Origin of the sequence: Sinorhizobium sp. RAC02, assembly GCF_001713395.1 — a bacterium.
Taxonomy (GTDB): Bacteria; Pseudomonadota; Alphaproteobacteria; order Rhizobiales; family Rhizobiaceae; genus Shinella.
The window spans coordinates 508413-623755 of record NZ_CP016450.1 but is presented as its reverse complement, the minus strand read 5'-3'; the positions used below and the strand labels follow the sequence as shown (position 1 = coordinate 623755).

The window sequence follows — 115343 nt, the reverse complement described above, 5'->3', positions numbered from 1 at the left end:
TGCGGTCGGCAATGACGGACAGTTCCGCAAGCTCTGCGGCATCCTGAAGCTCGATGGTGTCGGCGAGGACGAGCGCTTCGCCACGAACCGCGCCCGTGTCGCCAACCGCGACGAGGTTCGCCGCCTGGTCACCGGTGCGACGGCCGGCATCACCAAGGCCGACCTGCTCGACGCCTGCGAGCGCGAGGGCGTGCCGGCCGGGCCGATCAATTCCATTGCCGAAACCTTCGACGACCCGCAGGTGAAGGCGCGCGGGCTTCGCGTCGACCTGCCGGATGCCGACGGCAACCTTATCCCGGGCGTGCGCACACCCATCGTGTTTTCCGGCACGCCGCTCGCCTACGACCGGCCGAGCCCGCGGCTTGGCGAGCATACCGATGCCGTTATGGCGGAACTCAGCATTCTCGAAGCAGGAAAGAACAGCGCATGAAGACCGGTGGCCAGTTGATCGTCGACGCCCTCGTAGCCAACGGCGTCAAGCGTGTTGCCTGCGTGCCGGGCGAAAGCTATCTCGCGGTGCTCGATGCGCTGCATGATACGGATGTCGACGTGCTCGTCTGCCGCCAGGAAGGCGGGGCGGCGATGATGGCGGATTGCTGGGGCCGGCTTACCGGCGAACCCGGCATCTGCATGGTCACGCGTGGCCCCGGTGCCACCAACGCATCAGCCGGCCTGCACATCGCGCGGCAGGATTCCATTCCGATGATCCTGTTCATCGGGCAGGTGCAGCGCGATGCGCGCGAGCGCGAGGCCTTCCAGGAGGTCGAATACCGCCGCGCCTTCACCGAGGTCGCCAAATGGGTGGCCGAGATCGACGATGCGCGCCGCATTCCGGAATTCATCACCCGCGCCTTCGCCGTCGCCACCTCCGGCCGGCCCGGCCCTGTCGTGCTGGCGCTGCCGGAAGACATGCTGACGGATACGGTCGAGACGGTCGCCGCGAAGGCCTACATGCCGGTCGAGGCCCATCCGGGCCGCAAGCAGATGGAAGAACTCGCAGGCCTGCTCGAAGCGGCCGAACGCCCCCTCGTCATCCTCGGCGGCACCCGCTGGTCGCAGACGAGCGTTGCGGCCTTCACGGCCTTTGCCGAACGCTGGTCGTTGCCGGTCGCCTGTTCGTTCCGCCGGCAGATGCTGTTCGATCACCAGCACCCCAACTACGCAGGCGATTCCGGCATCGGCATCAACCCGGCACTGGGCAAGGAAATCCGCGAGGCGGACCTCGTGGTCCTGCTCGGTGGTCGCTACTCCGAAATGCCGTCCTCGACCTACAGCCTGCTCAAGGTTCCCTACCCGCAGCAGAAGCTGGTGCATGTCTATCCCGATCCGTCGGAACTCGGCCGTGTCTACCGCCCGGATCTGGCGATCTGCGCCGCGCCGGACGATTTCGTCGCTGCACTGGAAACCCTGACGCCGAAGGCCGCACCACGCTGGGCCGCCCGCACCGCCGCCATGCATGACAGCTATCTCAAATGGTCGACCCCGCCGATGACTGGCCCCGGCGACGTGCAGATGGGGCCGATCATGGCCTGGCTGGAGGAAAACACAGCGGAGGACACGATCTTCACCAACGGCGCCGGCAACTATGCCACCTGGGTGCACCGTTTCCACCGCTTCCGCCGCTTCGCCACGCAGGCCGCCCCGACCTCCGGTTCGATGGGCTATGGCCTGCCTGCCGCGGTCGCCGCCAAGCAGCTTCACCCCGACCGCGAAGTCATCTGCTTTGCCGGTGACGGCTGCTTCATGATGCACGGGCAGGAATTCGCGACTGCCGTGCGCTACAAGCTTCCGATCATCACCGTCGTCGTCAACAACGGCATCTACGGCACGATCCGCATGCACCAGGAGCGGGACTATCCGGGCCGGGTCAGCGCCACGGACCTCACCAATCCGGACTTTGCAGCACTCGCCATCGCTTACGGCGGCCACGGCGAGACGGTGGAGAAGACGGAAGATTTCGCCGCCGCATTCCTGCGTGCCCGCGCCAGCGGCAAGCCGGCGATCATCGAGGTGAAACTCGATCCGGAAGCCATCACGCCGACGCGCACGCTTTCGGATATTCGCAGCGGAAAATAGCTTTGTGCGGGGGTGTGAATGCCCCTCATCCCGCTGCCGCGACCTTCTCCCCGCAAGCGGGGAGAAGGGAGATGAGGCACTGTCCCATTCTTTTTCGCAGGATGATATTTTCAGGAAACCGGTTCGGCACAATCCTTCGCCCCGCTTGCGGGGAGAAGGTGCCGGCAGGCGGATGAGGGGCTAATGCCCTCCGTCCCCTCAGCCGCGAAGACGCTGGCTCTGCTCGTAGGTCTTCGTCGAACGCATGCCGGAGCGACAATATCCGAGCATCGGGCGCGGCAAGTCGTCAAGCGCATCGACCATGCCGTTCACCGCTTCCACCGTGACACCCATCGGTCCAACGGGCACATGGGCCGTCTCGATGCCGAGTTCCTTGGCACGGGCGGCGATCGCTGCAAACTCCGGCTGGCCCGCTTCCTCGTGGTCCGGGCGGTGGCAGACGATGGATTTGAAGCCCATAGCCGCAACGGCGCCGAGATCCTCGACGGTGATCTGGCCGGAGACGGAATATTCGTCGTTGATCTCACGGATATCCATGGATGGGTCCTTTCCGAAATAGGGGCGCTCACCGTTTAAGCGCGCACTGCCAGAGCGTCAATCGTGCGAAATCTAGCGAACCTCGAAGGCAAGGCCGTAGCTGGCACTTTCTCCCGGGGTGAAATCCGGCGCGTCGCCGACCGCAATCAACTCGGCGCGCGGCGCAAAGCGGTGCGAGACTGGCTCGATACCCAGCACGGCCGAACCCGGCGACTGGTTTCGCCAGACTTGAAGATAGGGCAGGCTATCGGTGCGGAAGCGGATATGGACACTGCGCCCATCAAGTGCGGCGATCGGCCCGACAGTGATTTCCGCCCAGCCATGCTCCGCTGTCTCGGCCGCCGGTACGCAGAAAATCTGCGTAGCACCATCGCCGAACCGCCACCGCAGGCTACCGCCGGGCAGCATGGCCCCGGTCAGCCGGGTGTTTTCGTCGAAAAGGCCGGTGCCGAAATTGATATGGTACATGGCAAACCGCGGCCAGGGCGTATCGCCAACATTACTGATGACGTCGTCGAGGGTGATATGGCCGACGCGGCGGTCTGCACGCCAGCGACGGGCAAGCGCGGCGGACCCGCCCTGCGCCAGCGAAACGGCGACGCGCGCCTCGCAGATCACCTCGCCCTCGTCCTCCTCGATCAGGATGTCCTGCGCAGGGCTCGACGACAGCGAGCCATGCAGCGGGTAACGCCGCCCGTCGGAAGCCCCCTCGATCGGCACCGGATGGCGGATGTGATCCGGCCCGCAGGTGAACAGGAAACCCGGCAGCGCCTTGTCGATGCGCGGATCGCCATCCGTGGGAACGGCGGAGCCCGGCGAAAGATCGACGCCATGGAAGACCGCACTACCTACATCGAGCACCGATTGCGGCGTCAGGTCGAGGCGAAACGATTGTTCGGGCGTGTCGGCGGTCAAGGCGAAGGGCATCCGCGGCTCCGGTGGAAAGCGATGAAAGGAACCCATGCTAGTGGCAAGGCGTTCGCAAGACCATGGGGTGCAGCATCTCGGTCCCGATCTTTCCACGGAACCATCGCGGCCGATCACAAGTTTTTGCAGTATGTGTTGACGTAACGTTCACCATCGATTCAGTTTTTCCATATTAAGGTCCGAATTGAAGTGTTCCGTCCGCACGATACGTGCAAGCTGGCAGGTCAAGAGCCGTGAATTCTATTATTAAAACAAGCATTTCGCTCCTCGCAGCGGCATCCATCCTGGGAATCGCCGTCACGCCTGCCGTTGCCCAGCAGCGCTATTCCTCACCCGACACGGTGCTGATCACGCCGAATGGCGATATTCTGGACTACGTTCCCGACGACCGCATGCGTGTGATGCGCGACAATCGCGGCCGCACGGTCTATGTCGACGACTGGGGCAATGTGGTTGCGACCGTCATGCCCGCCGACCGCTATTTCGCCCGCGGTGGCGACGACTATCGCCCGCGCCGGGACCGTTACCGCGAGGTGCGCGGCTATCCGGAAACCAGCCCGGACTATTTCCCGCCAGCGCCAGAATCCGACTATGGCGATGAGCTGACGACCAGTTCCGTGCCGGAAATGCGCGAGGCCCTGCCGGGCGATATCGAGCGCCAGACGCTGCCGGATGCCGATTTCGGCGGTTCGCAGCCTCTGCCGGATTTCAACGGAAACGACGACAACGCCGCGCTCCCCGAAAACGGCGTCGATCCCAACGCCGAATTCGTACCCGGCCCGAAATTCGTGCCGGCAACGGCGCTCGGCAAGCTGTCTTCCGCGGAGATTACAGCGCTTCAGGTCTTTCTCGACCGCGAAGGCTATTCGCCGGGCGTGATCGACGGCAAGAAGGGTTCCAACGTCACCAAGGCGATCGAGGCCTGGCAGAACGGCACCGGCGAAACGCTCGACCCAAACAACGCCGATGACATCCTGGAGCGCCTGCGCCTCTCCGGCGGCATGGCCTTCACCACCTACGAGATCACCGCTGTCGACGCGGCCGGCCCCTACGTCGCCTCCATTCCGAACGATTATGCGGAGAAGGCGGCGCTGCCGCACCTCTCCTACACCTCGACGATCGAGATGCTGGCCGAAAAGTTCCACATGGACGAGGCCTATCTGAAGGATATCAACCCGGGTGTCGACTTCACGATCCCGGGCACGATCATCAAGGTCGTCGATACGGGTGAAAAGAAGACGGGCAAGGTGGCAAAGATCCTCGCCGACAAGGGCCGCAAGCAGGTGCTCGCCTATGACGAGAACGGCACGCTGATTGCCGCCTACCCGGCCAGCATCGGCTCCGCCGACACGCCATCGCCATCGGGTCTGGTGACCGTCGAGCGTATCGCGCTCAATCCCGGCTACACCTACAACCCGAAGATCAACTTCCAGCAGGGCGCCAACAACAAGGTGCTGACCCTGCAGCCCGGCCCGAACGGCCCGGTCGGCACCGTCTGGATCGCGCTTTCCAAGCCGACCTACGGCATCCACGGCACGCCGGAACCGTCGAAGATCGGCAAGACCCAGAGCCATGGCTGTATCCGCCTGACCAACTGGGATGCGACCGAGCTCGCCAAGATGACGAGCGCCGGCGTGACGGTCGAGTTCGTCGACTGACGAACATCGAAGACAAACAAGCAAAGCCGGTCTTTCAGGGCCGGCTTTTTGTTTTCCGGTGGAAAATCCGGTTCCGCCATGATGCGAACCGGAAAACGCCTGTTTTTGCGGCGAAGCAGCCGAGCGGTCGCCCAACGCGGCGACCATCTCGCTTCCAACCGTCAATCCGGTATCCCATGCTGCAAAAATTCCGCACCACCCTCCTTTGCCTCACCCTTGCCGGAGCGATGCCGCAGGCCGCCTCCGCCGCCGATCTCATGACCTTCTGGGATACACCGCAAAGGGGCGGCAACAGCTTCAATGCCGCCGAGCCGGACAAGGCCTATTTCGAGGCGCTCGCCGCAACCGGCGCGACCTGGGTCCGCCTCACCTTCAGCAAATGGAAAGGCGAAGGCCGGGACTTCCTGCTGGGTGATGCCGACCATTACAAGGGATTGCCGCCGAAGGACCTCGCCAAGCTGCGGAACGCGCTCGATGCGGCGCACGCCGCCGGGCTCAAGGTCGTGATAACGCCGCTCAGCCTGCCGGGCGCGCGCTGGAAACAGCAGAACGGCGAAAAGTTCGACGATCGGCTCTGGTCGGATCCAGCCTTTGCCGATCAGGCCGTGAAATTCTGGAGCGATCTCGCCACTGCGCTGAAGGACCACCCAGCCGTCGCTGGCTACAATCTCATTAACGAGCCGGCACCGGAAAAGACCACAGGGCTTGCCGAAAACGGCGCGATGGCCGACATCCGGGCCTGGCAGGAAAAGCATGCCGGCGGCACGCGCGACCTGCCAAAACTCTACACGCGCATCATCGAGGCGATCCGCGTCGCCGATCCGGTGACGCCGGTGATGGTGGATAGCGGTTACTACGCCAATCCGCGCGCACTCGCCGCCTGGCCGAAGCGGCTCGCTGATGACAAGGTGCTCTATGCCTTCCACATGTACGAGCCCTATGACGCGACGAGCGCGCCGAACATGAAGCGCGAGACGCCGCTTCGGTATCCCGGCGTGCAAACGGACTATGCAGGAAGCACGATGACGTGGGATCGCAAGGCTGTTGCGGACCACATCAACACGGCCTTCGATTGGGCGAAGACGCAAGGCCTGCCGCCGACCCGCGTGGTCGCCGCCGAGTTCGGCTGCATGCGGCTGTGGGCCGATTGCGGCACCTATCTCACTGATGTCATGGATGCTGTCGAGGCAAAGCGCGGCCACTGGGCCTTCTACTCCTTCCGCGAGGACGAGTGGGAAGGCATGGACTACGAGCTACCGGAAAAGGTGAAACCGGGGCAGTTCTACTGGCTCTCGGGACAAGGTAAGGCTGGAGACCTGCCCCGCGATGGCAATCTCATGGAGATCCTGAAGGCGAAAATGCAGAAGTGAGAAAAGGCCGGGCAACGCAAACGTCGCCCGGCCTGCTTTTTTTCAATCCGTCAAAACGCTCAGGCAGCGCGGCGATAGCCTGAACCGTGTGCCGGCTGCGCGGTACCGCCGGTGCGGAACGCGCTGAGCTGGGCGGCAATGGAGGCGGCCTCCTGCGTCAGCGCCTGGCTCGCGGCATTGGCCTGTTCGACCATCGCCGCATTCTGCTGGGTGATCTGGTCCATGGCGTTGACCGCCTGGTTGACCGCCTGAAGACCCGTTGCCTGCTCCGCGGTGCTGGAGCGGATGGTGTTGAAGACAGCGCTCACATCCACGACCTGAGACACGATCTGGCGCAGCGACTGCGCGACCTCGTTGACCGAGCGCACACCGTCCTCGACCTGACCATGCGACTTGGCGATCAGGTCCTGGATGTCCTTGGCGGCATCGGCACAGCGCTGGGCGAGTGCGCGCACCTCCGACGCCACGACCGCGAAGCCACGTCCCGCCTCGCCTGCCCGTGCCGCCTCGATGCCGGCATTGAGCGCCAGAAGATTTGTCTGGAAGGCAATCTCGTCGATCACCTCTACGATGTTGGCGATCGCCGACGACGAGGCCTGGATCTCGCCCATGGCGACAATTGCGTGTTCCACGACTTCGCCGCCGCGCTGCGCATTGTCGCGCGCCGCCATGACGAGCGCATTCGCCTCGTTGGCGCTCTGCGCCGTCTGGCGCACTGTAGTGGTCACCTCTTCGACGGCGGCCGCGGTTTCCTCGAGATTGGCCGCCTGCCGCTCCGTGCGCTTGGCGAGATCGTCAGAGGCCGCCGCAATCTCCTGGGCACTCAGATGGATGGAGCCCGCCCCCACACCGATGCTGCCGATGGCCTGCGAGAGCGTGGAAATGGCATGATTGAAATCTTCGCGCAGCGTCTCATAGGCTTCCGGCAGCGGCCCGGTGATGCGCGCGGTGAGGTCGCCATCCGAAATCCGCTTCAGCGCCGCACCGAAACTGTCGCCGACGATCTTGCGCTCCTCGGCAACGACCTGCGCCTGCACTGCCTGCTGCTTGGTGACGTCGGATGTGTCCATATAGACGGAGATGGAGAGGTCCATGTCGAGGAACATGGCCTTGAGCAGGCTGGAAAATTTCGCCGCAAACTCCTCCGGCGTGATTTCCTGGCGGCTGAAAAACCCCTGTTTCGGCCAAAGTGATTTCACCGCTTCCGCCAGAAGATGCTCGACGATCAGCGCGTAGCCGCCGATATACCAGCGCGGCTCCAGGCCGATGCGCGCATGCACATGGCCGATCGTCTGAACCTTCGCGGCATAGTCATGCGTGAAATCGCCGGCAGCGATGTTTGCCCAGTGACCGAGCTGCGCAGTCTTTGCGCGATTGATGTGCGCATCACTGGAGAAGAGGTGGTTGACCTCCGGGCTCTTGCGCACGACGGCATAGAACTTGTCGAGCGCCGGACCGAGCTCCTTCTCGATGAAGGGCTTCAGGCTGCGCAACCGCTTCAGCGCCGGCTCGTCGAGGCCGAGATAATCCAGACGGCGCGCGATATCGTGGTTCTGGCTGGCAGTCTGCGGGGCTGACTTCATTCTGATTGGGTATCCTGGCAACACGAGAAACTGGGGAAAGCGACAACGCTCTATCGGGACGGCAATGCCAAATGGCACGCTCGCGCCCGCGACCCCTCATGGATCACGCCGAAGACACAGAGCCTTCAAGAATAGCTTTCAGACGCAATATCACTAGGTTAGGCATGGTAAATTGTTCATTACCAAGCCATGCGCCTATTGGGGACAACGGCTGCGCATTTGGTCGCAGCCGTTTTTGCCGTTCGTCAAATCTGTTCGCTCAGGCCGCGCGCGGGATCGTGCGGAAGAAGCCGCGTGCCGGGGAAACCCGCTTGCGCGTCGGCATGAGGCGCATCACTTCCTCGGCAAAAAGCCGCGCGTTTTCGCGGGCCTTGTCGAGGTTGCTCACCCTAGCCGGGTCCATCGAATACAACGTGCCGCCGCAGTCGAAAATATCACGGAAGGCGGTGCGCTCGCCGATCGGTGTGTCCAGCACGGCAACGTCGCGCGATGCGAGCAAGACCTTGATGGCCGTCATGGCACGCGTCGTCACCATCGAATTCATGCGGGTGAGCACGACCGAGTGGTTGATGCGGATGCCCGCCTTCTCGTCGAGCTGCTTCAGCAGTTCAAGGATCTGTGCGGCACCGCGTGCGTCCATCGCACAGCCCTGCACGGGAATCATCACATGGTCCGAAAGGCCGATGGCGGTGGCGACCAGTGCATCGCGGGCACCGGCCAGATCGATGATGAAATAGTCGGTCGTGTCGCGGTTCTCGCGGATATGGCACTGGATGGAGGCCATCGAGACTTCCGAGATGACGGCAATATTGTGCTGGCGGCCGGAAATCTCGTGCCAATGGCTAATCCAGCGCTGCGGGTCCGCGTCGAGAATGGTGACGCGGTGACCCTGGCTTGCAAGCTCGGTGGCTAGGATGAGGGCCGCGGTGGTCTTGCCCGCGCCGCCCTTGGCATTGGCAAATGTGATGACTGGCATGTCTTTCCCCGTGAATTCTACGAGCTTGCTCATCGCTCTCGTCAGGCGACCCTGTGCAAATGGCGCCCGCTTACTCAAACCTTTCAAAACATGGTTAACGAAATGGAAATTTCCGTATCGCGAAGATTAATGAGACGACGAACAGCGTTTGCCAGCTGCAGGAAAAAAGCCCGGGAAACCAGCATTCTCCGGGCGCGTGTCAATTGTTAACGGTAAGAATTCAGGGGCCGGCCGGCACGCTCACCGGCGGTGAAGAAGACAGGCCAGTGCGCGCAGGAGCGGCAACGGCGGTCTTCGCCCACGTCTTGCCGCCCTCCCCGACGCCGACAAGCCGCAGCACGTCATCGGCAAGGACCTGCATATTGAGGATCGCCTTGTCGAGATTGCTCACCCGGCCACCGTTCATCGAGTAGAGCGTGCCGCCCGTCTCGAACATGTCGCGAAAGGCGCTGCGCTCGATGACAGGCGTACCGACGACAGGAATCCGTGCCGCATCGAGCACGGTCTTCACATTGCGCAAGGCATGGGTGGTAACGAGCGGATTGACACGGGAGAGCACGACCGCCCGCTTGATCGGCAGATGCGCATTGGCGCTGACGAGATCGACCAGTTCCAGCACATGCGCCGCACCACGACTATCCATCGCGCAACCCTGGACGGGTACCAGCACGAGATCGGAAAGCCCGGCGGCAAACGCGACCAAGGCATCGCGGGCGCCCGACAGGTCGATGATGACGTGGTCGTGGCTGCCGCGCAGGGCCTTGAGATTGCCGGCGAAATTGGAGACCGCAATATTGTCCAGTAGCGTCAGCCCCTCGCCGAGCCTTGCGGCGCGCACCCAGCTTGCCGCCAGTTTCAGCTCGTCGCAATCGAGAAGAGCGGTGCGCGCACCACGCTGCACGAGTTCGGTGGCAAGTAAAACCGCCGCCGTCGTCTTGCCCGAACCGCCCTTGGCGTTCGCTACCGATATGACTGCCATAACGCTAACACCGCACCACACCGCCAGGCTGCACCAGGGAGCGGCGCAAATCATGACAGTTGCATGACATTCTGATGACAAACATCATGCGGCGCAATTCGTAATAATTGTAATAAAAAAATCGGGGTGGCGATCGCCTGACCGCCACCCCAATCGTCAAAGCGAAACTCAGATGCACTCGACGAAGAGACGCTTGGCCGCGTCGAGCGTCAATTCCACCGGATTGCCGCCGGCCGTTGGGTCGACGATCGCCATTTCGGACATTTCGTCGATCCGGTCGGTGCCGACGCCCAGCGCCGACAGTTTGTCCGGCACGCCGAGCTCTTCGCGCAGGCGAAGTACGTAGTCGAAGAAGCCGTCAAAGCCGCCGGCAATGCCGAGATAGGCCGCAGCGCTGACGATCTTCGCCTCGATGGCCGGGCGGTTGAAGGTCAGCACCGGCGGCATCACGACGGCATTCGTCATGCCGTGGTGCGTGTTGTAGATCGCGCCAACCGGGTGCGACAGCGAATGGATGGCACCAAGCCCCTTCTGGAAGGCGACGGCGCCCATGGCGGCGGCCGACATCATATGGGCGCGGGCTTCGATATCGGTCCCGTCCTTGTAAGCGCGCGGCAAAAATTCCTTGACGAGGCGCATGCCTTCGAGCGCGATGCCTTGGCTCATCGGGTGGTAGAACGGTGAGCAATAGGCTTCGAGGCAATGGGCAAACGCGTCCATGCCGGTGCCAGCCGTGATGACCTTCGGCATGCCGACCGTCAGTTCCGGGTCGCATATCGTCACCGAAGGCAGGAACTTCGGATGGAAGATCACCTTCTTGGTGTGCGTCTCGGAATTGGTGATGACCGAGGCGCGGCCGACTTCCGAACCAGTGCCGGCCGTGGTCGGCACGGCGATGATCGGCGCGATGCCATCGGAATTGGCGCGCGTCCACCAGTCACCGACATCCTCGAAATCCCAGACCGGGCGGGTCTGGCCGGCCATGAAGGCAATCGCCTTGCCGAGATCAAGGCCGGAGCCACCCCCGAAGGCGACGACGCCGTCATGGCCACCATCCTTGTAGGCCTTGACGCCGGCTTCAAGGTTCTTGTCGTTCGGGTTCGGATCGACCTCGGCGAACATCGCGCGGCCAAGACCGGCGGCAGCGAGGATATCGAGCGCGCCCTGCGTGATCGGCATCGTCGAAAGGCCGCGGTCGGTGACGAGCAGCGGCTTCTTCATGCCGACCGCCTTGCAATGGTCAGCGAGTTCCTTGATGCGGCCCGCCCCGAACTTGATCGCGGTCGGGTAGCTCCAGTTGGCGGTGATGGTCATGCTCTTCAAGCTTTCCTGAAATGGTAGGATTTCGGTCGGGTAAGGTTGTGGAAGCCGATGACGGAGAGCGAGCCGCCACGGCCCGTTTCCTTCACGCCGGTCCAGCAAAGCGCCGGGTCGAGGTAATCAGCACGGTTCTGGAACACCGTACCGGTCTCCAGATCGCGGGCGATCGTCGCGGCGCGGTCGCTGTCCTTCGTCCAGAGCGAAACGGTGAGGCCGTATTTGCAGTCGTTCATCAGCGCGAGCGCTTCCGCGTCGTTCTTCACCTTCATGATGCCGACGGCCGGGCCGAAGGTCTCTTCCGTCATGAACTCCATCGAATGATCGACATCGACGAGAACCTGCGGGGCGACATAAGCGCCGCCGTCATCGGCCGGAAACAGTTTCGGGTCGACGAGCGCCTTGGCGCCCTTCGAGACGGCATCGGCGATCTGCGACCGCACGGTCGCGGCAAAGCGCTTGTGCGCCATCGGACCGAGGGTGGTGTCCGGATCGAGCGGATTGCCGAGCTTGTAGTTCGATACCCAGGCGACGGACTTTTCGACGAAGGCGTCATAGAGCTTCTCGTTGACGTAGACGCGCTCGATGCCGCAGCAGCACTGGCCGGAATTGTAGGTGGCGCCGTCCATCAGCGTGTCGACGGCGGCGTCGAGGTCGGCATCTTCCATGACGTAACCCGGATCCTTGCCGCCGAGTTCGAGGCCAACCGGCGTGAAGGTGCCGGCGGCGGCGCGTTCGATCGACCGACCGCCTTCGACGGAGCCGGTAAAGTTGACGAAGTCGAAGCTGTTGCCGGCGATCAGCGCGGAGGTCGTGTCATGGTCGAGGAAGACGTTCTGGAAGACGTCTTCCGGCACGCCGGCTTCGGCAAAGGCGCGCACGAGGCGTTCGCCGACGAGCAGCGTTTGGGCGGCATGCTTGATGATGACGACATTGCCGGCCATCAGCGCGGGAGCGATCGTGTTGATCGCCGTCATGTAGGGATAGTTCCACGGCGCGATGACGAAAACGACGCCATGCGGCTCGCGCTCGATGCGGCGCTCGAAGCGCGCGCTGTTTTCGATGACAATCGGCGCCAGCGAGGAGCCGGCAATCTCCGCGACATAGTTGGAGCGCTCGTTGAAACCCTTGAACTCGCCGCCGTAGCGGACCGGACGGCCCATCTGCCAGGCGATTTCCGGCACGATCTCGTCGGCCATCTCGTTGACGCGGGCGACACTCTTCAGCACCAGTTGGATACGGTCTTCAAGCGGGCGCTTCGCCCAGCTTTTCTGTGCCTTCTTGGCGCGGGCAACGACCGCTTGCGCGGCCGCCAGCGGCATCGCCTCGCGCTCGGCATAAACCGAGCCATCCACGGGGGATATGCATTTGATCACAGTCATGATCGACTTCCTGTTTCAGATTATGAACTTTAGCGCCGGACAATAGCCGATCCAGCCACGCGGCAAATATCCCTGAAGGATTACGCCGGGGCCGGTTCGACCTTGACTGGCCGCAGCCTTACGCTCTCTCGAAGCCGCGCGCCACCTCCCAGTCGGTGATGCGGCGATCGTACTCTTCCTGCTCCCATTCGGCAGCACGGACATAGTGATCGATGACGTCATCACCGAAGGCTTCGCGCAGCATCTTGGAACCGGTCAGTGCAGCGGTCGCACCGCGCAGCGTCTTCGGAATCTCGCGGGCGTCCTTGCCACCATAGGCGTCACCGACGAAGGGTGCTTCGAGCTCCAGCTTCTCCTCGATGCCGGCAATGCCGGCCGCGAGCAGCGCCGCCATGGCGAGATAGGGGTTGAGGTCGGAGCCGCCGACGCGGCATTCGATACGAATGCCCTTGGTGCCCTCGCCGCACAGGCGGTAGCCGGCCGTGCGGTTGTCCTTGCTCCAGATCGCCTTGGTCGGCGCAAAGGTGCCGGCAACGAAGCGCTTGTAGGAGTTGATATAGGGCGCGAGGAAATAGGTGATCTCGCTGGCATGCGCGAGCAGGCCGGCCACGTAATTGTGCATCAACTCCGACATGCCGTACTTGGCGTCCTTGTCGAAGAACTTTGCCTCCTTGCCGTCCAGACTCCACAGCGACTGGTGGATGTGCGAGGAGGAGCCGGCGGCGGTGTAGTTCCACTTGGCAAGGAAGGTCACGGACTTGCCGCGCTGCCAGGCGATTTCCTTGGTGGCGTTCTTGATGATCGAATGCCGGTCAGCCATCGTGACGGCCTCGGCATAGCGCACGTTGATTTCCTCCTGGCCGGGCGACGCCTCGCCCTTGGAGTTTTCCACCGGAATGCCGGCACCCTGCAGGCCCTTGCGCAGCGCGCGCATGACGTCTTCTTCCTTAGTGGTCTGGAAGATGTGGTAGTCCTCGTTGTAGCCGGACGCGGTGCGCAGATCGCGGTAGCCGCTTTCGCGGGCATCATCGAAGGTCTGGTCGAAGAGGAAGAATTCGAGTTCGCTCGCCATGAAGGCCTTGAGGCCCAGGGCCTCCAGCCGCTTCACCTGCTTCTTGAGGATGGCGCGCGGCGAATGCGGCACTTCCGCGTGAGTATGGTGGTCGAGCACGTCGCACAGCACCAGCGCCGTGCCTTCCAGCCAGGGCAGCTTGCGCAGCGTGGCAAGGTCGGGCTTCATCGTATAATCGCCGTAACCGGCGGCCCAGCTCGTCGACTTGTAGCCGGAGACGGTCTCCATCTCCATGTCGGTGGCGAGCAGGTAGTTGCAGCTATGCGTTTCCTCGTAGGCGCTCTCGACAAAATATTCTGCCTGGAAACGCTTGCCCATGAGGCGGCCCTGCATGTCGACGAGGCAGGCGAGAACGGTGTCGATGCGGCCCTCGGCAACATCCTTCTTCAGATCATCGAATGTGTAGGTCATGCTCATGGTTCTTGGTCCCAGAAATGGTGCCCGGCAATCGCCGCGCGTCGGTCGGAAATGAAAACGGGGGCCGCATGCACGGCCCCCGCGCTAAAAATGGTCAGACCTGGCCGACAGCCTTTTCGGCGGCAGCGATCTCGGCCTGGCGGCGGGCGACTTCGTCACCGATCGGCGGGCCCTTGAAGCGGCGGTTTTCAAGGCCGAACCAGATGATCGCGGTCAGGACGAGGAAGCCGACGGTGATGTAGAGCGCCCAATCGTTCGGCGGCTGGATGCCGAGCACGAAGATCAGCACCATGGCGATGATCGACAGGATGGCAAACAGCTTGAAGACGCCTTCGCCGAGGTTCCACGGACCCATCTTGTCCCACTTCGATGTGCCCCAGGCGAAGAGGCCGAGTGCAATCGGGATCGCGAAGGAGAAGAACAAGAAGATGACCGTGCACGATACGACGACCGTATAGACCGGCGTCTCGCCGATGGAGACGAGCGACGAACCCCAGACGAACAGCACCGACAGGATGGAACCGGTCCAGATGGCGGCAACCGGCGTACGGTAGTTCGGGCTTACCTTGGACAGGCCACGCGAGAACGGCAGACCGCCGTCACGCGAGAAGGCGAAGATCATGCGCGAAACGGACGTGACCGTTGCAAGGCCGCACAGCCACTGGGCAATCAGGATGAAGAAGTAGAGAACATCCTTCACCACCGGATGAACCTGCGTGTCCATCGTCCAGAAGAAAACGTTCCAGCCCTGCGCTGCCGCAGCCGCCATGCCTTCGGTGGTGGTGCCGTCGGCATTGGTGACCGACGACGGGATCATCAGAACGAAGGAGCACAGCATGATATAGCCGAAAAGGGCAGACCACAGCACGGAGGAGACCATGCCGCGCGGCACGGACGTCGCCGCCTTGACGGTTTCTTCCGAGGTGTGCGCCGAGGCGTCGTAGCCGGTGATCGTATAGATCGGCAGCAGCAGACCCAACAGGAACACCCAGGTGCCGGAATTTTCCGGCCAGACGTTGCCGCCGGCCGCACCGGAATAGTTCGAGAAGGTGAAGAGGCGGCCGATATCGTAGCTGTCGGCTGCAATGAGGCACACGATGGCGAGCAGGATCGACGTTGCGAAGATCAGGTAGCCGGAGAAGTCCGTCAGCTTGGCCGTGAGGCCGATGCCCATGTGGTTCACGAGCGCCTGTGCGCCGGTGATGACCGCCAGGAAGATGATGCGGGTCGTGGTCGTGTCTTCCAGGCCGAAATACGGTGTGCCGAACGAACCCATGAAGAAATAGTAGGTGCCGACATTGATGGCGCCGAGCACGGTAACGAGGCCGAGCAGGTTGAACCAGGCGGTCAGCCAGCCGGTAAAGCGGTTACCCAGGATCGAGCCCCAGTGGTAGAGGCCGCCGGCCGTCGGATAGGCCGAGCTGATCTGTGCCATGGCGACGGCAAAGACGAGCGAAATGAAGCAGCCGAGCGGCCAGCCGATGCCGATCGCAGCGCCCCCCGCGCCGGATGTCGCCTGCGCCAGCGAATTGATGCCGCCGGAAAGAATGCAAATGATCGAAAAGGACACGGCAAAGTTCGAGAACTGGCTCATCCGCCGCTCGAGTTCCTGCGCATAGCCCATGGAATGCAGGACCTGCATATCCTCATGTTTATCGTTATCCGAATAACCTGACATGTTTTTCCCCTGTATCGACTGGTCCCTGGCGGAATTGCCGAGGTCCGCCTGTGTCTGAGGCCCACGAAATGCGTGGGATATGCGCCGCGGACATGCCGCTCCCCGGGTCTTTTTCTTTGTTATGCGGCGGGAAGGCTCTCGATGAGCAATCCCGTCAGATAGTCGGCCACGACCCTCTGGTCGACTTCATCTCGAATGAGGTCGTTGCGGACCTCGATCATCACGTTCAGCAGGCCGTTGGAAAGGCCGTGCTCCTTCAGCGTATGCGTCACGCCGTCTTCCGGTCCATAGGGCTCGTTGCGACGGGTATCGTAGAGACCACCGGTGCCGACCGCGGCCAGCATCGCATCGGCGAGGCGCGTATCCGCATCATGCAGGACGCCGATCTCGACAGCCCGCGGCTTGCCGAAATAGACCGGCGTAAAACTGTGCATGGTCACGATGACCGGCGCCCTGCCCTCCGCGATCCGGTCCTTCACCAGCCGGGACAGTTTTTCGCGGAACGGCAGGTAGAGCGCTTCCGTGCGGGCGTCGCGCGCCGCCTGGTCGAGGCCGATATTACCGGAAACATCAAAGACCTCGCTCTTTTCCGGCATGGCGGCCGGTGATTCCGGCGGGCGGTTGCAATCATAGACGAGGCGGGAAAAACGCTGGAAAATCAGTGTGGCATCAAGGCTCTTCGCCATCAAGCGCGACACGGCGAGCGCGCCCGGATCCCAGGCGATGTGGCTCGCCAGCGCTTCCTCGGACAGGCCGAGCGTGCCGAGCGATTTGGGCAGAAGACGCGATGCGTGCTCGCAGACAAGAATGACCCGGCCCCGTGCAGACGCGTTTTCAAGGGCGACAGGGTCGCCCTCCTCTCCAGTCAGAATTCCCATGAGCCTGATCCCCTCGACCGGCTTTTGTCATTACTGAAAAGAATTCTTCACAGTTCGGCCGCTGTCAACGGGGGAATGAAAAAATCTCTTCAAAAAAACATTTGACTCGAATTGTGACAGCGCGTTTTATTTCGAAAACCCCGGCGAAGACCGGGTGCAGGGGAACAATTTGACTCTCAACCAAGCATCCATGACGGTGTCGGATGTGATCAATGCCCATTTCGACTCGCTCACGCGCGCCGAAAGGCAGCTGGCCACGTCACTGCTCGACAACTACCCCGTCTCCGGCCTCGGCAGCATCACGACTGTCGCGGAGAACGCCGGCGTGTCCACGCCGACCGTCGCGCGCATGGTGCAGAAACTCGGCTTTCGCGGCTTTCCGGATTTCCAGGCCCGCCTGCACCATGAGCTGGAAGCCACCCTTTCGAACCCGATCACCAAACACGACCGCTGGGCGGCCAAGGCGCCGGGCACGCATATCCTGAACCGCTTCGCCGACGCGATCATGACCAATCTGCGCCAGACGCTCTCGCAGATGGAAACCGCCGAATTCGACAGCGCCGCCACCCTGCTGGCCGATCGCCAGCGCAGCATCTACATCATCGGCGGCCGTATCACGAAGGCGCTTGCCGACTATCTCTTCACGCATCTCCAGGTCATCCGCCCGAACGTCACGCAGATCGCCTCCAATCCCAGCTCCTGGCCGCATTATGTGCTGAACATGAAGGCCGGCGACGTGCTGGTGATCTTCGATATCCGCCGGTACGAGCAGGAAATGGAGACGCTCGGCCGGGTGGCGCGCGAGCGCGGCGTGGAAATCGTGCTCTTCACCGACCAATGGGCCTCGCCCGTCGCCAAGGTGGCTGCGAAGGTTTTCCGGGTCCATATCGAGGCGCCGTCGGCATGGGATTCGTCCGTCGTGACGCTGTTCATCGTCGAAGCGCTGATCGAAGCGGTGCAGAGTTCGGGCTGGGAAGAAACCAGCGGCCGAATGAAGACGCTGGAGAGCCTCTTCGAGGCCAGCCGGCTTTTCCGCAAGCCTCGGCCGGAGGCGCCCGGCAAATCCTGACAGGCATACGAAAAAACCGAAACAAAACTGTCACATAACCTTCATCTGCCACCAGTATCAGCTTCGCCGAAGTTGACTGACACACCAAAGGAGAACACCCGTGATGTCACAAACGAAACGTCTGCTTTCGCTCTCCACTGCCCTGGCGATAGCGCTTCCGTCGCTCGCCCTCGCCGAGCCGAGCGCCGAGCTCATCGAAGCTGCGAAAAAGGAAGGCATGCTGACGACGATCGCACTGCCGCACGACTGGTGCGGCTACGGTGACGTCATCGCCTCCTTCAAGGCGAAGTACCCGGAAATCCAGGTCAACGAACTCAACCCTGACGCCGGTTCGGCCGATGAAGTCGAAGCGATCAAGGCCAACAAGGACAACAAGGGCCCGCAGTCGCCCGACGTGATCGACGTCGGCCTCGCCTTCGGTCCGCAGGCAAAGGCCGAAGGCCTGCTGCAGCCCTACAAGGTCTCCACCTGGGACGAAATCCCGGATACCATCAAGGACGCCGAAGGCTTCTGGTACGGCGACTACTACGGCGTGATGTCGCTTTTGGTGAACAAGGACCTCGTTGCCAACACGCCGAAGGACTGGGCCGACCTCCTGAAGCCGGAATATGCCGGACAGGTTGCCCTCGCCGGCGACCCGCGCGCGTCGAACCAGGCCATTCTCGGTGTTCTCGCCGCCGGCCTCGGCAAGGGTGCAAAGTCCGGCAAGGAAGCCGGTGAAGCTGGCCTCGCCTACTTCGCCGAGCTGAACAAGGCCGGCAACTTCGTTCCGGTCATCGGCAAGTCGGGCACGCTCGCTCAGGGTTCGACCCCGATCGTCATCGCCTGGGACTACAACGCACTCGGCTGGGCCAAGACCCTCAACGGCAACCCGCCGACCGAAGTCGTCGTTCCGGCATCGGGCGTTCTCGCCGGCGTCTACGTTCAGGGTATCTCGGCCTACGCGCCGCACCCGAACGCTGCCAAGCTGTGGATGGAGCACCTCTACTCCGACGAAGGTCAGCTCGGCTGGCTGAAGGGCTATTGCCACCCGGCACGCTTCAACGCCATGGTCAAGGCCGGCAAGGTTCCGCAGGACCTGATCGACGCCCTGCCGCCGGCAGCATCCTATGAAAAGGCCTACTTCCCGACGCTCGAGGAAGTAGACGCCAACAAGGCCGCTGTGACCGGCGCCTGGGATTCCGTCGTCGGCGCGAACGTGCAGTAAACGACATCCTGCGTCGCCCCGGTCATCAGGCCGGGGCGACGTCTGCGGTATGCCAATGACGGCAACCCTCTCGAGGTTTTCTTAATGTCATCAGACAGCTCAGCCGCGACACCTCAAACGCGAGCGCCCTTCCGCCTCCCGCTGCATTGGCTGGGCGCGGCACCGTTCGCGATCTTCGTCCTGTTGTTCCTGATCATGCCGACGATGCGCATCGTCATCGGCGCCTTCCAGACACCGGACGGAAGCTTCACCCTGGACAACATCCGTGGCCTCTTCACCACGTCGATCCTTTCGGCTTACTGGATCTCGATCAAGATCAGCATCGCCTCCGCGCTTCTCGGCTGCCTGATCGGCTTTTCCGTCGCTGCCGCCGCGGTGCTCGGCGGCCTGCCGAAATGGATCCGCGGCCCACTGCTGACCTTCTCCGGCGTCGCCTCCAATTTCGCTGGCGTGCCGCTCGCCTTCGCCTTTCTCGCGACGCTCGGCCCGGTCGGCCTTCTGACCGTGTTCCTGAAGACGCAGATCGGCATCGACCTGCGCGCACTCGGCTTCAACATCCTCTCCTTCTGGGGCCTGACGGTCACCTACCTGTTCTTCCAGATCCCGCTGATGATCCTCATCATTACGCCGGCCCTCGACGGCCTGAAGCGCGAGTGGCGCGAAGCCGCCCAGATCCTTGGTGCGACCAATACCCAATACTGGCGCATGGTCGCCTTCCCGATCCTGCTGCCGTCCTTCCTCGGTACGCTGGCGCTGCTCTTCGCCAATGCCTTCGGCGCTGTTGCGACGGCGATCGCGCTGACCGGCTCCTCGCTCAACATCGTACCGATCCTGCTGTTCGCGCAGATCCGCGGCGACGTGCTTGGCAATCCGCATCTCGGCTATGCGCTGGCCTTCGGCATGATCGTCGTCACCGGCATCGCCAACACGATCTACATCTGGCTTCGCGCCCGCAGCGAAAGGTGGCTGAAATGAAGAAGTTCTGGGCCTGGGGCGCCCTCATCTTCGGGCTGCTCTATTTCATCCTGCCGCTGCTCGGCATGACCAATTTCTCCTTGAAGATGCGTCGCGGCGTCTATTCGTTCGACGCCTATGCGGTCGTGCTCGGCGACCCACGCTTCCAGGAAACCTTCACCTACTCGATCCTGATGGCGCTCGCGACGATCATCTTCGGCGTGCTGCTGGTGGTACCCACTGCCTACTGGGTGCGCCTGAAGCTGCCGGGCCTTCGCCCCTATATCGAGTTCATTACGCTGCTGCCGCTGGTCATCCCGGCGATCGTCATCGTGTTCGGTTACATCCGGCTCTACAACACGTCGAGCTGGCTGCCGCTGACCGGCTCGATCACCGGCACGAACATCCTCCTGATGTTCGGCTACGCAACGCTGTCGCTGCCCTACATGTACCGCTCGGTCGATACTGGTCTGCGCTCCATCGACATCGCCACGCTGACCGAAGCGGCCCAGAGCCTCGGCGCCGGCTGGACGACGATCCTGGCAAAGATCATCCTGCCGAACGTGCTGGTCGCGGTTCTCTCCGGCGCCTTCCTGACCTTCGCCATCGTCATCGGCGAGTTCACCATGGCCGCCCTGCTCAACCGTCCGGCCTTCGGCCCTTACATGCAGCTGCTCGGCGCCAACCGTGCCTATGAACCGGCGGCGCTCGCCGTGATGTCCTTCGCCTTGACCTGGGGCTGCCTCGGCTTGATCCAGCTTGTTTCCCGTTTCCAGAAGGGCGCGCAAAGCGCCGCCTAAGGATCTTTCATGAGCTTTCTCACCCTCACCAGCATCCAGAAGTCCTTTGGCCCCGTGCAGGTCGTCAAGGACTTCAACATGTCGATCGAAAAGGGCGAGTTCGTCTCGTTCCTCGGACCATCGGGTTGCGGCAAGACCACCGTGCTGCGCATGATCGCCGGCTTCGAGACCCCCTCGGGCGGCGGCATCACCATCGATGGCAAGAGCCAGGTGAACCTGCGCCCGAACCAGCGCAACATCGGCATGGTCTTCCAGGCTTACGCGCTTTTCCCCAACATGAACGTCGCGGAAAACGTCGCCTTCGGCCTCAAGGTCGCCGGCCGGCCGAAAGCCGAGATCGACGCCCGTGTGAAGGAAATGCTCGGCCTCATCAAGCTTGATCATCTGGCCGACCGTTACCCCTACCAGATGTCCGGCGGCCAGCAGCAGCGCGTGGCGCTCGCCCGCGCGCTCGCGCCGAAGCCGCAGGTTCTGCTGCTCGACGAACCGCTCTCCGCGCTCGACGCCAAGATCCGCGTCTCGCTGCGCGAAGAAATCCGCATGATCCAGCAACAGCTCGGCATCACCACGGTCTTCGTCACGCACGACCAGGAAGAGGCGCTGTCGATCTCCGACCGCATCGTCGTGATGAATGCCGGCAAGGCCGACCAGATCGGCAAGCCGGCCGATATCTACAACCGCCCGGCCACCCGCTTCGTCGCGAACTTCGTCGGTACGCTGAACCTTATCGAGGCGAAGGTCGTCGATCCGGCGACGAACCGCATCTCGATCGGCGACCAGGGTGTGACGTTGCGCGAGCCGCTCGGCGCCTTGAAGGCCGGTGACACGGTTTCGCTGGCGCTGCGTCCGGAAGCCGGCTCGACGGCACCCGACGCCAAGGGCGACACGGCGCTGACCGGCGAGGTCACCTCCTCCAACTTCCTCGGTTCGGTCATCCGCACCCGCATGAAGGTGGGGGATGCCATCATCTCCTTCGACATGTTCAACAGCCCCGGCCTGGTGCCGCCGGCCGTCGGTGAAACGTCGACACTGCGCTTCACCGCTGGCGACCTCCTCATTATCCGCGACTAAGACGGCAGTTTCATTCCAAGCCTTGCAGAAGGCTTGGAAAAATCTGTCGTGAATTGTGCGTTTTCCGTCGCCTGCGGATTTGATCTCCGTGCGGTGGCCGGCTAAGCTTCCATCGTTCTCAGGGCGGGGTGAAACTCCCCACCGGCGGTATCGGCCATTCTTCCCGACAGGAAGCATTCCGGAGCCCGCGAGCGCCTTCCGCCAAAACGGAAGGGTCAGCAGATCCGGTGCGATGCCGGAGCCGACGGTCATAGTCCGGATGGAAGAGAGCAAGCAGGAGGCACCCGCCGCAAGGTGGGTCAGCGTGCCTCATGCGTGTTCGCCCAAGGGGATCATTGAAAAATGGCTCAACCCTTGAAAGGCCTAGACATGAATGCGAATGCCACCCCCTCCTCCCGGATCGCCGTCATCCGTGCCCGCTGGCACGCCGGCATCGTCGACCAGGCGGTCAACTCCTTCGTTGCCGAATGGGCAGCGCTCGGCGGCCGCGCCGAAGATGTCGACGTGATCGACGTACCGGGCGCGCTGGAAATCCCGCTGCACGCCCAGCTTCTTGCAAAGACCGGCCGCTATTCCGCCATCCTCGGCGTTGCGCTCGTCGTCGACGGCGGCATCTACCGTCACGATTTCGTCGCCGGCACGGTCGTCGATGCCATCGTGCGCGTCGGCCTCGACACCAACGTGCCGGTGCTGTCGGCCGTGCTGACCCCGCACAACTTCCAGGAATCGGAAGCCCACATCGCGTTTTTTCGCGAGCACTTCGTCCTCAAGGGCAAGGAAGCCGCCAACGCCGCCCGCCAGATCATCGACGCCCGCGCGCAGGTGGCGCTCGCTTCCGTCGCTTGAATCAACATCTCAATGGCCTGACTCAATCCGACAGGATGAGGTGGCAAACCGTTGAAAAGACTCAAGGGAGCCCGGCAGCGATGCCGGGCTTTTTTGTTGGCGAGCTCCGTCCCACTCTCCGTCATGGTCGGGCCTGACCCGACCATCCACGCCACACCTGCCGCATGGATCCTCGGGCCAAGCCCGAGGATGACGGAGGAGGACGAGGCGTGCTTTCCCAACCCTGACCAGGGTTTGTCGTCCTGACTAGGATTGCAAGTTCTTCAGATAAATCGACAGCAACTGGATCTGCGAGGAAATCCCGAGCTTGCGGTAGACGTTACGGCGGTGGACCTTCACCGTACCGGTCGAGATATCGAGCTTCAGCCCGATCGATTCCGACGAATGGCCCTGCAGCACCAGTTCGATGATCGAGGCCTCGCGGTCCGTAAGATTGAGCCTACGCCAGACGCGGTCCGCCGCACTCACCGGCTCACTGCGCCGTCCGCGCCCCTGCCCCGTATCCGCAAAGCGCCCAGCTAGATCACCCCAGGCCCGGCGCACGAAGGCGGTGGCGAAGGGTTCCACATCGTTAAGCAACCCGTATTCCGCAGCCGGGAAGATGCCGGTCTTCTCCCGCCGCATCAACGAGACAACGACCGTGACACCATCGGCGGTCGGCACAAAGAAGCCGAGCTCTTCGGCAAGCCGGGTCTGAGAGTAGTAAGTGCGGTAATATTCGCTGGAGAAGAAGCGATCCGGCGCCAGCTCGCGCATGCGGAACACGCCGGCCCGGGCCGCACGCGCCGTGTGGTAGAACGGATCGAGCAAATAGGGTCCGGCCTGGTAAAGCGTCACGAAGACATGATGGTCATCCGCATCGAAGGTGCTGAACAGGTCGATTGGCCGGGCCTTGTCGCGATAGGCGAAGATGACCATGTCGTCGAAGCGCACGAGCGCCCGCATCATTGCCAGCAAGGTTTCGCCCGTCTTCCGATCCGACGTCTCCGCAGCCGCCGTCCAGTCGGCAAGCGTATGGAAAAGTGCCTTGAAATCGACCTGCATGGCGTTTCTGCTCCCCAGTTCCGCGCGCGGTAAACCTCTGCCGCCGTCGCAGGGATATACTCCTCCCACAGCCGATTTATGGATAAAATACCTCTCTCGGGGTATATACCAACCGGCAGGCCGCTGACTAGCATTCGAGTTGACGGTGGCCATAGCGGCAAAGATCGCTGAGAGACCAACAACCGCAGGGAACAGACGTGACATCCGCCCCAACGAACGACATCGAGTTCCGTTCGGTGACCAAGCGCTATGGCGCGGTGACCGCGGTCTCCGACATCAACCTCGCCGTGCCGAAGGGCGCCTTCGTGGCGCTGCTTGGCCCCTCCGGCTGCGGCAAGACCACCTGTCTGCGCATGATCGGCGGCTTCGAGCAGCCGAGCGAAGGCGAGGTGTTGATCGCCGGCAGCGTCGTCAATGGCGTGCCGGCCTATCGACGCCCCGTCAACATGGTGTTCCAGCAATACGCCCTCTTCCCGCACTTCGATGTCGAGCAGAACGTCGCCTACGGCCTGAAGCAGCTTCGGCCGAAACTGCCGGCGGCGGAGATTTCCCGCCGCGTCGGCGAGGCGCTGGAGATGGTCCGCCTTTCCGGTTTTGCCAAGCGCCGCATCCATGAAATGTCGGGCGGCCAGCAACAGCGCGTGGCGCTTGCCCGCGCCCTCGTCAACAAGCCCTCGGTGCTGCTGCTCGACGAGCCGCTAGCGGCCCTCGACAAGAAGCTGCGCTCCGCCATGCAGATCGAGCTTCAAACCCTTCAACGCGACCTCGGCATCACCTTCGTGCTCGTCACCCACGATCAGGAAGAGGCGCTCTCGATGAGCGACCTCGTTTGCGTGATGAGCGCCGGCAGCATCCGCCAGCTCGCCACGCCGCAGGAAGTCTACGACCGCCCGGCCGATCTCTTTGTCGCCGACTTCGTCGGCAAGACGAACCGCCTCGATGGCATACTGGAAGCCGGCGGCACCGTGCGCCTCCGCAACGGTTCGGCGCTTGCCGCCTCCCGCAGCGAGCTTGCCCCCGGCGCCGTCACCGTCGCGTTGCGGCCGGAGGCAATCCGCCTGTCCCGTCAGGCCGAGGGCGCTGCACTCGAAGGCATCGTCACCCATCGCATCTTCCTCGGCTCGGCGGCCGAATATTCCGTCTCGGTCGCCGGTCTCGGCGACCTGCTGGTCACCGCCGAACGCCACAGCCAGTCAGAAAACGACCTCGTCGCACCGGGCGAGCGGGTCGCAATAAGCTTCGATCCCGGCACTGCGCATATCTTTCCAGCCTGAGGGAAACAGGCCCGTCACAACAACAAGGGAACAGTGTGATGTCGAAATGGTTCAGAGAGAATGCCCCGATCAGCGCCCGTGACCTGACGGAAGAATTTATGCGCCTGAAGCGCGGCTCGGTTACGCGCCGCCATTTTCTCGGCGTCACGGGTCTTGGCCTTGCCGCAGCGGTTCTCGCCCGCCAGCCGGGCCTCTTCACCTCCGAAGCCCATGCGGCCGAAGACCTCGGCTCCACCATGTCGCTCGCCACCTGGCCGAACTACCACGACCCGGCGACCTTCGAAGCCTTCACGGCGGCGACCGGCGTGGCCGTCGAGGTCAACGTCTTCGGTTCGAACGAAGAGATGCTGGCGAAGCTTCAGGCCGGCGGCACCGGCTGGGACCTCTTCGTGCCGACCAACTACACGATCTCCACCTATGTGAGCCTCGGCCTGATCGACCCGATCGACCTCGCCAAGGTGCCGAATTTCGACCCGAAGACGCAGAACACCCGCTTCACCAACGAAGGGACCGTCGACGGCAAGGTTTTCGCCCTGCCGAAGAACTGGGGCACGACGGGCATCGCCTTCAACTCCGACAAGATGAAGTCGAAGGTCACTAGCTGGAAGGACTTCTTCGAACTCGCCATGACCGAGGCCGACGGCCGCGCCATGGTGCACGATTACCAGCTCACCACCATCGGCAATGCCCTCGTCTCGCTCGGCTTCTCGTTCAATTCTGTGAAGGCGGAAGAACTTGCCAAGGCGGAAGAACTGCTGATCAAGGTCAAGCCGCACCTCTACGCCATCAACAGCGACTACCAGCCCTCCATGCGGGCTTCCGACGCGTGGATGACCATGTGCTGGACCAATGACGGCGCGCAGCTCAACCGCGACATTCCGGAAATCCAGTTCGTGCTGGGCACGGACGGCGGCGAGATCTGGTCGGATTTCTACGCGGTTCCGAAGAGCGCCGCCAACAAGCCGGCCGGCTATGCGCTGCTCAACTTCCTGATGGACCCGCAGAACGCCGTCAAGGAACACATCGCCAACGGCGCGCCGACGACCGACAGCCGCGTAATGTCGCTGCTGCCGGCGGACATCACCAGCAACAAGATCGTCTATCCGGACGAAGCAGCCCTGACGCCGCTGGAATTCGGCGCCGCGGTGACGTTGACCGACCCGGCGCGTGCGGAGCTGATGGCGCGGTTCAAGTCGGCGTAGTCGGCGCGGACAGAGCCCCAAGCGGCGAGGCAACCGCTTATGGAATTCGAAGGGTGCTTCCTGCCCCTTCTCCCCCGCGGGGAGAAGGTCGCGGCAGCGGGATGAGGGGGCGCCGGCGAAAGACGGCACGCTTGCCCCCTCATCCGCCCCTTCGGGGCCCCTTCTCCCCGGCGGGGAGAAGGGGAAAGTGGCAACCACATACCCGAGTGCCCTGCCGCACACGAGGAACCAGCGGCAGGCTGGCCGGATGAATACGCAACAGGACCCGAAGTTATGCCCCTGACGATGACGACGAAGAGACGATTGGTGACGACGGCGCTGCTGGCGCCGGCGTCCCTCTGGCTGTTCGTCTTCCTCGTGCTGCCCTTCATCGCCATGGTGGTGTTTTCCGTCGGCGAGCGCGGACCGGCGGGCGGATACCAGCCGGCCTTCACCTTCGCGCAATATGCCAACCTGCCGGCCCGCGCCGCCGCCTACTGGAACACGCTGCTGCTGGCGCCCGTCGGCGCCTTTGTCTGCCTGATCGTCGCCTACCCGACGGCCTATTACCTCGCGGTCAAAGCACCCCCGCGGTATCGCCTGCTGCTCGTCTCGCTGGTCGTCGTGCCGTTCTGGACGAGCCTGCTCGTGCGCACCTATGCCTGGATGTACATCCTCGGTTCGCGCGGCCTCCCGAACCTGCTCGACATGATCGGCATCGCGGACGTCCGCCTGCTCAACACACCGGGCGCCGTATTGCTCGGCATCGTCTACGGCTACCTGCCGCTGATGATCATGCCGATCTATGTCAGCCTCGAAAAACTCGACCTCCGGCTGCTGGAGGCCTCTGCCGATCTTGGCGCAAAACCGGTCTCGACCTTTTTCTCCGTCACCCTGCCGCTCTCGCTGCCGGGCGTCATGACGGGCGTGGCACTCGTCACCATCCTGCTGCTCGGCGAGTATCTCATTCCGCAGCTTCTGGGCGGCGGAAAGGTGTTCTTCATCGGTAACGCGCTGGTCGACCTCTTCCTGCAATCGCGCAACTGGCCGTTCGGCTCGGCGATTGCCGTGACACTCGTCGCCGTGGTCGTGGTGGTGCTGATGGTCGCGATGCGCATCGCCTGGCGCATTTCCGGCACCAGACAGGTGGACCTCGTCTGATGCGCGCTCTGATCACTTCCGTCTACCTCTTCCTCTATGCGCCGATCGCGCTCGTCGTGCTGTTCTCCTTCAATGCAGGGCGCAATGCGAGCGAGTTCACCGGATTCTCCGCGCAATGGTACGGCAAGGCGCTGGCCAATCCGTTCCTCGTCACCGCGCTGCAAAACAGCCTGATCATCGCCGTCGTCAGCGCCACGCTCGCCGCCGTCTTCGGCACGATGGCAGCCCTTGGTCTCGAACGGCTGGGAAGCCGCGCCCGCGCGGTGTTCGATGGCCTTCTTGCCGCAGCGATCGTCGTGCCGGGCGTGGTGATCGGCATTGCAACACTGGTGGCGCTCGTCGCGGTCTTTGGCGTCATCAATCCGGCCATCGCCGGCCTGTGGCCCGGCGAAAGGCCGCCGCAGTTCGGCCTCGGCTATGGCTCGATCATAGCCGCACATGGTCTCTTCACCATGGCGCTCGTCACCATGATCGTGAAGGCCCGCATCGCCACGCTCGGGCGCGATATCGTCGAGGCGTCGGCCGATCTCTATGCCACGCCACTGACGACGTTTCGCCAGATCGTGCTGCCGCAGATCCTGCCCTCCGTGCTCGCCGGCTTCCTGCTCGCCTTCACCTTTTCCTTCGACGATTTCATCGTGGCATTCTTTGTCGCGGGCTCGAAGACGACGTTGCCGATCTATGTCTTCGCTTCGATTCGCCGCGGCGTGACGCCGGAGGTCAACGCCATCGCCACCATGGTTCTGGTCGCATCGCTGCTGTTGATCGTGATTGCCCGCGTGCTGATGCGGGAAAAAACCAGAAAAACGACTGCCGGGGAGTGAGACCGATGATCCTGAAGAACCGTGTCGCCATTATCACAGGAGCGGGCTCCGGCATCGGCCGGGCCGGCGCGCGCATCATGGCGCGCGAGGGCGCCACGGTCTGCGTTGCAGACCTCAACGAGACGCGTGCCGCCGAGACCGTCGATTTCATCCGCGCGGATGGCGGCAAGGCGGAGGCGGTCATCGTCGACGTCACCGACGACGTGGAACTGAAGATGGCGGTCGCCGGAGTGCTCTCCCGCCATGGCCGCGTCGATATCCTACACAACCATGCGGGCGCTCAAGTTGCCGGCGACCTCGAAAGCGTGCCGCTCGATGGTTTGGATCTTTCCTGGAACCTCAATGTGCGCGCCCACCTGATGGCGGCCCGCCTCGTCATGCCGGCCATGAAGGCGCAGGGCAAGGGCGTCATCCTCAACACCGCCTCCTCCTCCGGCGTGCTCTACGACCGCGAGATGATCGCCTATACGACGACGAAGCACGCCGTCATCGCCATGACCAAGCAGATGGCCGGCGACTATGCCGGGCACGGCATCCGCGTCAACGCGCTCTGCCCCGGCTGGGTCGACACGCCCTTCAACGCGCCCTTCATCACCCAGATGGGCGGGCGCGAGGCGATCGAGGCCTATATCAAGGAAAAGGTGCCGATGGGCCGATGGGCCGATGTGGAGGAGATCGCCGAACCGATCCTCTTCCTCGTCTCCGACCGGTCAAGCTACATGACCGGCCAGATCCTTGTCGTCGACGGCGGCGAGACCGTCACTTAGAACATTTCCGCTTTTCTTCGAATCGCGGAAAAGCTCTATCTCTTTGTTTTTACGCACTTCCGAACGCAAAACCGCTGCGCACTTTTGCTGGAATTGCTTTAAGCGCCGGCCGCAGCCCCCATCGGCCCCTGATGCACGACGATGCGGGCGTGATAGGGCACGCGCTTGTAGAGATCGAGCACATCCTGATTGATCAACCGCACGCAGCCCGACGAGGTCGCCTTGCCGATCGACGCCCAGTCCGGCGAGCCGTGCAGGCGATAAAGCGTGTCCTTGCCGTTCTGGAAGATGTAGAGCGCGCGCGCTCCGAGCGGGTTCTTGATACCCGGCTCCATGCCGCCATTCTCGACGGAGTATTTTGCAAGGCTCGGCGTACGCGCGATCATGTCGGCCGGCACCTTCCAGCGCGGCCAGGGCTGGCGCCAGTGAATGATGCCCTCGCCTTCCCAGGCAAAGCCGTCGCGGCCGATGCCGACGCCATAGCGCATGGCCGTGCCACCCGGCTCCACCACGTAGAGGAAGCGGCCGGGCGTATCGACGACCACGGTGCCCGGCGCCTCGCCGGTCGGGTCCTTCACGCGCTGTCGATAATATTTCGGATCGATCTTCGTATAGGGGATGGCGGGGATGAGATGACCGCCGTCCTCGACGGCCGCATAGCGCGCCGCCAGTTCCTCGTCCGCTGCCGGTACGATGGGATAACTGACCTTTTGCGGTACCGGCGCGACCTTGACCGACGTTTCCGTGGTTGCGCAGCCCGCAAGCGTCGCCGCAGCGCCGAGGAAAAAGGCTCTGCGCGACAATGAGCACACCGTAGGCATTCTCGATAAGACTCCAATGGGATAGACAGATTGAAACCGATGGCTAGCCAAACGACAGGTCGGCTGGCAAGAAGCAAAGGCATCACATTCGCGGCACCGGTCGTTCATTCCGCCCGAGCGATGCAAAGCGGCCACGTCCGGTGGTCGACAAGGGGAAAAACGCGATGGCGCCTGTGGAAATCAACCCTGCCCATGTCCGGGAATTCGCCGACCCGGACAGCTTATATCGCTGGCTTGCCGAAAACCATGACACCGCTCCCGAAGTCTGGATCAAGATCCAAAAGCGCGGCTCCGGCCTGAAATCCATAAACGCGGAAGAGGCTATCGAGGCCGTGCTGTGCTGGGGCTGGATCGATGCCATCCGCAAGGGACTGGACGAGAAGAGCTTCTTCCAGCGCTACTGCCCGCGCGGCAAGAAGAGCGTGTGGAGCAAGAAGAATGTCGAGACGGTCGGCAGACTGATCGCCGATGGCCGGATGACCGAACACGGCCTCAAACAGGTGGACGCCGCAAAGGCGGACGGCCGCTGGGACAAGGCCTACGGCAGCGGCAAGGACCTGAAAATCCCGCCCGACCTCCAGACAGCCATCGACGCGGAGCCGGCAGCGAAGGAGCTGTTCGGCAAGCTCACCGAACAGAACCGCTTTGCGCTGGCCTTTCGCATGCACAACATCAAGACGGATGCCGCGCGCAAGCGAAACGTCGACACTTTCGTGGCCATGCTGAAACGCGGCGAGACGATCTATCCGCAGAAGCAGAAATAGACCGTCCCCATCGGTCGCATAGGGCTTACCAAGGTTTAGTCGAGGCTGGCTGACCGCGTGTTCGACTGGCCGTTCAGCCAGTTGTGCCAGTCGTTCTCGCTGCCGGCAAAGACGTTCAGGTCGATCTTGCCCTCGACGCCATGCGACAGGCCGGAACCGGAATACTGCCAGAACATCCAGCGGCGGTTCGGGTAGCGCTTGGACGGGTGCGCCGCGACCGAGCGCAGCCAGAACGGATGGTTCTTGAGCTCACCGGAGAGGTTGTCCTCATAGAAATCCGGCGCCGTATAGATGATCGGCCGCTTGCCGTAGTGGCGTTCCAGCATGTCGGAGAAGACCTTGATCTTCTCGACGTACTGCGCGCGCGTCAGGCGCTTCTTGCAGCTCGATTCACCGTTATATTCCGCGTCAATCACCGGCGGCAGCGCGTCGGGATCCCTCGGTACGTTGCGAATGAACCATTCGGCCTGCGAGCTTGCAACCCGGCACCAGTAGAAGAAGTGATAGGCGCCGCGCCGGATGCCGGCTTCCTTGGCCTTGCGCCAGTTCTTCTGGAACATCGGGTCAAGGTGGTCGCCGCCGTCCGTCGCCTTGATGAAGGCGAAGTTGGCGCCCTGCGTGCGCAGCTTCATCCAGTCGATATCACCCTGCCAGCGGGACACGTCGACGCCGTGCACCTGATAGTGTTTTGGCGCGCGCTTGCCGAAATTGATCGGGTGGGCATCGCGGAACTGCTGGCTGTAGACGCGTGAACGCTTACGCGACCGTCCTTCCGACGGCGTCTCGATGGCGGTAATCGCATCTTCCGGCCGCTCGGAGGGAACCGCCGATTGTTTCGTGACGGATTCGAAGACGTCACTGCCCGGCCCCGGCCCGACCCAGGCCAGCATTTCCGCGCCATCCGCCTTCACCCGGCTTTCACCGACGGCGACTTCAGGAACGGGGCTGTTGCCCTTGGAAACAGAGCTGGTGACTTCCGCCGACGGTTTTATCGACAGCGCCGCCTCGGGATTCGAGCTCGACGCACAGCCGGCCATGGAGGCACAGCCAAGAAGGACCGCTGAAAGGACCGAAAGACGCATAGGCACCCGCACGCAAAACTAACCGAAGGCCCCGCCCTTTCGACACATGGACGGAATTACTAACGGAAGATTACCGCGAAATGTTAAATGCGAGGTTTACGGCAGAGTCGACATTTCAGGTACTTAGGCTCGAAAGCTCTCACGATTCCTAACGACTGCCGTTCACGAAAGCGTGTCCGCGCGGCGAAAGCCGGTAGCCGACAGCCAGGCTTTCCGTCAGCCCCAACTCCTTGAGCTGGCGTATCTTTCGCTTGAGCGTCAGCTTCTCCATATCGAGGCGTTCGGCTATCTCTGCGGCCGTCCGACCGTCCCGTTCCGCGATCATGCAAAGAGCCGCGCTCGTCCATTCGCCCTTCCTGTCGAGCTTCGCAAGCGCCCCCTTCAAGGCCGCGATTTCACCTGGGTCGAGCGTATCGTTTTCACGCAGGTTCTCCCGCGGGTCCTTGCCGGCGACATGGAAGGCGATCCGATAGAGCGCACCCTCGGGTCGAAGATCCCGCGCGAGTTCTTCCCGTGAGACGTAACCCGCCGCCTGGACATCCCCTGCCGAGACGGTATCGAGGTCCACCCTTTCAATGCTGTCGATGGCAAGCACGCCCGCCGCGGTCCGCAGCGTGCCGCCAGCCCGCACGGTGGGCTTCGCCCAGCGCCGAAAGGCGAGCTTCACCTCGCCTCTCCCGATCCTTTCAAGCATCTTCGCCTTGAACAGCATTTCACCCCTCAGGCGTTGCCGATCCTGACATGGCCGATCTGCTTCTTCTCGATCTCGTCGAACGATTCGTCGTAGCCAGCATCGGCATACCGGATCACCCCGAGCGAGGTGTCGTTCGTCAGCGCATTTTCCAGCCGCTCTGCCCCGGCTTCCGTGCCATCGGCGACCAGTGTGACACCGCAGCTCGTCATATAGCCGGCATAACCGCCCCCGCCGGAATGCACGACGACAAGATCGGCCATCGAGGAGCACAGCAACATGGCATCCAGCAGTGGCCAATCGGCTATGGCGTCCGAACCGTCCTTCATGCGCTCCGTCATGATGTTCGGATGCGCCATGGCGCCGGCATCGAGATGATCGCGCGAAAAAGCGATCGGCCCCTTGAGTTCGCCAGCCGCCACCAGCCGGTTGACCGCCAACGCCAGCTCCGTGCGTTCGCCATGACCGAGCCAGGCGATGCGCGCCGGCAGCCCTTCGAAAGGCACGTTCTTGCGGGCAAGGCGAATCCAGTTGGTGACGATCTGGTTGTCCGGAAACATGTCCATGACGAGGTCGTCGATACGCGCGATATCGCTCTCCTCGCCGGACAGCGCCATCCAGCGGAACGGGCCAATCGCCCGTGCAAAGAGCGGGCGGAGGTAGGCTTCGGTAAAAATCGGAATGTCGAAGGCGTTCGAAACGCCGCCTTCCCGCGCCTGCGTGCGGATAAGGTTGCCATTGTCGAAAACCTCGGAGCCGCGTTTCTGGAAGTCCAGCATGGCAGACACATGCTCGACGATCGAGGCCCGGCTTGCCGCCATCAACTGCCCCTGCCCGTCGTCGCGCAGCCCCTTCACCTGGTCGAGGCTCATGCCCTTCGGCACATAGCCGTAGACGAGGTCGTGCGCCGAGGTCTGGTCGGTAACGATGTCAGGCACGATGCCGCGCCGGGCGATTTCCGGATAGATCTCCGCCGCATTGCCGACGAGGCCGATCGAGGTCGCCCGCTTGTCCTTTACGGCCTCGTCGATCATCGCAAGCGCCGTATCGAGATCCGGCGCCACATGTTCCAGATAACCGACGGCCTTGCGAGCCGCCGCGCGCGCCGGATCGATATCGACGCAGAGAATGGCCGCACCCGCCATGCGGCCGGCAAGCGGTTGCGCGCCACCCATGCCGCCAAGCCCGGCAGTGAGGATGAAGCGCCCGGCCAGGCTACCGCCGAACCGCTTCTCCGCAATGCGCATGAAGATTTCGTAGGTGCCCTGAATGACGCCCTGGCTGCCGATATATTGCCAGGCACCCGCCGTCAGCCCGCCCCAGCAGATCAGCCCTTTGCGCTGGAGTTCATAAAACACCTCAGCCTTTGCCCACTGCCCGACGATATTGCAGTTCGCCATGATGACGAGCGGTGCCTTGGCATGGGTCTTCAAGAGCCCGACCGGTTTGCCGGACTGGATGACCAGCGTCTGGTCCTCGTCCATTTCCGTCAGCGCCTTGACGATCGCCCTGTGCGCCGCCCAGTTGCGCGCCGCCTTGCCGAGCGCGGCATAGACGATGAGATTGTCCGGATCCTCACCGACCGACAGCACGTTTTCGAGAAGCCGCAGCAAGGCCTCCTGTCGCCAGCCCTTGGCGCGCAGCGTTGGACCGCTGGGGATTGGGTAGTTCGGATGACGCGCATTCGGCTTCGGCATCGCTATCTCCTAAAATCTCTGTACGGCTGTGCCTCAGGCAAGCGCGTAGCTCACCAGATCAATGCCCATCGCCTTCTCGACCGACGGATAGACGGTCGGGTCGAGCACGCTGGAGGCGAGCGGGATGATGGTCTTCGGCACATGCAGCACGAAAACGTTCATGCCGACTTGGAGTTGGCCAACGCTCAGCGGCTCGCCGTCCGGCGAGAGCGTGGTGATGACGTCCGGGAAGGTGGCAAGCCGTTTACCCTCGGCCGACTCCACCGCCATGTATTCGTTCATCACATGCAGAACCGTCGCCTTGTCGCCCTTGCCGAGCGTCACCGTGCCGATGTCGAAAGCCTCCTTGGTGTAGACCACCGACTTGTCGGTGATCGTGCCTTCAGAGAGGATCGAACCACCCGTCGTCTTGACCATCGCATCGATAATCGCCGAGCCGCCCTTGCCTTCCGCGGCAATGATCGCCTCGCCGAGCGTCAGCGCCAGCGAAATGCCGCCGAGGGCCGCATTCCTGCGGACGTAAGAGGCGCGCAACGGGTTGCGGCAGGAGGCGATGAAGCCGCCGGACATATCCGAGGCCGTGCGCAGGATCGGCGAGACTTTTGCGGTCGCGCCGCGAACGACAAGCTCGATATAGCGGTTCTCGTCACGGTTTCCGCCGACGGCGGTCTGGATCATCTGTTCGGGCGAGCCGGCCATGCCGATCGAGCCCATGTCGCCGGTCGGATGCGCGCGCATGTCACCCACCGCATCCAGCACCTTCGTGCCGAGGATGGCCGAGGGCAGCCAGCCGTTCAGCGTCGAGGATTTGCCGTTCTGCCCGACCATCAGCGCCGCGACCTTTTCGCCGAGCGCCTCCTGCAAAAGCTCCACCGCCTTTACATAATCGACGCCGCGCATTTCCCACGGCGTGGTCGAGGCGGGCGCACCGATGGCGGCAGCCGTCGCCACCCAGTCGTCGTCCGAAAGCTCATCGATGGAGACCAGTTCGGGCTTGCCGATCGACACCGCGGCATAACCCAGCATGCGGCCGTGATCCGCCCAGCCGCCGCCACCGGCGGCATAGACCGAGCCGCCCTTGACCGCCGCCTCGACGTCTTTTTCCTTTAGAATCCGGCCCATTAGACGTCTCCCTGAATCACTTTCTGAAGTTTTTCGTCGAGTTGAATCACTGCGTTAAGAAGCACCGCCGCGCCAAGCGCGATATCATCCGTCTCGGCGAACTCTTCCGGCGCATGGCTGCGCCCTGCAAGGCACGGCACGAAGATCATCGCAGACCGCGTCACCCGCGCCATCCAGGCGGTGTCGTGCCCGGCACCGGAGGCCATGCGACGATGGCTTGCCCCCACCGCTTCGCAGGCGGCGTCCAGCACGTCGAGCAGCAGCGGATCGCCGGGTGTTGGCATGTTGTCGGAGATACGGCGCGGCGTCTCGATGACCGTACCCGTCTCACGGGCAAGCTGTTCCGCCAACAGATCCACCGATGCCGCGAACTGGTCCATCGCGGTGCGGTCTTCCGCCCGCGCGTCGATCAGCAGGCGGGCGCGGGACGGCACGACATTGGCGGCATTCGGCTCGATGGAGAACTCGCCGACCGTCGCCGTGAAATGATTTGGCCCGTCGGAGAGCGACTTCGCCAGTGCCTCAATGCCTGTCACCAGCCGCGCGGCGGCGGCAAGCGCGTCGGCGCGGTTGCCCATCGGCGTCGTGCCGGCATGGTCCGCGCGGCCCTGCACGATGATCTCGATGCGCGTGATGCCGGCAATCGCCGTCACCACGCCGATATCGCGTTTTTCGGTTTCCAGCACCGGCCCCTGCTCGATGTGCAGTTCGAGAAAAGCCGCAATGTCCCTGCGCGCCTCGGTCTGGATGCGTGCCGGATCGCCACCGGCATCGCGGATGCCCTGTTCCAGCGTCAGCCCGTTACTCTCGCGCAAAAACCAGTCCTCCGGCAGCACGCCGGCCATGCCGCGGCTGCCGATGCAGGAGACGCCGAAGATCGAGACCTCCTCTGCAAGGAAATCGACGACCTCCAGATCATGGTCGAGTTCGATGCCCTGGTCGGCCAAAGCGCGGGCCACTTCCAGCGCCACCGCCACGCCGGCAATGCCGTCGTAACGCCCGCCATCCGGCACCGTATCGGAGTGCGAGCCGAGCATGATCGTGCCAAGGCCCGGCTTTTTTCCCCGTCGACGCGCCGTGAGATTGCCCGCGGCATCAATGCGTGTCTCAAGCCCCGCAGCCTGAAACTTTTCGAGAAGAAAATCCCGCCCCGCCGGGAACAGAGCGGTAAAGGCACGCCGCGTATAAGGCCGGCCGGGCTCGGTAAGCCGGGCAAGCCCGTCGATCACATCCGCGATGCGGGCAGGATCGACCGGCAGATTGGTTTTTGGTGCCGCCATCAGTGGGCACCGGAGGAAACAAGCGTCGGCAGCGGCCGCACGAACGCGCCGGTGCCGGGTTCGGCCAGCACCCTGGTGCCATCGAAGGCGAGCACACCACGCAGATAAGTGGCCGAGACACGCCACGGCAGTTTGATGCCGTTATAGGGCGACCAGCCGACCACGTTGTGGCCGCTTGCAGCCGCATCATAGGTATAGGGCTCGGGCGTCAGCACGGTGATGTCGGCATCCTTGCCGGCTTCCAGCGCGCCCTTCACATGGTCGAGGCGAAAATGCCGCGCCGGGTTCAACGTCATCAGTTCGGCCGCACGCGTCAGCGGAATACCGCGCTCCAGCGCGCCCTTGACGAAGAGCGGCACCATGACCTCCAGCCCCGGCACGCCGGAGGCATTGGCCAGCATGTCTGGATTGGTCTTGCGGTCTTCCGACCAGCTGACATGGTCGGTGGAAACGAGCGTCACATTGCCCTCGGCGACATGCCGCCAGAGTTTTTCGACTTCGGCGCGCGGGCGGATCGGCGGATTGATCTTCGCCTTGCCGCCCAGCCGGGCGACGTCGTTTTCCTCGTCGAGCGTCAGGTAGTGAATGCAGCACTCGATCGTCGCGCGAAAACCCTGTGCACGATAGGCGGCAGCGATCTCGTAGCCGCGGCCGAGCGAGCAATGCACCACATGGGCGGGGCAACCCGTTTCGGCGCCCGTCTCGTAGATCTGGTTGGAGGCGAGCAGCTCCGTCAGCGGCGGGCGCGACATTCCGTGTGCGCGATAATCGGTGATGCCCGCAGCCTTCACCTTGGCGATTGCCGCGCGCACCGCCTCGTCGTCTTCGTTGTGTACGCCGGCCGTCAGCCCCGTTGGCGCTATGGAGCGGAAGCAGTCTTCCAGCAGAGCCGCCGGAATCCGTGGGAAACGCTTCGGGTCCGTACCGAAGGTGGAGAACTTGAAGGCGGCGACGCCGGCCTCGACCATCTCGCCGATGCGCGCCGGCCCCTCTTCGGGATCGACCGTGCCATAAAGCGCGAAATCGACGTGCGCCTGCGGCGAGGCGTGGTCGACCTTGATATTCACGGCTTCCGCCGAGCAGACGAGGTTGCCCTCGTCATAGGGCATGTCGACGATGGTCGTGACGCCACCAGCGGCGGCCGAACGCGTCGACCAGATGAAATCTTCCTGGTTCTTCTGCGACAGGGAATGGACCTGGGCGTCGATCGCCCCGGGCAGGATCAGCGCGCCGGAAAGGTCATGCCGCTCCTTCGCCGCCGGCATCGCGCCCTGCCCGACATGCACCACCTTGCCATCCCGCACGGCGACATGGCCGCCCTCGACGATGCGGTCGGCAAGAACGACGGTGCCTTTCAGAACGAGATCGAAATCGGCCATTCCCTTGTCTCCGTTACGGCGTGAGGGCGAAGAAGGCATCGAACCCCGCCATGGGCGCGGCCTCGACGAAGGCGGCCAGCGCCTCGGGGCTCGCAAGATCACGGTCGAGCGCCTCGATTTCGGCGGAGAGCGGCCGATCCTTGCGATAGAACGGGCTGACCGCCCGTGTGCGCTGATAGACGATGGCGGCAACACCCTCGGCATTGTCGCCGGCAAGATCGATGGCCTGCGCGGACAGCATGGCTTCGAGGGCCGCCAGCTGATGGAGATCCCGCACCTGGCTCTCCATGCGCTCGACGATCAGCGGCAGGAAGGTCGCCTCTTCCTCGAGGCCGCCGGCAACCACGATCGACTGCGCCGAGATCGGCACGGCGAGCGACTGGATGCGCATGTAGAGTTCGACGGCGAGCTTCAACAGCGGCCCGAAGCCCGTCGCCGCCTCTCCGGGCGCAACGAGGTTGACCGGAAGGTTGCGACGCACGCCGTTCGAGAGCAGGACGCAGCGATTGAGCACATTGCGCGCCAGATGCGCAAAACCCGTTTGCGCAGCCTCGACGTAGAGCGTCGTGGACAGCGGCAGGGAACCGCCGGAGGCCATGACGTGGTTGTCGATGACAACCGGGTTGTCATCCGACTGCGCCGTCGCCTCGACGATGCGCTCGGCAGCGTTCATCAGCGTATCGAGGCAGGCGCCGAAGACCTGCGCGGTCATGCGCAGGCTGAGCGGATCGTGGATCGCCGACGGCTTTGGCCAATGGCCGGAAGAGGCCTGCGCCTCGAACCACGTGCCGGCCAGCGCCTAGCCATGCGCCGAGAGCCGCGCGGCCACCCGCCACGGGTCAGCAGAGGCGCCAAGCGCCAGCGACGAGAGAAGCCCCGTCACCATGAGATTGCGGATCGCCTTGGCTGCCTCGCGCACCACGTTGGCAGCGGCGGCATGCGAGATGGCGTTGACGCTGAGGGCTGCCAGCGCATCGCGCGGCTGCATGCGATACGGCTTGAGGTCGGCACGCTTCAGCGCTTCGGCAGCAGGCAGGCGCTCGCCGCCATACCAGGCTTCGCCCTCGCCGGTCATGACCGATGCGATCTGCCCCATCAGCCCGATATCGGCACAGCCCATCGAGCCGTGGCGGCGCACGACCGGCACGACATCCTTTTCGAGCAGGCCAAGGAAAGCATCGATCAGTTCCGGGCTGCAGCCGGAATAGCCGCCGAGCGCGGTGTTGACGCGGATCGCCATCGCCTTGCGTACGATCGGCAGCGCAAAGGGCTCGCCGGTGCCGAAATGGTGCGCCCTGACGAGGCTGTTGTTGAATTCGACGAGGTCGTCGGCCGTCCAGAGCTTGTCCTTCATCGAGCCGACGCCCGTATTCGCGCCGTAGATCGGCAGGCCGATGGCGAGGCGATCCGTGATGACGAGCCGCGACGCGCCGATGCGCCCCATGCCGATCTCGCAGGCCACCGGACGGCGCGTGGCGGCGCCGATCGCCTCCAGCGTTGCGAAGTCGAGCGGTTGACCGGTCAAATAGAGCGTGTCGGCGGAAGCAAGCATTTTCAAAGGAACCCGTTTTTCAAGATGGATGTTATGCGGAACGCGGGTCGAGCGTATATCCCAAAGTCCGTACGGTTCATGCTATAAGCCGAACACTCGCCGCAAGCCAAAGGAGCCGCCTGTGGATCTGTCCACGCTTTGCCTTGTGCACAGCATTCTCGAAGAACGCGGCATCCGCAGGGCGGCGGCAGTTGCGGGACGCCCTGCCTCCAGCGCCAGTGCCGCGCTCCGCCGCGTCGAGGCCGTTCTCTCCGTGCCGCTTGTGCGGCGCGACGGCCAGGCGCTCGTGCCCACCCTGGAGGCCGAGGCGCGCCTGCCCCGCTTTGCCGAAATCGCCCGCGCTGCCGACGCCCTGGCCGCCCTCGGCGAAGGTGGACGGACACGACCCGCCATTTCGCTCGCTGCCCTCGCCCGCTTCGCGGCCACAGCAAGGGCCGGCAGCATCAATGCCGCTGCCAAAAGCCTCGGCCTTGGCCAGCCGCAACTCACCCGCCAGCTCAGCCATCTGGAAGCGGCGATCGGCAGCAAGATGCTCGACCGTTCGGCGACTGGCATAAGCTGCACGCCTGCCGGCCTCGAGGCCCTGGCGCTCGCCGAACAGATCGGTGCCGCGTGGGACCTGCTTTTCGCCGCTTCCGCTGAACGCTTCCGTCGCAGTGCCGCCACCTGGCGCCTCGGCACGATCATTCCCTTCGGTCACGAAAGCGAGATTGCGGCGATGCTGGCGGGCCTTGCCGTCGCATGGCGCTCAGCACGACCACGCCAGCCGCTCTTCCTGTCTTCCACCACGGCGGACGAACTTGTCTCCGGCCTGAAAAACCGCCGTTTCGATCTGATCCTGCTCGACACGGACCGGTATCCCGCCGAATTCGACGGCAGTTTGATCGGCCGTTCGCAACTGGCACTTGCCGGCCCGCGCACGATGGATGACATCGAGCGGCAGGATGTCCCGGCACTTTTGCGTCGTTACCCCATCGCCGTGCCAAGTCCCCGCAGCGGCCTGCGGCAGATGACGGACCGCTTCCTGGAAGCCACGCTGTCCGCAGCCGAACGCGCCCGCCTGACGGTGGTCGAGGTCGATTCGATCCCGGTCATCATCAATCTCGTGCTGGACCACGGCCACCTTTCCGTTCTGCCGGAGCACTCCGTCGCCAACATCAACCCGCCGCCGACGCTGTTGCCGCTGGATGCCGCCTACCAGCAATCGCTGAGCCTCGTCTGGCCACGCGATGCGTTGTCGCGGCAAGCAGCCGAAACGATTTTCGCGCTCCTTTCGAAACTTTAGCCTTTGGCCCCAGCCCGCAACCGCCGCCGGGTTTCCGTCGGGCTCTCGTGATAGTGCGCGCGGTAGCTGCGCGAAAAGGCGGAGGAGGAGTTGAAGCCGGTGAGCGCCGCGATATCGGCGAACTCGGCCTTGGTCTCGATGACCTTCCGCCGGGCGGCGTTCAGCCTCAGCGCCAGATAGTGCTGGTGCGGCGCGACACCCATCGATTCCTGGAACAGGTCCTGGAGATGACGTGCGCTGATGCCGACGCGTTTTGCCAGTCGTGTCAGCGTCAACGGCGCGTCCACCGTCTCCTCCATCAGTCGCACCGCTTGGCTGACGCGCTGGTCGGCGATGCGCATGTTGCCAAGGGCCGGCACCTGCAACAGCCCGCCGGTCCGCTCGTGTTCGTAGATGAACAACCGGGACACTTCGAGCGCCAGCGAATAACCCTGTCGGCGGCGGATGATCTCCAGCATCAGGTCAAGCGTCGGCAAGGAACCGCCTGTGGTGATGCGCTTGCCGTCGATGACGTAGCGCTCGCGCATCACCGCGATCTGCGGATAGCGGGAGGCGAACTCCTCCATGTCCTCCCAGTGGATCGTCACGGAATGGCCGTTCAACAGGCTGGCTTCGGCAAGCAGCCAGCTTCCCGATTCGATACCAGCCATCATCGTGCGATGGCGCGCAGTCTGTGAAAGCTGGCGTCGCAACAGAGGCGTCGCACTCATCTGCCATTGATAGCTCGAAAGCACGAAGAGCGGCTCTTTCTCCCGCTCAGGCCGGAACAGGCCGTCGACCGGCACCGGTATGCGGCTCCGCGTCTCGACCGGCTGGCCGTCGGGGGAAAAAATCCGCCAGCGGTAAAGCGCCTGGCCGGAAATGCGGTTGGCGGCGCGCAGGGGCTCGATGACCGAGGCGACGAGAATGAGGTTCGTCTCGGGCAGCACGAGGATATCGATGTCGAGGGTATCGGAAGAGGGATCAAGCATGGCGGAAGCATGCGTGTTCATCTCTCGAATTGTCAAGAATGGATCCGAAAAGTGAAAGCATTGCGCCGTCTCTTGGCTCGTAATGGACCCAATGAGAATACTGGGAGAGATCGAATGCCCTTAGCCATGAACCGTGATATCTTCATCACCTGCGCCGTCACCGGCTCCGGCGACACCGCCGGCAAATCGCCCCACGTGCCGCGTTCGCCCAAGCAGATCGCTGAATCGGCGATCGACGCCGCCAAGGCCGGTGCCGCCGTCGTGCATTGCCACGTCCGCGACCCGGAAACCGGCGCACCGAGCCGCCGCAACGATCTCTACCGCGAAGTGACCGAGCGCATCCGCGATGCCGAGGTGGACGTGGTGCTGAACCTCACCGCCGGCATGGGCGGCGACATTATCTTCGGCGGCACCGAACAGCCGCTGCCGCTGAACCCCAACGGCACTGACATGGTCGGCGCCACCGAGCGCGTCAGCCACGTCGCCGAATGCCTGCCGGAAATCTGTACGCTCGACTGCGGCACGATGAACTTCTCGCTCGGCGACTACGTGATGACCAACACGCCGTCCATGCTGCGCGCCATGGGCAAGATGATGACCGACCTCGGCGTCCGCCCGGAAATCGAGGCCTTCGACACCGGCCACCTGTGGTTCGCCAAGCAGCTCGTCGAGGAAGGCGTCATCGAGGATCCGGTGCTCATCCAGCTCTGCATGGGCATTCCGTGGGGCGCGCCCGACGACCTCAACACCTTCATGGCGATGGTCAACAACGTGCCGGCCAACTGGACGTTCTCGGCCTTCTCGATCGGCCGTAATGCCATGGCCTATCCGGCCGCGTCCATCCTGGCCGGCGGCAATGTGCGCGTCGGGCTTGAAGACAATCTCTATGTCGGCAAGGGCCAGCTCGCGACCAATGCGCAGCTCGTCGAAAAGGCCGTGAACGTGGTTGAAGGCATGGGTGCCCGCATCATCGGCCCGGCCGAAGTGCGCGAAAAGCTGAAACTCCAGAAGCGGGCGCCGAAATGAGCCAGATCCAGAAAGCAGCCTGCGTTGGCGGCGGCGTCATCGGCGGCGCCTGGGTGGCGCGCTTCGCGCTCGCCGGCATCGACGTCAATATATTCGATCCGCATCCGGAAGCCGAGCGCATCATCGGCGAAGTGATGGCCAATGCCGAGCGCGCCTATGGCATGCTCACCATGGCGCCGCTGCCGCCGAAGGGCAAAATCACCTTCTGCAAGAGCTTGGAAGACGCCGTCAAAGACGCTGATTGGATTCAGGAAAGCGTTCCCGAGCGCCTAGAACTGAAGCGCGGCGTGCTGACCCAGATCGATGCGGCCGCAAAGCCAGACGCGCTGATCGGCTCGTCCACGTCAGGCTTGATGCCGACCGACCTGCAGCGCGACATGAAGCACCCCGAACGCCTGTTCGTCGCGCATCCCTATAACCCCGTCTACCTGCTACCGCTCGCCGAACTGGTCGGCGGCGAAAAGACCAGCAAGGCGACGCTCGAAGACGCCAAGGCCAAGCTCGCGCCGATCGGCATGAAGGGCGTGATCATCAAGAAGGAGATCGAGGCCTTCGTCGGTGACCGCCTGCTCGAAGCCGTCTGGCGCGAAGGCCTCTGGCTCATCAAGGACGACATCTGCGACACCGAGACGCTCGACGATGTGATCCGCTATTCGTTCGGCATGCGCTGGGCGCAGATGGGCATGTTCGAGACCTACCGCATCGCGGGCGGTGAAGCCGGCATGCGCCACTTCCTCGCCCAGTTCGGTCCCTGCCTCTCCTGGCCCTGGACGAAGCTCACCGACGTCGTCGATCTCAACGACGAGCTGGTGGAAAAGATCGCCAACCAGTCGGACGCCCAGTCCGGCGCCCGCGGCATCCGCGACCTGGAGCGCATCCGCGACCAGAACCTCGTCGGCATCATGCATGCGCTGAAGGCCGGCGACGACGGCAAGGGCTGGGGTTCTGGCAAGCTGCTCGCCGAATTCGAGGAACATCTCTGGGCCAAGGCCGGCAAGGCCAAGGTGGAAGTTTCGGAAGCCGAGCCCCTGCGCCTCGTCGATACCAAGGTCAACGCCGCCTGGGTCGACTATAACGGCCACATGACCGAGCACCGTTACCTCCAGCTCTTCGGCGATACGTCGGACGCGTTGCTGCGGCTGATCGGCGTGGACTTCGCCTATGTCGAAGCCGGCCACAGCTACTACACGGTGGAAACCCACATCCGCCACATCGACGAAGCCAAGCTCGGCCAGGCGCTCTACACGACGCTTCAGCTTCTGGCGTCCGACGGCAAGCGGCTGCACTTCTTCACCCGCATCCACGATGCCGCGACCGGCGATGTCATCGCGACGGCAGAGCAGATGATGCTTCACGTCGACTCGAAGGCCGGCAAGAGCGTCGATGCGCCTGCGGACGTGCTGGCGAAGATCAAGCCGATCGCGGACGCCCATGCCAAGCTGGCGACACCGGAAAGTGCCGGCCGCAGCGTCGGGCAAAAGCGCGCCTGACGAAACCGTTGAAGTGCCGGAGAGGAACGGCGCCCGACGCAGAACACAATCTCCCCCGCTCATTGGGGGAGATGCCCCGCAAAGGGCTATGGCCGCCACGCGGCCCCAAAAGAATTCGAGGGGGAATGCCATGAACTTCGCATTGACCGACGAGCAGCAGATGATCGTGGATACGGTCCGCTCCTTCGTCGAAACGGAAATTTATCCGCACGAAAACGAGGTCGAGCGCACCGGTCACGTGCCGCCGGAACTCGGCCAGGAAATCGCCCGCAAGTGCAAGGAAATCGGCTTCTTCGGCTGCAACATGCCGGAAGAAGTGGGCGGTGCCGGCCTCGACCACACCTCGTTTACGCTGGTCGAGCGCGAACTCGGCCGCGGCTCGATGGCGCTCACCGTCTTCTTCGGCCGCCCCTCCGGCATCCTGATGGCCTGCAACGACGAGCAACGCGAACGCTACCTTCTGCCGGCCGTCAGCGGCGAAAAGTTCGACGCGCTCGCCATGACCGAGCCGGATGCCGGCTCCGACGTGCGCGGCATGAAATGTTTCGCCCGCAAGGACGGCGACGACTGGGTCGTCAACGGCACGAAGCATTTCATCAGCCATGCCAACATCGCCGATTTCGTCATCGTCTTCATCGCGACGGGCGAGGAAGATACGCCGCGCGGCAAGAAGAAGCTCATCACCTGCTTCCTCGTTGACCGCGGCACGCCGGGTTTCGAGATCCGCAACGGCTACGAGTCGGTCTCGCACCGTGGCTACAAGAACTGCATTCTCAACTTCGACGAATGCCGCCTGCCCTCCTCCCAGATCCTCGGCGAAGTCCACAAGGGCTTCGACATCGCCAACGACTGGCTCTACGCGACCCGCATCACGGTCGCCGCGACCTCCGTCGGCCGCGCCCGCCGCGCCTTCGACTACGCGTTGAACTATGCCGCCGAGCGCAAACAATTCGGCAAGCCGATCGGGGCAAATCAGGGCGTCTCCTTCAAGCTCGCCGACATGATCACAGAGATCGACGCCGCCGACCTCCTGACGCTCAATGCCGCATGGCGGCTCGATCAGGGCCTGCCGTCGAACCGCGAAATCGCCTCGGCAAAGGTCTATGCCACCGAAATGCTCGCCCGCGTCACCGACGAGGCGATCCAGATTTTCGGCGGCATGGGCCTGATGGACGACCTGCCGCTCGCCCGCTTCTGGCGCGATGCCCGCGTCGAGCGCATCTGGGACGGCACGTCGGAAATCCAGCGGCACATCATCAGCCGTGATCTGCTCAGGCCGCTCGGAGCGTAATGTCCATATGACACGTCCCCTCGACCGCCTCATCCGGCCCCGCTCCATCGCCGTCTTCGGCGGCAAGGAGGCGCGCCGCGTCATCTTCCAGTGCGACAAGATGGGTTTTTCCGGCGAGATCTGGCCGGTGCATCCGCGCGAGGACGAAATCCTCGGGCGCAAATGCTACCGCTCCGTCGCCGATCTTCCGGGTGCGCCGGACGCCTCCTTCGTCGGCGTCAACCGAGAACTCACCATCGGCATCATCCGCGATCTCGCGGCGCGTGGCGCCGGCGGCGCGGTGTGCTACGCCTCCGGTTTCCGCGAGGCCGTCAGCGAGCTTGCCGACGGCGACGATTTGCAGAAGGCGCTGGTGGAAGCGGCCGGCGACATGCCGGTGCTCGGGCCGAACTGCTACGGCTTCATCAACATGCTGGACGGCGCCCTGCTGTGGCCCGATCAGCACGGCATGCTGCGCATCGACAAGGGCGTCGCCGTCCTCACGCAGTCCTCCAACATCGCCTGCAACATTTCCATGCAGCAGCGCGGCCTGCCGCTCGCCTATATCCTGACCGCCGGCAACCAGGCGCAGACCGGTCTCGCCGACCTCGCCTGCGCCGTGCTGGAAGACCCGCGCGTCACCGCCGTCGGCCTGCATATCGAGGGTTTTGACAGCCTCGCCTCCCTCGAACGCCTGGCCTTGCGATCGCGCGAGCTGAAGAAGCCGGTCGTGACTTTGAAGGTCGGTAAATCGGAACAGGCGCAGCTCGCCACCGTCTCGCACACGGCCTCGCTCGCCGGCAACGACGCCGTTTCCTCCGCCCTACTCGCCCGCCTCGGCATCGGCCGCGTCGAGACGCTGCCGGAATTGCTGGAAACGCTAAAACTGCTGCACATCGCCGGCCCGCTTCAGAACTACGACATCTCCTCGATGAGCTGCTCCGGCGGCGAGGCCTCGCTGATGGCGGATGCCGGCGTGAAGCGGAAAGTGAATTACCGTGAACTCCGGCAAGACCAGCGCCAGCCGCTGCGTGAAACGCTCGGCCAGATGGTGACGATCTCCAACCCGCTCGACTACCACACCTTCGTGTGGGGCAACCACGAGAAGCAGACGCAGGCCTTCACGACCATGATGCAGGGCGGCTACGCCCTGAACCTCGTCGTGCTCGATTTCCCCCGCCTCGACCGCTGCGACGCCGCCGACTGGATCACCACCTGCCACGCCGTCATTGATGCGTCGAAGGCGACGGGCGCGAATGCCGGCATCGTCGCCAGCATGGGCGAGAACATGCCGGAAGCGACCGCCGAAATGCTGATGCAGAACGGCATCGTGCCCTTCTACGGCATCGAGGAGGCATTGGCCGCCGCTGAAGCCGCCGCCGGCATCGGCGAAATCTGGAACAAGCCCCTGCCTGCCCCGCTCCTCAAGGCCGCAGCCGGGGAAGGTGAAGCGGTTACGCTCACCGAGCACGAGGCAAAGCAGGCCCTTGCAGCCCATGGCCTCACCGTGCCGAAGGGCATCACGGCCGAGACCACGGAGGCCGCCGCCGACGCTGCGCAAAACCTCGGCTTCCCCGTCGTTCTCAAGGGCTTGGGCGTCGCCCACAAGACCGAGGCCGGCGCCGTCAAGTTGAACCTCGCCAGCCGCGAGGCCGTGCTGGAGGCCGCCAAGGCCATGGCCGGCGTCGCTTCCGGTTTCCTCATCGAAAAGATGGTGGGAAAACCCGTTGCCGAGCTCATCGTCGGCGCCATGCGGGATCCCGTCGCCGGTCCGGTGCTGACCATCGGTGCAGGCGGTATTTTGGTCGAATTGCTCGAAGATTCCGCGATCTTGACCCTGCCGACCGATGAAAAAACGATCCGCGAGGCGATCTCCAAGCTGAAAATCGCAAAGCTGCTGAACGGTTATCGCGGCGGCCCGAAGGGCGATATCGATGCGCTTGTCGCTGCCGTCGCATCAACGGCATCCTATGTCGTTTCAAACGCTTCAATAATCGACGAACTGGACGTTAATCCCTTAATGGTGCTGCCAGCTGGCGACGGTGTCGTCGCGGCCGACGCGCTGATCCGTCTGAGGAAAAACCCATGACCGGACCGATACGACAGCGCCGCGAAGGTGGCATCCTGGAAGTCACGATCGATCGCCCCAAGGCGAACGCGATCGACCTCGTGACCAGCCGCATCATGGGCAGGATCTTTGCCGACTTCCGCGACGACGACACCTTGCGCGTCGCCATCATCACCGGTGCGGGGGAGAAATTCTTCTGTCCAGGATGGGATCTGAAGGCGGCCGCCGCCGGTGACGCAGTCGATGGCGATTACGGTGTCGGCGGTTTCGGCGGCATGCAGGAACTGCGCGACCTCAACAAGCCGATCATCGCGGCGGTCAACGGCATCTGCTGCGGCGGCGGGCTCGAAATCGCGCTCTCCACCGACCTGATCCTCGCTGCCGAACATGCAACCTTCGCGCTGCCGGAAATCCGCTCCGGCACGGTGGCGGATGCCGCCTCGATCAAGCTGCCGAAGCGCATTCCCTACCACATCGCCATGGACATACTGTTGACCGGCCGCTGGCTGGACGTGCAGGAGGCGCACCGCTGGGGCTTCATCAACGAGATCCTGCCGGCCGACAAGCTGCTCGACCGCGCCTGGGAACTGGCGCGCTTGCTCGAAAGCGGCCCGCCGCTCGTCTACGCCGCCATCAAGGAAGTGGTGCGCGCCGCCGAGGGCGAGGCGTTCCAGACGACCATGAACAAGATCACCCGCCGGCAATTTCCGACGGTCGACGTTCTCTATTCCAGCGAGGATCAACTCGAGGGCGCCCGCGCCTTCGCGGAAAAGCGTGATCCCGTCTGGAAGGGACGATAGGATACGCCCCTGCATCGGGCAAAGTCCGCATCTTTCCATAAGTTTGGCTTGTGGAAGAAATAGGTAAATTAAAGCGTTACACGCGTCTGATACGTGAATAGTTTATAATAGACGAGCCGCCATGCGGCGAATGAAGGAGGCATTCGGGAAAACGGGAAATGCGCCGCCGCCGGCAAGAAAAGCCGGTCGGGAGGTTGCCTTACAGGCCAAAAACAGAAATTCTGCCAATCACAACGACAAATGCCCACTTCAGGGCGAGCAAAGGGAACAGGGGAATGACTGATTACACCAACTACCTCACCAGCCAGGTCACGCTCGGCAAGATGAACCGCCGCGAGTTCATGGGCCGCGCTGCTGCCTTCGGCATCACGCTTGCCGTCGCCGGCACCATGTTCGACACCGCCGCCAAGGCGCAGGAGCCGAAGCGTGGCGGCAACCTCAAGCTCGGCCTCGAAGGCGCCGCCGCGACCGACTCGAAGGACCCCGCAAAGGCGCTCTCGCAGTTCATGTTCGTCGTGAACCGCAACTGGGGCGACATGCTCGTGGAATCCGAGCCGCTGACCGGCAAGCCGGTTCCGGCGCTCGCCGAATCCTGGGAACCGTCCGCCGACGCCTCAACCTGGACTTTCGCCATCCGCAAGGGCGTGAAATTCCATGACGGCAAGGAGCTGACGGTCGACGACGTCATCAAGACCCTGCAGCGCCACACCGATGAGAAGTCGGAATCGGGCGCACTCGGCGTCATGAAGTCGATCAAGGAAATCAAGGCCGACGGCGACAAGCTTGTCCTCGTACTTTCGGAAGGCAATGCCGACCTGCCGCTGCTTTTGACCGACTACCACCTCGTCATCCAGCCGAATGGCGGTCTCGACGATCCGAACGCGATGATCGGCACCGGCCCCTTCAAGGTCACCAGTTTCGAAGCCGGCGTACGCGCCACCTTCGAGCGCAACAAGGATGACTGGCGCCAGGACCGCGGTTATGTCGATACGGTCGAAATGATCGCGATGAACGACGCGACGGCCCGTATCGCCGCCCTCTCCTCCGGCCAGGTCCACTATATCAACCGCGTCGACCCGAAGACCGTTGATCTCCTGAAGCGTGCGCCGACCGTGGAAATCCTCTCCACCTCCGGCCGCGGCCACTACGTGTTCATCATGCATTGCAACACGGCGCCGTTCGACAACAACGATCTCCGCCTCGCCCTGAAATATGCGATGGACCGTGAGACGATGCTGGAAAAGGTGCTCGGCGGTTACGGCAAGGTCGGCAACGACTTCCCGATCAACGAGACCTATGCCCTCTTCCCGGAAGGCATCGAGCAGCGCGCCTACGATCCGGACAAGGCCGCCTTCCACTACAAGAAGTCGGGCCACAGCGGCTCGGTCCTGCTGCGCACCTCGGACGTCGCCTTCCCGGGCGCCGTGGACGCGGCCGTTCTCTACCAGGAGAGCGCCAAGAAGGCCGGCATCGAGATCGAAGTGAAGCGTGAACCCGGCGACGGCTACTGGTCGAACGTCTGGAACGTGCAGCCGTTCTCGACCTCCTATTGGGGCGGCCGTCCGACGCAGGACCAGATGTACTCGACCGCCTATCTCTCGAAGGCCGACTGGAACGACACGCGCTTCCTGCGCGAAGACTTCGACAAGATGGTGCTCGAAGCCCGCTCAGAACTCGACGAAGCCAAGCGCAAGGACATGTACCGCGCCATGGCCATGATGGTGCGTGACGAAGGCGGCCTCATCCTGCCGATGTTCAACGACTTCGTGAACGCCTGCGGCAAGCAGGTGAAGGGTTACGTGCACGATATCGGCAACGACATGTCGAACGGCTTCGTCGCAACCCGCGTGTGGCTCGACGCCTGATGACCGGCCGCGGACCGGCGCACGGTCCGGAGCTGACAGCAACGACGGCTGCGGGCGAAGCCCCGCAGTCTGTCGGCGTTGCCGGGTCGGTTGCGTCCACTGGAGCCCCCATCAACGAAGTGACCCCTTCGTTCTGGGCGAAACTCAGCAAGAGCAGCCCGCTCGCTGCGCTCATCCTGCAACGCCTTGCGCTCAGCGTGGCCTTGCTCTTCGCCGTGTCCCTGATGATCTTCGGGGGCGTGGAAGCCCTGCCCGGCGACTTCGCCACGACCTATCTCGGCCAGTCCGCCACGCCACAGGCCATCGAGAACATCCGCAAGGATCTCGGCCTCGACCAGCCGGCCACCACCCGCTACTTCAAATGGCTCGGCGGCGCCATCCAGGGTGATTTCGGCAGTTCCTGGGCCTCGAAAAACTCGGTCAGCGAACAGATCGGCAAGCGCCTCGGCAATTCGCTGTTCCTCGCTTTCTTTGCAGCCATCATCTCGGTTCCGCTCGCGGTCGGGCTCGGCATGCTCGCCGTGCAATACCGAAACCGCCTGCCCGACAAGATCATCAACGTCATCTCGCTGGCGGCGATCTCGCTTCCCGAGTTCTTCGTCGGCTACCTGCTGATCCTGTTCTTCGCCGTGCAGCTCGGCGTCGCCACCTTCCCGGCGACGGTCTATGAAAGCATGACCATCGGCCAGCGGCTTTCCGCCATTGCACTGCCAACGGCAACCCTCGTCCTCGTCGTGCTCGCCCACATGATGCGCATGACGCGCGCAGCCATCCTCAACGTCATGTCGTCCGCCTATGTGGAGACGGCCGAACTCAAGGGTCTCGGCAGCCTTCGCGTCATCGCAAAACATGCAGCACCGAACGCCTTGGCGCCGGTCATCAACGTCATCGCGCTCAACCTCGCCTATCTCGTCGTCGGCGTCGTCGTCGTGGAAGTGGTGTTCGTCTATCCCGGCATGGGCCAGTATATGGTCGACGCCGTGACGGTGCGTGACATGCCGGTGGTGCAGGCCTGCGGCCTGATCTTCGCCGCCTTCTACATCTTCCTCAACATGTTCGCCGATATCCTTGCGATCATCGCGAACCCCAGATTGAGGCATCCGCGATGAGACTTTCCAGTATCCCCGTCAGCGCCTGGGTCGGCATTCTGGGCATCGCCCTTGCCCTCTTCTGCGCCCTTTTCGCCCCCATCATCGCCCCCTATAGCGAGAGCCAGATCGTCGGCTCCGTCTGGGAGCCGATCGGCGGCGATTACCTGCTTGGCACCGACAATCTCGGCCGCGACCTCTTCTCGCGTCTGATCTTCGGCGCCCGCACCACGATCTTCGTGGCGTTGGCCGCAACCGTGCTCTCGTTCTCGCTCGGCATGCTCCTGTCCTTCACGGCCGCCGTCACGGGCGGACTGATCGACCAGGCCTTCTCGCGCTTCAACGACCTGATGATGGCGATCCCGACCTTGATCTTCGCCCTCGTCGTGCTGGCCGTTCTTCCCCAGCAGCTCTGGATCCTCATCCTCGTGATGGCGGTCCTCGACAGTACCCGCGTCTACCGCATCGGCCGCGCCGTCGCGCTCGATGTCGCGGTCATGGAGTTCGTGGAAGCGGCGCGTCTGCGCGGCGAAGGCACCGGCTGGATCATTTTTCGCGAAATCCTGCCCAACACGCTCTCGCCGCTCTTGGCCGAATTCGGCCTGCGCTTCGCCTTCTCGATCCTGTTCCTCTCCACCCTCTCCTTCCTCGGCCTCGGCATCCAGCCGCCGGCGGCGGATTGGGGCGGCATGGTAAAGGACAACAAGGACGGCATCATCTTCGGCATTTCCGCCGCCCTTATTCCGGGCGGTGCGATTGCGGGGCTGGCCATCTGCGTCAACCTCGTCGTCGACTGGCTGATGAAACGCACCTCGAGCCTCAAGGGAGGGCGCGGCGATGCCTGATCTGCTTTCCGTCAAGAATCTGAAGATCGAGGCGACCAGCTACCCGCCGGGCGAGCCGCCGCGCACCGTCACCCTCGTCGAAGGCGTGTCCTTCAATGTCGAAAAGGGCAAGGTGCTCGGCCTCATCGGCGAATCCGGTGCCGGCAAATCGACGATCGGCCTCACCGCACTCGCCTATGGGCGCGGCGGGGTGCGCATCACCGGCGGCGAGGTGCTGCTCAACGGGCAGGACCTGCTGAAGCTCGGCCCCAACGGCATCCGCAAGGTACGCGGCTGCAAGGTCTGCTACGTCGCGCAATCAGCGGCAGCAGCTTTCAACCCCGCCCACCGGCTCGGCGAGCAGGTGATCGAGGCCTCGCTGAAACACGGCATCATGACCCGTGCGGAAGCGGAAAAGCGCGCGCTCTACCTGTTCAAGGTGCTCGGCCTGCCAAGCCCGGAAACCTTCGGCCAGCGCTATCCGCACCAGGTCTCCGGCGGCCAGCTCCAGCGCGCCATGACCGCCATGGCGCTCTGCCCGAACCCGGAACTCATCGTCTTCGACGAGCCGACCACAGCGCTCGACGTGACGACGCAGATCGACGTGCTTGCCGCGATCAAGCATGCCATCGAAGAGACGCATACGGCCGCGCTCTACATCACCCACGACCTTGCGGTCGTGGCGCAGATCACGGACGACATCCTGGTGCTCCGGCATGGCAAGATGGTGGAATACGGCTCGGTAAAGCAGATCATCGAGGCGCCGACGCAGGACTATACCCGCGCGCTGGTCAATGTGCGCGGCACCAAACGCGAGGAGGCGCCCGACCAGTCGGATACGCTTCTGAAGGTCGACAACATCACCGCCGGCTATTCCAACGGCTTCAAGGTGCTGCAGAACGTTTCCCTGCACCTGCCAAAGGGCCAGACGCTGGCGGTGGTAGGGGAATCGGGCTCGGGAAAATCCACCCTCGCCCGCGTCATCACCGGCCTGCTTCCCCCGCAGGAGGGCACGATCAGCTTCGACGGCAAGCCCTTGCCGAAGGCGCTGAAGGGCCGGTCGAACGACGAACTGCGCCGCGTCCAGATGATCTACCAGATGGCCGACACCGCGATGAACCCCCGCCAGACGGTGCGCGACATCGTCGGCCGTCCGCTCACCTTCTACTATGGCATGCGCGGCCAGCAGAAGACCGAGCGGGTGAAGGAACTCTTGGAGCAGATCGAAATGGGCGGCCGCTTCGCCGACCGTTACCCGGCAGAACTGTCCGGCGGCCAGAAGCAGCGCGTGGCGATCGCGCGTGCGCTCGCGGCAAAGCCGGAACTTATCCTGTGCGACGAGCCAACCTCCGCCCTCGACCCGCTGGTGGCGGAAGGCATCCTGAAGCTGCTGTTGAAACTCCAGGACGAGACCCACGTCTCCTACATGTTCATCACCCACGACATCGCCATCGTGCGCGCCATCGCCGATAGCGTGGCCGTGATGCACCGGGGAAAACTCGTCCGCTTCGGCCCGAAATCGACGGTGCTCTCGCCACCCTTCGACGACTACACCGACCTGCTCCTGAAATCCGTTCCCGAGATGGAGATCGGCTGGCTGGAGAAGGTGCTGACGACCCGGCGCATGGAAAGCGCTGGCAATTGAACAAAGCGGGCGGCCTCGGTCGCCCGTTTTTCTTTGGAGCGCCCGCAAGCCTCTCTACTCGTCATCCTCGGGCTCGACCCGAGGATCCATGCCACAAACTCAAGCTATGCAGTGGGACGTGGATCCTCGGGTCGAGCCCGAGGATGACGTCGAGGGTAGGATGGCTTTCTCGGCCAAACCGCCCTTCACTCAATTCTGCGTGCAGGTCACATCGCCAAGACGGCTGGCGGATCCACCTTCAACACTCACCGTTTCATCGCCCCGCGCCGTGCAATTGCCCTTCTCGCCGACACCGGTGCGGAACTTCACCATGGGCTGGCCCTCGATCATGATGCTCGGTACGATCTCGTAGAGTTCCGGCGGGCAATTCACCACGTCGGAGAGCCGAAGAGCCGGCGCACCGCCGATGAAGACGCTCTTCGAGCCCGACAAGGCGCAGGCGGGGATGGGCACTGCCGCATCCTCGGCAAAGGAGACCGGCTGCCCCACCGCAAACATCCCGAAAGCCAGAGCGACACCTGCAAAGCGCAGAACATTCATCACGCATCTCCCTTTTCACGCGCCGCCCGGGACAAGGCCTTCAGCGTTTCGAGCGCCCGTTCGGCATCCCGCTCGGGAACGAATATATGGTCGTGATGGTAGCCGGCAACCACGTTGGCGCTGATGCCCTCTACCGTCAACGCCGTGGCGAAGGCCGCCGTCAAACCGACGGCTTCCAGCGAGGAATGCACGGTCAGCGTGATCATGCGCATCGGCGGGCTTGCCGCCAACCCTTCGGCGGCGTCGACCGGCAAGATCAGCGTGATACCTTCCTCCTCCCGGAAGAGGCCGATCGGCCGGCGGGAAAGGTGGTTTGCCAAATCGTCGGCCAGCACACTGGCATAGACGAAAATGCCCTCGACCAGGGTGGGCTCCATGGTCGCCAACAGGTCGTCCAGGTCGGTAACGCCGCTCATGGCTTCGCCATCCGGCGCACGGCATCGCAGAGCGCGGCAAAGCCTGCCTTCGCACCCTCGCTCATGAAGCGCGCGCGCAGCCATGCGTGAATCATCTGCTTCTCCTCGCGGTACTCCACCGGTACGCCGGCAAGAATCAGCCGAGCGGCATAGGCCCGCGCGTCGTCGCGCAGCGGATCGAAATAGGCGCCGGTGATGAAGGCGGGCGGCAATCCGGCAAGATTTTCCGACCGCAGCGGAAAGGCGTGCGCCGCATCCTCCGGCGCCTGGTAGATCGTGCGGTAATAGGCCGTATCCGCGGTCGATAAGCCGGGTGCGTTGGCCATCTCCTCATAGGAACCGGAGACAAGATCGCCGCCAAGGCCGGGATAGATCAGCGCCTGCCCGACGACACCCTTCAGTCCCTCGTCCCGCGCCTTCAGCACGATGCCGGCCGCAAGATTGCCACCTGCGCTGTCGCCGATCACGACGACCCGGCGCTCCTCCAGCAAAAGCTCGATCAGGACAGCCCAGCAATCATCGAAGGCGGCGGGCCAGACATGTTCGGGCGACAGGCGATAATCAACGGAAACAAGCTCCGCCCCCGCCGCCTCGGCGATCTCGGCGCAGATCGCATCGTGGCTGTTGAGCGAGCCAACGACAAAACCACCGCCGTGAATATAGAACAGCCGCGTTGCCGTCGTGACTGTGGCCGGCCGATAGCGGCGCACCGGTATGCGCTCCGCCACCCAGCCATCCTCCTTGACCATGCCCGCCGGCGGCGGGGCATCGAAGGCAGCGCAGAGCGCATCGTACCAGGCGCGCTGCTGGGTAATGTCCGCATCGACGGCATCGGCGGGATAGAAATCCTCGCAACGCTTATGGAAGGCCAGAATGCCCTCCTCGGTCGGCATGGGGCGTTCGGTCATCGCGGCTCCTCGTCAGTTGCGGCTACCATAACAAGGTCGTGCGACGGCGCCTGTCTTGTCCGCGGCTTTCCCAAGGAATTTTCGCCGCTTGCCTCGCTCGAGCTGGCCATATTAACTGACGGCATGGCATTCACCTTCCGGCAATTGCAATATTTCGTCGCCGTCGCGGAGCAGGGTTCCGTCACCCGGGCCGCTCAGAACCTGTCGATCTCGCAATCCTCGATCACCGAGGCGATCAAGGAACTCGAATCGGATCTCGGCGTCGAGCTTTTCGATCGCCATCCGCGCGGCCTGACGACGACGCACAACGGCCACCAGTTCCTGCGCCACGCGACAAAGATTCTCGCCGACGTGTCCGACGCTCGCCGCTCCTTCTCCGACAACCGTATGGCGGAAAAGGGCCAGCTCAATCTCGGCGTCACCTCGCTCGTCGCCGGCTACGTGCTCTCCGACCTGCTCTCGCGCTACCGCCGGGCCTTTCCGGGCATCGACGTCAGCGCCATCGAAGACAACGGCTCCTATCTGGAACACCTGCTGGTCGGCGGCGAACTGGACGTTGCCGTCATGGTCATCTCGAACCTGCGCGACCGCATGGCGCTCCAGGCGGAAATCATCGAAACGTCGCCCTATCGGCTCTGGCTGCCGATCGGCCATCCCCTCGTCTCTGCCGATATCATCTCCGTCAGCGATATCGCCAAGGAACCGCTGATCATGCTGACGGTCGACGAAATCGAGGAGAACACCGGCAAACTCCTATCGGCCCTCGGCGCCCGCCCCCATGTCGCCTTCCGCACCCGCTCGGTGGAAGCCGTGCGCAGCCTGGTGGCCACCGGCGCCGGCATCGCGCTTCTGCCCGATCTCGTCTATCGCCCCTGGTCGCTGGAAGGCGACCGCATCGAAAGCCGCGACGTCTCCGGCGCACTGCCAGTCGTGCAGGTCGGCATGGTCTGGCGCAAGGGCTCCAGCCTGCCGCAGGCGGCGCGGGATTTCGTCGGGCTGGCGGAAGCGCTACGGGGTGGGCGGGGACGGTAGCCGATGCAGGTCGTCTTCCTTCTCTTCACTCGCGACGACCTTTTGACACTCCGCAAGTGGTTCGAAGATAAGGAACTGTTGCGTCGCCTTTCCTTTCCCGATGACGAGTGGTTCGCCTATGTGACAAACGGGGACACTGCTCGGTGCTGGATGGCCTATCGGTCCGACGAAGCCATAGCCGAGATCCAAGTTGATAGGGATGGTGAGCATGGGTACATCGAACTCGCCGTGCGGCCAGATCTGCGAGGCTGCGGCATAGGAACGGCCGTGCTTTCAACGTTCCTGGCGGGACCTGGAAAGACCTACATGATCCTCGATGCGCGTATAGATCCGGACAATTCCGCGAGTCTGGCGTGCTTCCTGCGCTGCGGCTTCGAAATCCGGCAGAACCCGGATGTCGACGGCTTCATACAAGCCGTCCGTCAGCAAGCTTCAGGCCCGTAGATTCTGTCGCTTTCGGAATTTCCGATAGCGACATTCTGATTAATGAATTTGCGAAAGCGGCGAAATCGCGGCACCTTTTCTCTCGGGAACAATACCGCACCAAGCGGATCAAACCGGGAGACTGTCATGAAGCGACTTCTGCATTCCTGCACCGCGCTTACCCTTTCGCTCGCCTTCACCGCATCCGCCCTCGCCCAGGAGCCCCTGAAGGAACTCGGTGCCGGCGAAGGCGAGGTTTCGATCGTCGCCTGGGCCGGTTACATCGAGCGCGGCGAGACCGACAAGAACTACGACTGGGTCACCGAATTCGAGAAGAAAACGAGCTGCAAGGTTTCCGTGAAGACCGCGGCGACCTCCGACGAAATGGTCGCGCTGATGAACGAAGGCGGCTTCGACCTCGTCACCGCCTCGGGCGACGCGTCGCTGCGCCTCGTCGCCGGCAAGCGCGTCCAGCCGATCAACACCGACCTCATTCCGAGCTGGAAGACCGTCGACGAGCGCCTGCAGAATGCGCCCTGGAACACGGTGAACGGCGTTCACTACGGCACGCCCTATCTCTGGGGTCCGAACGTGCTGATGTACAACACGGACGCCTTCAAGGACGAAGCGCCGAAGAGCTGGAACGTCGTTTTCGAAGAAATGACGCTGCCCGACGGCAAGTCGAACAAGGGCCGCGTACAGGCCTATGACGGCCCGATCCACATTGCCGATGCCGCGCAATACCTGATGGCGCACAAGCCGGAACTCGGCATCAAGAATCCCTATGAACTCAACGAAGACCAGTACAAGGCCGCCCTCGACCTGCTGCGTGTCCAACGCACGCTGGTCGGCCGCTACTGGCACGATGCGATGATCCAGATCGACGACTTCAAGAACGAAGGCGTGGTCGCTTCCGGTTCCTGGCCGTTCCAGGTCAACCTGATGCAGGCGGAAAAGCAGAAGATCGCCTCGACCTTCCCGGAAGAGGGCGTCACCGGATGGTCGGATACGACCATGCTGCATGCCGAAAGCCAGCATCCGAACTGCGCCTATATGTGGATGGAACATTCGCTGTCCGCCAAGGTGCAGGGTGATGCGGCCGCCTGGTTCGGCGCGGTCCCCTCGGTTCCGGCCGCCTGCAAGGGCAACGCGCTCCTGACCGACGAAGGCTGCAAGACCAATGGCTTCGACAACTTCGAGAAGATCAATTTTTGGCGCACGCCGGTTTCGAAATGCGAAAGCCAGGGCGAATGCGTGCCCTACCACCGCTGGGTCTCCGACTATATCGGCGTGATCGGCGGCCGCTGAAGCTGCAATAGCCCCTGACCCTAACCCTCTCCCCGCAAGCGGGGAGAGGGAACGTGCCCCAAGATAGCTTCGCTTTGCGGCAACAGGCCTGCAGCGGAAAACGCATCCTCATGCCTCCTTCGCCCCGCTTGCGGGGAGAAGGTGCCGGCAGGCGGATGAGGGGCAAAACGCAAACTCCCCGGGAGCCCCCATGACCGCCGTCCTCTTCCAGCAAGTCTCCCGCCATTTCGGCGCCGTGCGCGCCGTTGACAGCGTGGACCTCGCCATTGCCGAGGGCGAGTTCTTCGCGATGCTCGGGCCGTCCGGGTCCGGCAAGACGACGTGCCTGCGCCTGATGGCGGGCTTCGAGCAACCGACATCAGGCCATATCGAGATCTTTGGCGAGACGGCGGAAGGCGTGCCGCCCTACCGGCGCAACGTCAACACGGTGTTCCAGGACTACGCCCTCTTCCCGCACCTCTCGATCCTCGAAAATGTCGCCTACGGGCTGATGGTCAAAGGTGTCGGCAAGGCGGAGCGCCTGAAGGCGGCGGAAGAGGCGCTTGCCATGGTCAAATTGCCCGGCTACGGCACCCGCCGGCCCGGCCAGCTTTCCGGCGGCCAGCGGCAGCGTGTGGCGCTCGCCCGCGCCCTCGTCAACCGCCCCCGTGTGCTGCTGCTCGACGAGCCGCTCGGCGCGCTTGACCTCAAGCTGCGCGAGCAGATGCAGGAAGAACTGAAGTCGCTGCAAAAATCGCTCGGCATCACCTTCATCTTCGTCACCCACGACCAGGGCGAGGCGCTGTCGATGGCCGATCGCATCGCGGTCTTCAACGACGGCAAGATCCAGCAGCTCGGCACGCCGGAAGAGGTCTACAAGCGGCCGAAGACGCGCTTCGTCGCCGATTTCGTCGGCTCCTCCAATGTGCTGCCGCCGGATTTCGTGGCAAGCCTCGGCTTCGGCAACAGCCACGCCAGCCTGCGGCCGGAGGACGTCACGCTCGGCGACGGCCCGGGCCGCAAGCCGTTTTCCGGCCGCGTGGTTGCGACCAGCTTCCTCGGCGCGGCGAACCGCGTGACCGTGGAAGCGGTGGGTGCGCGCGTCGCCGCCATGGTGCCGGCCTCGCTTGCCGTGCCAGTGCAGGGCGAGACGGTCACCCTCTCCTTCCTGCCGGAAGACCTGCACCAGATGGACGCCACCCCATGAGCACCGTGGCGGACACCTCCATCCTTGCGCGCCGCGAAGGCCTCACCGGACGGCTTTCGGATTTCTTCTGGCGCAACCCGAAAATCCTGCTGCTGCTGATGCTGACGCCGCCGCTGCTCTGGCTCGGCGTCATCTATCTCGGTTCGCTCTTTGCACTGCTCCTGCAGAGCTTCTTTTCGATCGACGATTTTTCCGGGCTGATCAACTACGAGTTCACGCTCGCCACCTACAGGCAGCTGCTCATCCCGTCGAACTTCGATATCATCCTGCGCACCGTCGTCATGGCCGCGCTGGTGACGCTCGCCTCCGCCATCATCGCCTTCCCGATCGCCTACTATGCGGCACGCTATGCCAAGGGGAAATGGAAGGTCATCTTCTATCTCGGCGTCATGCTGCCGCTGTGGTCGAGCTATCTGGTCAAGGTCTACGCCTGGAAGCTGATCCTCGCCAAGGAAGGCATCGTCACCTGGGCGCTCGCCAAACTGCACCTGCTCTGGCTGCTTGAGGCGTGGCTGTCGCTTCCCGTCGTCGGCGGCTCATCGCTGTCGATCAGCTACACCGGCACCTTCATCGTCTTCATCTATGTCTGGATGCCCTTCATGATCCTGCCGATCCAGGCGGCGCTGGAGCGCGTGCAGGGCAACCTGATCGAGGCGTCGGCCGATCTCGGCGGCAAACCCTCCCAGACCTTCCGATACGTGCTGTTCCCTCTGGCGCTGCCCGGCATCATCGCCGGCTCGATCTTCACCTTCTCGCTGACTTTGGGCGACTACATCATCCCGCAGATCATCGGCTCGTCGCGGCTGTTTATCGGCCAGGCGGTCTATGCCCAGCAGGGCACGGCCGGCAACATCCCGCTGGCCGCCGCCTTCACCGTCGTGCCGATCGTCATCATGGGTCTCTATCTCTGGATGGCCAAGCGACAGGGAGCCTTCGATGCGCTCTGACAAGAACACCTCCGCCCCCCTTGGCCTGAAGATCGCCGCCGGTGCCGGCCTCGCCTTCCTGCACCTGCCGATCCTGCTGATCTTCCTCTATGCCTTCACGACGGAGGAGAAGAGCTACCAGTTCCCGCCGCCGGGCTATACGCTGCAATGGTTCGCGGTGACCTGGAACCGGCCGGACGTCTGGGCCGCGATGGGGCTGTCCGTGCGCGTCGCGGCCATCTCGACGGCCATCGCCCTGGTGCTCGGAACGCTCTGCGCCGCCGCGGTCTCCCGCACGAAATTCTTCGGCCGCGAGACGGTCTCGCTGCTCGTCATCCTGCCGATCGCTCTGCCCGGCATCATCACCGGCATCGCGCTGCGCTCCGCCTTCTCCTTCGCGGAAATCCCCTTCTCGTTCTGGACGATCGTGCTCGGCCACGCGACCTTCTGCGTCGTGGTGGTCTACAACAATGCCGTCGCCCGCTTCCGCCGCGTCTCGGGCTCGCTGATCGAAGCGTCGATGGACCTCGGCGCCGACAGTTTCCAGACCTTCCGCTACATCATCCTGCCGAACATCGGCACGGCGCTGCTCGCCGGCGGCATGCTCGCCTTCGCGCTCTCCTTCGACGAGGTGATCGTGACAACCTTTACCGCCGGCCAGCAATCGACCCTGCCGATCTGGATGCTCGAAGAGCTTGTCCGCCCACGGCAGCGCCCGGTGACCAACGTCGTCGCCATGGTGGTCGTGCTCCTCACCTTCCTGCCGATCCTCGGCGCCTACTACCTCACCCGCGACGGCGACCAGATTGCCGGCGCCGGCAAATGAACCAACGATAGGGAGAACCAAGATGGACACCCAGATGCTGATCGGCTCGCGCTTCGAAGCCGGCACCGAGGCGGAAGAGCACATCCTGAACCCGAAGACCGGCGGCAAGATCGTCGACCTGCCGGAGGCTTCCTACGCGCAAATCGACGCTGCCGTGGACGCCGCCGAAAAGGCCTTCGTCTCCTGGGCGACCACCACGCCCGCCGAGCGCTCCGGCTATCTCTTGCGGATCGCCGACGCCATCGAAAAGGACGCCGATGCCTTTGCCGCGCTGGAATCGCTGAACTGCGGCAAGCCGATCAACGCGGCCCGCAACGACGAACTGCCGGCCATCGTCGATTGCTGGCGCTTCTTCGCCGGTGCAATCCGCACGCTGCAGGCGCCGGTCGCCGCCGAATACCTGCCGGGCTTCACCTCGATGGTCCGCCGTGACCCGATCGGCATCGTCGGCTCGATTGCGCCGTGGAACTATCCGCTGATGATGATGGCCTGGAAGCTGGCGCCGGCGATTGCCGGCGGCAACACCGTCGTCTTCAAGCCTTCCGAGCAGACGCCGCTGACGGCGCTGAAGATGGCGAAGCTCTTGGCCGACATCCTGCCGGAGGGCGTGGTCAATATCGTGCTCGGCCGCGGCGAGACGGTTGGCAATACGCTGATCAACCATCCGAAGATCAACATGGTGTCGATCACCGGTGACATCGCGACCGGCAAGAAGGTGCTGGCGGCGGCGGCAAAGACCGTCAAGCGCACGCATCTCGAACTCGGCGGCAAGGCCCCGGTCGTCGTCTTCGATGATGCGGATATCGACGCCGTCGTCGCCGGCATCCGCGCCTTCGGCTACTACAATGCCGGGCAGGACTGCACCGCCGCCTGCCGCATCTATGCGCAGGACGGCATCTACGAAAAGCTCGTTGCCGACCTCTCCGCCGCCGTCTCGACCATCAAGTACAACGACCCGGACGACACACTGAACGAGATCGGCCCGCTGATCTCCAAGCGACAGCGCGACCGCGTGGCAAGCTTCGTCGAACGCGCCGCGGAGGTAAAGCACATCGAGATCACCGCGGGTGGGCGGACCGGCAGCGACGACGGCTATTTCTTCCAGCCGACGGTGGTGGCCGGTGCCACGCAGGACGACGAGATCGTCCGCCGCGAGGTTTTTGGCCCCGTCGTCTCGGTCACCCGTTTCTCCGAAGCCGACCAGGCGATCACCTGGGCGAACGACAGCGACTACGGCCTCGCCTCCTCCGTCTGGACGAAGGATATCGGCAAGGCGATGAAGGCGGCGTCCCGCCTGCAATATGGCTGCACCTGGATCAACACGCACTTCATGCTGACGACCGAAATGCCGCATGGCGGCGTCAAGCAGTCGGGCTACGGCAAGGACATGTCGATCTACGCGCTGGAGGACTACACCGCCGTGCGCCACGTCATGATCAACCACGGCTGACCCTCGAGCCGTCGGCCGCCCGCGCGGCCTCTCCCGGAGTGTTCTCCGCGCTCCGGGAGATTGCCATTTTTGGAACAATTTCACCCGTCGCGCGTCTTCTTCCGACATCATCGGAGGCACCGCCATGCTGAAATGGGCACTGATTTTCCTCGTTATCTCGCTGATCGCCGGCTTCCTGGGTTTCTCCGGCGTCTCGGCCGCGACAGCCACCATCGCCAAGGTTCTTTTCGCGATCGCCCTCGTCATCTTCTTTATTTTCGTTGTGCTTGCATTCATGGCGGGCAGCCTCGCCTTCTGAGTGCAGGCCATCGACAGTCCGCGTTGCAATCGCGCAACACGGACTTAAACATGAGTAGTTTAGTCATATAATTTGTTGCGGACGCCTTTAATCCTGATGAAAACGGTCATGTTATTGATCGTCCCGTCAGAAAGTGATCCGCATGCCCAACCGTTTCCGCACGATGTCTCACCTAGCCCTCGCCGGCACCTCGCTCCTTACGCTCGCCACTGTCGCTATGGCGCAGGATCAGGCAGCACCCGCGACGGATGGCGGCGCGACCGTTCTCGAAGAAATCGTCATCAACGGCGGCAGCGGCGGCGTGATCACGGCCGATGGTTATGTCGGCAAGAGCAGCGCGACCGGCGCGAAGACGGATACGCCTTTCATCCAGACGCCGCAGTCGATCTCCTCGGTCACCAAGCAGCAGTTGGAAGACCGCAATCCCCAGACGCTGCTCGACACCATCGCCTATACGCCCGGCACCCGTGTCGGCGGCTACGGCTTCGACCCGCGCTTCGATAGCTTCACGCTGCGCGGCTTCGACGTGACCTATACCGGCATCTTCCGCGACAACCTGCGCCAGCCCGGTTTTGGCTCCTCGCTCTTCAAGACGGAGCCTTACGGCCTCGAAGGCGTCTCGATTCTGCGCGGCCCCTCCTCCGCGCTGTACGGGCCTGCCGGCGCCGGCGGCCTCTACAACCTCATCAGCAAGCGCCCGACGGAAGAGGCCTTGCGCGAGGTACAGGTGCAATATGGCAGCCACGATCGCTACCAGGGCCAGTTCGATTTTTCCGGCCCGGTCAACGAGGAAGACCCGTTCTACTATCGCCTGACCGGTCTGCTCCGCGATTCGGATACCGAACAGGTCGGCGTTCCGGATAATCGCGCCTACATCGCACCGGCCTTTACCTGGAAGCCGGACGAGGACACGAAGCTCACCATCCTCGGCGAATACTCCCGCACCGAGACCGGCGGCACGGCGGCTTACTTCTTCGACAGCGCTGCCGGCAAGGTCACCGACATCTTCGCTGGCAATCCAGCCTTCAACGATGCCATCCAGGACCAGGGCCGCATCGGCTACGAATTTGAACACCGCCTCAACGATGTCTTCGTCTTCCGCCAGAACGCCCGCGCATCCAGGCTCAACATCGACGCCGACTGGGCATTCGCGTCCGAGCGGAACAAGGACGACCCGACCCTTCTCGAAGGCACGGCCGGCACCTACGAAGAGTGGCTGAACACCTACACGATCGACAACCAGCTCGAAGCGAAGTTCGCGACAGGCGCGCTGGAACACACCATGCTGGGCGGCATCGATCTGACCAAGATCTACTGGAAGTCGCTCAACGGCTACGGCACCGCACCGCCGATCGACACCGACAACCCGACGGCGGGCCGGCCCGTTGATCCGATCGCCTTCCAGACGAAGACCGTGCAGGACCAGTTCATCACCGGCCTCTACCTTCAGGATCAGATTCGTTACGACGCGCTTACCCTCACGCTGGGCGGCCGCTACGACTGGGTATCGACGGATACCGACGATACTGATCTGGCCTCCGGCGCCTTGAGCACGACCAACCAGAAGGACCGTGCCTTCACGTGGCGTGCCGGCGTGACCTATGAAACGGAATGGGGCATCACGCCTTATGCCAGCTACTCGACCGCCTTCTCGCCGAATGGCGGCGTGGACGTCGCAACACGCGATCCCTTCAAGCCGACGGAAAGCGAACAGCAGGAAATCGGCGTGAAGTATCTGCTGCCGAACAGCAACACGCTGCTGACGGCCGCCCTCTTCAACATCGATCAGAAGAACAGCCTGTATTATGAAGTCGTGACACTGCCAGACGGCACCGTCACCAATGCACAGGTCCAGCGCGGCGAGATCCGCTCGCGCGGCTTCGAATTCGAGGCTAACACCTCGCTGGACAACGGCCTTTCGCTGATCGCGTCCTACACCTACACGCAGACCGAAATCCTCGACGGCCCGACCGGCACTGTCGGAAAAGAGGTCTCTTCCGTGCCGAACCACATGGCGTCGCTCTGGGCACACTACGACATGCCGGAAGACGGTGCACTGGCCGGTCTCGGCATCGGCGCGGGCGTGCGCTTCCTGGGTTCGAGCTTCGGTGACGACGAAAACAAGACCACGAACAGTTCACGCGCCCTCGTCGATGCATCGATCTCCTACGATTTCGCCGCGATCAACAAGGACTTCGAAGGCCTGAAGCTTCAAGTCAACGCGACGAACCTCTTCAACCGCCGCGACTCCGTATGCTCGGCCGGCTATTGCTATCGTGACCAGGGCCGCACGGTCATCGGTAGTCTGAAATATTCGTGGTAAGCCCTTGACGATCCATTCCTCCCAGGACGGCGAGACCGCCTTCAGGCCCAACGGCCTGAAGGCGGTCTTTACCGGTGAACATGCCTGGTGCGGCGAGAAGATGATGCTCTCGTCGGACCTTGAGGGCGCCATGCCGCTTTGCGACTTTCTGGCCGGAGACGGCTTTGCCGAGACGCTCGACCGGTATGCGGCAAGCCACGGCAATGCCGACCGGCGGGCGGCGGCCTCCTTCTGGTCGCTTTACTATTTTTCCGCGCTGACGATCCCCTATGTCGTGGCGCGCCGGGCGGAGATGACGCTGCCGATCGCCCTGGAGGAGATGACCATCGCGATCGGCGAGGACGGCTTGCCGCGCGCCTTCGGCCTGCCGCATGAGGGAGACTGGAGCGAAGGCAGCGACCTCGTCGATCTCATCACGCCGCTGGTAGATTGCCACCTTTCCCGCGCTGTGGCCCTCCTCAAGGAAAAATCCGGCATCGCGCCGAAACTTGCCTGGAACAACGCCGCCGTCTACATCGACTACGCCTTCAACACGACCGATCGGTCGCCGTCCGAAGGCGACGACCATTGGCCGTCACGCCCGCTTTTCGACTGCCCGCTGCTTGCCAATGGCAACCGCAACCCTTTCCACGGCTGCCTGCGCCACGAATTGGAGGCCGGTGCCGTCCACTGTCGCCGCAAGGTCTGCTGCCTGCGCTACATGCTGCCCGGCATTCCGGGCTGCGGCGAACTCTGCGCCCTGCCGGAACTGAGAAAACAATGACCCTACGCCTCTTCACTCTCCTCGCCTCCATTCTGCTGTGGGCCGCCTTCCCCGCCCGCGCCGACGTGCAGTACCCGTTGACCGTGAAGGACGCGCTCGGCCGCGAGGTCACCATCCCGGCCGAACCGAAGGCGATCCTGCTCGGCAGCGGCTTCAACCTCGTTGCGCTCTCGCTTATCCATCCCGATCCGGTGAGCCTGCTCGCCGGCTGGGCCAATGACATGAAGGGCGACAACCCGGAAATCTACGCGCGCTTCAAGGACAAGTTCCCGAAAATCGAGGAGGTGCCGATCATCGGCGACGGCATCACGGTGTCGTTCGAGACCGTGCTGTCGCTCAAGGCGGACCTCGCCATCCTCGCCAACTGGCAGGCCGAAACCGAACTCGGCAAGCAGGCGATCACCTATCTCGAGCAAAGCGGCGTGCCCGTCGTCGTCGTCGATTTCAACAGCGACGCGCTGAACAACACTGCCGGCAACATGCGCCTGCTCGGCCAGGTGCTGAACCGGGAGGAACAGGCGAACGCCTTCGCCGACTTCTACGAGGCGCGCGTCAGGCGCATCCGCGATCGCGTCGCCCAGCATCCCGAGCCCGGCCCGACCGTGCTGATGGACGCCTTCCCGAACCCGGAAAAGTGCTGCTACGCCTACGGCACTGGCGGTCTCGGCGCCTTCATCGCCATCACCGGCAGCCGCAACATTGCTGAAAGCCTGCCGGCGCAGGGTGGCATCGTCAGCGCGGAGTTCATCGTCGCGGCCGATCCGGACGCCTATATCGCCACCGCCTCGCCGGGCGGCACCTACAGCTCGTTTTCGATCGGCCCCGGCGTCGATCCGAACGAAGCACGCGAGACACTCGCCCGCGCCGTCGCAAGCCCGTTCCTGGCGAACCTCAAGGCTGTGAAGGAACAGCGCGTCTACGGCCTCTGGAACTTCTTCAATGCCGTGCCGCTCAACATCCTTGCCGCGGAAGCCTTCGCGCATTGGCTGCGCCCGGATATCTTTGCCGATATCGATCCCGACCAGACACTGAAGGAAATCAACGAACGTTTCGCCGCCGTGCCCTTCGACGGCGCCTACTGGATCAGTCTCAAGTCAAAGTGAAGCATCTGACCTTCCGGCCACCCGCTGCGCACGCTATAGCATATTCAGGAGGACCTGAATGATCTGGGCATTTGCAGTCGCGGCGGCGGCTATTCTGTATCTCGCATTGCGTTTCCGGCGTTTTCAAAGCTGGGTCGAGCCGGCCCTCACCATCGTGGTGGCCCTTGGCCTGGCGAGCGCCCTTCTCATCTGGTTCGTCGATGAACGCGCGCCGTCCGGCGAGCCCGTGACGCCGAACGCCACGGTGCCGGTCCTCACGGAAGACACGGTCGAACTTTCGGACATGCAGGCGGCCGCCGGCCAGACGAAGACGAGTTTTCGCGTGACCGGCAACATCACCAACAAGGGCACGTCGCCCATGCAGTCCTTCCGGCTCGACGTCGTGCTTTCCGATTGCCCGAACGGCACCTGCCGGGAGGTCGGCCGCGACAGCGCGCTGATCGTGCTGCGCGTGCTGCCGGGCCAAAGCCAGCCCTTCACCACCTTCGCCGTCTTCCCCGGCAGCGACCTCAACCCCGTCACGGCGCCCGAATGGGATTTCGGCGCCCGCGATGTGCGCGCGGTCGTCCGCTAGACGGCCGCGATAAGGTCCGCCGTCCGCAACACGGTGGCGAATTCGTGCCGGAGCGTCGCGACATGCGCGCGGTGGACATCCCTTGCCGGGATCGTGCCGCCCTCGCCGTCCGGCAGGTCGAAGCAGTCGCAGGCATCTTCAACCAGGATGACGCGGTAGCCCATATTGGCGCCGACGCGCACGCTGGTCGACACACACATATCCGTCGAAATGCCGAACAGCACCACCGTGTCCGCGCCGAGGCGGCGCAGGCGCAGATCGAGATCCGTGCCGATGAAGGCGGCGTTGACACTCTTCGTCACCAGCGGTTCGCCGGCCTGCGGCGCAAAACCGGGTCGCAGCGCATTGCCCGGCGCCTCCGGCCGAAGCGTCGAGCCCGGCTCGACACTGTCATGGCGGACATGGATGATCGGGCGCCTCGCGTCCCGCCAGGCGGCAAGCAAGGCAAGGCCGTTTTCATCCAGTCGGTCGTTCCAGCGCCGCGGCCAGGGCGCGGCATCGAAGGCACGCTGCATGTCGATCGGGATCAGGACGGCATTTTCCGGTATGGTGGGCATCGGTCTCTCCTTGAAACGATGACCGACGACTAGTTGCTTTTCTGTCCGGTTTCGCGCAGCAAGGTGACAGGTTGCCGGACAATCATCCGGTCGAGTGGGGAAAATTCCGGATGAACGAACTGGACGAGAAAGACAAACTGCTGCTGGCGGCCCTTCGCGCCGATGCACGAAAAAGCCTTGTGGAACTTGCGCGCCATACCGGGCTCTCCCGCAGCGCCGTGCACGAGCGAATCCGGCGGCTGGAAGCGAAGGGCGTGATCGCCGGCTACACGGTGCGGCTCGGTATCGACAAGGAGCGGCCGGGCGTGGAAGCGTTGATCGCCATCGGTTTCCAGCAGGGCCGCAACTGCGACCATATCGTGCCGCATCTCACCGGCATTCCGAATGTTGTGACATGCTGGTCACTCGCTGGCCAGACGGACCTGATGCTGCTCGTTGAATGCACGTCAAACGCCGAACTCGACACCGTTCGCCGGCAGATCGCAACGACGCCGGGGATTGCGACCGTGCAGACGCACGTCTCGCTGCGCACCCATTTCGACCGTCGCGGCGGCTGACACGGATCCGAAAATTCCCGCCTTAACAATTAGATAGAGACGTCTCGTGAATCACTATCAAACGGCTCGGAAGTAGATCTTGAACTTCTCCCGCATTGCCTGACAACGAAACTGCCTGGTCACATATCGTCCGTCTCCCCCGCGCCGGTGACAAGCATCTGGTTGATCCGGTCACCCGACGCAGCGGCGGACAATTTTGCGAAACTGCCATCCTTCACGATGGCTTCCATCTGCTCGGCGATGGCCGCATGGGTGACGCGGGCGATCATCGAACCGAGCGAGATGCGGCGCACGCCCATGGCAGCCAGTTGCGGCACGGTCAGCTGGCGCAACGGCCCGGCGGCGAGTGCATTGACCGGCTTTGCGACCGATTGCACCACGCGCTTCAGTTCCTCGGCACCCGGCGGCACCGGCACATAGAGCAGGTCGGCGCCCGCCTTCTCGAAGGCCTGGATGCGCCGGATAGCCTCGTCAAGATCGTAGACGCCGTTCATCACGCCGTCGGCGCGCGCGCAGAGAATGAAGGGCCGGCCGAGTGATCGGGCCGCATCGGCGGCAGCGCGGATGCGGTCGACGGCCAGATCGAAGCCATAGGCAGGATTGCCGTCGACCATCTGCGTGTCTTCGATCGAGCAGCCGGAAAGGCCGACGTCTGCGGCAAGCCGGATGGTCTCGGCAACATCCTCCGGCGCATCGGCAAAACCGTTCTCGAAATCGCCGGAGACGGGGAGCGGTGTCGCGCGCACGAGATCTTCCGCATGCTTCAAGGATTCGTCGCGTGTCACCCGGCCCATGTCTGGCCGGCCGAGCGTGAAGGCGAAACCGGCGGAGGTGGTGGCGAGCGCCACGGCCCCTGACGCCGCCATCATGCGGGCGGAGCCGATATCCCAGGGGTTCGGGATGACGAAGCAACCCGACTGATGGAGGTCGTGAAAACGCTGGTGGCGTTCGGCAAGCGTGGTCATGCGCGTACCCTTTCCGACTTGGGGTCATACATCGGCGCCAGCGAGGCTTCCGCCTTCACCCGCACGCCGGCAATCTCGACCTCGTAGCTTGAGGCCAGCACATCCGCCTCGCTCTGGCCCTCGCACGGCACGTAGCCCAAGCCGATGGCGCCGCCGAGATGGTGGCCGTAGTTGCCCGATGTGATGGTCGAGACGATTTTTCCGTCGCGCACCAAAGCCTCGTTGTGGAAGAGCAGCGGTTCTGGATCGGCAAGCTTGAACTGCACCATACGGCGCTTCAGCCCCTCTTCTTCTTTGCGCAGCACCGCATCACGACCGATGAAATCGCCCTTCTTGGTACGCACCGCAAAGCCGAGACCGGCTTCGAGCACATGGTCCTCGTCGGTAATATCATGGCCGAAATGGCGGAAGGCCTTTTCGATGCGGCAGCTATCCAGCGTGTGCAGGCCGCAGAGTTTCAGGCCGACATCGGCGCCGGCTTCCTCCAGTGCCTCGAAGACATGCGCCGTCTGGTCGGTGGAGACATAGAGTTCCCAGCCGAGTTCACCGACATAGGTGACGCGGTGGGCGCGGGCGAGGCCCATGCCGATCTCGATCTGCCGCGCTGACGCGAAAGGATGCGCCGCATTGGAAAAATCGTTCGGGCTCACCTTCTGCATGAGGTCGCGTGCTTTCGGACCCATGACGCAGAGCACGCTTTCGGCCGCCGTGACATCGGTGATGACGACGAACTCGTCCTTCAGATGCTTACGCAGCCAGGCAAGGTCGCGCTGCAACGTCGCGCCCGGCACCACGAGGAAGAAGGCGGTTTCCGAAAGGCGCGTCACCGTCAGGTCGCTCTCGATGCCGCCGTGGTTGTTCAGCATCTGGGTATAGACGATGCGGCCGGGGGCGACGTCCATCTGGTTGGCGCAGAGGCGTTGCAGGAAGGCGAGCGCATCGCGACCCTCAACGCGGATCTTGCCGAAGGAGGTCATGTCGAACAGGCCGACGCCATTGCGGACGGCAAGGTGTTCCTGCTTCTGGTTCTCGAACCAGTTCTGCCGCTTCCAGCTGTAACGGTATTCCCGCTCCTGTCCCTCGTTGGCGAACCAGTTGGCGCGCTCCCAGCCCGCCACTTCGCCAAACACCGCGCCACGCGCCTTCAGGTGCTCATGCAGCGGCGAGCGGCGCACGCCGCGGGCCGTCGCCATCTGGCGATAGGGGAAATGGTCGGCGTAGAGCAGGCCAAGTGTTTCCGACACGCGGTCCTTGAGATAGGCGCGGTTCTTCTGGAACGGCTGGGCACGGCGGATATCGACCTCCCAGAGATCGAACGGCGCCTCACCGTCGTTCATCCATTGCGCCAGCGCCATGCCAGCGCCGCCGGAGGAGACGATGCCGATGGAATTGTAGCCGGCGGCGACCCAATAACCCTTCAGTTCCGGTGCCTCGCCGAGATAGTAGCGATCGTCCGGCGTAAAGCTCTCCGGGCCGTTGAAGAAGGTGTGGATGCCGGCAGTTTCCAGCATCGGCATGCGGTTGATGGCGTTTTCAAGGATCGGCTGGAAGTGATCGAAATCTTCCGGCAGCTGATCGAAGCAGAAATCCTCGCTGATGCCGTCCATGCCCCAGGGCTTGGCCTTCAGCTCGAAGGCGCCGATCAGCATCTTGCCGGCATCCTCCTTGTAATAGGTGCACTCGTCCGGCACACGCAGAACCGGTAGCCGTTGCAGGTTCGGGATCGGCTCAGTGACGATGTAGAAATGCTCGCAAGCATGCAGCGGCAGCGTCACGCCCGACATGTCGGCCAGCGTACGCCCCCACATGCCGGCGGCGTTGACGACGTTGTCGGTCTCGATCGTAAACGTTTCGCCGTTCTGCTCGCAGGTGACGCCCGTCACGCGACCGTCCTTGGTGACGACGGAGGTGACCTTGACGTTCTCGATGACGGTCGCACCGTTCTGCCGCGCGCCCTTTGCCAAGGCCATCGCGATGTTCGCCGGGTCGCATTGCCCGTCGAGCGGCAGATGCACGGCGGCCTTCACATCCGCCGTGTTGAGGTGCGGATACATCGCCTTCACCTCGTCAACGGTGATTTCGCGCACGTCGATGTCGAAGGCGCGGGCGAGCGAGGCCTGGCGGTAGATTTCCTCCTTGCGCTCTTCGGTCAGCGCCACGGTCATCGAGCCGCACTGGCGCATGCCGGTGCCGATACCGGTCTCGGCTTCGAGCTTAGTGTAGAGGTCGGCGGAATACTTCGCGAGGCGCGTCATGTTCTGCGAGGCGCGCAGCTGGCCGATCAGGCCCGCCGCATGCCAGGTGGTGCCTGATGTGAGCTGCTTGCGCTCCAGGAGCACCACATCCGTCCAGCCGAGCTTGGCGAGGTGGTAGGCGACCGAACAGCCGGACACGCCGCCGCCGATGATGACGGCTCTCGCCTTGGAGGGAATGGGCTTGCTCATGCACGCAGTCTTTCATTGTTGGGGTCGAAGAGCGGGCCGTCAGGCTGGACGGTCGCCTTGAAACGGTCGCCGTAGATTTCCACCTCGATTTCCGTGCCGGGCACGGTAAGGTCCGCCTTCAGCATGCCGAGCGCGATGGATTTGCCGGTGCGGTAGCCCCAGTTGCCGGAGGTCGTCTCGCCGACGACCTTTCCGTTGTGCCAGAGCGTCGACATGTAGGGCGCGTCGCAGTCGCCGGCCTCCACCGTCAGCGTCACGAAGCGCTTGGTGACGCCCTGCTGCTTCTCGCGCTCCAGCGCCGCCTTGCCCTTGAAATCGGGCTTGCCCCAATCGACGAAGCGATCGAGCCCTCCTTGCAGGATCGTATAATCCGTCGAAAGGTCGCCCTTCCAGGCGCGGTAGCCCTTTTCAATGCGCAGGCTGTCGAGCGCCTCCATGCCGAAGGGCTTGAGGCCATGCTTCTGGCCCGCGTCCCAGACGGCATCGAAGATCGCCGCAGTGTCCTCGACCTTCGTATGGATTTCCCAACCAAGTTCGCCGGCGAAGGAGACCCGTACAAGCTGACACCAACGGCCGGCGATCTGGCAGCTCTGGTGCGTCAGCCAGCCCTTCTGGAGGTCCGCATCCGTCACTTCGGCGAGGATCGCGCGGGAATTCGGGCCGGAGAGGATCTGGCAGGAGAAGTTTTCCGTGACGTCGTCGATGGTAAAGGCGGCATCCTTGGGCGCATGCTTTTGCAGCCATTCAAAATCATGCCACTGGGCGGTTGCCGCTGTGATCAGGAAGAAAAAGTCCTCGTCCAGCATCATGACCGACATTTCCGTGACGATACGGCCCTTGTCATCGGAGAAATAGGCGAGACCGATGCGGCCGGGCTTCGGCACCTTGCCTGTGATGAGCGACGAAAGCCACGCCGTCGCCCCTTCGCCCTTCACGCGGAAGCGCGAGAAACCCGGCAGGTCGAGAATGCCGGCGGCCTCGGTGACAGCGCGGCATTCTTCCTCGATGCGCGGCCGCCAGGGGCCTTCGCGGTTCCAGGTCTGGGTCGATTCTTCGGACGTGTCATCGCCGGGCTGGGCATACCAGTTGGCGCGCTCCCAGCCGTTATAGGGCTTGAACTGCGCACCCAGCGCCTTGATGCGGTCGTGGATCGGCGAATGCTTCTGGTCCCGGCCGGCCGGCCAGGCGTGTTTCGGGAAATGCATGGCATATTCGTGGCCGTAGATTTCCATGCCCTTGGCGACGCAGTAATCCTTATCGGCAGCAAAGCTGGTGTAACGGCGCGGATCGCAGGACCACATGTCCCATTCCGTCTCGCCTTCCGTGACCCATTCCGCCAGCACCTTGCCCGCACCGCCAGCCTGGCAGATACCGAAGGTGAAGACGCAGGCCTCATAGGCGTTCGGCACGCCGGGCATGGGGCCGAGCAGCGGGTTTCCATCCGGTGCATAGGGAATGGGGCCGTTGATCATGCGCGACAGGCCGGCGGTGCCGAGGATCGGCACGCGCTCGACGGCGTCGTTCAGATACCATTCAAGGCGGTCGAGATCGTCCGGGAAAAGCTGGAAGGAAAAGTCGTCCGGCATCGGATCATCCGGCGTCACCCAGTGCGCCTTGCAGTTGCGCTCATAGGGGCCGAGGTTCATGCCGGTCTTTTCCTGGCGCAGATAGTACGAGCTATCGACGTCGCGCAGCAGCGGCAGTTTGTGGCCGGCTTCGCGCGACCAGGCGGCGAGTTCCGGGATTTCCTCGAACAGCATGTACTGATGGCTCATCACCATCATCGGCACGTCGCGACCGAACCATTTTCCCACTTCGCGGGCATAGTATCCGGCCGCATTGACGACCTTCTCGCAGCGGATCTCGCCCTGCGGCGTGGAAATCACCCATTCGTCGCCCTCTCGGCGCACGCCGGTGGCGGGACAGAAGCGGAAGATTTTCGCGCCCATGTCTCGCGCGCCCTTGGCCAGGGCCTGCGTCAGCTGCGCCGGGTCAATATCGCCGTCATTGGGGTCGTAGAGTGCGCCGGTCAGGTCGTGCGTTTCGAGGAAGGGATACTTTCCGCGTATCTCGTCGGGTGAGAGAATATCGAGATCCATGCCCTGGTAGCGGCCCATGCCGACGACGCGCTTGAACTCCTGCAGGCGCTCCTTCGAGTGGCCGAGGCGGATGGAGCCGGTGACATGGTAGTTCATGGGATAGTCGACCAGATCGCCGAGTTCGCGATAGAGCGAGGCCGAATAGCGCTGCATGTTCATCAGCGACCAGGAGGAGGAAAAGGTCGGCACGTTGCCGGCGGCATGCCAGGTGGAACCGGCCGTCAACTCGTTCTTTTCCAAGAGCACGCTGTCGGTCCAGCCGGCCTTGGCCAGATGATAGAGCGCGGATGCGCCAACGGCACCTCCGCCGATGATGACGACGCGCGCGTGGGATGGCAGTCCGGACATTCTCGTTCCTCTTCTTTGGAAGGGATTTGTGGCAACCAAAACGCCGCGCAGCAAGCCGCGGAAATCGCTTTATTAATCGACGATGCCGATTACACTGGCGCCAAACATTCACGAAATACGGCGCCTCCATGCAAATCATCCTGATTGAGACATTCCTCGACCTGATGGAAACGAAGAACTTCAACCGCACGGCAGAGCGGCTGAACATCACGCAATCAACGGTCACCCACCGCATCAACGCACTGGAGGCACAGTTCGCGCGAAAACTCTTCGCCCGCAACAAGGGCGGCACGCAACCGACGGCCGCCGGCCTGCGGTTCCTCGACCATGCCAAAGCCCTGCAACATCAATGGCATGAGGCGACGCGCGCAGTGGAGACGGCAGGCGCCTACGAGCGCTCCATGCGCATCGGCCTGCAACACGATCTCGCTGCCCATTTTGCCGGCGACTGGCTGTCGGCGGTGCGCAAGGAACTGCCGGGCACCTCGATCTATCTGGAGGTCGACTATTCCAACCAGATGAACCGCGACCTCGGCGCCGGCGACCTCGACCTCGCCATCCTGTTCACGCCGCATTACCTGCCGGACCTGCACTATGAGCGCATCGGCGACGTGCATTACGAGATGGTCAGCAATAGGGCGACGCGAATCGAGGACGTGAGGCCGGAGGACTATATTCAGGCGGTCTATTCTCCTGCCTTCGACCGACTGCACCGGCAGGCCTATCCGGGCCTTTCCACCGCACCGATCGCCAGCGGCGAGACGACGGCCGTCCTCGCCCTGATGCAGGAACTCGGCGGCTCGGCCTTCGTCATGGCCGCGGATGCGCAGCGTCTGATACGCACCGGCGCGGCGAGCCAGGTCGCCGGCGCCGAGCCGATTGCGCAGGCCGTCTACGCCGCCGTCAACGTGCGCACCCGCCACGCACACCAGCACCGGCGCATCATCGCGATCCTTCAGGCGCTGCTCGGCAGCCCGAGCCATTGAAACCACCCGACGCCATGCCTATTAACGGCGGACCCGAATCTCATGAAGGAATCACCCATGGCCGCCCGCGACCGCTACTCGCGCAAACTCGAATGCGCCATGTGCGGCAACTCCGGCTATGCCGAAGTCTCCGAGGACGACATGCCGACCCGGAAGAACCCGGATTTCATGGTCGATGCGCTACCGCGCGGCTTCCTCACCGAGCGGCCGTCGAAATATCCCGAAAAACACATGATCCGCTGTCGGTGCGGCCATGTCTTCAAATTCCAGCAGAAGACGGTCTATGCCGAAGGCGGCGAGCCGCGCCGTTAGTTACCCCCGCCCGACAAACGGCATCGTCGTCGCCATCACCGTCATGGTCAGCACATTGGCATCGAGCGGCAGGCTTGCCATGTAGATCACCGCATCGGCCACGTGCTTGACCGACATGGTCGGCTCGCTGGCGATTTCGCCGTTCGCCTGAAGCACCCCGCCGCTCATCCGCGCCGTCATGTCCGTCGCCGCATTGCCGATATCGATCTGGCCGCAGGCGATGTCATATTTGCGCCCGTCGAGCGCCGTGGACTTGGTGAGACCGGTGATGGCGTGTTTCGTCGCCGTATAAGGCGCGGAGTTCGGCCGCGGCGCGCTGGCGGAAATCGAGCCGTTGTTGATGATGCGACCGCCGCGCGGGTTTTGCTCCTTCATGATCTTGAAGGCCTGCTGGGTGCAGAGGAAGGTGCCGGTCAGGTTCGCGCCGAGAATGCTTGTCCACTCCTCGAAGGGAATGTCTTCCAGGAGCGCCGGCGAAACATTGGAGCCGGCATTGTTGACCAGCACGTCAAGCCGGCTGAAATCGTGCTTCACCTGCTCGAAGGCCGCCGCCACCTGGGCCGGGTCACCGACATCACAGGCGATCGCCTTGACCGGATTGCCGGTCTCGCCGGAAATATCTGCCGCCGCTTTTTCCAGCACCACGGCCCGCCGGCCGGTGATGACGACCGCATAACCCTCAGCACTCAAACCCCGCGCGATGGCCAGGCCAATGCCCGTGCCGCCGCCCGTCACAAGCGCAATCCTGTCCTTGCCGGTCCTGCCCCATTCGGTCATTCCGGATCATCCTCCTGTTTCCGATGCCAGATGGTTTCGACGAAAATCCGTCGGGAGGCAAGCGGCTCTCAGCCCTCGGCCCGGCGTTTCGCCACATCGGCCTGGGTGATCAGCCGGGCGCTGCGCTGCCCGGTCAGGTAGATCCAGAGCCAGCTCATGGCGACGGCGAGGCGATTGCGAAGGCCGATCAGGAAGTAGACATGGGCGATGCCCCAGGTCCACCAGGCAAGTCGCCCCTTCAGCTTGATCCAGCCGAGATCGACGATGGCAGCACGCTTGCCGATGGTCGCGAGATTGCCGTCGCTGCGGTAGGCGAACGGTTTCGGCGCTGGTTTCCCGGCAAGACGGGCCGCGATCGTATCGGCCACATAGCGCCCCTCCTGCTTGGCCGCAGGCGCGACACCCGGCACGATCTTGCCGTCGCTCGTCGGCACATGGGCGGTGTCGCCGACCACGAAGATATCCGGATGGCCCGGTGCCGTAAGATCCGGCGCGACCAGCACGCGCCCTGCCCTGTCTGCCGGCGCGCCCAGCCACTCGGCCGCGGGCGATGCAGCAACGCCGGCCGCCCAGAGGATCGTCGCGGCCGGCAGCAGCTCGTCACCGAGTTCGATGCCTTGCTCGCTGCATTGCGAGACAGCCTTGCCGGTGCGAACCTCGACGCCGAGCCGCTTCAACGCCCCTTCCGCATAGGCCGACAGGTCCTCAGTGAAACCCGCCAGGATGCGTGGGCCGGCCTCGACCAGCACCACACGCGCCTCCCGCGTATCGATGTTGCGGAAGTCGCGGCGCAATGTCTCGTGGGCGAGCTCCGCGATCGTGCCGGCAAGTTCGACGCCGGTCGGACCGGCGCCGATGATGGCAAAGGTCAGCAGGCGGCGGCGCTCGGCCGCGTCCGGTTCCCATTCGGCCTGCTCGAAGGCGGCGAGGATGCGCCGGCGGATCGTCGTCGCATCCTCCAGCGTCTTCAGACCCGGCGCGTAGGGTTCCCAGGCGTCATTGCCGAAATAGGCGTGGCGCGCGCCGGTGGCGATGATCAGCGTGTCGTAGGCAATTGCACGCTCGTCATCCAGCGACACGGTTTTTGCCAGCGTGTTCACGCCGGTCACCGTGCCAAGCAGCGTGGTGACATTCTGGAAGCGGCTCAGCAGCGAGCGGATCGGCCAGGCGATTTCGGAGGTGGCGAGCGAGGCCGTCGCGACCTGGTAAAGCAGGGGCTGGAACAGATGGTGGTTGCGCCGGTCGATGACCGTGATGCGAACTGAGCCCTTGGCCAGATGGCGCGCTGCCTCAAGCCCTCCGAAACCCGCCCCGACGATAACGATATGGTGGTGGTCGTCGTTTGGCGTCATCCGATGCTCCGTCGCCTTCTGGGGCGACGCGTCAGGCGCGCGCCCTTCCGGTGCCGGACGTTAGCCGTTCTTGCGCTGCGGTGCCACCAAAAAGCCGGACGCCGTTCGCATGCGCAAAAAGAAACGTCCATGCCGACGAAAGCCGGCATGGACGCGCTTGGGAGGATCGCGCAGGGCTTCACCCTACGCATCCCGCGGAGGCCTAGAACAGGGCGGCCGTGTTCTTCAGCGTCACCCAGATACCCCACAGGAGCGGAATGCCGACGACGGTCCAGGCCATCGCCGCCTTGGCATCCAGCCCGCCGGTGCCGATGCCGAAAGACCCCGTCGGGCCGGCATTCGCGGCCGCGGTCTTGGCCTGCAACGAGGCGACTTCCGCGTCCGACATGAACCATTTGTCGGCAAGCGGCCGCACCAGCGCATTGGCGACGAGACCCAGCGCCAGCATGCCGGCGAGGATGTACATCGTGCCGGTATAGAGCGATGGCCCCGGCTCGACGCCGGCAGCGATCTGTGCTTCGCGAATGTAGTTCACCACGACGGGACCGACGATGCCGGCCGTCGCCCAGGCCGTCAGCAGGCGACCATGGATGGCGCCGACGAACTGCGTGCCGAAAATGTCGGCAAGATAGGCCGGGATGGTGGCAAAACCCCCGCCATACATCGACAGGATGATGCCGAAGGCGAGCACGAAGAGCGCCTTGTTGCCCATGTCCGCCAGCGTCGGGGCAAGCGCATAGAGCGCGATGCCGAGCACGAAGAACGTGTAATAGGTGTTCTTGCGGCCGATCTTGTCGGAGAGCGAGGCCCAGAAGAACCGACCACCGATGTTGAACAGCGACAGGAGGCCGGTAAAGCCGGCCGCGATCGCGGCGATGGCCGCTTTCTGGTCCGTACCGAGCTGGCTGAAGGTCAGGTCCGGCTGGCCGATGAGGCGGCCGCCAAAAATTTCCTGCAGCATCGGCGAGGCCATGCCGATCACGCCGATACCGGCCGAAACGTTCAGGCACAGAACCAGCCAGATCAGCCAGAACTGCTGCGTCTTGTGTGCGTCGCGCAGGTGAACGTGCTTGGTGGTGATCATGGTCGACTTGGACGCTGGCGGCGTCCAGCCTTCCGGACGCCAGCCGGCCGGCGGAATGCGGTAGCCGAAAGCACCGCCCATCATGAAGCAGAAATAGATCGCCGCCATGACGAGGAAGGTCTGCCACACGCCGGGGCTGATGTCGGTCTTGAAGGCGTTCATCAGCAGGTTCGCAAGAGGCGCACCGATCATCGCACCGCCGCCAAACCCCATGATCGCCATGCCGGTCGCCATACCGCGCCGGTCCGGGAACCATTTGATCAGCGTGGAGACCGGGGAAATGTAGCCGAGGCCGAGGCCGACGCCGCCGATGACGCCGGCACCGAGCCACATCAACCACAATTGATGGCTCATGACGCCGAGCGCTGCGACGACGATGCCGCCGCACCAGCAACAGGCCGAGACGAAGCCCGCCTTGCGCGGGCCGACGCGTTCCAGCCAGCCGCCCCAGATGGCGGCGGAGCAGCCGAGCAAAACGAAGAACAGCGTGTAGATCCAGCCGAGATCGGCGACGCGCCAGTTGCAGCTCGTCGTGAACAGCGCGGACAGAAGGTTCAGGTCGGCGCAGGCCGGGTCGGCTGCCGGAATGGCCTTGGAGAGCGGCAGCCAGAACACGCTGAAGCCATAGGCCATGCCGATACAGAGATGGATGGCGAGTGCTGCCGGCGGGACGAGCCAGCGGTTGAAGCCGGGTTTCGCGATGATGCGCTCCCGGTCGAGGATGCCGCCGGAATATGTCCCGGCATAGGTCTCGGTCGATGCAGTCATTGGGTCTCCTCCGCGACGCACCCCTCGGTGCGAAGATTTTCGTGATGGGGAGCCGGCGAAAACCGCTCCTTCGGCACCCGAACACCTGCATCCTCCATGCAAGACGCCAGCCGCCGAACCTCCCGCCCGAACCTTTGCAAGGCCCGTGCCAAAACGGTTTTCCTTCGAAATCAGTGAGTTGAATAAATTTCCGGAATCAAAATGGACAGTTTGTCCGGCTACGACGGACAAACTGTCCGGTCAGTCGGCCTCGGGCAACCAGACCGTAAACGTCGCGCCTTCGCCCGGCCGGCTTGCCACCGAGATGGCGCCGCCCTGCCGCGTCACCAGCGTCTGGCTGATGGAAAGGCCAAGACCGGTGCCCTCCTGCCGCTTCGTCGTGAAGAACGGATCGAAGATTTTCGCTGCTAGGTCCGGATCCATGCCGACGCCCGTATCGCTGACGACAAGTTCGATGCCCGGTCGCTCTTCGCGGTCCTGGTCGCGGGTCACGACGGTCAGCCGGCCACCATCCGGCATGGCGTGGATGGCATTGACGACAAGATTGACGACCACCTGCTGAAGTTCGGTGCGGTTCATCAGCACCAGCCGTTCCGTCGTGTTTTCCAATCGCACCTCGATTGCCGCCCGTGCCAGCAGATGCTGGACGAGCGGCAGGCAATCCGCCACCGCCATGCCCGGCGCGTGGCGGTCGACGAAACCGGCGAATTCCTCCGGCTTGGCGAATTGCAGGAGTTTCGTGACGATCTGGCTGATGCGCTGGATCTGCTCGTCGAGAAGCTGGAACTCCACCTTCGCCAGTTCCGCACGGTCGCCCACCACGGAGCGGATCACTTCCAGATTACCCTGCATGACGGCAATCGGGTTGTTGATTTCGTGCGCCACACCGGCGGTGATCTCGCCGATAGCCGCGAGCTTTTCCGAGAGAATGAGCTGCTTGGTGGTGGCTTCGAGCTGGCGGTTGGCGAGCTGGAGTTCGCGCGTGCGCTCGTCAACGCGGGCGTTCAACTCCTCGTTCCAGCGGCGCAGTTCCTGGTCGTTCTGTTCGAGCTGGTTCAAGAGGTCATCGAGATGCACGGCGACGCGGCCGATCTCGTCCTGGCTGTCGACGGGACCGGTGCGCGCGCCGAGATCACCGCTCTCGACCCGCGCGATGGTGGCATCGACGCGCTCCAGCGGCTCGAAGATGCCGCGCGCCCAGCGCAGGAAGATCGGCACGCTGGCGGCCGTAATCGCGAAGAAGGCGGCGACGATGGTCAGCACCGTCTGGTACTTCGCGGCCGTGAACGGCGCCTCCAGAAAGCCGACATAGAGCATGCCGACACGCTTGCCGTGGCTGTCGGTGATCGGCTCGTAGGCGGAAATGTACCAGTCGTTGACGACGAAGGCGCTGTCGAGCCAGGTGCGCCCCTCACCCAGCACGGCAGAACGCACGGCAGCGGACACGCGCGTGCCGAGCGCGCGGCGCCCCTCGAACAGGCGGACATTGGTGCTGATGCGCACGTCGTCGAGGAACAGCGTCGCCGTGCCCTGGCTGCCCTCCGGCAGGCTCGCCTCGCGATAGACGAGGTCGTTGATCGTATCGATGAAGACGAGGTTCTGGTTGAGCAGGATACCGCCGACAAGCACGGCGTTGCCTCCATCTCCGAGTATGACGGGGCTGGCGCTCTGCACGACCATGCCACGCCCCTCCTCCGTGCGCTCTGTCGGCACGGCATTGGGCGTCTGCACGAGCGGCAGTTTCGCGCGGGCGGCAAGATCGGGAGACAGCGTTTCGAGGTCGGCATTGTCGAAGATGTCAATGCCCGTCGCTGGCTTGCCGGCGAGTGCATCGCGGATGACCGGCCAGTCGGTGCGGAGCGCGCCGGCGGTCTCCTCCGTGACGGACGCAACGAGCCGGCCATCGGGCGCCATCACATAGAGGAAATCCAGCTCCAGCCGCGCCCGGGACTCTTCGAGAAGCGTCTTCAGCGCGACGCCATCAGTCGCGACGTCGCGAAAGCGCGCCGAAGCACCAAGCGCGGTGATGTGCTCGCCGGTATTGTCGAGGATATGGGCAAGATACTGGTGCGCGATCGTCAGGTCGCCATTGACCTTGGAAATCAGCGTCGCGTCGAATTTTTCGTTCCAGCGATAGACCGTGACGCCGAGCAGCAGCGGCAGGATTACCAGCATGGGAAGAAGCGCGATCGCGAGCAGCCGGTAGCGCACCGAGCGCGCCGGCCGGATGGTGCCGCTTGGTTTGCTGTCAGGCATCCCAGGCGGCCAGCTTACGGTCAATCGTCTTGCGGGAAATGCCGAGCTGGCGCGCCGCCTCGTCGCGCTGGCCGGTACAGGCGGCGAGCACGGCGAGGATATGGCGTCGCTCGACATCCGCCAGCGAACCAGCCTCCGCGCTCGCAGGAGCAGAGACACCCGGCCCAAAGCCCTCCGGGAAGCGGCCGAGGATCAGCGTGCGCTCGATGAGATTGCGCAACTCCCGCACATTGCCCGGCCAGTCATAAGTGGAAAGCGCCCGGCGCGCCGCCGCATCGATCGGCACGGCCGGCATGGCAAGCTGGGCCGACAACTTCTTCATGAAGAGCGTCGCCAATTCCACCGAGTCGCCCTCCCGCTCCTTGAGCGGCGGCAGGTGGATCTGCATGACGTTGATGCGGAAGAACAGATCGGCGCGGAAACGCCCGGCCTGCACCTCTTTCTCCAGCTCCGCATTGGTCGCGAAGATGAAGCGCAGATCGACCGGCACCTCGCGCTCCGAACCGACGGGCCGCACCTTGCGATCCTCCAGTACGCGCAGCAGCTTGCTCTGCGTGGCCGGCGGCATTTCGCTGATTTCGTCGAGGAACAGCGTACCACCCTGCGCATGCTGGAACAGGCCCTCGCGCGCCCGCTCGGCGCCGGTAAAGGCGCCCTTCAGGTGGCCGAACAGCTCGCTCTCGATCATGTCCGCCGGGATCGCCCCGCAATTGACCGGTACGAAGGGTTTTGCCGCCCGGTCGGACAATGTGTGCAGCGAGCGCGCTGCCACTTCCTTGCCCGTGCCCGACTGACCGGTGAGGAGAACCGAGGTCGGCAGTGGCGCCACGCGGGCGATGGTGTCGCGCACGCGGGCAATGGCGGCGGATTCGCCGATCAGCCGGTCGCGCAGCAGGATATGGTCGGAGGTCGCCTTCAACTCGTAGCGCAGCACGTAGTTTTCGCGCTGCAGGCGAATACGGTCGAGACAGCGCGCCACGGCATTGAGCAACTGATTGGAACGGAACGGTTTCAGGACGAAATCGACCGCGCCCGCCCGGAGCGCCTGGATGGCGGTTTCGAGATCGGCATAGGCGGTCATCAGGATGGCATCGGCGAAGAAGCCGATGGCGCGCTGTTCGGCAAGCCACTCCACGCCGTTCTTGCGCGGCATGATGTTGTCGAGGATCACCACGTCGAAATGATGCTGGTCGAGCTTGCGCGTGGCCTCGTCCGTATCGGCTGCCAGTTCCAGGCGTTTGCAGCGCGGCCCGAGCGTGCGCATGAGAAAGTTGCGCATGCCCGGTTCGTCATCGACGACGAGAATCGAGGCTTGTGCCAGCCATGGTCCGAACTCCGGATCGGCGGACGTATCACGCAGAGCGCGCACGGCTTCAGTCGGCACCAGCTTCCTCCCAGGTAGCGCTTCGGGCGTCTACCATAAAAAGGTGCCGCCACGAGCACAAGGCACTCGCGGCGGCGAGACTGGAGGAGGTTTCAGGAGTGTAGATGAATGCGCTCGCGGCGTTCACGTATCGCCGCAAGTTCCTGTTCGATCTGAATTTTCCGCGCATCTTCCATCGCCACGGCAATGGTCTGGCTGATGATGCGAACACTGTCATCCGACATGAGCGGCGATACATCACGGCATTCCGCTGCATGAATCTTGCAAAGCGCACTGGCAAGTAGCTGCGCATAGTCTTCCGGTTTGCGACCCATATTCCCCATTCCTTCTTGATTATAACCACAGAAAACCACAGAAGAATGCAAAAAGCCACACTTTTCTCACATGCTAATGGAAAAAAATGGGGTGACGAAGATACTCACCTGCACGCCGCAATGCTGGAAAATGAGCATGCCCCGAAACGGAGCAGGCTGCGCACCGCCTCTGGACCAACTTGTGGCAAAGACCGTGACGTCTGTGTGAAATGCGGCAACATGCCGAGGCATGGCCGATGGCAGGACAAACCTGCTGGCATCGGCCGCGTAAGCATCAAGGAAGGTCGGAAAGGGAGACTACCGCACCTGGCAAGGCAGCCATCCGGCGTGATCCGCCGGGCCGCACGGCGACAGCCTGCGGCAGGTGTTGTGGCTTTGGGCCGACTAGATGCCGGCCCTCAGCGATTTACTCGGCAAACAGCTTCCACCGGGTTGGCCGGAAACGGATCGTCGTTCCGGTCGCCGCCAGGGCGTCGAGCGGCACTTCGATCTCGACATGATGCGGCTCGCCGGGCTTGCCGATGTCAAGGTCGGCAATGCGCGTTCCGGCAAGGCGCCGGGAGGTTGCGACGCGGCCCTCCAGAGCAAGTGCTGCCGGATCGCTGACAAGCGTCACGTCCTGCGGGCGGAAGAACAGCGTGCCGGTTCCCGACGCAATGTCGTTGGGGCGCGGGGCAATGCCGATGGGCTCATCCTGGAAGCGGACCGTGTTGTCCGCCACGTTGACCGGCACATGGGCGCTGTCGCCGATGAAGGAGAAGACAAAGGGCGAGTTCGGCCGGTCATAGACATCGTCGGAGGAGCCGACCTGCTCGATCTTGCCCTGGCTCATGACGACAACGCGGTCGGCAAGTTCGAGGGCTTCTTCCTGGTCATGCGTGACGAAAACCGTGGTGTGGCCGGTGCGGTCGTGGAATTCGCGCAGCCAGCGGCGCAGCTCCTTCCGCACCTTGGCATCGAGCGCGCCAAACGGTTCGTCGAGCAGCAGAACCTTCGGCTCGATCGCCATGGCGCGCGCCAATGCCACGCGCTGGCGCTGGCCGCCGGAAAGCTGGTTCGGGTAGCGCTTTTCGAGGCCCGAGAGCTGCACCATCTCCAGGAGATCCGCGACGCGGCGACGGATTTCGGTTTTCGGCGGCCGCTGCCCGCGCGGACGCACCGTCAGGCCGAAGGCGATGTTGTCGGCGACCGTCATATGACGAAACAGCGCATAGTGCTGGAAGACGAAGCCGACATGGCGCTCCTGCACGGTCCTGTGCGAGGCATCCTCCGCGCCGAAGAAGATGCTGCCGCGTGTCGGCGTTTCGAGACCGGCGATGAGGCGGAGCAGCGTCGTCTTGCCGGAGCCTGAGGGGCCGAGCAGCGCGATCAGTTCGCCCGAACGGATGTCGAGCGAGACATCGTTCAGCGCCGGGTAGCGGTCGAATTCCTTGCGGATGTTTTTAACACTGACGTCCATTGAGGGCGTTGCCTTTCAATTCAATGCTTGCGGCCGGCGGCGATTTCCGCGCCGTAGTGAAGTTCGAGGGCCGTCTTGACGACGAGCGTCACGAGGGCCAGCGCGGCGAGCAGCGACGCCACCGCGAAAGCGGCGACGAAATTGTACTCGTTGTAGAGAATCTCCACATGCAGCGGCATCGTGTTGGTCAGCCCACGGATATGGCCGGAGACCACCGAGACCGCCCCGAACTCGCCCATGGCGCGCGCATTACAGAGCAGCACGCCGTACAGCAGCCCCCATTTGATGTTGGGGAGCGTTACGTACCAGAAGGTCTGCCAGCCGGAGGCGCCAAGCGACAGCGCCGCCTCCTCGTCGCCGGTGCCCTGTTCCTGCATCAACGGGATCAGTTCGCGCGCAACGAAGGGAAAGGTCACGAAGATGGTGGCCAGCACGATGCCCGGCACGGCGAACAGGATCTCGATGCCATGGCTCTTCAGCCAGGGCCCGAGCACGCTGCCCGCGCCGAAGAGCAGAACATAGACCAGGCCCGAAATGACCGGCGAGACCGAGAACGGCAGGTCGATGAGCGTGGTGAGGAATGCCTTGCCCTTGAACTCGAACTTGGCGATGGCCCAGGCCGCCGCCACGCCGAAGACGAGATTGAGCGGCACGGCGATGACCGCCACCAGCAGCGTCAGCCGAATGGCGGCAAGCGTATCGGGATCACCGAAGGCGGTGAAAAACTCCCCGCTCCCCTTTCGGAAAGCCTCGATGAAGACGGCGGCGAGCGGTAGCAGCAGGAAGAGCGCCAGAAACAGGAAGGCGATTGCCATCAGCGTATAACGGGCGAAGGGTGCCTCGGTGGTCGGCGAACGCAGGCGGCGAGGATTATGCGCCATGACCGTACCTCCTGCGGCTCCAGGCCTGAATGAGATTGATGACGAGCAGCATGACGAAGGACAGCGCCAGCATGATCGTCGCAATCGCCGTCGCAGCACCGTAGTTGAACTCCTCCAGCCGGATGACGATGAGGAGCGGCGCGATTTCCGAAACGTAGGGGATGTTGCCGGCGATGAAGATGACGGAGCCGTATTCACCGACGCCGCGGGCGAAGGCGAGCGCGAAACCCGTCAGGATCGCTGGCGCGAGGCCCGGAAGCAGCACGCGGCGCACCGTCTGGAAACGGTTGGCGCCAAGCGTCGCTGCCGCCTCCTCCACCTCGCGGTCGATCTCTTCCATGATGGGCTGCACCGTGCGCACCACGAAGGGAAGGCCGATGAAGACGAGCGCGATGACGATGCCGGTCGGGTTGAAGGCCGCCTTGATGCCAAAAACGTTCAACAGCTGGCCGATCCAGCCGTTCGGCGCATAGAGCGCGGCAAGCGCGATACCGGCAACCGCCGTCGGCAGCGCAAACGGCAGGTCCACCACCGCATCGACGATGCGCCGGCCGGGGAACTCGTAGCGCACGATAACCCAGGCGACGATGACGCCGAAGACGACATTGACGAGGGCTGCGATGAAGGCCGTGCCGAAGGAAATCTCCAGCGCCTTGATCGTGCGTTCGTCGGCAAGGATTGCAAAAAATTCCTCCCCAGACAGGGAGGCGGAGCGCCAGACGAGGCCGGCGAGCGGGATAAGAATGATGAGGGTCAGATAAGCGAGCGAAAAGCCGAGCGTCAGTCCGAAACCCGGAATGACACTCGGCTGTCTCAGTCGCCACCGCACCGAAGCAGCAGCAGATGTCGTCAAAGGTCTCAGTTCCCCGGCTTGTAGATCTGGTCGAAGACGCCGCCGTCACCGAAATGCTCGGGCTGTGCTTTCACCCAGCCGCCGAAGATCGGATCGTCGATCGTCACCAGCTTAATGTCGGGAAGCTGTTGCAGCAACTCGGGCTTCACCACTTCCCGCTTCGACGGACGGTAAAAGTGTTTTGCTGCGATGTTCTGGCCTTCCTCGGAATAGAGGTAGGCGAGGTAGGCTTCCGCCTGCTTGCGGGTACCTTTGGCATCGACATTGCCATCGACGACGGCGACCGGCGGTTCCGCCAGGATCGAGATCGGCGGCGCGACGATGTCGAAGGAGTCCGCGCCGAATTCGGCACCGGCGAGATAGGCTTCGTTTTCCCAGGCGAGCAGAACGTCACCGATCTGGCGCTGCGCGAAGGTGGTCAGCGAACCGCGTGCACCCGTGTCGAGAACCGGCGCCCGCTTGAAGAGCTCAGCGATGTAGCCCTTGATCTTGTCCTGGTCGCCGCCGAATTCCTGGTTGGCCCAGGCCCAGGCTGCAAGATAGTTCCAGCGCGCACCACCCGAGGTCTTCGGGTTCGGCGTGACGATCTGCACGTCGCCCTTCACCAGATCGCCCCAGTTATGGATGCCCTTGGGGTTGCCCTTGCGCACCAGGAACACGATGGTCGAGGTATAGGGCGAGGAGTTGTTCGGCAGCTTGCCACGCCAATCCTTGGCGATCTTGCCGCTCTTTTCGACGATGGCGTTGATATCGCTTTCGAGCGCCAGCGTCACGACGTCGGCCTCAAGGCCGTCGATCACCGCACGGGCCTGCTTGCCCGAGCCGCCATGCGACTGCTGCACCGTGACGTCTTCGCCCGTCTCGGCCTTCCAATGCTTTGCAAAGGCTTCGTTGTAGTCCTTGTAGAGTTCGCGCGTCGGGTCATACGACACATTGAGCAGCGTCGTTTCCGCGAACGCTGTCGTGACGCTGCCGAGCGCAAGCCCGACCCCAAGAAGCAAAGCCCCTACCCGTTTTACCAAAATCGACATCTCAACCTCCTGGATGCTTATCCCGTCTAAAACCCTATTGAATTAGTAGAGTTAGTCAACAATGCCCGGATAGTTCGCAAAACAGGTTCTCTTTCGGTGCGAAACCGGCAAAACACGCATCGCCAAACACCCGCCGCATGGAACGGATATCGGGGGGAAACGCGCTCCCCGGAGTATATTCGTTCCGGCAGAAATACGAAATCCGTCCGGTGGCGGCGCTGTTTCCGTTGAAATAACCGATTGCAAAATGCAATCAGTATTGCGATAAAGGGCCTACCGGATGGAGGAGATCACCATGAAGCCCGTTCTGTATGCCCACCCATTTTCGAGCTACTGCCAGAAAGTGCTGACGGCGCTTTATGAAAACGGCACCGAGTTCGAGTATCGCATGCTCGACCACAATGACCCGGACACGCTCGCGGAGTTCGAGACGCGCTGGCCGATCAAGCGCTTTCCCATTCTCGTCGATGGTGACCGCACGCTCATGGAGGCAACCGTCCTCATCGAATATCTCGGGCTGTATTATCCCGGCCCGGTCAAGCTCATTCCGGACGACCCGAAGGCGGCAATCGAGGTGCGCATGCTCGACCGCTTCTTCGACAACTACATTTCGACACCGCAACAGCGGATCGTCTTCAACTCGATCCGGCCGGAAACGGACCGAGACCCCTATGGTGACAACGAGGCACGTGAGATGCTGGCGCGCGCCTATGCCTGGCTGGACCGGCATATGGAAAACCGGCTCTGGGCCTGCGGTGATGCCTTCACACTCGCCGACTGCGCAGCCGCCCCTTTCCTGTTCTATGCGGACTGGACGCACGCCATCGACCCGGCCTTCACCCACGTGCACGCCTATCGCCGACGCCTGCTGGCGCGGCCGTCCTTTGCCCGCGCCGTGGACGAGGGCCGGCCCTATCGATCGTTCTTTCCGCTTGGGGCTCCCGACCGGGATTAGCCCGCCGGGCAGTGCCGGCGCTCGGCCTTTGTTGTCGCGCGCTCGATGCCGGTCACGATGAGCGACGACCCGTTTTGCTCGCGACGTTCGACACGGCCGGCCAGAACCAGACGGCCGAAATAGAGCGCGTCCGTGTCGCGGATGCGCTGCTGGTCCGCCTCGGAAAGCCGGCTGATGTCGGGGTAACTGCCTTTGAACGCCTGCCCGGTCGCCAGCTCCCACACGGTCGAGGATGGGCATGGCGCCTTGAAGCACCGAAGGCCGTTGTCACAGACGATGTATCTGCCTTCACCCGCGGCAAGCGGTGGAGCGAGCAGGAACAGGAGGGCGACGGCAGGCTTCAGGCGCATGCGGCATCCTCCACAGGGTTTGCGGCCAAACAGCGGTTACTTGCGGCCGTCTCGCTCATTGCGCATTTCGGCTAGTGCGCGGACCGCATCCCTCTGGCCGGTCTCACCAAGGGCTTCAAAGAGGCGAAGCGCATCGTCGCGCAGGCCGAGATTCTTGTAGGCGTAGCCGCGCATCACCATGAGATCCGTCGGCTCGGCGCGCAGGTGTGCCCGCTGATCCAGGTAGACCAGCGCTTCACGATAACGGCCGGCCCGGAAGCTGCTGACCGCGCGGTCGGACAGGATCGCCAGCTGCAATTCGGCGCCGCGGCTGCGGTCGAGCTTGGCCCTGGTGGCCGCCACGGCCGCATCGCTGGTCAGGCCGGCGCGAAGGTAGGCAAGGCTCTGGCCGTAGGCGGCATCGCTGCGCGTGCGCCCCTCGCCCGACAGAGCTGCCTCGAAGGCCTGTGCTGCTTCCAGCGGCCGGTTAATCTCCATCAGGCACCAACCCAGCGACAACGCGCTTGCCGGCGCCAGCCCCCGCGGATCACGCGTACTGCGGCAATCCGTCGAGCCGCCGGCCCGTCGTGTCGTGCGCGCCGCGCGCTGTGGCCTTTCGGAGACTTCCTCGACCATTTCCCGCACAGGAACGCGGCGTTGGGTGCGGACAATGCGCGGCTCACGCTCACGCAGGACGGGCGCTGTGTCATCGGTCGTGTCGCGTTCGCCAAGCCGAGCGATGCGCTCCGACCGCCCGGCCCATGCCTGCTTGACCGCGGCGAGGCCGGCCTCGTTCTCAAGCCGCAGCCGCGCGACACCGAGGCCATAGGCAGCGGGTTCGTAATCCGCCTTCCATTTCAGCACCAGCGCGAACCATTCCTCGGCCGTGGCCGGCTGGTCCATGGCGAGCGCATACCAGCCGAACTGCTCGCCGGTCTCCGGGTGTTTTTCCTCGAGCGTGACCTGCGCGATGCGGTTCAGTACCTTGCCGTCAATCTTCTTCGGCGGATCAAGCGCCAGGAGGTTGGTGGTGGCGGCAAGGTAGGTCTGCATTGCCTGGTCGGAGCTGGTGCGCCAGGCATACATCACGTCCTCGGCCTCGGCCGGCATCTTGCGCGCCAGCAGGATCAGCGCCAGGCCCTGCGAGGCCGAAGCGGAATCCTCGACGGCACGCGCCTTGCGGAAGAACGGTTCCGCCGCCGCATTCTGATCACGGCGCAAATGGTACCAGCCGAGCAGCAGCGCGTCGGAAGCAAGCCCCTCGTCCGCCACCAGCTTTTCGACGATTTTCAGATAGGCGGGCGCTACGGTGAGTGTCGCGTCCTCGTCCCCGTCGCCGACGAAGCGGCGGGCGAGGTCGGCACGGATGGCATCGAATTCCTTGACGCCGTCAGCGCCGGTCCGTTCAAGGGCAAGGAGGTCCTGCATGTCCGCATAATTGAGCAAGGTCGAGGCCTTCTGCACGCTTGCAAGCCGGATCGGCCCATCCGTGCAATTGGCCAGCATGTAGCCGTAGGCATCCTTGGCGCGCTGGACACGATCAGTCTTCACGAAGGCCTCTGCGACGCGCCACAGCACGTCCGCGTCCGAGCAGGTCAGCAGGCTTGGCGTTTCAGCACCAAGGCGCACGACGTCCTCGCTGCGGCCGGCACTGGAGGCCGCCACCAGTTCGGCGCGCTTTTCCGCCACGGCGAGACGGTCGACAAGATCGGCCGGCGGCGTCCATTGCGGGTCTTCCTGCTGGCGCTTGGCGATAGCCGCGCGCACGTCAGCATAACGCGACTGGCTGTACAGCGCCCACATGTCCTCAAGCTGCTTGTCCTCGTTGACAGGCACGGCGAGCGGGTTTTCCGGCGGTATCCAGGTGGGATAGAGCGTGCGCAGCCGGGCGATCTCGGCATTGAGGCGGGCCGTATCTCCGCGCGCCGCGAAGTAGCGTAGCGCGCTTTCGTCAACGACGGGCTTGTTCTGCGTGGTCTCGACCGCGGGTGTCGTCTGCGCCTGCCCGGCTCCGGCCTGGGCCAGCTCCACGCGCGGCCGCTTTGCCGACAGGGGTTGCTTATCGTCCTCGCCGGTGGCGACGCCGTGGGTGTCCGGTCCGAGACGCGGCAGGCCCTTCACCAGATCGTCAGGCACGCCGAAGGACACGCCTGCGACGCTGGCCGCGCCGGCGGAGACGAGGACGAGCGCCATAAGGATCGACTTCATCCCGAATTTCCTTCGGTACATCACTCACATCCGACTCCGGCTTGGACCGCGACGACACCATGCGTCAGGAACGCCGGGACATGTCGCCATGTCCCCCAAGAAGAGCCAACCAGCCCTGATAAAAGCGCGATAGGGTTAACCGCCGGTAAACAAGCCGATCAGGATTCTCGTCCGAAGCGCCGCAAAAGCCCCGACGTGGCGATACCGAGCAGGATCGACAGGACACAGAACACCGCCGCATAGGCGAGAATGTTGGAGGAGAGCCAGTTCGCGGCGACAAGCCGCATGTTGGCAAAACTCCAGGGCTGGGTGGCGACGAATCGGGTGCGGCTTACCGCCCGCGTGTCCAGCGCTTCCGAGCTCTTGCTGTCCAGGCTGACATGACCGTCGAGCTGCTGCCAGCGAAGATCCTGCGCCACCGCGGCCATGCCGGCCTCAAGATCCGCACCGGTCGGCGCTGACAGCACCGTCCAGGTCGCCGTACGCTCGGGACTGTCGCCCTGCGCAATGAAGAAGCGTGCGGTATCGTCGGGCTCGATCGGCGCCTCCTCGCCCGGCAGCAGGCGAAGCGAGGAAATCGAAATGTCGAGCGTCTCCTGCAGCCAGGTTTCGAGCGCGGTAATCTGTCCGTTCCACGAGCCTTCCCGCACCCGTGATTGCCACGAATCGAACGTCTCCCGTGTCGCTTCCTTGCGCCCCTCGCCCGCGACCTGCGCCCCCCAGGAAGAGGCGCTTTCGGCGGCGATATGGGTCTGGCTAAGCACCAGCGGCGGAAGCTGGGAAATGGTGCCGATCAGGACGGCGTTGCGTTCGCCGATCGCCAGTGCCGACGCTTCCGGCCGGACCAGCAGCGTGCGCCCGCTCGCAACCGCCATCTTGCCGAGGAAGGTGGCGCCCGTCGACAGCGTCGCGGCGTCGAGGCGATCGAGATAGAGCGCGGTCGGATCGGCCTGGCCATTGTAGGGAAAGCCGGTTCCCGAAAGTGCGGCGAGGTTCGGCAATTGCCCGATGCGGGCAAAGCGCGGCGTCCGGAACTCTGACGTATCGAAAAGCGCAAAGCGCGGCTCCGCCAGCGCGCTGGCGCCGGGCGCGCAGACCGTGTCCGCCTGGGTCATAAGAACCGCCTCGATATCGATACGATTCGGCCCTGGCCGGAAATGCCGCATGGTCACGCGGATCGGCAGGTGGCGGAAGATACCGCCATTGCGGTTGGTGATCGGCACCGTCGAGGCGATGTTGCCATTGACATAGATGTCCACATGGCTGCCGGGCAGCACCTCTGGCGAATAGGCCGCATCGAGCAGCAGCGTCGCCTCGCCATAGGCGTCGGCGTAGAAATCCGATGGAATGCCGAGATCGAAACCGGTGCGGAAACGGCGCCCGCTGAATTCGCTGGTGCGCGCGCCGAAGGAGGCCAGCGTGCGCGTGGTGGCACCGGTCAGGAGCGGCATCTCACTGGCATTGCGCTGACGCACGCTCAAGGCTTCGCGCGAAACGCCGAGCGGGCGGTCGATCGGCGAGACCATTCCCTCCACCGCCCCTTCGATCGATGGCCAGTCGGGGCCGCTGACGACGAAGACCTTGCGGTCGCCGGCCGGTGCATCCACGAAGGTGGCGACGGCCGATGTCCGTGCCGTGGCAGGCAGGCCCGGCAGAAGGGGGGCGAGATCGCCGGCCGTGCCGACCAGCACCGTCAGTTCGCCGGCGGCGGCCGTCGCCGGCAGTGCATTGACGACGGCAAACGTCTGGTTCGGCATCTTTGCCATCAGCGCCAGGCCCTGGCTGAGACGCATCAACGCATTGGTGCTGGCGGGCTGGCCCATTTCCGGCACGACCATGACAAATTTCGTTTGCCCGGTCGGGCCGAGGCCGATGGCGGCGATATCGTCCGTCGTCAGCAACCGGCCACTGGTGTCCGCCGGCACGGTGAGATAGGTGCGCGCGGGATCGAGCGCCGTCCACAGGTCATAGGTGGAGCGGATCGTGCAGTCGGTGCGATGACGGTGGATGGCGTTGAAGCTGACCCGGTTGACACCCGGCCGCAGCAAGCCGGGCGGAAGGTCGAAGCGGACATCCTTCGTCCCCTCCGCCGATTGCACCGGCATTTCCCCCACCATGACGTCGTTGACGATGACGGTGAGCCTGGAGGATTCCGGCGCGATCACGACGGCGTTGGAGTAGCCGAGGCTGATCGACGTCGCGCCGGCCGCCTGTTGCGGGGTGAGGAAGACCGGGAAGGACTGGCCGGCCGTTTCGCCTTCGAGAAGCAGCGACTGCGCGGGAATGATGTAACGTCGGGTGGCAAGGTCGGGCGTAGCCGCCTTCTTTTCCGGCACCTGCACGTCCTTGGCGACATCCTTCGCCGTGACACCGGCACCACCTTGCTCCGGCGTCTTTTCAACGCTCGGGCCGCGCTCCCCCGACATGTCGAAGGGCGTCGATCCCTCCTGTGCGAAGGCGACCGAGACGGCAAGAGAAAGGGCGAGGCCGAAGAGCACGGCCTTTGCGCTCACGGACATCACGCCGCCTCCCCCTTGCGCCCGCCTCGCATGCTGCGCACCAGATAGAGAAGCCCGCGGCTGGTCTGGAAGACTGCGATGCCGAGAAACCACAGCGAACCGCGGAAGAGGCCGGGATTGTAGCGCCGCGACACCTGGAAATCGCTCCACTGGTTGGAATTCGCAAAAATCAGGTCGGCAACGAGCGAATGGTGCCGCGCAGCCTGCGGCATGAAGCGGCAGCCGACGGCGACGACACTGCCAAGCGCCTCGACATTGCGCACATCGACCGGCAGCGCCTCTTCGTGTTCGGAGCCATAGGGCGTGAAGCGGAGGAAACAGTTTTCACCGACCGCGATGTCCGGCTCCAGCCCGAAGACCTGCGCGCGCGCGCCATTGGCCGAGACATTTTCCAATGTCGAAGGATATTCGCGCTCGCCGGCCACGAAGGTGCAGCGGCGCTTGACCGTCACGCGTCGGCTGGATGCTTTCTCGCTGCGCTCCGAGACGACGCCGAGGGCACAGCCCGCAATGATGAGGTTCAGCAGGTTCCAGCCGCCGACGACGAAGGTGACGTCCGCCTTGTACGGCTCGGAATAGAAACGGTAGATGCTCATCAGGAAGGCGATGAACAGAATGCCGAAGATGACGAAGAACGGTCGGCTGATCTCCGACAGGCGCGCCACCTTGATCGACTCGTCCTTCGCCGTGACCTTGAAGGTCGGCTTGGTCGGATTGAGCATGACCGAGACGACGGCCGGCAACAGGTGCACGCTCTGCACATATTCGTAGAGCTCGGAAATCCATGGCCAGCGGAACGAGCCGTAGAGATAGTTCTGCATCATCAGGTTCACGAGCATGTAGGCGAGCGTGTAACCGAGGAACTCGCCGCCCGACGCCGTGAAGATTTCCAGATCGAAAAACAGGTAGAAGAGCGGCGCGAACAGGAAGATCGTGCGCGGGAACGGAAACAGCCAGAACAGCATCGACGACATGTAGCAGAGCCGCTGAGGCAGCGAGAGCCCGCGCTTGAACAGCGGGAAACGGAAACGCAGGATCTGCATCATGCCCTGCGCCCAGCGGCTGCGCTGGCCGATGAAGCTGGCGAAGGTCGCGGGCTGCAGGCCGGCGATCAACGGCTTGTCGACATAGACGCTGTTCCAGCCGCGGGAATGCAGCGCCAGCGCCGTTTCGCAGTCCTCGGTGATCGAAAGACCGCTGAAGCCGCCGGCCTCGTTCAGCGCGCGGCGGCTGAGCAAAGCGGCCGAACCGCAGAAAAAGGCAGCATTCCACTTGTCGAGGCCGCGCTGGATGATGCCGTAGAACATTTCGTTCTCGCTTGGCATCGTCTCGAACGTACGCAGATTGCGCTCCAGCGGATCCGGGTTCAGGAAGAAATGCGGCGTCTGGACGAGGAACAATTTGGGATCATCGGCATAATAGCCGACCGTTTCACGCAGGAAATCCCGCGCCGGGGCGTGGTCCGCATCGAACACGGCGATCAGCTCGCCCGTCGAATGCTGCATGCCGTTGTTCATGTTGCCGGCCTTGGCATGCTCATTGCGGGCGCGGGTGAGATAGTTGACGTCGAGGTCACGGCACAGCGCCTGAAGCTCCCGGTGACGGGCGGTCGCCGTCTGCGCCTCGATCACCGCGGCCGCATTGCGCTTCTGCTCCGTGCCGCCGTCGTCGAGCAGCCAGATCGTCAGCTTGTCCGCCGGATAGTCCATCGCCTTGGCAGCGGCGAGCGTGTTGGCGAGAAGGGCCGTATCCTCGTTGTAGCTCGGCACGAAGACATCGACCGAGGGAAGCGGCCCCTCGCCTGCTGCCCGGCTTTTGCGCGGCGGCAGCGGCATCGCGACCACGAAGAGGCTGAGCGCCAGCATCATTACGCTGTACATTTCGGCGAGGTAGAGCAGGAAACCGGGAATGAAGTTTTCGAGTTGGTTCAACGGCGGCAGCGTGCTGGTGGTGCGCCAATAGACGTAGCGCAGCACGACAGCCGTGCCGAAGGCGAGCGCAATCAGCCGCCAGATGCCCTCGGCGCGCAGCACCTTGATCACCGCCATGAAGGTGACAACCGCAATGCTGGCAATGAGCTGCGTCTGCAAATTGATCGGCAGGGTGATCACAAGGATCACGAGGGCGGAGACAAGCGCCCAAAGAATGATCGTACCGGTATGTCTCATATGCCGTCCTTCGCCGTCATAGCGCCTGTCCGGAACCTTACGCACCATTATGTTAAGCAAAAATTAGGGCGCCGCGCCCAAAAAATCAATTACAGGTTGCCGATCCGGATGCATCAGCAACACAAACGGGTGACGGCACGACCACTGCTTCATCCCCCGTCACTGCTGTGCCGCCGGATGGCGAGGGAACCAGAACGGCCTTGTCCGTATCGATTGTGTCCACCGCCCGCACAGGCTTTTCTTCCGGCAACCGCCGTTCCCTGACACTGCGCTGCGGCGTCTCCACGCGCACGGCGACCGGAACCTTGCGGTCCTCGACAGCAACCCGCAGCGGTTCTCCGCCGCCGATCTGGCGATCGACTGAAGCCGGCGTGCCATAGGGGTTCCAGGTCTTGCCGGCAAAGCCGCCGACGATGGTGTAGCCATACATCAGTTCGACCAGGTCTTTTTCCGAAGCGCCCGACTGGCAGACCCTCAGACGAATCTGAAGTTTCCCGGAACTGTTCATCCGGTTGCGTTCCGCCTCGTCCGAGCGGACCTGCTGCCAGCCGTAGAGGCAGCCGTCATCGCCGGCCCCGCGCCCGTAGGCATAGCCGAACGGTCCGTAGCTGTTGCGCACGAAATTGGACGAGATCGCAACCGGACGCCCCCCGAAATAGCGCCGGATTTCCGACCGGATCGCCGAATGCGAGACCGGTTTGAAGGCAAGCGTACCGCCCGGCATCGCCACCGTCTCCGCCGGGCCGAAGGCCTGGATGCTCAGGAAATTCTGCCCCGATGTCGCCGCCGACGTGGAAAGCGCGACCTGCTGCTCGATCGCGTTGGTGTATTGGCGCTGGATCACGTTGACGATCGACAGCGTCCCCGGCGCGGGAAGCACCAGGGCGCTGGTAGCCGGAACCGTCGTGGACTGTGTCGCAACGCCGACACCCGGCCGTGCTGCACAGCCGCCGGCCAATGCCGCTGCCGCGGTCGCTGCAACAAGGGCCGCCCTACGGAACGCCCTGCCGCCACGATCAAAAAAACGAATCGCCGCCGAATCATCCATACAGCACTCATATTTCGCACTGGCGCGAATAGGAATGCCCAGAAATAACGAGTCTACGGCGCCACCAGCTTCATGCAAGACAGATAGCTGCGACCGATGCGCACCTCACTGCCGTCTCGAAGCTCCGCCGCCCATGCTCCGTGCCGCCCTCGGCGAAACCCCTTGATCGCCTCTGTGCGCAGGATCGTGCTGCGATGCACGCGGATGAACTGCTCCGCCGGCAACCGGCTTTCGAGCGATGCCAGCGTCTCGTCGAGCAGGTAGGTCTCGCCATCCGCATAGATACGGGCGTAGTCCCGCTCCGCATCGATGCGCGTTACACCGGCGGCAGCCACACGCACCAGCCGACCGCGCGAGCGTACCCAGAACGGCGGCAGGCCATTCTGTTCTTGCCGCACCGCTTGGCGAAGTGCCTCGAACGCCGCCGTCATCTCCGTCAGCCGCTCCGCCGCATTGCGCGTTGCAACGCGTTGCCGGACACGCGTGAGCGCCGCGGCAAGGCGGCCCTCCTCCACCGGCTTCGTCAGATAATCCACCGCATCGGCGGAGAAGGCGGGCAGCGCATAATGGTCGTAAGCCGTGACGAAGACGATGGCCGGAGCATTGTCCCTGAGTGCATCGGCAACGTCGAAACCATCGCCGCCGGGCATCTGAACGTCGAGAAGCAGAAGATCCGGCGCATGCTCGCGCGCCGCATCTATCGCAGCGGTGACATCACCCGCTTGCGCGACCACACGCACGCCGCCGATCGATGTCAGCAGGCGTGAAAGACGCCGCCGCGCGATCGGCTCGTCATCGACGACGATCGCCGTCAAATCTATAATTTCCGTCATGAACGCACCAGCGGCAGGATCAGTGAAACAGCGAAGCGGCCCGGCCGGACATAGCCGCTCGAAAGCGTGGCGCCTTCCGAAAAATGGGTTGCCATACGGTCGGCAACATTCCTGAGCCCTATGCCCATGCCGGGCGGCAGTGTTCCCTTCATGTCCAAGGGCACGTCATTCTCGACCGTCAGGGCAAGGGCTCCGTCCTTTACCTCGGCGCGTAGCGCGATCTCCACCGCGCCGCGTGTCGCACCGACACCGTACTTTACCGCATTCTCGAAGATCGGCTGAAGAATGAGTGGCGGGACACGAGCACTCCGCGCCGCGTCATCCACCGAGAACACGACGTTCATGCGATCGGAAAAGCGCGTGCTTTCCACTGCCAGATAATCCGATTGCAAGGCCAGCTCCTCGTGCAGCGGAATGTCCTGCGTCGGATCAAGCGACAGGGTCTTGCGCAGGAAGCCGGAGAGCTGAAGCACCATAGCGCGCGCATTGATATTGGCGCCCTCCTCGATGAGCCCGGCCATCGAATTCAGGGTATTGAACAGGAAATGTGGATTGACCTGATAGGCAAGCGCGCGCATCTGCGCCGACAGGGCCTCCTCCCGCAGCGCCGCCATCCGGCGTTCGCCTTCGGCAAGCGCAAAACTGTAGCTGAGCGCGAGATAGAGGCAGCACCAGCCGAAGAACAGCGACATGCCGAAAATCAGCCCGAAGGCGAACTCGCGCGGGTCTAAAAGCGCCGGCTCCGGATAGACGCAAACAACATAGATAAGGAAATCGATGCCCGCCGAAATCGGCGTGGCGAGCAGGGAAAGGCCGAAGGCAGCCACAGCCTGCTGCCACAAGGGCCGGGCGAGCGTCCGTTTCAACAACCAGGTCATCCCGATAGTGAGCAACAGCGCAAAAGCGATCGACGCAAGCTTGCCCGGCGCCGATTCAACCGGATCGGTTCCGGCAATGGCCCACAACACGCTGGTCGACACGAATACGGCGGCCCAATAGGCGGCGGCAAGCTTGCGAATGGCCGCGCGCTGCTCCGCCCGCCCCCTTTCTCGTCCCTTGTCGCCCCGTGCTACCAGACCGAAGCCGGCCTCGGTCAGACTGGCCATTTCCTACCTCGCATTCAACCGCATCCTGACGGGACTATTTCTCGCAATGGCCCGACTGTCGATAGACGTTCGTCGTCACCAGGACGCCATTCGCAGAAAATCACTCACTTCATTAACCTCCCCGTGCTCTGTGCCAAGCGCGGCGGGAACGATCGAGATTCGGCGACCAGCAAGTTTTTTGTGCGGTCGACGATTGATCCTGCCGTGCCGCGCGCGGGTTTTGCCGTCCGCCGCAGCCAACAGAATCCCGTATCGATTTCGAGGAGTTCATTCCTATGTCCAGCATTCCCGGCAACACATCGACGAACGCAACCATCATCAAGGGCCAGACCATCAAGAACGCCCTGACATCGGCCGGTGACGCCGACTGGTTCAAGGCCGCCTTTTCCGCAGGGCTCGACTACGGCTTCCGCCTTTCCGGCGACGGTTCCGGCTCCACCCTGCCCGACCCAGACCTCTATCTCTACGACGCCAACGGTAACTACCTTGAAGGCGAAACGAACTACTCCTCCAGCAGCATGACGATCAGCTTCTCGGCGCTTGCCGGCGGCACCTATTTCGTCGGCGTCAAGGACAATGGCGACGACTTCGGCAACTATATCCTCACCTGGCTTGGCAACGACACGATCCGCCGCGACGTCAACACCACCTCTACCCTTTCCCAGGGGCAGACGATCAAGAGCGCGGTGGACGTTGCCGGTGATTCCGACTGGTTCAAGATCAGCCTCAAGGCCGGTCTCGACTATGGCTTCGCCGTATCGGGCGACGGTAGCGGCTCCTCGCTGCCGGACACGGACCTGTTCCTGCGCGACGCCAACGGCAACTGGCTTGCCGGCGAAACGAACTACAGCAGCAGCAGCTATACCATCGCCTATGCGGCTAGCCAGACCGGCGTCTACTTCCTCGACGTCAAGGACAACGGCAACGACGTCGGCAACTATAACCTGAGCTGGGTCGGTGCCGACACCATCCTGCGCAACACATCGACCACCGCCGTGCTCGGCACCGGCAAGAGCATCGCGAGCGCCGTGGACGTGCGAGGCGATTCCGACTGGTTCAAGGTCAGCCTCAAGGCCGGCATCAGCTACGCCTTCACCGTCACCGGCAGCGGCGCAGGCGGCCTCCCGGACGGCGACATCTTCGTGCGTGATGCCAACGGCACCTATCTGGCGGGCGAGACCAACTACTCGTCCGCAACGGGCCTCGTCACCTTCACGCCCTCCGCCGGCGGCACCTACTTCATCGAAGTAAAGGACAATGCCAGCGACATCGGCAAGTACATCGTCGCCAATCCTAGCCTCGACACCGTCTTCAACAACACGAAGACGACGAGCAGCCTGCTCGTCGGCAGAAGCTTGAGCGGTAAGATCGACGTTCAGGCGGACAGCGACTGGTACGGCTTCTCCGTCAAGGCAGGGGTTACCTACAAGTTCACCGCGAGCGGAACCGGCAGCGATGCCGCCAGCGGCCTCAAACTTGTTCTGCGCGATGCAAACGGTGATGTGATTTCCTCGGACTCGGACACGTCCGCGGTCATCGAGTTCACGGCAAGCAACACCGGAAAGGTCTTCCTCGACATCGCCGGCTACTCGTCCTCGGTCAAGGGCTCGTTCAAGATCTCCGCCGTATCCAACGACGCCCTGCTCAAGGGCACCTCGGCAGCCGATAGCATCATGGGCGGTGACAACAATACGACGATCTATGGCTATGCCGGAAATGACAAGTTGAGTGGCGGTGGCGGCAATGACGTGCTGGTCGGCGGCACTGGCGCCGATGGGCTTTCTGGTGGGACCGGCATGGACATCGCTTCGTACAAGGATGCGACGTCCGGCGTCGTGGCCAGCCTGGCAAATCCGTCGCTCAACAGCGGCGAAGCGAAGGGCGACACCTATTATTCCATCGAGGGTCTTGGCGGCTCGGCGCATGCAGACATCCTTGTCGGCGACAACGGTGCGAACCTGCTGAGTGGCGCCGCCGGCAATGACAAGCTCTATGGCGCGGGCGGGGCCGACAGGCTCTATGGTGGCTCCGGTGCGGATATTTTCATGTTCAAGAGCTACAAGGACAGCATCCTTACCGCACAGGACATGGTCTACGACTTTTCGCAAAGCCAGGGCGACAAGATCGACCTTTCTAGCATCGACGCCCGCACAACGACCGCCGGCGACCAAGCCTTCACTTTCATTGGCGAGAAGGCCTTCAGTAACAAGGCAGGCGAACTGCGCTATATCAACCAAAAGGGCGATACCTACCTTTATGGTGATATCAACGGTGACGGAAAGTTCGATCTCGCCATCCGTTTTGACAACAACATCGAGTTCACCAAGGGCGATTTCTTCCTCTGAGCCGAGGAAGCGGGCGGCGCAAGCCGCCCGTTCTCCCCGACATCGCCACGCAAGTGGCCAAGACATCAAAAAAGCCCCGGCATCGCTCGACGCCGGGGCTTTAGATTCCTGTTGTCGTTCGACTTACTTCAGCTTGGCGCTGACGGCGTCGATGCCGGCGCGGGCGCATTCGTCGTCGATGTCGCCGCTCGGTGCGCCGCCGACGCCGATGGCGCCGATGGTTTCTTCACCGGCCTTTACCGGAACACCGCCGGCGAGGACGAGCAGGCCTTCGATCGACACGAGCTGGGCAGCAGCCGGGTTCTTGCCGACGTTTTCAGCGATCTTCTGGGTCGGCGTGCGGAAGGAAGCGGCCGTGAACGCCTTGCGGACGGCGCTGTCGAGGGTATGCGGGCCGGCGCGGTCAGCGCGCAGAACGACGCGGGTGACGCCGGCGCGGTCGACGACAGCGACCGTCACGTTGAATTTCTTGGCGGCACAAGCCTTGACGGCAGCGTCAGCGGCTTCGACTGCGATGTCGAGCGGCATGTTGCGCTCGGTGAGAACGTCAGCCTGGGCAGCGCCGGCAAGGGCGAGAGCGGCAAAGGCAGTGGCAACGAACGTCTTCATGTCTATCTCCATCTGGGGCCGCTCGGTCTCGTTGGCGGCGACGGCCCTCTTTTCGGAGATTTCCGCCCGATGCGGTATCGGTGGACGGACGGAGCGGGGTCCGTAGGACTACGGAGCCTGCCCGATGAGCGCGAGCCGCGCGAACTCCGCCACCGAGGTCGTGCCGAGTTTCTGGGCGATGTTCGCCCGGTGCGTATCCACTGTACGGGGCGAGAGCTGCAGCGTTTCGGCAATTTCCCGTGTCGACCAGCCGCGCCCGACCATGTCCAGCACCTCGCGTTCGCGATCGGTAAGCTGGGCAACGAGTTGCGCCGCCTCCGCCCGCTCCGCTTGCTGATCCAGCGCGCTAGAGGCCTGTTGCAGCGCCTCGATCAGCACCTGCTCGTCGATCGGCTTCGTCAGGAAGTCGACGACGCCCGCCTTGAACGCCCGGCGACAGGCGTGCACGTCGCCATGCCCCGTGCAGATGATCGTCGGCCAGTCGCAGCCGATCGCGCCGAGCTTTTCATGCAATTGCAAGCCGGTGATCGCCGGCATGCGCAGATCCAAAAGAAGCACCCCCGGCTTGAGTTTCGGCGCCCGCGCCAGAAAAGCGGTTGGATCGCCGAACGTTTCGATGCGAATGCCGTAGGTGCCGAGCAACAGCGACAATGCGCTGCGCACCCCCTCGTCGTCATCGACCAGATAGACCGGCGCCATCGTCATTCCGCTGCTTCCTCTCGTCTTTCCGTTTCCCGCGCCGCCGGCAGCCGCACAGTGAAGACCGCGCCACCCGCTGCCCCGTTCTCCCCTGCAATGCTGCCGTCGAAGCGCTCGACGATGCTCTCGCACAGGCTCAACCCCAGCCCCATGCCGTCCGGCTTGCTGGAGAAGAACGGTTCGAACAGCCGCGGCAGGATGTCGGAGGGAATACCGATTCCATTGTCGGAGACAATGATCTCGAAACTTTCCGCCGGCCCCGGTTTCAACGAGACCAGAACCCGGCCATCTGTCCTGCCGGCCTGCTCCACCGCATCGGCGGCGTTGCGGATGAGATTGTGGATCACCTGCTCGATCTCCACCGGATCGATCCGTGCCAGCGCCGGCGCCTCGGGCAATTCGACGTCAAGCACGATGCCACGCCGATCGAGGTCGATGCGCGACAATGCCACAATATCGGAGACGTGACGGCCAAGATCATGCACGCCCGCCTCCAGGGCGCTCTTGCCGACATAGGCACGCAGCCGCACGAGAATATCGGCAGCGCGCTTGGCCTGAAGCACGTTGGCGGCGAGCACGCTATCGATTGGCGTATCCTGCAAGCCGCTCGCCGCCGCGATGCGCCGTCCCGCCTGGCTCTGGCTGAGCAATGCCGTCAGCGGCTGGGTCAGTTCATGGGCGATGCCGGAGGCCATTTCGCCCATGCTGTTGATGCGCAGCGCATGGGCAAGCTTCGTTTCGTGCTGGCGCAGCGCCTCCCGCCGGGACGCGGCCTCCGCCACCTCCCGGGCAAGGGCCGCATCCTGCCGATGCCGCAGCAGCGAGCGCACGAGCACGAGACCGGCAAGCGAGATCGCGGCAAACAGGGCGAAAGGCAGCGGAGGAAGAAGCTGCGGCAACGTGACCTGCCGCGCCAAGGAAAGCCGCAACGGTTGCGTGGCGCTCGCGACCGGCGCTTCGAAACGAACGGTGCGGGCGAGAAATGAGGATGCCGCCGGCTGTCTTGCACCGACCTCCAGCAACAATCCCTTTGACGTCGAAAGCACCAGCGCGGCCCAGCGCGGCAATTCTTCACCCTCGACGAGTTTTGCGCCGTCGATATCGAGGCTGACCGCCATCGTATCGTTCATGCGTTTCATGAGACGATAGTGGCCGGGCTTGTCATCGGGACCATAGGCCGCCTTGCCGGATGCAAGTCCCACGACGGCGCGAGCAACCTCCGCCGGATCCACCGTCGAACCGTCGGCGGATGTCGCCGAACTCACCACGCTCGCCTCCTCGCCCGGCGACAGGCGGATAAGATCGATGGCGACGATGCGCGGATAGAACCGCAGGATCGATCGCGCGACAAGGTCGAAGTCCTGCGACGGCTGCGCTTGCGCGAGGCCAAGGGCGCTCAGGCTCGTCAGATGGGCATCATGCTGGGCAACGCGCTGGGAAATCGCGCGTTGCAGCGACCGACCGCTTTCCGACACCTCATGCTCCAGCAGCTGCCGGTGGCTTGTCGCCGAATAAAGACCGAAGGCTATAAGCAGCAGCAGCCAGCCGCCGGCAAGAGCGGCTGGGGAGCGAAGAAAGGTCAGGCGTCGATGCATCGAAGGTGAAGCCGGGTCGAGGGTCGGGGTGAGCATCATAGGACTTCCCCAACCCCTTGGCGATCCGCAGCATCACGGATGCGGCAGCACCGGCAAGGAGAGCGGCGCCAGCTCGGATGCCGATCGCCCACGCGGATCGTTCGCCTGCAGGCGACGCACCGCAAAGTCCTGCACCGCCTGCAATTCCGCCAGCGCACCGTCATAGTCGACGCGGGTCGGCCGGTCGTTCTCCATGACACAGGCGCCATCGACATAGACGGCCGCGACCGCGCGCTCGGCGGCACAGTGCAACAGGTTGCGCAAGGGATCGTAGACCGGCTGCATGCCGGGATGCTTCAGGTCGATCAGCGAGAAATCCGCCTTGGCGCCCTTGGTTATGCGGCCAATGTCGCTGCGGCCGAGCGCCTTTGCCCCGGCGAGTGTCGCCACCTCGAAGACATCGGCCGTCGAGACGTCGAACACCGTGCCACCGGCAGTGCGGGCATTGATCAGCGCCGTCCGCATCTCCTCCAGCATATTGAAGGGATAGCTGTCGGTGCCAAGCGCCACGTTCACGCCGCTGCGGCGATAGCGACCGACCGATTGCAGCACCATGCCGCTCCGCGCGAAAGTGACGGGGCAATGGGCAACGCTCGTCCGGCTGTCGGCAAGACGGTCGAGATCGTCAGCCGTGCGTTGGCGCGTCCAGCTGTGGCTGTCGATAAAGATGCAATGGCCGAGGATGAGGTCCGGGCCGAGAAGCCCAAGCTTTTCGAGATATTGCACGGCGGTGAGCCCGTGGCGGCGCAACAGTTCCTCATGCTCGGCCATGGTCTGGGCGGCATGAATGGTGATCGGTACCTTGCGGCCGCGCGCAGCCTCCGCCGCCTCCTGCAACAGCTCCGGCGAGCAGGTCTCGACCTGCGCTGGGGCGACGATGCCGCCGAGCCGGCCGCAGGGATGCGCTTCGGCGGCATCGACCGTTTCCAGCGCGCGCGCAAAAGCCTCGCGGCCGCGCGCTTCGTTCCAGCGGAAATCCAGCCGGTGGCTGTTTTCGACATGCCAGGCAGCCTCGCGGAAACCGGGAGCGACATAGGCGCGCGCACCGCTTTGCGCCAGCGTCGGCAGCCAGCATTCGTGCGGGCCGGCAATGTCGACGAAAGTGGTGACGCCGCTGCGCAGCAGGTCGCCGAGCATGACGGTAAGGGCCGCCTTCACCGCGTCGTCGCTGATCTCGATGAGTGTGGAATACTCGTACATCGCCTGGCCCCAGAGGGCGGCGGTGCCTTGGTCCTCGAACAGGCTTTTCGAGATTGGCTCCTCGCCGGAATGGCAATGCACGTTGACGAAACCCGGTAGGACCATGCGGTCGCGGCCGGAGATTTCCTGCGCGAGCGGGCCGTCATAGCGTTTGCCGACGTGCAGGAAACCGCTTTCATCGAAGGCGACGTCGGCATCGTTGAGATAGGCATGGCCGCCACTCGCCGCATCGTAAACGACGACGGTGTGGGCGTTTCGGATGACGCTGACGTCAGGCATGGGTCGTCCTGAAATGTTTTTCAAGGAAGCGGCTGTAGGCGCCCATCAGGGCACTGAAGGTGAAGTAGACCGCGGCGGCGACGAGGTAACCTTCGAGCACGGCGATGCCTTGCCATTCCGGATCGCGAATGGCGGACCGCACGGTATCGAGGAAATCGACGAGGCCGACGATGGTGACGAGCGTCGTATCCTGGAAGAAGCCGATGAACAGGCCGACCATCGGCGGAATGACCTTCTTCAGCGCCTGCGGCAGCACGATCTTGCGCATCACCTGCCAGTAGTGCAGCCCGAGCGACTTGCCGGCCTCGTATTGGCCAGCCGGCACGTCCTGCAGGCCGCCGCGCACGATTTCGGCGATGTAGGCGGAGGCGAAGAGGATGATCGCCACCTGCGCGCGGATCAATTTGTCGATGGTCACGCCATCCGGCATGAACAGCGGCAGCATGACCGTCGCCATGAAGAGAATGCTGATCAGCGGCACGCCGCGCACGATTTCGATGAAGCCGACGGCCAGAACCCGGATCGCCGGCAGGTTGGAAGCGCGCGCCAGCGCCAGCACGATGCCGAGCGGCATGGCGAGCGTCAGCCCGATGAACGAGAGCAGGAAGGACAGCGGCAGGCCGCCCCAACTCGTCGTCGCCACCGGCGTGAGTCCGAAAACGCCGCCCGCCATGAGGATATAGAGCACCGGCAGGATGACGATGATCCAGACGAGGAGCAGGTTCCGGCTCCAGAAACGCGGCACCATGGAAAAACCGCAGGCGCTAAAGAGCAGCAGGAGGGCCAGCAGCGGCCGCCATTGCTCCTCATAGGGATAGAAGCCGAAGACCATGTAGCGCAGTTTTTGCGCCACGAAGGGCCAGCACGCACCACTTGCAGCCTTGCAGGCTTCGCCCGCACCGGAAAACACCGCATCGACGACCAGCCAGCCGAAAGCCAGTTTGGCGATGAAGAGGATGCCGGCAATCGACAGGAGACTGACGATCGTGTTGCCGGGCGTGCCGAAATAGGCGGAGAGTTTGCCGAAACGCTGGGCAGTCGGCGCCGGCTGCGGCGGAGCCAGAGCAAGCATTTGGACGTCGGCCATATCAGCGCTCCTTCAGCGCGACATGCGCATTGTACCAGTTCATCACGAGCGAGATGGTGATCGACAGCGCGAGGTAGACGCCCATGAAGATCGCAATCGTCTCGATTGCCTGGCCGGTCTGGTTCATCACGGTGTTGGACACCATGACGAGGTCCGGATAGCCGATGGCAATCGCCAGCGAACTGTTCTTGAAGACGGTGAGATAGGTGTTGGTGAGCGGCGGGATGATGATGCGCAACGCCTGCGGCAGCACGACGAGGCGCATGGTCTTGCCACGCGCAAGGCCGAGTGCGGCGGATGCCTCCCACTGCCCTTTGTCGACGGCCTGGATGCCGGCGCGCACGATTTCCGCGACATTGGCCGAAACGCTGAGCGCCAAGCCGAAGAGCAGTGCCACGAATTCAGGCCGCACATGCAAGCCGCCCGTCAGGCGGAACTTGCCGGCGGTCGGGAAATCCCAGTCGACAGCGAAGCCACCGGTGAACCAAAGCAGGAGTACGGGTGCAAGAAACACGGCAATCGCGATCAGGCCGCCATGGTTCGACTGGCCGGTCGCAATACGCTTGCGCGTCGCCATCGTGCGGATGAAAAGTGCGACGGCAGCGCCGCCGACAAGGCAGGCGAACAGCGCGGCACCACCGCTCTGCACGACGGCCGCCGGAACGACGAGGCCACTGTTGGAGAGGTAGACGCCCGGCAGAAGGTTCAGCGCCTGCTTGACCGGCGGCAGGATCAGGATGATCAGCGAATACCAGAGGAAGAGATAGAGCAGCAGCGGCACGTTGCGCAAAAGCTCGACATAGATGAGCGCAAGACGGGCCAGCAGCGGATTGCGCGACATACGCGCGATGCCCACCGCAAGGCCGAGCAAGGTGCCGAAGAAGGCCGCGAGCAGCGAGACCTTCACCGTATTGGCGATGCCGACGAGGATCGCCCGACCGACCGTATCAGTCGCTTCGAAGGCGATGGCCGCCTCGGTGATGACGAAGCCGGCAGGTCGCGTCAGGAAATCGAAGCCGGTCGCGATGTTCTGCTTGGCAAGGTTGCCGCTCGCCGTCGCAAACATCGTCCAGCCGATGAGGACGACGAAGCCGACCGCGACGACTTGATAAAAATAGGCGCGAAAGCGCATGTCATGCAGGAAAGCCATGAATCCTCGCCGCCAGACTTGGGAAAGAAATGGGCGCGCGCACCGCCATGCGCGCGCCCGGGACGATCGCTAAAAGGAGAAAGCGATCAGCGGATCGGCGGCGAGTAGATCATGCCGCCTGCGTTCCAAAGCGCATTCGGGCCGCGCGTCAGGCCGAGCTTGGTGCCCTCGCCCACGTTGCGCTCGAACACTTCGCCGTAATTGCCGACGCTCTTGATGACGTTGTAGCCCCACTTGTTGTCGAGGCCGAGCATCTTGCCGAGCTCTTCCGTGGCGCCCAGCATGCGCTGCACGTCGGGATCTTCACTCTTCAGCTTCTCGTCGACATTCGCCTGGGTGATGCCCTTCTCTTCAGCGGCCATCAGCATCCAGACCGACCAGGAAACGATGTCGCCCCACTGGGAATCGTTCTGGCGGAAGGCCGGTGCGAGCGGCTCCTTGGAGATCGTCTCCGGCAGCACGATGTAGTCAGCCGGGTTGTTGGCGACGGCGCGGATCGAGGCGAGGTCCGAACGGTCCGAAGTGATCGCCTCGCAACGACCGGAATAGAAGGCAGCGCGGTTTTCGTCCGGGCTTTCGAAGACGACGAGTTCGAACTTGCCGTTGATGGCGCGGAAGAAGTCAGAAATGTTCTGCGCCGTCGTGGTACCCGGCAGGGTGCAGATCGCGGCTTCCGTCAGTTCCTTGGCGCTCGAGACACCGAGCGACTTCGGCACCATCAGGCCCTGGCCGTCATAAAACACCGTCGGGCCGAAATCGAGGCCAAGCGATGCATCGCGCGAGAAGGTGTGGGTCGTCTGGCGCGACAGAACGTCGATCTCGCCGGACTGCAGCGCCTGGAAGCGCGTGTTGATGTTGGTCGGGACGAACTCGACCTTGTCGCCATCACCGAACACGGCGGCAGCGATCGAACGGCAGATATCGGCGTCAAAGCCCTGCATGCGGCCCTTGTCGTCGGGTGCTGCAAAACCCGGCGTCGCAAGCGAAACGCCGCAGACCAGCTTGCCGCGCGCCTTGACGGTTTCCAGCGTGCTCGCTGCCGAAGCCTGGCCGGCCATCGTCAAGCCCAGTGCGGCCGCGCAGATCGAAAGAAGTGCCTGTTTCATGCTTCCCCTCCCATGGGTGTTGTTGGATGCAGACGACATGCCGCCCTCCAGCAGCCGCCACCTCAGCGCGATCTTTCAGACCGCAATAATTGTGTACAATGCAAAAATTAGATCATCAACAGTTCATGATATAGAATGTCGACAATCCAGCAAAAACTCCAATGTGCAATGAACATGAGCCTATGTTGGGCAGGCATCAACCAGCCTCCATGCCGCAGGCTGACGTTATAAATGTCCGCCGAACGCAAGTTCGGCTCGGCAAAACACGGCGACTTCAACTGCTCGTATGCAATCTACGTCGGACACACGAATGCCGCCCGGAGACGGCTTCCCCCTGTCGGGCACTCGATTCCGTATGGTGATCGCAGATCGTGCAATATGCCTCTTCCGTATTTCCTGGCGGCGCGCGACAATCGCAAACCGCGCATGAAGTTGGGGCGGCGAGGATGGAGCCCCATCGGCCACGGAGAAGGCATGACTGTCGAAACACGAAACGGGGATGAGCAGGTCGCGGCGATTGCGGATCTCGCCATGGCGCTGCTGGACGGCATCGGCCGACTGGACTTTCAGGAGCGCATCATGAATGCCCTGAAACAGCAGATCGCCTTCGACGCCAGCCTCGTGCTGCTGTACCGCCGCGGCATCGCACCCAAAATCCTGTTCAACGACTGGCGTACCGACCGCGGCCTTTCCAATATCCAGCAATATCTGCAGGGCTATTATCGGCTTGACCCCTTCTACCGCCTGACGCTGGAAGAGGGCATCGACGGTGTGCACCAGCTGAGCCAGCTCGACAGCGGCTTCGGTGACAGCGACTACTACCGCGAATTCTATCAATATTCGGGCATGCAGGACGAGATCAACGTGCTCGTCAGCCTTGATGCGGACACCAAGTTCGCCATCTCGCTTGCCCGGCGCAATGCGCGGCCGGGCTTCAGGAGCCCGGACCTGGCATTTCTGCGCACCGCGACACCTCTCCTGGTGAAGGCGATCGTCCGGCACTACCGCGATCTCCGCCCCGGGGGCCAGGAAGGCGAAGCGCTCCTGCAAAGCGCGCTGGCGCAGGCGGTGCGCAATTTTGGCCGCAGCGTTCTGACAAACCGTGAATGTCAGGTCGTGCAACTGATCCTGCGCGGTCACGCGGCGAAGGAGATCGCGGCAAAACTCGGCATCGCACCGACAACCGTGAAGCTGCATCGTCGCAATCTCTACGCAAAACTGGACGTCACCTCGCAGGCCACCCTGTTCTCCCTGTTCCTCGACGCTGTCTGCTCGGCGGAAAACGCCTTCGACGATCCGCTTGCCGGCTATCTCACGCGTCGCGCCAAGCTGACAGGCGACATGCTGCACGCCTGACAATACCTTTCATCCCCGGGTGTCGCCGGACGGGAGCGGTCCGCCCGAACCTTTCCAAAATTCGTTGGGAACAATCGCCGCCCCTGCCGGTTGAGGCACCGTCAACGACATTGGGCGTGATTGCAGATGCAGGACCAATCCAAGCTTTTCCCTGACCATAGAAGGCTGTCGGGGGAGCGTTATACAGTGGAAGCCTTCCGCCGGGCCTACGACCTGTCGCAGCAGGAAGCCAAGCGCCTTTTCGACAAGTTCGGCCCTTCCAAGCGCGAGCTGGATCTTCTCATGCGCGCGCGCCGGAACCCCGGGCAGTTCTTGAACTTTTGAGGAGTCGACCATGACGATCGAAAAACCGAAGCCCGGTGCTCCCGGCAGCATGGAACAGCCGCCCGGTCGCGATGGCCCAGGAGCCAACCGCAGCCGCCTGCCCGCCAACGACGACCCCGACGCGATAGATAAGACGAGGGACGACGAGCAGCTGAGCGAGGAAGAGAAAATCAAGCGGGAGCAGGCAACGAATCCCGCCCTGATGCCGATAGGCGACCCCGCCGGAGCAGCTTGACCACAACCTTTTCCGCCATGCCGGCTCACGGTCGACATGGCGGGAAGAGGACGAGGCGATCGGCTATGCGGTGACTGCCTCCTTTGTCACGTCCCTTCCTTCAAGCAACCGCCAGCGCTTCCCGCGCCTTCGGCACCGGCTTGAACGTCATGGCGATCAGGAAGGCGCCGATGCCGATGCCCGCGGAGCCGGCATAGAGCCACGTATAGCTGGCGAAGGTATCGTAGATCAGCCCGCCGGCGACAGGACCCAGCGCCATGCCGAGGCTTCCCGCCATGGCAGTTCCGCCGATAACCGTGCCCATCAACCGCAGCGGAAAGTTTTCCCGCGCAATCACCGCGTAGAGCGGCATGACGCCGGCATAGATGAAGCCGAAGATCGCGGCGACGACGTAGAACGAGGCGAGCCCGCCGGCAAAGACATAGGCGAGCGCGCCAAAAGCCTGCGCGAGCAGACCGAGCACCAGGATGTGCTTGGCGCCGAACCGGTCGCCTAGGATGCCGAACGCGATACGGCCGCCCATGCCGGCGAGGCCCTCGACACTGTAGATCGAGACCGCCGCGATCATCGGGATGCCGCAGGTGATGGCGTAGCTCACCGTGTGGAAGATCGGCCCCGAATGGGTGGCGCAGCAGAAGAAGTTCGTCAGGCACAGGATAATGAACTGCGGTGATTTCATCACGTCGCGCGTCGTCATGCCTTCTTGCGCCTCATCCATCTCTGCAAGGCCTTCACCGCCCGCCTCCAGTGCCGGCGGGCGCCGGATCAAGAACGTCGTCGGGATCATCACCACAGCGACGACGACCGCGATGATCTGCATCGAGGTTCGCCAGTCATGCAGGGAAACCAGCCAGGCAGCGAAGGGTGCCATGGTCATCGGCGCCATGCCCATGCCCGCCGAAACCAGCGACACGGCGAGGCTGCGATGCGTGTCGAACCAGCCCGTCACGCAGGCCATCATCGGCGCGAAGACCGCTGCCGCCGCCACGCCCACAAGCAGGCCAAAGACGAACTGAAAGGCGACCAAAGACGTCGCGATGCTGGCAAGCCCAAGGCTCGCCGCCAGAAGCACCGAGCCGGCCAGCACCACCGGCCGCGGTCCCACGCGGTCGGAAAGCCCGCCCCAGAACATGCTGGCGAAGGCCATGGCGAGGAAGCCGATGGTCATGGCGGTGGAAACGCCGGTCACCGACCAGCCGGTATCCTTGGCGATCGGCAGCAGGAAGACCGGCAGCGAAAACATCGCGCCGATGGCGATGCAGCCGAGCAGGCCGCCCGCAGCGACGATCACCCAGCGATAATGCGTATGGATCATTGTCATCTCCTTCGCGGCCGGCCGATTTTGGCCTGAGCCGCCCCAAAATCAATACTGATCGTGCCGCTTCACCCATTCCATCGGATAGCGAAGGCCGTCCTCGTCGCGGCCCTTCGGCACGAGGTCGAGGAAGTGATAGGCACCGTTCACCATCTCGACACCGCGTGCGTAGCAGGAATAGGTGTGGTACACCTCGCCCGGCCCGCTCCTGTAAAAGACGCTGACGCCGACCATTTCCGACATCGTGTTCGAACGAATCTGAAAATTGTAGGTGGCGCGGCCGTCTGCGAGCTCCTCCGCTGTGGCGGAAGCCTGGTAATCGAAGTTGAAATCACTGCCGCCCGACGACACCCAGGGGAAACTCCAGCCCATGCGTTGCCGATAGGCCTCGATCTTTTCGAATGGCGCACGCGAGATCGCTTTGAAGGTCACGTCGCGCTGGGCAAGATGGATCGGGATGCCGTTGAAATTGTCCGCCCAGAAGGAGCAATGCGTGCAGCCCTCCTGCCAGTCGGGACCGAGCATGAAGTGATAGACGAGGAGCTGTGAGCGCCCCTCGAACAGCTCTTCCAGCGATTGCCGGCCGTTCGGCCCCTGGAATTCGTAGTGTTTCTCCACCCGTTCCCAGGGCATCGCCATGCGGCGGCGGGTCAGCGCCTCGCGCTTTCGGGTGAATTCCTTCTCTTCGGCGAGCAGGTCAAGGCGGGCCTTCAGCCAGTCCTCGTGCGAAACGACTTGATTGCGCATCACGAACATCCTTTCTTGTTTCGATGAACCAAGAATAGGCGCCGGGTCCGGGAGCGTGGGAGTTACAAGTGTGACGGGAAAACCATGGACTCGATGATCACGGCCGCTGCCCGCGCCCTTGCCACCGGCGATCCGCTCGGCGCGCTGAACCGCGTGGCGCTACGCGACGATGCCCCGGCGCTGGCGTTGCGCGGCATCGCAATGGCACAGCTTGGCGATCTCGACCGGGCGAAAGTCCTGCTGAAAAGTGCGGCCAGTGCCTTCGGCCCACGCGAGGCCGTGGCGCGTGCGCGTTGCGTCGTTGCCGAAGCCGAGATTGCCCTCGTCTCACGCGATCTGACCTGGCCAGTGAAGGCGCTTGCCGCGGCCGGCGCGACACTGACGGCACATGGCGACTGGCTGAATGCGGCACACGCCCGCACCCTTGCTATCCGCCGCCTGCTCTTGATCGGCCGGCTGGACGATGCCGCAACCTTGCTCGCTGACGTCGATCCCGCCACCCTGCCCCCGCCACTGCGCGCCGCCCATGAATTGGCGGCGGCCGGCATTGCGATCCGCCGGTTGCGCATGGCGACCGCGCGCGATGCCTTTCAACGCGCCATCGAGGCCGCCCGGCAGGCACGCATCCCGGCCCTCATCGAAGAAGTGCAGGCCGACGCCGCGATCCTGCAAAAACCGGCAGCGCGCCTGATTGCGAACGGTGCGGAACGCTCGCTGCTTCCGGATGAAGTCGAGGCGCTACTGGCCACGGACAGTCTGGTCGTCGACGCCTGCCGCCATGTCCTGCGCTGTGGAGAGACCAAGCTGTCGCTGGCGACGCGACCCATCCTCTTCTCCCTGCTGCGCACGCTCGCCGAAGCCTTTCCGCACGATGCCAGCCGGGAAACCCTGCTGCTTCGCGCCTTCCGCGCCAGACATGCCGATGAATCGCATCGCGCCCGCCTGCGCGTGGAAATGGGCCGGCTGCGTGCCGAACTGGCTTCCCTGGCAGACATCACCGCCACCAGGGACGGCTTCCTGCTGGCGCCGCGCGATGGCCAACCGGTCGCCGTGCTCGCGCCCCCGCTCGATGAACCGCATGCCGACGTGCTGGCGCTCTTTGCCGATGGGGAAGCGTGGTCCAGTTCGGCGCTCGCCATCGCGCTCGGCAGCAGCGCCCGCACGGTACAGCGCGCACTCGAACAGCTTTCCGCAGCGGGAAAGGTGCAGTCGATCGGCCGCGGGCGCACCCAGCGCTGGCTGACGCCGACGCCCGGTGCTTTCTCGACACTCTTGTTACTCCCGGGTCCGCTGCCAGGCGGTTAACATCGGGTCATCAACAATCCAAAGGAGATGACGATGACGACGTCCCAGGCAGATATCATCCGCGAATACGGCCCCTTCCCCGGTGGCGAACCCGTCCACGGCGTGACCTATGACGGCAAGAACGTCTGGTTCGCCTCCGGCGACAAGGTCAATGCAGTCGACCCGGACGATGGCAAATTGTTGCGTTCAATCGACGTCGCCGCCCATGCCGGCACCGCCTATGACGGTCGCCACCTCTTCCAGATCGCCGAAGACCGCATCCGCAAGATCGATCCCGCCTCCGGCAGCGTGCTCGCCACCATTCCCGCTCCCGGCAACGGCGGTGACTCCGGCCTTACCTGGGCGGAGGGCTTTCTCTGGGTCGGCGAATATCGCAGCAAGCAGATCCACCAGATCGAACCAGAAACGGGCAAGGTCGTCCGCAGCATCCAGAGCAACCGCATGGTGACGGGCGTAACCTGGGTGGATGGCGAACTCTGGCACGGCACGTGGGAAGGCGAGGAAAGCGACCTTCG

At 63.6% G+C, this 115343-nt stretch carries 100 protein-coding genes, 1 pseudogene and 1 riboswitch (2 of these 102 cut by a window edge); of the genes and pseudogenes, 48 read left to right on the top strand and 53 right to left on the bottom strand.

Annotation, left to right across the window (positions count from 1 at the left end):
- Together caiB and BSY16_RS02920 are read left to right on the top strand one after the other, a co-directional pair.
- Positions 1-430, top strand: the end of a protein-coding gene (caiB, locus tag BSY16_RS02925) for a succinate--glutarate CoA-transferase (RefSeq protein ID WP_069058286.1). The gene continues 767 nt to the left of window position 1, outside the view; 430 of the gene's 1197 nt are visible here — the last part of the coding sequence; its start codon lies off the left edge, out of view; it ends in the stop codon at positions 428-430.
- Positions 427-2076 carry a thiamine pyrophosphate-binding protein gene (locus tag BSY16_RS02920; protein ID WP_069058285.1) on the top strand — a complete coding sequence of 550 codons (1650 nt, stop codon included), beginning with the start codon at positions 427-429 and terminating at the stop codon, positions 2074-2076. Before caiB ends, BSY16_RS02920 begins: the two co-directional genes overlap by 4 nt.
- A gap of 198 nt (positions 2077-2274) precedes the next feature.
- Here the strand turns inward: BSY16_RS02920 and BSY16_RS02915 are convergent, their stop codons facing one another.
- Both BSY16_RS02915 and BSY16_RS02910 read right to left on the bottom strand, forming a co-directional pair.
- Positions 2275-2613, bottom strand: coding sequence for a protein tyrosine phosphatase family protein (locus tag BSY16_RS02915; RefSeq protein ID WP_069058284.1), 339 nt, complete (start codon positions 2611-2613; stop codon positions 2275-2277).
- 72 nt (positions 2614-2685) lie between these two features.
- Positions 2686-3540 (bottom strand): DUF4432 family protein, encoded by an 855-nt coding sequence (locus BSY16_RS02910; RefSeq protein ID WP_069058283.1) that lies wholly within the window; start codon positions 3538-3540, stop codon positions 2686-2688.
- A 281-nt stretch (positions 3541-3821) separates the two neighbouring features.
- Between BSY16_RS02910 and BSY16_RS02905 the strand changes: the two genes are divergently transcribed.
- Positions 3822-5198 carry a L,D-transpeptidase family protein gene (locus BSY16_RS02905; protein ID WP_444797440.1) on the top strand — a complete coding sequence of 459 codons (1377 nt, stop codon included), beginning with the start codon at positions 3822-3824 and terminating at the stop codon, positions 5196-5198.
- A gap of 176 nt (positions 5199-5374) precedes the next feature.
- The gene (locus BSY16_RS02900) at positions 5375-6568 is read left to right on the top strand and encodes a glycoside hydrolase family 5 protein (RefSeq protein WP_069058281.1); all 1194 of its coding nucleotides are present in this window, start codon (positions 5375-5377) and stop codon (positions 6566-6568) included.
- 59 nt (positions 6569-6627) lie between these two features.
- On the opposite strand, the gene BSY16_RS02895 is transcribed toward BSY16_RS02900, so the two are convergent.
- The 8 genes from BSY16_RS02895 to BSY16_RS02860 form a co-directional block, all read right to left on the bottom strand.
- On the bottom strand, positions 6628-8151 hold the full coding sequence (locus BSY16_RS02895) for a globin-coupled sensor protein (RefSeq protein WP_069058280.1): 1524 nt from the start codon (positions 8149-8151) through the stop codon (positions 6628-6630).
- A gap of 259 nt (positions 8152-8410) precedes the next feature.
- Complete coding sequence (locus BSY16_RS02890) at positions 8411-9127, bottom strand: AAA family ATPase (protein ID WP_069061333.1); 717 nt, start codon at positions 9125-9127, stop codon at positions 8411-8413.
- Positions 9128-9347: 220 nt separating this feature from the next.
- A complete protein-coding gene (locus BSY16_RS02885) occupies positions 9348-10106 on the bottom strand; it encodes an AAA family ATPase (RefSeq protein WP_069058279.1) in 759 nt (252 codons plus the stop codon).
- Between the two features lie 168 nt (positions 10107-10274).
- Entirely contained in the window at positions 10275-11420 is a 1146-nt protein-coding gene (locus tag BSY16_RS02880) for an iron-containing alcohol dehydrogenase (RefSeq protein ID WP_069058278.1), read from the bottom strand.
- Positions 11421-11425: 5 nt separating this feature from the next.
- Complete coding sequence (locus BSY16_RS02875) at positions 11426-12805, bottom strand: aldehyde dehydrogenase family protein (protein WP_069058277.1); 1380 nt, start codon at positions 12803-12805, stop codon at positions 11426-11428.
- Between the two features lie 118 nt (positions 12806-12923).
- Positions 12924-14288 carry a glutamine synthetase family protein gene (locus BSY16_RS02870; protein WP_150130017.1) on the bottom strand — a complete coding sequence of 455 codons (1365 nt, stop codon included), beginning with the start codon at positions 14286-14288 and terminating at the stop codon, positions 12924-12926.
- Positions 14289-14388: 100 nt separating this feature from the next.
- Positions 14389-15972, bottom strand: a complete 1584-nt coding sequence (locus tag BSY16_RS02865) for an amino acid permease (protein ID WP_069058275.1) — start codon at positions 15970-15972, stop codon at positions 14389-14391.
- Positions 15973-16091: 119 nt separating this feature from the next.
- A complete protein-coding gene (locus BSY16_RS02860; protein WP_069058274.1) occupies positions 16092-16850 on the bottom strand; it encodes an N-formylglutamate amidohydrolase in 759 nt (252 codons plus the stop codon).
- A gap of 190 nt (positions 16851-17040) precedes the next feature.
- On the opposite strand from BSY16_RS02860, the gene BSY16_RS02855 reads away from it, so the two are divergent.
- The 6 genes from BSY16_RS02855 (at position 17041) to BSY16_RS02830 (ending at position 22797) form a co-directional block, all read left to right on the top strand.
- A complete protein-coding gene (locus BSY16_RS02855) occupies positions 17041-17919 on the top strand; it encodes a MurR/RpiR family transcriptional regulator (RefSeq protein ID WP_069058273.1) in 879 nt (292 codons plus the stop codon).
- A gap of 103 nt (positions 17920-18022) precedes the next feature.
- Positions 18023-19126 carry an ABC transporter substrate-binding protein gene (locus tag BSY16_RS02850; protein WP_493106925.1) on the top strand — a complete coding sequence of 368 codons (1104 nt, stop codon included), beginning with the start codon at positions 18023-18025 and terminating at the stop codon, positions 19124-19126.
- Positions 19127-19210: 84 nt separating this feature from the next.
- Positions 19211-20101, top strand: a complete 891-nt coding sequence (locus BSY16_RS02845) for an ABC transporter permease (RefSeq protein ID WP_069058271.1) — start codon at positions 19211-19213, stop codon at positions 20099-20101.
- Entirely contained in the window at positions 20098-20880 is a 783-nt protein-coding gene (locus tag BSY16_RS02840) for an ABC transporter permease (protein WP_069058270.1), read from the top strand. Before BSY16_RS02845 ends, BSY16_RS02840 begins: the two co-directional genes overlap by 4 nt.
- A gap of 9 nt (positions 20881-20889) precedes the next feature.
- Positions 20890-21951 carry an ABC transporter ATP-binding protein gene (locus tag BSY16_RS02835; RefSeq protein WP_069058269.1) on the top strand — a complete coding sequence of 354 codons (1062 nt, stop codon included), beginning with the start codon at positions 20890-20892 and terminating at the stop codon, positions 21949-21951.
- Between the two features lie 110 nt (positions 21952-22061).
- Positions 22062-22226, top strand: a riboswitch (FMN riboswitch).
- A gap of 94 nt (positions 22227-22320) precedes the next feature.
- Positions 22321-22797 (top strand): 6,7-dimethyl-8-ribityllumazine synthase, encoded by a 477-nt coding sequence (locus tag BSY16_RS02830; protein WP_069058268.1) that lies wholly within the window; start codon positions 22321-22323, stop codon positions 22795-22797.
- 246 nt (positions 22798-23043) lie between these two features.
- Here the strand turns inward: BSY16_RS02830 and BSY16_RS02825 are convergent, their stop codons facing one another.
- On the bottom strand, positions 23044-23841 hold the full coding sequence (locus tag BSY16_RS02825; RefSeq protein ID WP_069058267.1) for a helix-turn-helix transcriptional regulator: 798 nt from the start codon (positions 23839-23841) through the stop codon (positions 23044-23046).
- A 197-nt stretch (positions 23842-24038) separates the two neighbouring features.
- On the opposite strand from BSY16_RS02825, the gene BSY16_RS02820 reads away from it, so the two are divergent.
- The 5 genes from BSY16_RS02820 (at position 24039) to BSY16_RS02800 (ending at position 29048) form a co-directional block, all read left to right on the top strand.
- A complete protein-coding gene (locus tag BSY16_RS02820; RefSeq protein WP_069058266.1) occupies positions 24039-25115 on the top strand; it encodes an ABC transporter ATP-binding protein in 1077 nt (358 codons plus the stop codon).
- 38 nt (positions 25116-25153) lie between these two features.
- The gene (locus BSY16_RS02815) at positions 25154-26317 is read left to right on the top strand and encodes a polyamine ABC transporter substrate-binding protein (RefSeq protein ID WP_069058265.1); all 1164 of its coding nucleotides are present in this window, start codon (positions 25154-25156) and stop codon (positions 26315-26317) included.
- A gap of 273 nt (positions 26318-26590) precedes the next feature.
- Positions 26591-27457, top strand: a complete 867-nt coding sequence (locus BSY16_RS02810) for an ABC transporter permease (protein WP_069058264.1) — start codon at positions 26591-26593, stop codon at positions 27455-27457.
- Positions 27457-28281, top strand: coding sequence for an ABC transporter permease (locus BSY16_RS02805; protein WP_069058263.1), 825 nt, complete (start codon positions 27457-27459; stop codon positions 28279-28281). The genes BSY16_RS02810 and BSY16_RS02805 overlap by 1 nt, the downstream gene beginning before the upstream one ends.
- A 5-nt stretch (positions 28282-28286) precedes the next feature.
- Positions 28287-29048 carry an SDR family NAD(P)-dependent oxidoreductase gene (locus BSY16_RS02800; RefSeq protein ID WP_069058262.1) on the top strand — a complete coding sequence of 254 codons (762 nt, stop codon included), beginning with the start codon at positions 28287-28289 and terminating at the stop codon, positions 29046-29048.
- 98 nt (positions 29049-29146) lie between these two features.
- Here BSY16_RS02800 and BSY16_RS02795 read toward each other — a convergent pair whose 3' ends face one another.
- The gene (locus tag BSY16_RS02795) at positions 29147-29869 is read right to left on the bottom strand and encodes a L,D-transpeptidase (protein WP_069058261.1); all 723 of its coding nucleotides are present in this window, start codon (positions 29867-29869) and stop codon (positions 29147-29149) included.
- A 164-nt stretch (positions 29870-30033) separates the two neighbouring features.
- Here BSY16_RS02795 and BSY16_RS02790 point away from each other — a divergent pair, with 164 nt between their 5' ends.
- Positions 30034-30633, top strand: a complete 600-nt coding sequence (locus BSY16_RS02790) for a YdeI/OmpD-associated family protein (protein ID WP_069058260.1) — start codon at positions 30034-30036, stop codon at positions 30631-30633.
- A gap of 35 nt (positions 30634-30668) precedes the next feature.
- On the opposite strand, the gene BSY16_RS02785 is transcribed toward BSY16_RS02790, so the two are convergent.
- From BSY16_RS02785 to BSY16_RS02755, 7 genes and pseudogenes are all read right to left on the bottom strand, one after another.
- On the bottom strand, positions 30669-31715 hold the full coding sequence (locus BSY16_RS02785; RefSeq protein ID WP_069058259.1) for a glycoside hydrolase family 25 protein: 1047 nt from the start codon (positions 31713-31715) through the stop codon (positions 30669-30671).
- A gap of 148 nt (positions 31716-31863) precedes the next feature.
- Complete coding sequence (locus BSY16_RS02780) at positions 31864-32382, bottom strand: helix-turn-helix domain-containing protein (protein WP_286157173.1); 519 nt, start codon at positions 32380-32382, stop codon at positions 31864-31866.
- Between the two features lie 53 nt (positions 32383-32435).
- Positions 32436-34103 (bottom strand): thiourocanate hydratase, encoded by a 1668-nt coding sequence (gene ertB / locus BSY16_RS02775; RefSeq protein WP_069058257.1) that lies wholly within the window; start codon positions 34101-34103, stop codon positions 32436-32438.
- A gap of 33 nt (positions 34104-34136) precedes the next feature.
- Positions 34137-35225 carry a thiohydantoin desulfurase gene (gene ertC, locus BSY16_RS02770; protein WP_069058256.1) on the bottom strand — a complete coding sequence of 363 codons (1089 nt, stop codon included), beginning with the start codon at positions 35223-35225 and terminating at the stop codon, positions 34137-34139.
- On the bottom strand, positions 35225-36505 hold the full coding sequence (locus BSY16_RS02765) for a Zn-dependent hydrolase (RefSeq protein WP_069058255.1): 1281 nt from the start codon (positions 36503-36505) through the stop codon (positions 35225-35227). Before BSY16_RS02765 ends, ertC begins: the two co-directional genes overlap by 1 nt.
- Positions 36505-37884 (bottom strand): hydantoin-5-propionate amidohydrolase, encoded by a 1380-nt coding sequence (gene ertD / locus BSY16_RS02760; protein WP_069058254.1) that lies wholly within the window; start codon positions 37882-37884, stop codon positions 36505-36507. Before ertD ends, BSY16_RS02765 begins: the two co-directional genes overlap by 1 nt.
- Positions 37885-37897: 13 nt before the next feature.
- Positions 37898-39436 (bottom strand): annotated as a pseudogene (locus BSY16_RS02755) (aromatic amino acid lyase).
- Between the two features lie 121 nt (positions 39437-39557).
- On the opposite strand from BSY16_RS02755, the gene BSY16_RS02750 reads away from it, so the two are divergent.
- Positions 39558-40721 carry a LysR family transcriptional regulator gene (locus BSY16_RS02750; RefSeq protein ID WP_069058253.1) on the top strand — a complete coding sequence of 388 codons (1164 nt, stop codon included), beginning with the start codon at positions 39558-39560 and terminating at the stop codon, positions 40719-40721.
- Here BSY16_RS02750 and BSY16_RS02745 read toward each other — a convergent pair.
- Entirely contained in the window at positions 40718-41713 is a 996-nt protein-coding gene (locus BSY16_RS02745; protein WP_374708642.1) for a GlxA family transcriptional regulator, read from the bottom strand. The genes BSY16_RS02750 and BSY16_RS02745 overlap by 4 nt on opposite strands.
- A gap of 93 nt (positions 41714-41806) precedes the next feature.
- Here BSY16_RS02745 and bcoG point away from each other — a divergent pair, with 93 nt between their 5' ends.
- The 9 genes from bcoG to BSY16_RS02700 all read left to right on the top strand — a co-directional run bounded on the left by bcoG (position 41807) and on the right by BSY16_RS02700 (position 53768).
- A complete protein-coding gene (bcoG, locus tag BSY16_RS02740) occupies positions 41807-42718 on the top strand; it encodes a 3-dehydrocarnitine:acetyl-CoA trimethylamine transferase BcoG (protein ID WP_069058252.1) in 912 nt (303 codons plus the stop codon).
- Positions 42715-44208, top strand: a complete 1494-nt coding sequence (locus BSY16_RS02735; RefSeq protein ID WP_069058251.1) for a carnitine 3-dehydrogenase — start codon at positions 42715-42717, stop codon at positions 44206-44208. Before bcoG ends, BSY16_RS02735 begins: the two co-directional genes overlap by 4 nt.
- Positions 44209-44338: 130 nt before the next feature.
- The gene (locus BSY16_RS02730) at positions 44339-45499 is read left to right on the top strand and encodes an acyl-CoA dehydrogenase family protein (RefSeq protein WP_069061331.1); all 1161 of its coding nucleotides are present in this window, start codon (positions 44339-44341) and stop codon (positions 45497-45499) included.
- Between the two features lie 7 nt (positions 45500-45506).
- The gene (locus tag BSY16_RS02725; RefSeq protein ID WP_069058250.1) at positions 45507-47567 is read left to right on the top strand and encodes an acetate--CoA ligase family protein; all 2061 of its coding nucleotides are present in this window, start codon (positions 45507-45509) and stop codon (positions 47565-47567) included.
- Entirely contained in the window at positions 47564-48346 is a 783-nt protein-coding gene (locus BSY16_RS02720) for a carnitinyl-CoA dehydratase (RefSeq protein ID WP_069058249.1), read from the top strand. Before BSY16_RS02725 ends, BSY16_RS02720 begins: the two co-directional genes overlap by 4 nt.
- Before the next feature lie 275 nt (positions 48347-48621).
- Entirely contained in the window at positions 48622-50211 is a 1590-nt protein-coding gene (locus BSY16_RS02715) for an ABC transporter substrate-binding protein (RefSeq protein ID WP_069058248.1), read from the top strand.
- A complete protein-coding gene (locus tag BSY16_RS02710; protein WP_069058247.1) occupies positions 50211-51320 on the top strand; it encodes an ABC transporter permease in 1110 nt (369 codons plus the stop codon). The genes BSY16_RS02715 and BSY16_RS02710 overlap by 1 nt, the downstream gene beginning before the upstream one ends.
- Positions 51317-52144, top strand: coding sequence for an ABC transporter permease (locus BSY16_RS02705; protein ID WP_069058246.1), 828 nt, complete (start codon positions 51317-51319; stop codon positions 52142-52144). Before BSY16_RS02710 ends, BSY16_RS02705 begins: the two co-directional genes overlap by 4 nt.
- Positions 52137-53768, top strand: coding sequence for an ABC transporter ATP-binding protein (locus tag BSY16_RS02700; RefSeq protein ID WP_069058245.1), 1632 nt, complete (start codon positions 52137-52139; stop codon positions 53766-53768). Before BSY16_RS02705 ends, BSY16_RS02700 begins: the two co-directional genes overlap by 8 nt.
- Positions 53769-53957: 189 nt before the next feature.
- Here BSY16_RS02700 and BSY16_RS02695 read toward each other — a convergent pair whose 3' ends face one another.
- Genes BSY16_RS02695 through BSY16_RS02685 form a run of 3 tightly spaced genes read right to left on the bottom strand, consistent with a single transcriptional unit; the run spans position 53958 to position 55632 of the window.
- A complete protein-coding gene (locus tag BSY16_RS02695) occupies positions 53958-54308 on the bottom strand; it encodes a PAAR domain-containing protein (RefSeq protein WP_069058244.1) in 351 nt (116 codons plus the stop codon).
- Positions 54308-54724, bottom strand: a complete 417-nt coding sequence (locus BSY16_RS02690; protein WP_069058243.1) for an ACT domain-containing protein — start codon at positions 54722-54724, stop codon at positions 54308-54310. The genes BSY16_RS02695 and BSY16_RS02690 overlap by 1 nt, the downstream gene beginning before the upstream one ends.
- On the bottom strand, positions 54721-55632 hold the full coding sequence (locus tag BSY16_RS02685; RefSeq protein WP_069058242.1) for an alpha/beta hydrolase: 912 nt from the start codon (positions 55630-55632) through the stop codon (positions 54721-54723). Before BSY16_RS02685 ends, BSY16_RS02690 begins: the two co-directional genes overlap by 4 nt.
- A 123-nt stretch (positions 55633-55755) precedes the next feature.
- Between BSY16_RS02685 and BSY16_RS02680 the strand changes: the two genes are divergently transcribed.
- From BSY16_RS02680 to BSY16_RS02625, 12 genes are all read left to right on the top strand, one after another.
- Positions 55756-56664, top strand: coding sequence for a LysR family transcriptional regulator (locus BSY16_RS02680; protein ID WP_069058241.1), 909 nt, complete (start codon positions 55756-55758; stop codon positions 56662-56664).
- Between the two features lie 3 nt (positions 56665-56667).
- Positions 56668-57108, top strand: coding sequence for a GNAT family N-acetyltransferase (locus BSY16_RS02675; RefSeq protein ID WP_069058240.1), 441 nt, complete (start codon positions 56668-56670; stop codon positions 57106-57108).
- 126 nt (positions 57109-57234) lie between these two features.
- Positions 57235-58395, top strand: a complete 1161-nt coding sequence (locus BSY16_RS02670; RefSeq protein ID WP_069058239.1) for an ABC transporter substrate-binding protein — start codon at positions 57235-57237, stop codon at positions 58393-58395.
- Between the two features lie 190 nt (positions 58396-58585).
- Complete coding sequence (locus BSY16_RS02665) at positions 58586-59581, top strand: ABC transporter ATP-binding protein (RefSeq protein WP_069058238.1); 996 nt, start codon at positions 58586-58588, stop codon at positions 59579-59581.
- Positions 59578-60528 (top strand): ABC transporter permease, encoded by a 951-nt coding sequence (locus BSY16_RS02660; protein WP_069058237.1) that lies wholly within the window; start codon positions 59578-59580, stop codon positions 60526-60528. The genes BSY16_RS02665 and BSY16_RS02660 overlap by 4 nt, the downstream gene beginning before the upstream one ends.
- On the top strand, positions 60518-61333 hold the full coding sequence (locus BSY16_RS02655; protein WP_069058236.1) for an ABC transporter permease: 816 nt from the start codon (positions 60518-60520) through the stop codon (positions 61331-61333). The genes BSY16_RS02660 and BSY16_RS02655 overlap by 11 nt, the downstream gene beginning before the upstream one ends.
- A gap of 22 nt (positions 61334-61355) precedes the next feature.
- Complete coding sequence (locus BSY16_RS02650; RefSeq protein WP_069058235.1) at positions 61356-62783, top strand: gamma-aminobutyraldehyde dehydrogenase; 1428 nt, start codon at positions 61356-61358, stop codon at positions 62781-62783.
- 124 nt (positions 62784-62907) lie between these two features.
- Complete coding sequence (locus tag BSY16_RS02645; RefSeq protein WP_069058234.1) at positions 62908-63081, top strand: DUF1328 domain-containing protein; 174 nt, start codon at positions 62908-62910, stop codon at positions 63079-63081.
- A 142-nt stretch (positions 63082-63223) separates the two neighbouring features.
- A complete protein-coding gene (locus BSY16_RS02640) occupies positions 63224-65404 on the top strand; it encodes a TonB-dependent siderophore receptor (RefSeq protein ID WP_069061330.1) in 2181 nt (726 codons plus the stop codon).
- A 100-nt stretch (positions 65405-65504) separates the two neighbouring features.
- Positions 65505-66167 carry a siderophore-iron reductase FhuF gene (gene fhuF / locus BSY16_RS02635; RefSeq protein ID WP_083242959.1) on the top strand — a complete coding sequence of 221 codons (663 nt, stop codon included), beginning with the start codon at positions 65505-65507 and terminating at the stop codon, positions 66165-66167.
- Positions 66164-67270, top strand: coding sequence for an ABC transporter substrate-binding protein (locus tag BSY16_RS02630; protein ID WP_069058232.1), 1107 nt, complete (start codon positions 66164-66166; stop codon positions 67268-67270). The genes fhuF and BSY16_RS02630 overlap by 4 nt, the downstream gene beginning before the upstream one ends.
- A 58-nt stretch (positions 67271-67328) precedes the next feature.
- Positions 67329-67844, top strand: coding sequence for a hypothetical protein (locus tag BSY16_RS02625; protein WP_069058231.1), 516 nt, complete (start codon positions 67329-67331; stop codon positions 67842-67844).
- Here BSY16_RS02625 and BSY16_RS02620 read toward each other — a convergent pair.
- Positions 67841-68401: a cysteine hydrolase family protein gene (locus tag BSY16_RS02620; RefSeq protein ID WP_069058230.1), complete on the bottom strand. Its 561-nt coding sequence runs from the start codon at positions 68399-68401 to the stop codon at positions 67841-67843. The two genes, BSY16_RS02625 and BSY16_RS02620, sit on opposite strands and share 4 nt — an antisense overlap.
- Positions 68402-68511: 110 nt before the next feature.
- Here BSY16_RS02620 and BSY16_RS02615 point away from each other — a divergent pair, with 110 nt between their 5' ends.
- The gene (locus BSY16_RS02615; RefSeq protein WP_069058229.1) at positions 68512-68958 is read left to right on the top strand and encodes an Lrp/AsnC family transcriptional regulator; all 447 of its coding nucleotides are present in this window, start codon (positions 68512-68514) and stop codon (positions 68956-68958) included.
- Between the two features lie 119 nt (positions 68959-69077).
- Here BSY16_RS02615 and BSY16_RS02610 read toward each other — a convergent pair whose 3' ends face one another.
- Genes BSY16_RS02610 through BSY16_RS02600 form a run of 3 tightly spaced genes read right to left on the bottom strand, consistent with a single transcriptional unit; the run spans position 69078 to position 74814 of the window.
- Positions 69078-69923, bottom strand: coding sequence for an isocitrate lyase/PEP mutase family protein (locus BSY16_RS02610; protein ID WP_069058228.1), 846 nt, complete (start codon positions 69921-69923; stop codon positions 69078-69080).
- Positions 69920-72367 carry a GcvT family protein gene (locus BSY16_RS02605; RefSeq protein ID WP_069058227.1) on the bottom strand — a complete coding sequence of 816 codons (2448 nt, stop codon included), beginning with the start codon at positions 72365-72367 and terminating at the stop codon, positions 69920-69922. The genes BSY16_RS02610 and BSY16_RS02605 overlap by 4 nt, the downstream gene beginning before the upstream one ends.
- On the bottom strand, positions 72364-74814 hold the full coding sequence (locus tag BSY16_RS02600; RefSeq protein WP_069058226.1) for a GcvT family protein: 2451 nt from the start codon (positions 74812-74814) through the stop codon (positions 72364-72366). Before BSY16_RS02600 ends, BSY16_RS02605 begins: the two co-directional genes overlap by 4 nt.
- Before the next feature lie 128 nt (positions 74815-74942).
- Here BSY16_RS02600 and BSY16_RS02595 point away from each other — a divergent pair, with 128 nt between their 5' ends.
- Together BSY16_RS02595 and BSY16_RS02590 are read left to right on the top strand one after the other, a co-directional pair.
- Positions 74943-75800 carry a LysR family transcriptional regulator gene (locus tag BSY16_RS02595; protein ID WP_069058225.1) on the top strand — a complete coding sequence of 286 codons (858 nt, stop codon included), beginning with the start codon at positions 74943-74945 and terminating at the stop codon, positions 75798-75800.
- Between the two features lie 57 nt (positions 75801-75857).
- Positions 75858-76112 (top strand): hypothetical protein, encoded by a 255-nt coding sequence (locus tag BSY16_RS02590; protein ID WP_069058224.1) that lies wholly within the window; start codon positions 75858-75860, stop codon positions 76110-76112.
- On the opposite strand, the gene BSY16_RS02585 is transcribed toward BSY16_RS02590, so the two are convergent.
- The 10 genes from BSY16_RS02585 to BSY16_RS02540 all read right to left on the bottom strand — a co-directional run bounded on the left by BSY16_RS02585 (position 76113) and on the right by BSY16_RS02540 (position 88271).
- Positions 76113-76889, bottom strand: coding sequence for an SDR family oxidoreductase (locus BSY16_RS02585; protein ID WP_069058223.1), 777 nt, complete (start codon positions 76887-76889; stop codon positions 76113-76115).
- Between the two features lie 68 nt (positions 76890-76957).
- On the bottom strand, positions 76958-78241 hold the full coding sequence (locus BSY16_RS02580) for an NAD(P)/FAD-dependent oxidoreductase (protein ID WP_069058222.1): 1284 nt from the start codon (positions 78239-78241) through the stop codon (positions 76958-76960).
- A 202-nt stretch (positions 78242-78443) separates the two neighbouring features.
- Entirely contained in the window at positions 78444-80093 is a 1650-nt protein-coding gene (locus BSY16_RS02575; RefSeq protein ID WP_069058221.1) for an OFA family MFS transporter, read from the bottom strand.
- 240 nt (positions 80094-80333) lie between these two features.
- Positions 80334-82349, bottom strand: coding sequence for a sensor histidine kinase (locus BSY16_RS02570; RefSeq protein ID WP_069058220.1), 2016 nt, complete (start codon positions 82347-82349; stop codon positions 80334-80336).
- Complete coding sequence (locus BSY16_RS02565; RefSeq protein ID WP_069058219.1) at positions 82342-83733, bottom strand: sigma-54-dependent transcriptional regulator; 1392 nt, start codon at positions 83731-83733, stop codon at positions 82342-82344. Before BSY16_RS02565 ends, BSY16_RS02570 begins: the two co-directional genes overlap by 8 nt.
- A 92-nt stretch (positions 83734-83825) precedes the next feature.
- Positions 83826-84047 (bottom strand): hypothetical protein, encoded by a 222-nt coding sequence (locus tag BSY16_RS31860; RefSeq protein WP_150129853.1) that lies wholly within the window; start codon positions 84045-84047, stop codon positions 83826-83828.
- 406 nt (positions 84048-84453) lie between these two features.
- Entirely contained in the window at positions 84454-85506 is a 1053-nt protein-coding gene (locus BSY16_RS02555) for a sulfate/molybdate ABC transporter ATP-binding protein (protein WP_069058217.1), read from the bottom strand.
- A gap of 20 nt (positions 85507-85526) precedes the next feature.
- A complete protein-coding gene (gene cysW / locus BSY16_RS02550; RefSeq protein WP_069058216.1) occupies positions 85527-86387 on the bottom strand; it encodes a sulfate ABC transporter permease subunit CysW in 861 nt (286 codons plus the stop codon).
- Positions 86377-87240, bottom strand: a complete 864-nt coding sequence (gene cysT / locus BSY16_RS02545) for a sulfate ABC transporter permease subunit CysT (protein WP_069058215.1) — start codon at positions 87238-87240, stop codon at positions 86377-86379. Before cysT ends, cysW begins: the two co-directional genes overlap by 11 nt.
- A gap of 5 nt (positions 87241-87245) precedes the next feature.
- Positions 87246-88271: a sulfate ABC transporter substrate-binding protein gene (locus BSY16_RS02540; protein WP_069058214.1), complete on the bottom strand. Its 1026-nt coding sequence runs from the start codon at positions 88269-88271 to the stop codon at positions 87246-87248.
- A 295-nt stretch (positions 88272-88566) separates the two neighbouring features.
- Between BSY16_RS02540 and BSY16_RS02535 the strand changes: the two genes are divergently transcribed.
- Positions 88567-89226, top strand: a complete 660-nt coding sequence (locus BSY16_RS02535) for a glutathione S-transferase family protein (protein WP_069061329.1) — start codon at positions 88567-88569, stop codon at positions 89224-89226.
- On the opposite strand, the gene BSY16_RS02530 is transcribed toward BSY16_RS02535, so the two are convergent.
- The 7 genes from BSY16_RS02530 to BSY16_RS02500 all read right to left on the bottom strand — a co-directional run bounded on the left by BSY16_RS02530 (position 89223) and on the right by BSY16_RS02500 (position 99437).
- Positions 89223-89576 carry a hypothetical protein gene (locus tag BSY16_RS02530; protein WP_069058213.1) on the bottom strand — a complete coding sequence of 118 codons (354 nt, stop codon included), beginning with the start codon at positions 89574-89576 and terminating at the stop codon, positions 89223-89225. The two genes, BSY16_RS02535 and BSY16_RS02530, sit on opposite strands and share 4 nt — an antisense overlap.
- A gap of 36 nt (positions 89577-89612) precedes the next feature.
- Positions 89613-91763 carry a tetratricopeptide repeat protein gene (locus BSY16_RS02525; protein ID WP_069058212.1) on the bottom strand — a complete coding sequence of 717 codons (2151 nt, stop codon included), beginning with the start codon at positions 91761-91763 and terminating at the stop codon, positions 89613-89615.
- Positions 91764-91921: 158 nt separating this feature from the next.
- Positions 91922-94282 carry a cellulose biosynthesis cyclic di-GMP-binding regulatory protein BcsB gene (locus tag BSY16_RS02520; protein WP_069058211.1) on the bottom strand — a complete coding sequence of 787 codons (2361 nt, stop codon included), beginning with the start codon at positions 94280-94282 and terminating at the stop codon, positions 91922-91924.
- Positions 94282-96450 (bottom strand): UDP-forming cellulose synthase catalytic subunit, encoded by a 2169-nt coding sequence (bcsA, locus tag BSY16_RS02515; RefSeq protein ID WP_069058210.1) that lies wholly within the window; start codon positions 96448-96450, stop codon positions 94282-94284. Before bcsA ends, BSY16_RS02520 begins: the two co-directional genes overlap by 1 nt.
- 85 nt (positions 96451-96535) lie before the next feature.
- Positions 96536-97576: a cellulose biosynthesis protein BcsN gene (bcsN, locus tag BSY16_RS02510; RefSeq protein WP_150129852.1), complete on the bottom strand. Its 1041-nt coding sequence runs from the start codon at positions 97574-97576 to the stop codon at positions 96536-96538.
- On the bottom strand, positions 97552-98331 hold the full coding sequence (locus BSY16_RS02505) for a LytR/AlgR family response regulator transcription factor (RefSeq protein ID WP_069058209.1): 780 nt from the start codon (positions 98329-98331) through the stop codon (positions 97552-97554). Before BSY16_RS02505 ends, bcsN begins: the two co-directional genes overlap by 25 nt.
- Positions 98328-99437, bottom strand: coding sequence for a sensor histidine kinase (locus tag BSY16_RS02500; RefSeq protein WP_069058208.1), 1110 nt, complete (start codon positions 99435-99437; stop codon positions 98328-98330). The genes BSY16_RS02505 and BSY16_RS02500 overlap by 4 nt, the downstream gene beginning before the upstream one ends.
- A gap of 275 nt (positions 99438-99712) precedes the next feature.
- Between BSY16_RS02500 and BSY16_RS02495 the strand changes: the two genes are divergently transcribed.
- Positions 99713-101782 (top strand): pre-peptidase C-terminal domain-containing protein, encoded by a 2070-nt coding sequence (locus BSY16_RS02495; protein ID WP_069058207.1) that lies wholly within the window; start codon positions 99713-99715, stop codon positions 101780-101782.
- 123 nt (positions 101783-101905) lie between these two features.
- Here BSY16_RS02495 and BSY16_RS02490 read toward each other — a convergent pair whose 3' ends face one another.
- The 7 genes from BSY16_RS02490 to BSY16_RS02460 all read right to left on the bottom strand — a co-directional run bounded on the left by BSY16_RS02490 (position 101906) and on the right by BSY16_RS02460 (position 109546).
- Positions 101906-102391 carry a GlcG/HbpS family heme-binding protein gene (locus BSY16_RS02490; protein WP_069058206.1) on the bottom strand — a complete coding sequence of 162 codons (486 nt, stop codon included), beginning with the start codon at positions 102389-102391 and terminating at the stop codon, positions 101906-101908.
- A gap of 108 nt (positions 102392-102499) precedes the next feature.
- Positions 102500-103096, bottom strand: a complete 597-nt coding sequence (locus BSY16_RS02485; RefSeq protein ID WP_069058205.1) for a response regulator transcription factor — start codon at positions 103094-103096, stop codon at positions 102500-102502.
- Positions 103093-104721: a sensor histidine kinase gene (locus BSY16_RS02480; RefSeq protein ID WP_150129851.1), complete on the bottom strand. Its 1629-nt coding sequence runs from the start codon at positions 104719-104721 to the stop codon at positions 103093-103095. Before BSY16_RS02480 ends, BSY16_RS02485 begins: the two co-directional genes overlap by 4 nt.
- Before the next feature lie 36 nt (positions 104722-104757).
- Positions 104758-106203: an amidohydrolase family protein gene (locus BSY16_RS02475; RefSeq protein WP_069058203.1), complete on the bottom strand. Its 1446-nt coding sequence runs from the start codon at positions 106201-106203 to the stop codon at positions 104758-104760.
- Complete coding sequence (locus BSY16_RS02470; RefSeq protein ID WP_083242812.1) at positions 106196-107290, bottom strand: amino acid ABC transporter permease; 1095 nt, start codon at positions 107288-107290, stop codon at positions 106196-106198. The genes BSY16_RS02475 and BSY16_RS02470 overlap by 8 nt, the downstream gene beginning before the upstream one ends.
- A gap of 1 nt (position 107291) precedes the next feature.
- A complete protein-coding gene (locus BSY16_RS02465) occupies positions 107292-108440 on the bottom strand; it encodes an amino acid ABC transporter permease (protein WP_069058202.1) in 1149 nt (382 codons plus the stop codon).
- An 86-nt stretch (positions 108441-108526) separates the two neighbouring features.
- A complete protein-coding gene (locus BSY16_RS02460; protein WP_069058201.1) occupies positions 108527-109546 on the bottom strand; it encodes an amino acid ABC transporter substrate-binding protein in 1020 nt (339 codons plus the stop codon).
- A 474-nt stretch (positions 109547-110020) separates the two neighbouring features.
- On the opposite strand from BSY16_RS02460, the gene BSY16_RS02455 reads away from it, so the two are divergent.
- From BSY16_RS02455 to BSY16_RS02445, 3 genes are all read left to right on the top strand, one after another.
- Positions 110021-110902, top strand: a complete 882-nt coding sequence (locus BSY16_RS02455) for a helix-turn-helix transcriptional regulator (RefSeq protein WP_069058200.1) — start codon at positions 110021-110023, stop codon at positions 110900-110902.
- Positions 110903-111028: 126 nt separating this feature from the next.
- Positions 111029-111226: a hypothetical protein gene (locus tag BSY16_RS02450; RefSeq protein ID WP_069058199.1), complete on the top strand. Its 198-nt coding sequence runs from the start codon at positions 111029-111031 to the stop codon at positions 111224-111226.
- Positions 111227-111236: 10 nt separating this feature from the next.
- A complete protein-coding gene (locus BSY16_RS02445; RefSeq protein WP_069058198.1) occupies positions 111237-111461 on the top strand; it encodes a hypothetical protein in 225 nt (74 codons plus the stop codon).
- 100 nt (positions 111462-111561) lie between these two features.
- On the opposite strand, the gene BSY16_RS02440 is transcribed toward BSY16_RS02445, so the two are convergent.
- Together BSY16_RS02440 and BSY16_RS02435 are read right to left on the bottom strand one after the other, a co-directional pair.
- A complete protein-coding gene (locus tag BSY16_RS02440) occupies positions 111562-112776 on the bottom strand; it encodes an MFS transporter (protein ID WP_069058197.1) in 1215 nt (404 codons plus the stop codon).
- A gap of 48 nt (positions 112777-112824) precedes the next feature.
- Complete coding sequence (locus BSY16_RS02435) at positions 112825-113523, bottom strand: DUF899 domain-containing protein (protein WP_083242958.1); 699 nt, start codon at positions 113521-113523, stop codon at positions 112825-112827.
- A gap of 84 nt (positions 113524-113607) precedes the next feature.
- On the opposite strand from BSY16_RS02435, the gene BSY16_RS02430 reads away from it, so the two are divergent.
- The gene (locus BSY16_RS02430) at positions 113608-114828 is read left to right on the top strand and encodes an ATP-binding protein (RefSeq protein ID WP_069058195.1); all 1221 of its coding nucleotides are present in this window, start codon (positions 113608-113610) and stop codon (positions 114826-114828) included.
- 33 nt (positions 114829-114861) lie between these two features.
- Positions 114862-115343, top strand: partial view of a Vgb family protein gene (locus tag BSY16_RS02425; protein WP_069058194.1) — the 5' portion only. The gene runs 151 nt beyond the window's last position; only the first 482 of its 633 coding nucleotides appear in the window; its start codon is at positions 114862-114864; the stop codon falls past the right edge of the window.

What these genes read in the sequence shown, in the direction of transcription:
- BSY16_RS02920 (WP_069058285.1), top strand. Translation starts at nt 427, where the DNA reads ATGAAGACCGGTGGCCAGTTGATCGTCGACGCCCTCGTAGCCAACGGC.
- BSY16_RS02915 (WP_069058284.1), bottom strand. Translation starts at nt 2,613, where the DNA reads ATGGATATCCGTGAGATCAACGACGAATATTCCGTCTCCGGCCAGATC.
- BSY16_RS02910 (WP_069058283.1), bottom strand. Translation starts at nt 3,540, where the DNA reads ATGCCCTTCGCCTTGACCGCCGACACGCCCGAACAATCGTTTCGCCTC.
- BSY16_RS02900 (WP_069058281.1), top strand. Translation starts at nt 5,375, where the DNA reads ATGCTGCAAAAATTCCGCACCACCCTCCTTTGCCTCACCCTTGCCGGA.
- BSY16_RS02895 (WP_069058280.1), bottom strand. Translation starts at nt 8,151, where the DNA reads ATGAAGTCAGCCCCGCAGACTGCCAGCCAGAACCACGATATCGCGCGC.
- BSY16_RS02890 (WP_069061333.1), bottom strand. Translation starts at nt 9,127, where the DNA reads ATGCCAGTCATCACATTTGCCAATGCCAAGGGCGGCGCGGGCAAGACC.
- BSY16_RS02885 (WP_069058279.1), bottom strand. Translation starts at nt 10,106, where the DNA reads ATGGCAGTCATATCGGTAGCGAACGCCAAGGGCGGTTCGGGCAAGACG.
- BSY16_RS02880 (WP_069058278.1), bottom strand. Translation starts at nt 11,420, where the DNA reads ATGACCATCACCGCCAACTGGAGCTACCCGACCGCGATCAAGTTCGGG.
- BSY16_RS02875 (WP_069058277.1), bottom strand. Translation starts at nt 12,805, where the DNA reads ATGACTGTGATCAAATGCATATCCCCCGTGGATGGCTCGGTTTATGCC.
- BSY16_RS02870 (WP_150130017.1), bottom strand. Translation starts at nt 14,288, where the DNA reads ATGACCTACACATTCGATGATCTGAAGAAGGATGTTGCCGAGGGCCGC.
- BSY16_RS02865 (WP_069058275.1), bottom strand. Translation starts at nt 15,972, where the DNA reads ATGTCAGGTTATTCGGATAACGATAAACATGAGGATATGCAGGTCCTG.
- BSY16_RS02860 (WP_069058274.1), bottom strand. Translation starts at nt 16,850, where the DNA reads ATGGGAATTCTGACTGGAGAGGAGGGCGACCCTGTCGCCCTTGAAAAC.
- BSY16_RS02855 (WP_069058273.1), top strand. Translation starts at nt 17,041, where the DNA reads ATGACGGTGTCGGATGTGATCAATGCCCATTTCGACTCGCTCACGCGC.
- BSY16_RS02850 (WP_493106925.1), top strand. Translation starts at nt 18,023, where the DNA reads ATGTCACAAACGAAACGTCTGCTTTCGCTCTCCACTGCCCTGGCGATA.
- BSY16_RS02845 (WP_069058271.1), top strand. Translation starts at nt 19,211, where the DNA reads ATGTCATCAGACAGCTCAGCCGCGACACCTCAAACGCGAGCGCCCTTC.
- BSY16_RS02840 (WP_069058270.1), top strand. Translation starts at nt 20,098, where the DNA reads ATGAAGAAGTTCTGGGCCTGGGGCGCCCTCATCTTCGGGCTGCTCTAT.
- BSY16_RS02835 (WP_069058269.1), top strand. Translation starts at nt 20,890, where the DNA reads ATGAGCTTTCTCACCCTCACCAGCATCCAGAAGTCCTTTGGCCCCGTG.
- BSY16_RS02830 (WP_069058268.1), top strand. Translation starts at nt 22,321, where the DNA reads ATGAATGCGAATGCCACCCCCTCCTCCCGGATCGCCGTCATCCGTGCC.
- BSY16_RS02825 (WP_069058267.1), bottom strand. Translation starts at nt 23,841, where the DNA reads ATGCAGGTCGATTTCAAGGCACTTTTCCATACGCTTGCCGACTGGACG.
- BSY16_RS02815 (WP_069058265.1), top strand. Translation starts at nt 25,154, where the DNA reads ATGTCGAAATGGTTCAGAGAGAATGCCCCGATCAGCGCCCGTGACCTG.
- BSY16_RS02810 (WP_069058264.1), top strand. Translation starts at nt 26,591, where the DNA reads ATGCCCCTGACGATGACGACGAAGAGACGATTGGTGACGACGGCGCTG.
- BSY16_RS02805 (WP_069058263.1), top strand. Translation starts at nt 27,457, where the DNA reads ATGCGCGCTCTGATCACTTCCGTCTACCTCTTCCTCTATGCGCCGATC.
- BSY16_RS02800 (WP_069058262.1), top strand. Translation starts at nt 28,287, where the DNA reads ATGATCCTGAAGAACCGTGTCGCCATTATCACAGGAGCGGGCTCCGGC.
- BSY16_RS02795 (WP_069058261.1), bottom strand. Translation starts at nt 29,869, where the DNA reads ATGCCTACGGTGTGCTCATTGTCGCGCAGAGCCTTTTTCCTCGGCGCT.
- BSY16_RS02790 (WP_069058260.1), top strand. Translation starts at nt 30,034, where the DNA reads ATGGCGCCTGTGGAAATCAACCCTGCCCATGTCCGGGAATTCGCCGAC.
- BSY16_RS02785 (WP_069058259.1), bottom strand. Translation starts at nt 31,715, where the DNA reads ATGCGTCTTTCGGTCCTTTCAGCGGTCCTTCTTGGCTGTGCCTCCATG.
- ertB (WP_069058257.1), bottom strand. Translation starts at nt 34,103, where the DNA reads ATGCCGAAGCCGAATGCGCGTCATCCGAACTACCCAATCCCCAGCGGT.
- ertC (WP_069058256.1), bottom strand. Translation starts at nt 35,225, where the DNA reads ATGGGCCGGATTCTAAAGGAAAAAGACGTCGAGGCGGCGGTCAAGGGC.
- BSY16_RS02765 (WP_069058255.1), bottom strand. Translation starts at nt 36,505, where the DNA reads ATGGCGGCACCAAAAACCAATCTGCCGGTCGATCCTGCCCGCATCGCG.
- ertD (WP_069058254.1), bottom strand. Translation starts at nt 37,884, where the DNA reads ATGGCCGATTTCGATCTCGTTCTGAAAGGCACCGTCGTTCTTGCCGAC.
- BSY16_RS02745 (WP_374708642.1), bottom strand. Translation starts at nt 41,713, where the DNA reads ATGAACACGCATGCTTCCGCCATGCTTGATCCCTCTTCCGATACCCTC.
- bcoG (WP_069058252.1), top strand. Translation starts at nt 41,807, where the DNA reads ATGCCCTTAGCCATGAACCGTGATATCTTCATCACCTGCGCCGTCACC.
- BSY16_RS02735 (WP_069058251.1), top strand. Translation starts at nt 42,715, where the DNA reads ATGAGCCAGATCCAGAAAGCAGCCTGCGTTGGCGGCGGCGTCATCGGC.
- BSY16_RS02730 (WP_069061331.1), top strand. Translation starts at nt 44,339, where the DNA reads ATGAACTTCGCATTGACCGACGAGCAGCAGATGATCGTGGATACGGTC.
- BSY16_RS02725 (WP_069058250.1), top strand. Translation starts at nt 45,507, where the DNA reads ATGACACGTCCCCTCGACCGCCTCATCCGGCCCCGCTCCATCGCCGTC.
- BSY16_RS02720 (WP_069058249.1), top strand. Translation starts at nt 47,564, where the DNA reads ATGACCGGACCGATACGACAGCGCCGCGAAGGTGGCATCCTGGAAGTC.
- BSY16_RS02715 (WP_069058248.1), top strand. Translation starts at nt 48,622, where the DNA reads ATGACTGATTACACCAACTACCTCACCAGCCAGGTCACGCTCGGCAAG.
- BSY16_RS02710 (WP_069058247.1), top strand. Translation starts at nt 50,211, where the DNA reads ATGACCGGCCGCGGACCGGCGCACGGTCCGGAGCTGACAGCAACGACG.
- BSY16_RS02705 (WP_069058246.1), top strand. Translation starts at nt 51,317, where the DNA reads ATGAGACTTTCCAGTATCCCCGTCAGCGCCTGGGTCGGCATTCTGGGC.
- BSY16_RS02700 (WP_069058245.1), top strand. Translation starts at nt 52,137, where the DNA reads ATGCCTGATCTGCTTTCCGTCAAGAATCTGAAGATCGAGGCGACCAGC.
- BSY16_RS02695 (WP_069058244.1), bottom strand. Translation starts at nt 54,308, where the DNA reads ATGAATGTTCTGCGCTTTGCAGGTGTCGCTCTGGCTTTCGGGATGTTT.
- BSY16_RS02690 (WP_069058243.1), bottom strand. Translation starts at nt 54,724, where the DNA reads ATGAGCGGCGTTACCGACCTGGACGACCTGTTGGCGACCATGGAGCCC.
- BSY16_RS02685 (WP_069058242.1), bottom strand. Translation starts at nt 55,632, where the DNA reads ATGACCGAACGCCCCATGCCGACCGAGGAGGGCATTCTGGCCTTCCAT.
- BSY16_RS02680 (WP_069058241.1), top strand. Translation starts at nt 55,756, where the DNA reads ATGGCATTCACCTTCCGGCAATTGCAATATTTCGTCGCCGTCGCGGAG.
- BSY16_RS02675 (WP_069058240.1), top strand. Translation starts at nt 56,668, where the DNA reads ATGCAGGTCGTCTTCCTTCTCTTCACTCGCGACGACCTTTTGACACTC.
- BSY16_RS02670 (WP_069058239.1), top strand. Translation starts at nt 57,235, where the DNA reads ATGAAGCGACTTCTGCATTCCTGCACCGCGCTTACCCTTTCGCTCGCC.
- BSY16_RS02665 (WP_069058238.1), top strand. Translation starts at nt 58,586, where the DNA reads ATGACCGCCGTCCTCTTCCAGCAAGTCTCCCGCCATTTCGGCGCCGTG.
- BSY16_RS02660 (WP_069058237.1), top strand. Translation starts at nt 59,578, where the DNA reads ATGAGCACCGTGGCGGACACCTCCATCCTTGCGCGCCGCGAAGGCCTC.
- BSY16_RS02655 (WP_069058236.1), top strand. Translation starts at nt 60,518, where the DNA reads ATGCGCTCTGACAAGAACACCTCCGCCCCCCTTGGCCTGAAGATCGCC.
- BSY16_RS02650 (WP_069058235.1), top strand. Translation starts at nt 61,356, where the DNA reads ATGGACACCCAGATGCTGATCGGCTCGCGCTTCGAAGCCGGCACCGAG.
- BSY16_RS02645 (WP_069058234.1), top strand. Translation starts at nt 62,908, where the DNA reads ATGCTGAAATGGGCACTGATTTTCCTCGTTATCTCGCTGATCGCCGGC.
- BSY16_RS02640 (WP_069061330.1), top strand. Translation starts at nt 63,224, where the DNA reads ATGCCCAACCGTTTCCGCACGATGTCTCACCTAGCCCTCGCCGGCACC.
- fhuF (WP_083242959.1), top strand. Translation starts at nt 65,505, where the DNA reads ATGATGCTCTCGTCGGACCTTGAGGGCGCCATGCCGCTTTGCGACTTT.
- BSY16_RS02630 (WP_069058232.1), top strand. Translation starts at nt 66,164, where the DNA reads ATGACCCTACGCCTCTTCACTCTCCTCGCCTCCATTCTGCTGTGGGCC.
- BSY16_RS02625 (WP_069058231.1), top strand. Translation starts at nt 67,329, where the DNA reads ATGATCTGGGCATTTGCAGTCGCGGCGGCGGCTATTCTGTATCTCGCA.
- BSY16_RS02620 (WP_069058230.1), bottom strand. Translation starts at nt 68,401, where the DNA reads ATGCCCACCATACCGGAAAATGCCGTCCTGATCCCGATCGACATGCAG.
- BSY16_RS02615 (WP_069058229.1), top strand. Translation starts at nt 68,512, where the DNA reads ATGAACGAACTGGACGAGAAAGACAAACTGCTGCTGGCGGCCCTTCGC.
- BSY16_RS02610 (WP_069058228.1), bottom strand. Translation starts at nt 69,923, where the DNA reads ATGACCACGCTTGCCGAACGCCACCAGCGTTTTCACGACCTCCATCAG.
- BSY16_RS02605 (WP_069058227.1), bottom strand. Translation starts at nt 72,367, where the DNA reads ATGAGCAAGCCCATTCCCTCCAAGGCGAGAGCCGTCATCATCGGCGGC.
- BSY16_RS02600 (WP_069058226.1), bottom strand. Translation starts at nt 74,814, where the DNA reads ATGTCCGGACTGCCATCCCACGCGCGCGTCGTCATCATCGGCGGAGGT.
- BSY16_RS02595 (WP_069058225.1), top strand. Translation starts at nt 74,943, where the DNA reads ATGCAAATCATCCTGATTGAGACATTCCTCGACCTGATGGAAACGAAG.
- BSY16_RS02590 (WP_069058224.1), top strand. Translation starts at nt 75,858, where the DNA reads ATGGCCGCCCGCGACCGCTACTCGCGCAAACTCGAATGCGCCATGTGC.
- BSY16_RS02585 (WP_069058223.1), bottom strand. Translation starts at nt 76,889, where the DNA reads ATGACCGAATGGGGCAGGACCGGCAAGGACAGGATTGCGCTTGTGACG.
- BSY16_RS02580 (WP_069058222.1), bottom strand. Translation starts at nt 78,241, where the DNA reads ATGACGCCAAACGACGACCACCACCATATCGTTATCGTCGGGGCGGGT.
- BSY16_RS02575 (WP_069058221.1), bottom strand. Translation starts at nt 80,093, where the DNA reads ATGACTGCATCGACCGAGACCTATGCCGGGACATATTCCGGCGGCATC.
- BSY16_RS02570 (WP_069058220.1), bottom strand. Translation starts at nt 82,349, where the DNA reads ATGCCTGACAGCAAACCAAGCGGCACCATCCGGCCGGCGCGCTCGGTG.
- BSY16_RS31860 (WP_150129853.1), bottom strand. Translation starts at nt 84,047, where the DNA reads ATGGGTCGCAAACCGGAAGACTATGCGCAGCTACTTGCCAGTGCGCTT.
- BSY16_RS02555 (WP_069058217.1), bottom strand. Translation starts at nt 85,506, where the DNA reads ATGGACGTCAGTGTTAAAAACATCCGCAAGGAATTCGACCGCTACCCG.
- cysW (WP_069058216.1), bottom strand. Translation starts at nt 86,387, where the DNA reads ATGGCGCATAATCCTCGCCGCCTGCGTTCGCCGACCACCGAGGCACCC.
- BSY16_RS02540 (WP_069058214.1), bottom strand. Translation starts at nt 88,271, where the DNA reads ATGTCGATTTTGGTAAAACGGGTAGGGGCTTTGCTTCTTGGGGTCGGG.
- BSY16_RS02535 (WP_069061329.1), top strand. Translation starts at nt 88,567, where the DNA reads ATGAAGCCCGTTCTGTATGCCCACCCATTTTCGAGCTACTGCCAGAAA.
- BSY16_RS02530 (WP_069058213.1), bottom strand. Translation starts at nt 89,576, where the DNA reads ATGCGCCTGAAGCCTGCCGTCGCCCTCCTGTTCCTGCTCGCTCCACCG.
- BSY16_RS02525 (WP_069058212.1), bottom strand. Translation starts at nt 91,763, where the DNA reads ATGAAGTCGATCCTTATGGCGCTCGTCCTCGTCTCCGCCGGCGCGGCC.
- BSY16_RS02520 (WP_069058211.1), bottom strand. Translation starts at nt 94,282, where the DNA reads ATGTCCGTGAGCGCAAAGGCCGTGCTCTTCGGCCTCGCCCTTTCTCTT.
- bcsA (WP_069058210.1), bottom strand. Translation starts at nt 96,450, where the DNA reads ATGAGACATACCGGTACGATCATTCTTTGGGCGCTTGTCTCCGCCCTC.
- BSY16_RS02505 (WP_069058209.1), bottom strand. Translation starts at nt 98,331, where the DNA reads ATGACGGAAATTATAGATTTGACGGCGATCGTCGTCGATGACGAGCCG.
- BSY16_RS02500 (WP_069058208.1), bottom strand. Translation starts at nt 99,437, where the DNA reads ATGGCCAGTCTGACCGAGGCCGGCTTCGGTCTGGTAGCACGGGGCGAC.
- BSY16_RS02495 (WP_069058207.1), top strand. Translation starts at nt 99,713, where the DNA reads ATGTCCAGCATTCCCGGCAACACATCGACGAACGCAACCATCATCAAG.
- BSY16_RS02490 (WP_069058206.1), bottom strand. Translation starts at nt 102,391, where the DNA reads ATGAAGACGTTCGTTGCCACTGCCTTTGCCGCTCTCGCCCTTGCCGGC.
- BSY16_RS02485 (WP_069058205.1), bottom strand. Translation starts at nt 103,096, where the DNA reads ATGACGATGGCGCCGGTCTATCTGGTCGATGACGACGAGGGGGTGCGC.
- BSY16_RS02480 (WP_150129851.1), bottom strand. Translation starts at nt 104,721, where the DNA reads ATGCTCACCCCGACCCTCGACCCGGCTTCACCTTCGATGCATCGACGC.
- BSY16_RS02475 (WP_069058203.1), bottom strand. Translation starts at nt 106,203, where the DNA reads ATGCCTGACGTCAGCGTCATCCGAAACGCCCACACCGTCGTCGTTTAC.
- BSY16_RS02470 (WP_083242812.1), bottom strand. Translation starts at nt 107,290, where the DNA reads ATGGCCGACGTCCAAATGCTTGCTCTGGCTCCGCCGCAGCCGGCGCCG.
- BSY16_RS02465 (WP_069058202.1), bottom strand. Translation starts at nt 108,440, where the DNA reads ATGGCTTTCCTGCATGACATGCGCTTTCGCGCCTATTTTTATCAAGTC.
- BSY16_RS02460 (WP_069058201.1), bottom strand. Translation starts at nt 109,546, where the DNA reads ATGAAACAGGCACTTCTTTCGATCTGCGCGGCCGCACTGGGCTTGACG.
- BSY16_RS02455 (WP_069058200.1), top strand. Translation starts at nt 110,021, where the DNA reads ATGACTGTCGAAACACGAAACGGGGATGAGCAGGTCGCGGCGATTGCG.
- BSY16_RS02450 (WP_069058199.1), top strand. Translation starts at nt 111,029, where the DNA reads ATGCAGGACCAATCCAAGCTTTTCCCTGACCATAGAAGGCTGTCGGGG.
- BSY16_RS02445 (WP_069058198.1), top strand. Translation starts at nt 111,237, where the DNA reads ATGACGATCGAAAAACCGAAGCCCGGTGCTCCCGGCAGCATGGAACAG.
- BSY16_RS02440 (WP_069058197.1), bottom strand. Translation starts at nt 112,776, where the DNA reads ATGATCCATACGCATTATCGCTGGGTGATCGTCGCTGCGGGCGGCCTG.
- BSY16_RS02435 (WP_083242958.1), bottom strand. Translation starts at nt 113,523, where the DNA reads ATGCGCAATCAAGTCGTTTCGCACGAGGACTGGCTGAAGGCCCGCCTT.
- BSY16_RS02430 (WP_069058195.1), top strand. Translation starts at nt 113,608, where the DNA reads ATGGACTCGATGATCACGGCCGCTGCCCGCGCCCTTGCCACCGGCGAT.